Origin of the sequence: Mesorhizobium sp. LNJC394B00, from assembly GCF_000502555.1 — a bacterium.
Lineage (GTDB): Bacteria > Pseudomonadota > Alphaproteobacteria > Rhizobiales > Rhizobiaceae > Mesorhizobium.
Genome location: NZ_AYWH01000001.1, coordinates 398,141 through 509,491, shown reverse-complemented (window position 1 = coordinate 509,491; position 111,351 = coordinate 398,141). Strand labels below are relative to the sequence as shown.

At 63.2% G+C, this 111,351-nt stretch carries 114 protein-coding genes, 1 tRNA gene and 4 pseudogenes (1 of these 119 running past the window's edge); 52 read left to right on the top strand and 67 right to left on the bottom strand.

The features are described 5' to 3' along the window. Positions 1–37: 37 nt before the first annotated feature. From cimA to cysS, 7 genes and pseudogenes are all read right to left on the bottom strand, one after another. Positions 38–1,653, bottom strand: a pseudogene (cimA, locus tag X751_RS01000000163430) (citramalate synthase). A 187-nt stretch (positions 1,654–1,840) separates the two neighbouring features. Continuing rightward, on the bottom strand, positions 1,841–2,797 hold the full coding sequence (gene pip / locus X751_RS161015) for a prolyl aminopeptidase (RefSeq protein ID WP_023743783.1): 957 nt from the start codon (positions 2,795–2,797) through the stop codon (positions 1,841–1,843). A gap of 8 nt (positions 2,798–2,805) precedes the next feature. Next, positions 2,806–3,282 carry a GFA family protein gene (locus tag X751_RS161020; protein WP_023743782.1) on the bottom strand — a complete coding sequence of 159 codons (477 nt, stop codon included), beginning with the start codon at positions 3,280–3,282 and terminating at the stop codon, positions 2,806–2,808. Then, on the bottom strand, positions 3,279–3,770 hold the full coding sequence (locus tag X751_RS161025) for a GFA family protein (protein ID WP_023673573.1): 492 nt from the start codon (positions 3,768–3,770) through the stop codon (positions 3,279–3,281). The genes X751_RS161020 and X751_RS161025 overlap by 4 nt, the downstream gene beginning before the upstream one ends. Before the next feature lie 22 nt (positions 3,771–3,792). Beyond that, a complete protein-coding gene (locus tag X751_RS161030; protein WP_023692879.1) occupies positions 3,793–4,179 on the bottom strand; it encodes a VOC family protein in 387 nt (128 codons plus the stop codon). After that, positions 4,176–4,580 (bottom strand): DUF559 domain-containing protein, encoded by a 405-nt coding sequence (locus X751_RS161035; RefSeq protein ID WP_023743781.1) that lies wholly within the window; start codon positions 4,578–4,580, stop codon positions 4,176–4,178. The genes X751_RS161030 and X751_RS161035 overlap by 4 nt, the downstream gene beginning before the upstream one ends. A gap of 178 nt (positions 4,581–4,758) precedes the next feature. Then, a complete protein-coding gene (gene cysS / locus X751_RS161040; RefSeq protein WP_023743780.1) occupies positions 4,759–6,192 on the bottom strand; it encodes a cysteine--tRNA ligase in 1,434 nt (477 codons plus the stop codon). A gap of 390 nt (positions 6,193–6,582) precedes the next feature. Between cysS and X751_RS1000000165155 the strand changes: the two genes are divergently transcribed. Further along, the gene (locus tag X751_RS1000000165155; RefSeq protein WP_023673568.1) at positions 6,583–6,738 is read left to right on the top strand and encodes a hypothetical protein; all 156 of its coding nucleotides are present in this window, start codon (positions 6,583–6,585) and stop codon (positions 6,736–6,738) included. Positions 6,739–6,875: 137 nt separating this feature from the next. Here X751_RS1000000165155 and X751_RS161045 read toward each other — a convergent pair whose 3' ends face one another. Beyond that, complete coding sequence (locus X751_RS161045) at positions 6,876–7,634, bottom strand: SOS response-associated peptidase (RefSeq protein ID WP_023743779.1); 759 nt, start codon at positions 7,632–7,634, stop codon at positions 6,876–6,878. A gap of 123 nt (positions 7,635–7,757) precedes the next feature. Between X751_RS161045 and X751_RS0132510 the strand changes: the two genes are divergently transcribed. From X751_RS0132510 to X751_RS161060, 4 genes are all read left to right on the top strand, one after another. After that, positions 7,758–8,165: an NUDIX hydrolase gene (locus X751_RS0132510; protein WP_031246861.1), complete on the top strand. Its 408-nt coding sequence runs from the start codon at positions 7,758–7,760 to the stop codon at positions 8,163–8,165. Between the two features lie 67 nt (positions 8,166–8,232). After that, on the top strand, positions 8,233–8,610 hold the full coding sequence (locus tag X751_RS161050; RefSeq protein WP_023698666.1) for a TIGR02301 family protein: 378 nt from the start codon (positions 8,233–8,235) through the stop codon (positions 8,608–8,610). 328 nt (positions 8,611–8,938) lie between these two features. Further along, positions 8,939–9,196: a hypothetical protein gene (locus X751_RS161055; RefSeq protein WP_023673564.1), complete on the top strand. Its 258-nt coding sequence runs from the start codon at positions 8,939–8,941 to the stop codon at positions 9,194–9,196. 106 nt (positions 9,197–9,302) lie between these two features. Next, positions 9,303–10,106, top strand: coding sequence for a hypothetical protein (locus X751_RS161060; protein ID WP_023743778.1), 804 nt, complete (start codon positions 9,303–9,305; stop codon positions 10,104–10,106). 21 nt (positions 10,107–10,127) lie between these two features. Here X751_RS161060 and X751_RS01000000163425 read toward each other — a convergent pair whose 3' ends face one another. The 3 genes from X751_RS01000000163425 to X751_RS161070 form a co-directional block, all read right to left on the bottom strand. Beyond that, positions 10,128–10,805, bottom strand: a complete 678-nt coding sequence (locus tag X751_RS01000000163425) for a nucleotidyl transferase AbiEii/AbiGii toxin family protein (RefSeq protein ID WP_245265724.1) — start codon at positions 10,803–10,805, stop codon at positions 10,128–10,130. Between the two features lie 112 nt (positions 10,806–10,917). Beyond that, entirely contained in the window at positions 10,918–11,145 is a 228-nt protein-coding gene (locus X751_RS161065; RefSeq protein ID WP_031246860.1) for a hypothetical protein, read from the bottom strand. Positions 11,146–11,199: 54 nt separating this feature from the next. After that, positions 11,200–12,531 (bottom strand): dihydroorotase, encoded by a 1,332-nt coding sequence (locus tag X751_RS161070; protein WP_023743776.1) that lies wholly within the window; start codon positions 12,529–12,531, stop codon positions 11,200–11,202. Positions 12,532–12,613: 82 nt separating this feature from the next. On the opposite strand from X751_RS161070, the gene X751_RS161075 reads away from it, so the two are divergent. The 3 genes from X751_RS161075 to X751_RS161085 all read left to right on the top strand — a co-directional run bounded on the left by X751_RS161075 (position 12,614) and on the right by X751_RS161085 (position 16,312). After that, complete coding sequence (locus X751_RS161075) at positions 12,614–13,474, top strand: folate-binding protein YgfZ (RefSeq protein ID WP_023743775.1); 861 nt, start codon at positions 12,614–12,616, stop codon at positions 13,472–13,474. Beyond that, entirely contained in the window at positions 13,474–14,112 is a 639-nt protein-coding gene (locus X751_RS161080) for an HD family hydrolase (protein ID WP_023670260.1), read from the top strand. Before X751_RS161075 ends, X751_RS161080 begins: the two co-directional genes overlap by 1 nt. Positions 14,113–14,179: 67 nt before the next feature. Continuing rightward, a complete protein-coding gene (locus tag X751_RS161085) occupies positions 14,180–16,312 on the top strand; it encodes an EAL domain-containing protein (protein ID WP_023743774.1) in 2,133 nt (710 codons plus the stop codon). On the opposite strand, the gene X751_RS161090 is transcribed toward X751_RS161085, so the two are convergent. After that, positions 16,281–17,129 (bottom strand): AraC family transcriptional regulator, encoded by an 849-nt coding sequence (locus X751_RS161090; RefSeq protein ID WP_031194164.1) that lies wholly within the window; start codon positions 17,127–17,129, stop codon positions 16,281–16,283. The genes X751_RS161085 and X751_RS161090 overlap by 32 nt on opposite strands. 91 nt (positions 17,130–17,220) lie before the next feature. Between X751_RS161090 and X751_RS161095 the strand changes: the two genes are divergently transcribed. Beyond that, a complete protein-coding gene (locus tag X751_RS161095) occupies positions 17,221–18,387 on the top strand; it encodes an amidohydrolase (protein WP_023743773.1) in 1,167 nt (388 codons plus the stop codon). Between the two features lie 12 nt (positions 18,388–18,399). Here the strand turns inward: X751_RS161095 and X751_RS161100 are convergent, their stop codons facing one another. Continuing rightward, positions 18,400–19,317 (bottom strand): fatty acid desaturase family protein, encoded by a 918-nt coding sequence (locus X751_RS161100; protein WP_023743772.1) that lies wholly within the window; start codon positions 19,315–19,317, stop codon positions 18,400–18,402. Between the two features lie 87 nt (positions 19,318–19,404). On the opposite strand from X751_RS161100, the gene X751_RS161105 reads away from it, so the two are divergent. Continuing rightward, positions 19,405–20,304: a LysR substrate-binding domain-containing protein gene (locus X751_RS161105; RefSeq protein WP_023743771.1), complete on the top strand. Its 900-nt coding sequence runs from the start codon at positions 19,405–19,407 to the stop codon at positions 20,302–20,304. Between the two features lie 13 nt (positions 20,305–20,317). Here the strand turns inward: X751_RS161105 and X751_RS161110 are convergent, their stop codons facing one another. The 8 genes from X751_RS161110 to X751_RS161145 form a co-directional block, all read right to left on the bottom strand. Continuing rightward, entirely contained in the window at positions 20,318–20,590 is a 273-nt protein-coding gene (locus X751_RS161110) for a DUF3303 family protein (RefSeq protein WP_023670254.1), read from the bottom strand. A 38-nt stretch (positions 20,591–20,628) separates the two neighbouring features. Next, complete coding sequence (locus tag X751_RS161115) at positions 20,629–22,089, bottom strand: RimK family protein (protein ID WP_023743770.1); 1,461 nt, start codon at positions 22,087–22,089, stop codon at positions 20,629–20,631. Positions 22,090–22,094: 5 nt separating this feature from the next. After that, positions 22,095–23,192, bottom strand: coding sequence for a peptidase C39 family protein (locus tag X751_RS161120; protein WP_023692865.1), 1,098 nt, complete (start codon positions 23,190–23,192; stop codon positions 22,095–22,097). Between the two features lie 159 nt (positions 23,193–23,351). Beyond that, positions 23,352–24,143: an anti-sigma factor gene (locus X751_RS161125; protein ID WP_023687291.1), complete on the bottom strand. Its 792-nt coding sequence runs from the start codon at positions 24,141–24,143 to the stop codon at positions 23,352–23,354. Then, positions 24,140–24,658, bottom strand: a complete 519-nt coding sequence (locus tag X751_RS161130; protein WP_023743769.1) for a sigma-70 family RNA polymerase sigma factor — start codon at positions 24,656–24,658, stop codon at positions 24,140–24,142. Before X751_RS161130 ends, X751_RS161125 begins: the two co-directional genes overlap by 4 nt. A 162-nt stretch (positions 24,659–24,820) precedes the next feature. Next, on the bottom strand, positions 24,821–25,237 hold the full coding sequence (locus X751_RS161135; RefSeq protein ID WP_023692861.1) for a type II toxin-antitoxin system VapC family toxin: 417 nt from the start codon (positions 25,235–25,237) through the stop codon (positions 24,821–24,823). Further along, entirely contained in the window at positions 25,237–25,479 is a 243-nt protein-coding gene (locus X751_RS161140) for a type II toxin-antitoxin system VapB family antitoxin (RefSeq protein ID WP_023670248.1), read from the bottom strand. Before X751_RS161140 ends, X751_RS161135 begins: the two co-directional genes overlap by 1 nt. 47 nt (positions 25,480–25,526) lie before the next feature. Further along, positions 25,527–28,325: a DUF2339 domain-containing protein gene (locus tag X751_RS161145; RefSeq protein ID WP_023743768.1), complete on the bottom strand. Its 2,799-nt coding sequence runs from the start codon at positions 28,323–28,325 to the stop codon at positions 25,527–25,529. A gap of 247 nt (positions 28,326–28,572) precedes the next feature. Here X751_RS161145 and X751_RS161150 point away from each other — a divergent pair, with 247 nt between their 5' ends. Continuing rightward, the gene (locus X751_RS161150; RefSeq protein ID WP_023670246.1) at positions 28,573–29,037 is read left to right on the top strand and encodes an NUDIX domain-containing protein; all 465 of its coding nucleotides are present in this window, start codon (positions 28,573–28,575) and stop codon (positions 29,035–29,037) included. A 101-nt stretch (positions 29,038–29,138) separates the two neighbouring features. Here X751_RS161150 and recO read toward each other — a convergent pair whose 3' ends face one another. The 11 genes from recO to rpoZ form a co-directional block, all read right to left on the bottom strand. Beyond that, entirely contained in the window at positions 29,139–29,930 is a 792-nt protein-coding gene (gene recO / locus X751_RS161155; RefSeq protein ID WP_023743767.1) for a DNA repair protein RecO, read from the bottom strand. 102 nt (positions 29,931–30,032) lie between these two features. Next, the gene (locus X751_RS161160) at positions 30,033–30,926 is read right to left on the bottom strand and encodes an aminoglycoside phosphotransferase family protein (RefSeq protein WP_023743766.1); all 894 of its coding nucleotides are present in this window, start codon (positions 30,924–30,926) and stop codon (positions 30,033–30,035) included. Positions 30,927–30,970: 44 nt separating this feature from the next. Further along, positions 30,971–31,903, bottom strand: coding sequence for a GTPase Era (gene era, locus X751_RS161165; protein ID WP_023727567.1), 933 nt, complete (start codon positions 31,901–31,903; stop codon positions 30,971–30,973). Further along, entirely contained in the window at positions 31,900–32,616 is a 717-nt protein-coding gene (gene rnc, locus X751_RS161170; RefSeq protein ID WP_023684493.1) for a ribonuclease III, read from the bottom strand. Before rnc ends, era begins: the two co-directional genes overlap by 4 nt. Further along, entirely contained in the window at positions 32,616–33,365 is a 750-nt protein-coding gene (lepB, locus tag X751_RS161175; RefSeq protein WP_023670241.1) for a signal peptidase I, read from the bottom strand. The genes rnc and lepB overlap by 1 nt, the downstream gene beginning before the upstream one ends. Positions 33,366–33,455: 90 nt before the next feature. Further along, complete coding sequence (acpS, locus tag X751_RS161180; protein WP_023670240.1) at positions 33,456–33,869, bottom strand: holo-ACP synthase; 414 nt, start codon at positions 33,867–33,869, stop codon at positions 33,456–33,458. Further along, the gene (locus tag X751_RS161185) at positions 33,866–34,450 is read right to left on the bottom strand and encodes a DUF2062 domain-containing protein (protein ID WP_023743765.1); all 585 of its coding nucleotides are present in this window, start codon (positions 34,448–34,450) and stop codon (positions 33,866–33,868) included. Before X751_RS161185 ends, acpS begins: the two co-directional genes overlap by 4 nt. Positions 34,451–34,713: 263 nt before the next feature. Further along, entirely contained in the window at positions 34,714–35,094 is a 381-nt protein-coding gene (locus X751_RS161190; protein WP_023743764.1) for a VOC family protein, read from the bottom strand. An 11-nt stretch (positions 35,095–35,105) separates the two neighbouring features. Beyond that, positions 35,106–35,684, bottom strand: coding sequence for an orotate phosphoribosyltransferase (gene pyrE / locus X751_RS161195; protein WP_023687283.1), 579 nt, complete (start codon positions 35,682–35,684; stop codon positions 35,106–35,108). An 80-nt stretch (positions 35,685–35,764) separates the two neighbouring features. Continuing rightward, a complete protein-coding gene (locus tag X751_RS161200; protein WP_023743763.1) occupies positions 35,765–37,996 on the bottom strand; it encodes a bifunctional (p)ppGpp synthetase/guanosine-3',5'-bis(diphosphate) 3'-pyrophosphohydrolase in 2,232 nt (743 codons plus the stop codon). Positions 37,997–38,123: 127 nt separating this feature from the next. Beyond that, the gene (gene rpoZ, locus X751_RS161205; RefSeq protein ID WP_023670235.1) at positions 38,124–38,525 is read right to left on the bottom strand and encodes a DNA-directed RNA polymerase subunit omega; all 402 of its coding nucleotides are present in this window, start codon (positions 38,523–38,525) and stop codon (positions 38,124–38,126) included. A 332-nt stretch (positions 38,526–38,857) separates the two neighbouring features. Between rpoZ and X751_RS161210 the strand changes: the two genes are divergently transcribed. Both X751_RS161210 and X751_RS161215 read left to right on the top strand, forming a co-directional pair. Then, entirely contained in the window at positions 38,858–39,439 is a 582-nt protein-coding gene (locus X751_RS161210) for an NYN domain-containing protein (protein ID WP_023670234.1), read from the top strand. Next, positions 39,436–40,101: a uracil-DNA glycosylase gene (locus X751_RS161215; RefSeq protein WP_023743762.1), complete on the top strand. Its 666-nt coding sequence runs from the start codon at positions 39,436–39,438 to the stop codon at positions 40,099–40,101. The genes X751_RS161210 and X751_RS161215 overlap by 4 nt, the downstream gene beginning before the upstream one ends. A gap of 10 nt (positions 40,102–40,111) precedes the next feature. Here the strand turns inward: X751_RS161215 and X751_RS1000000165150 are convergent. Then, positions 40,112–40,575 (bottom strand): annotated as a pseudogene (locus X751_RS1000000165150) (zinc-binding dehydrogenase); the annotation flags it as partial. 8 nt (positions 40,576–40,583) lie between these two features. Here X751_RS1000000165150 and X751_RS161220 point away from each other — a divergent pair. Further along, positions 40,584–40,739: pseudogene (locus X751_RS161220) on the top strand (winged helix-turn-helix transcriptional regulator); the annotation flags it as partial. A gap of 40 nt (positions 40,740–40,779) precedes the next feature. Here the strand turns inward: X751_RS161220 and X751_RS161225 are convergent. Continuing rightward, positions 40,780–41,259, bottom strand: coding sequence for an Lrp/AsnC ligand binding domain-containing protein (locus X751_RS161225; RefSeq protein ID WP_031246857.1), 480 nt, complete (start codon positions 41,257–41,259; stop codon positions 40,780–40,782). A 140-nt stretch (positions 41,260–41,399) separates the two neighbouring features. Between X751_RS161225 and X751_RS161230 the strand changes: the two genes are divergently transcribed. After that, entirely contained in the window at positions 41,400–42,305 is a 906-nt protein-coding gene (locus X751_RS161230; RefSeq protein WP_023743759.1) for a DMT family transporter, read from the top strand. 36 nt (positions 42,306–42,341) lie between these two features. Here X751_RS161230 and X751_RS161235 read toward each other — a convergent pair whose 3' ends face one another. From X751_RS161235 to dapA, 3 genes are all read right to left on the bottom strand, one after another. Continuing rightward, positions 42,342–43,082, bottom strand: coding sequence for a GH25 family lysozyme (locus X751_RS161235; protein ID WP_023743758.1), 741 nt, complete (start codon positions 43,080–43,082; stop codon positions 42,342–42,344). Between the two features lie 72 nt (positions 43,083–43,154). Further along, the gene (smpB, locus tag X751_RS161240; RefSeq protein ID WP_023687280.1) at positions 43,155–43,634 is read right to left on the bottom strand and encodes an SsrA-binding protein SmpB; all 480 of its coding nucleotides are present in this window, start codon (positions 43,632–43,634) and stop codon (positions 43,155–43,157) included. Between the two features lie 25 nt (positions 43,635–43,659). After that, positions 43,660–44,541 (bottom strand): 4-hydroxy-tetrahydrodipicolinate synthase, encoded by an 882-nt coding sequence (gene dapA, locus X751_RS161245; protein WP_023727558.1) that lies wholly within the window; start codon positions 44,539–44,541, stop codon positions 43,660–43,662. A gap of 278 nt (positions 44,542–44,819) precedes the next feature. Between dapA and X751_RS161250 the strand changes: the two genes are divergently transcribed. Both X751_RS161250 and X751_RS161255 read left to right on the top strand, forming a co-directional pair. Further along, on the top strand, positions 44,820–46,853 hold the full coding sequence (locus X751_RS161250) for a lytic transglycosylase domain-containing protein (protein ID WP_023743757.1): 2,034 nt from the start codon (positions 44,820–44,822) through the stop codon (positions 46,851–46,853). Between the two features lie 310 nt (positions 46,854–47,163). Further along, positions 47,164–48,066 carry an alpha/beta hydrolase gene (locus X751_RS161255; RefSeq protein ID WP_023743756.1) on the top strand — a complete coding sequence of 301 codons (903 nt, stop codon included), beginning with the start codon at positions 47,164–47,166 and terminating at the stop codon, positions 48,064–48,066. A gap of 59 nt (positions 48,067–48,125) precedes the next feature. Here X751_RS161255 and X751_RS161260 read toward each other — a convergent pair whose 3' ends face one another. After that, the gene (locus tag X751_RS161260) at positions 48,126–49,202 is read right to left on the bottom strand and encodes a site-specific integrase (protein ID WP_023743755.1); all 1,077 of its coding nucleotides are present in this window, start codon (positions 49,200–49,202) and stop codon (positions 48,126–48,128) included. Between the two features lie 240 nt (positions 49,203–49,442). Next, positions 49,443–50,727: pseudogene (locus X751_RS01000000163415) on the bottom strand (porin). Between the two features lie 463 nt (positions 50,728–51,190). On the opposite strand from X751_RS01000000163415, the gene X751_RS161265 reads away from it, so the two are divergent. The 3 genes from X751_RS161265 (at position 51,191) to X751_RS161275 (ending at position 53,257) form a co-directional block, all read left to right on the top strand. Beyond that, positions 51,191–51,281 (top strand) — tRNA-Ser (locus X751_RS161265). 436 nt (positions 51,282–51,717) lie between these two features. Continuing rightward, positions 51,718–51,960, top strand: a complete 243-nt coding sequence (locus X751_RS161270; RefSeq protein WP_023699414.1) for a GIY-YIG nuclease family protein — start codon at positions 51,718–51,720, stop codon at positions 51,958–51,960. A gap of 121 nt (positions 51,961–52,081) precedes the next feature. Continuing rightward, entirely contained in the window at positions 52,082–53,257 is a 1,176-nt protein-coding gene (locus tag X751_RS161275; RefSeq protein WP_023743754.1) for a porin, read from the top strand. 91 nt (positions 53,258–53,348) lie between these two features. Here the strand turns inward: X751_RS161275 and X751_RS1000000166715 are convergent, their stop codons facing one another. Next, a complete protein-coding gene (locus X751_RS1000000166715) occupies positions 53,349–53,510 on the bottom strand; it encodes a hypothetical protein (protein ID WP_023687272.1) in 162 nt (53 codons plus the stop codon). On the opposite strand from X751_RS1000000166715, the gene X751_RS161280 reads away from it, so the two are divergent. The 9 genes from X751_RS161280 to X751_RS161320 all read left to right on the top strand — a co-directional run bounded on the left by X751_RS161280 (position 53,509) and on the right by X751_RS161320 (position 62,086). Further along, positions 53,509–54,621, top strand: coding sequence for a pyridoxal phosphate-dependent aminotransferase (locus tag X751_RS161280; RefSeq protein ID WP_023743753.1), 1,113 nt, complete (start codon positions 53,509–53,511; stop codon positions 54,619–54,621). The genes X751_RS1000000166715 and X751_RS161280 overlap by 2 nt on opposite strands. Before the next feature lie 156 nt (positions 54,622–54,777). Next, on the top strand, positions 54,778–55,083 hold the full coding sequence (locus X751_RS161285; protein ID WP_023743752.1) for an acylphosphatase: 306 nt from the start codon (positions 54,778–54,780) through the stop codon (positions 55,081–55,083). Between the two features lie 47 nt (positions 55,084–55,130). Next, positions 55,131–55,787: a TetR/AcrR family transcriptional regulator gene (locus tag X751_RS161290; protein ID WP_023743751.1), complete on the top strand. Its 657-nt coding sequence runs from the start codon at positions 55,131–55,133 to the stop codon at positions 55,785–55,787. A gap of 65 nt (positions 55,788–55,852) precedes the next feature. After that, the gene (locus tag X751_RS161295) at positions 55,853–57,016 is read left to right on the top strand and encodes an isovaleryl-CoA dehydrogenase (RefSeq protein WP_023743750.1); all 1,164 of its coding nucleotides are present in this window, start codon (positions 55,853–55,855) and stop codon (positions 57,014–57,016) included. Between the two features lies 1 nt (position 57,017). Further along, positions 57,018–58,625 carry a carboxyl transferase domain-containing protein gene (locus tag X751_RS161300; protein ID WP_023743749.1) on the top strand — a complete coding sequence of 536 codons (1,608 nt, stop codon included), beginning with the start codon at positions 57,018–57,020 and terminating at the stop codon, positions 58,623–58,625. Between the two features lies 1 nt (position 58,626). Further along, positions 58,627–59,157 (top strand): O-acetyl-ADP-ribose deacetylase, encoded by a 531-nt coding sequence (locus X751_RS161305; protein ID WP_023702171.1) that lies wholly within the window; start codon positions 58,627–58,629, stop codon positions 59,155–59,157. Between the two features lie 120 nt (positions 59,158–59,277). Next, positions 59,278–59,652: a hypothetical protein gene (locus X751_RS161310; RefSeq protein ID WP_023670207.1), complete on the top strand. Its 375-nt coding sequence runs from the start codon at positions 59,278–59,280 to the stop codon at positions 59,650–59,652. 45 nt (positions 59,653–59,697) lie between these two features. Next, positions 59,698–60,075 carry a hypothetical protein gene (locus X751_RS161315; RefSeq protein ID WP_023702172.1) on the top strand — a complete coding sequence of 126 codons (378 nt, stop codon included), beginning with the start codon at positions 59,698–59,700 and terminating at the stop codon, positions 60,073–60,075. A 49-nt stretch (positions 60,076–60,124) separates the two neighbouring features. After that, entirely contained in the window at positions 60,125–62,086 is a 1,962-nt protein-coding gene (locus tag X751_RS161320) for an acetyl/propionyl/methylcrotonyl-CoA carboxylase subunit alpha (RefSeq protein ID WP_023743748.1), read from the top strand. Positions 62,087–62,152: 66 nt separating this feature from the next. Here X751_RS161320 and X751_RS161325 read toward each other — a convergent pair whose 3' ends face one another. Next, positions 62,153–63,274 carry an ABC transporter substrate-binding protein gene (locus tag X751_RS161325; protein WP_023687260.1) on the bottom strand — a complete coding sequence of 374 codons (1,122 nt, stop codon included), beginning with the start codon at positions 63,272–63,274 and terminating at the stop codon, positions 62,153–62,155. 386 nt (positions 63,275–63,660) lie between these two features. Beyond that, a complete protein-coding gene (locus X751_RS161330) occupies positions 63,661–63,927 on the bottom strand; it encodes a sel1 repeat family protein (RefSeq protein WP_006199745.1) in 267 nt (88 codons plus the stop codon). A 436-nt stretch (positions 63,928–64,363) separates the two neighbouring features. Here X751_RS161330 and X751_RS161335 point away from each other — a divergent pair, with 436 nt between their 5' ends. Continuing rightward, complete coding sequence (locus X751_RS161335; protein ID WP_023743747.1) at positions 64,364–64,705, top strand: DUF2147 domain-containing protein; 342 nt, start codon at positions 64,364–64,366, stop codon at positions 64,703–64,705. 136 nt (positions 64,706–64,841) lie between these two features. On the opposite strand, the gene X751_RS1000000167395 is transcribed toward X751_RS161335, so the two are convergent. Next, on the bottom strand, positions 64,842–65,072 hold the full coding sequence (locus X751_RS1000000167395; protein ID WP_156935551.1) for a hypothetical protein: 231 nt from the start codon (positions 65,070–65,072) through the stop codon (positions 64,842–64,844). Between the two features lie 51 nt (positions 65,073–65,123). Here X751_RS1000000167395 and X751_RS161340 point away from each other — a divergent pair, with 51 nt between their 5' ends. The 3 genes from X751_RS161340 to X751_RS161350 all read left to right on the top strand — a co-directional run bounded on the left by X751_RS161340 (position 65,124) and on the right by X751_RS161350 (position 68,210). Continuing rightward, entirely contained in the window at positions 65,124–65,318 is a 195-nt protein-coding gene (locus X751_RS161340; RefSeq protein WP_023743746.1) for a hypothetical protein, read from the top strand. A 278-nt stretch (positions 65,319–65,596) separates the two neighbouring features. Next, entirely contained in the window at positions 65,597–67,057 is a 1,461-nt protein-coding gene (locus X751_RS161345) for an AMP nucleosidase (RefSeq protein WP_023731828.1), read from the top strand. A gap of 151 nt (positions 67,058–67,208) precedes the next feature. Next, positions 67,209–68,210 carry an endonuclease/exonuclease/phosphatase family protein gene (locus tag X751_RS161350; protein WP_245265723.1) on the top strand — a complete coding sequence of 334 codons (1,002 nt, stop codon included), beginning with the start codon at positions 67,209–67,211 and terminating at the stop codon, positions 68,208–68,210. Positions 68,211–68,235: 25 nt separating this feature from the next. On the opposite strand, the gene X751_RS161355 is transcribed toward X751_RS161350, so the two are convergent. Together X751_RS161355 and X751_RS161360 are read right to left on the bottom strand one after the other, a co-directional pair. Further along, positions 68,236–68,835 carry a DUF922 domain-containing protein gene (locus tag X751_RS161355; RefSeq protein WP_023692824.1) on the bottom strand — a complete coding sequence of 200 codons (600 nt, stop codon included), beginning with the start codon at positions 68,833–68,835 and terminating at the stop codon, positions 68,236–68,238. A gap of 144 nt (positions 68,836–68,979) precedes the next feature. Then, complete coding sequence (locus X751_RS161360) at positions 68,980–70,659, bottom strand: electron transfer flavoprotein-ubiquinone oxidoreductase (RefSeq protein ID WP_023743744.1); 1,680 nt, start codon at positions 70,657–70,659, stop codon at positions 68,980–68,982. Between the two features lie 302 nt (positions 70,660–70,961). On the opposite strand from X751_RS161360, the gene X751_RS161365 reads away from it, so the two are divergent. The 3 genes from X751_RS161365 to X751_RS161375 all read left to right on the top strand — a co-directional run bounded on the left by X751_RS161365 (position 70,962) and on the right by X751_RS161375 (position 73,573). Further along, positions 70,962–71,516, top strand: coding sequence for a hypothetical protein (locus X751_RS161365; protein ID WP_023698594.1), 555 nt, complete (start codon positions 70,962–70,964; stop codon positions 71,514–71,516). Positions 71,517–71,657: 141 nt separating this feature from the next. Further along, positions 71,658–72,536 carry a uracil-DNA glycosylase gene (locus X751_RS161370; protein ID WP_023743743.1) on the top strand — a complete coding sequence of 293 codons (879 nt, stop codon included), beginning with the start codon at positions 71,658–71,660 and terminating at the stop codon, positions 72,534–72,536. A 224-nt stretch (positions 72,537–72,760) separates the two neighbouring features. Then, a complete protein-coding gene (locus X751_RS161375; RefSeq protein ID WP_023687252.1) occupies positions 72,761–73,573 on the top strand; it encodes a helix-turn-helix transcriptional regulator in 813 nt (270 codons plus the stop codon). A 19-nt stretch (positions 73,574–73,592) separates the two neighbouring features. Here X751_RS161375 and X751_RS161380 read toward each other — a convergent pair whose 3' ends face one another. Then, positions 73,593–74,495, bottom strand: coding sequence for a DMT family transporter (locus X751_RS161380; RefSeq protein WP_023687251.1), 903 nt, complete (start codon positions 74,493–74,495; stop codon positions 73,593–73,595). 419 nt (positions 74,496–74,914) lie between these two features. Here X751_RS161380 and pepN point away from each other — a divergent pair, with 419 nt between their 5' ends. Both pepN and X751_RS161390 read left to right on the top strand, forming a co-directional pair. After that, positions 74,915–77,554 (top strand): aminopeptidase N, encoded by a 2,640-nt coding sequence (pepN, locus tag X751_RS161385; protein WP_023743741.1) that lies wholly within the window; start codon positions 74,915–74,917, stop codon positions 77,552–77,554. 310 nt (positions 77,555–77,864) lie between these two features. Beyond that, positions 77,865–80,186 (top strand): PAS domain-containing sensor histidine kinase, encoded by a 2,322-nt coding sequence (locus X751_RS161390; RefSeq protein WP_023684522.1) that lies wholly within the window; start codon positions 77,865–77,867, stop codon positions 80,184–80,186. Between the two features lie 104 nt (positions 80,187–80,290). Here X751_RS161390 and X751_RS161395 read toward each other — a convergent pair whose 3' ends face one another. From X751_RS161395 to X751_RS161415, 5 genes are all read right to left on the bottom strand, one after another. After that, positions 80,291–80,764 (bottom strand): hypothetical protein, encoded by a 474-nt coding sequence (locus X751_RS161395; RefSeq protein WP_023732018.1) that lies wholly within the window; start codon positions 80,762–80,764, stop codon positions 80,291–80,293. A 64-nt stretch (positions 80,765–80,828) separates the two neighbouring features. Continuing rightward, the gene (locus tag X751_RS161400) at positions 80,829–83,795 is read right to left on the bottom strand and encodes a bifunctional [glutamine synthetase] adenylyltransferase/[glutamine synthetase]-adenylyl-L-tyrosine phosphorylase (RefSeq protein WP_031246849.1); all 2,967 of its coding nucleotides are present in this window, start codon (positions 83,793–83,795) and stop codon (positions 80,829–80,831) included. Then, positions 83,795–85,270, bottom strand: coding sequence for an ATP-binding protein (locus tag X751_RS161405; protein ID WP_023743739.1), 1,476 nt, complete (start codon positions 85,268–85,270; stop codon positions 83,795–83,797). The genes X751_RS161400 and X751_RS161405 overlap by 1 nt, the downstream gene beginning before the upstream one ends. A 107-nt stretch (positions 85,271–85,377) precedes the next feature. Beyond that, complete coding sequence (locus X751_RS161410) at positions 85,378–86,052, bottom strand: response regulator transcription factor (protein ID WP_023670185.1); 675 nt, start codon at positions 86,050–86,052, stop codon at positions 85,378–85,380. Positions 86,053–86,306: 254 nt separating this feature from the next. Next, positions 86,307–87,860 carry a Do family serine endopeptidase gene (locus X751_RS161415; RefSeq protein ID WP_023743738.1) on the bottom strand — a complete coding sequence of 518 codons (1,554 nt, stop codon included), beginning with the start codon at positions 87,858–87,860 and terminating at the stop codon, positions 86,307–86,309. A 191-nt stretch (positions 87,861–88,051) separates the two neighbouring features. On the opposite strand from X751_RS161415, the gene X751_RS161420 reads away from it, so the two are divergent. Beyond that, complete coding sequence (locus X751_RS161420; RefSeq protein WP_023670183.1) at positions 88,052–88,321, top strand: CopG family ribbon-helix-helix protein; 270 nt, start codon at positions 88,052–88,054, stop codon at positions 88,319–88,321. Further along, positions 88,318–88,626 (top strand): type II toxin-antitoxin system RelE/ParE family toxin, encoded by a 309-nt coding sequence (locus X751_RS161425; RefSeq protein ID WP_023670182.1) that lies wholly within the window; start codon positions 88,318–88,320, stop codon positions 88,624–88,626. Before X751_RS161420 ends, X751_RS161425 begins: the two co-directional genes overlap by 4 nt. Here the strand turns inward: X751_RS161425 and X751_RS161430 are convergent. The 8 genes from X751_RS161430 to X751_RS161465 form a co-directional block, all read right to left on the bottom strand. After that, positions 88,623–89,087 (bottom strand): cytochrome c-type biogenesis protein, encoded by a 465-nt coding sequence (locus tag X751_RS161430; RefSeq protein ID WP_023743737.1) that lies wholly within the window; start codon positions 89,085–89,087, stop codon positions 88,623–88,625. The two genes, X751_RS161425 and X751_RS161430, sit on opposite strands and share 4 nt — an antisense overlap. Further along, positions 89,084–91,075, bottom strand: a complete 1,992-nt coding sequence (locus tag X751_RS161435; RefSeq protein ID WP_023743736.1) for a heme lyase CcmF/NrfE family subunit — start codon at positions 91,073–91,075, stop codon at positions 89,084–89,086. Before X751_RS161435 ends, X751_RS161430 begins: the two co-directional genes overlap by 4 nt. Further along, positions 91,075–91,518, bottom strand: coding sequence for a cytochrome c maturation protein CcmE (ccmE, locus tag X751_RS161440; RefSeq protein WP_023670179.1), 444 nt, complete (start codon positions 91,516–91,518; stop codon positions 91,075–91,077). Before ccmE ends, X751_RS161435 begins: the two co-directional genes overlap by 1 nt. Before the next feature lie 3 nt (positions 91,519–91,521). Then, on the bottom strand, positions 91,522–92,676 hold the full coding sequence (gene ccmI, locus X751_RS161445; protein WP_023743735.1) for a c-type cytochrome biogenesis protein CcmI: 1,155 nt from the start codon (positions 92,674–92,676) through the stop codon (positions 91,522–91,524). 85 nt (positions 92,677–92,761) lie between these two features. Next, a complete protein-coding gene (locus tag X751_RS161450) occupies positions 92,762–93,205 on the bottom strand; it encodes a hypothetical protein (RefSeq protein WP_023687241.1) in 444 nt (147 codons plus the stop codon). Positions 93,206–93,379: 174 nt separating this feature from the next. Further along, positions 93,380–94,798, bottom strand: coding sequence for an ATP-binding protein (locus X751_RS161455; RefSeq protein WP_023702189.1), 1,419 nt, complete (start codon positions 94,796–94,798; stop codon positions 93,380–93,382). Beyond that, positions 94,782–95,447 (bottom strand): response regulator transcription factor, encoded by a 666-nt coding sequence (locus X751_RS161460; RefSeq protein ID WP_023670175.1) that lies wholly within the window; start codon positions 95,445–95,447, stop codon positions 94,782–94,784. The genes X751_RS161455 and X751_RS161460 overlap by 17 nt, the downstream gene beginning before the upstream one ends. Positions 95,448–95,528: 81 nt before the next feature. Further along, positions 95,529–95,789, bottom strand: coding sequence for a hypothetical protein (locus X751_RS161465; protein ID WP_023670174.1), 261 nt, complete (start codon positions 95,787–95,789; stop codon positions 95,529–95,531). A gap of 279 nt (positions 95,790–96,068) precedes the next feature. Here X751_RS161465 and X751_RS161470 point away from each other — a divergent pair, with 279 nt between their 5' ends. Continuing rightward, positions 96,069–96,455: an ester cyclase gene (locus tag X751_RS161470; RefSeq protein ID WP_023743734.1), complete on the top strand. Its 387-nt coding sequence runs from the start codon at positions 96,069–96,071 to the stop codon at positions 96,453–96,455. A 6-nt stretch (positions 96,456–96,461) separates the two neighbouring features. Here the strand turns inward: X751_RS161470 and X751_RS161475 are convergent, their stop codons facing one another. After that, entirely contained in the window at positions 96,462–96,869 is a 408-nt protein-coding gene (locus X751_RS161475) for a DUF3168 domain-containing protein (RefSeq protein WP_023670173.1), read from the bottom strand. Between the two features lie 217 nt (positions 96,870–97,086). Here X751_RS161475 and X751_RS01000000163410 point away from each other — a divergent pair, with 217 nt between their 5' ends. Then, positions 97,087–97,251: a hypothetical protein gene (locus tag X751_RS01000000163410; RefSeq protein ID WP_245265722.1), complete on the top strand. Its 165-nt coding sequence runs from the start codon at positions 97,087–97,089 to the stop codon at positions 97,249–97,251. A gap of 75 nt (positions 97,252–97,326) precedes the next feature. After that, complete coding sequence (locus tag X751_RS161480) at positions 97,327–97,494, top strand: hypothetical protein (protein WP_245261983.1); 168 nt, start codon at positions 97,327–97,329, stop codon at positions 97,492–97,494. A gap of 43 nt (positions 97,495–97,537) precedes the next feature. Here the strand turns inward: X751_RS161480 and X751_RS161485 are convergent, their stop codons facing one another. Both X751_RS161485 and X751_RS161490 read right to left on the bottom strand, forming a co-directional pair. Continuing rightward, a complete protein-coding gene (locus X751_RS161485) occupies positions 97,538–97,804 on the bottom strand; it encodes a DUF1488 domain-containing protein (RefSeq protein WP_023670170.1) in 267 nt (88 codons plus the stop codon). Further along, complete coding sequence (locus tag X751_RS161490) at positions 97,801–98,064, bottom strand: hypothetical protein (RefSeq protein WP_023670169.1); 264 nt, start codon at positions 98,062–98,064, stop codon at positions 97,801–97,803. Before X751_RS161490 ends, X751_RS161485 begins: the two co-directional genes overlap by 4 nt. 246 nt (positions 98,065–98,310) lie before the next feature. On the opposite strand from X751_RS161490, the gene X751_RS161495 reads away from it, so the two are divergent. The 3 genes from X751_RS161495 to X751_RS1000000167390 all read left to right on the top strand — a co-directional run bounded on the left by X751_RS161495 (position 98,311) and on the right by X751_RS1000000167390 (position 100,667). Then, a complete protein-coding gene (locus X751_RS161495; protein ID WP_023743733.1) occupies positions 98,311–98,673 on the top strand; it encodes a co-chaperone GroES in 363 nt (120 codons plus the stop codon). A 64-nt stretch (positions 98,674–98,737) separates the two neighbouring features. After that, positions 98,738–100,366, top strand: coding sequence for a chaperonin GroEL (gene groL, locus X751_RS161500; protein WP_023705440.1), 1,629 nt, complete (start codon positions 98,738–98,740; stop codon positions 100,364–100,366). 136 nt (positions 100,367–100,502) lie between these two features. Further along, positions 100,503–100,667, top strand: a complete 165-nt coding sequence (locus tag X751_RS1000000167390; protein WP_023743732.1) for a hypothetical protein — start codon at positions 100,503–100,505, stop codon at positions 100,665–100,667. Between the two features lie 12 nt (positions 100,668–100,679). On the opposite strand, the gene X751_RS161505 is transcribed toward X751_RS1000000167390, so the two are convergent. Both X751_RS161505 and X751_RS1000000167755 read right to left on the bottom strand, forming a co-directional pair. Continuing rightward, the gene (locus tag X751_RS161505) at positions 100,680–102,233 is read right to left on the bottom strand and encodes a trimethylamine methyltransferase family protein (protein ID WP_023743731.1); all 1,554 of its coding nucleotides are present in this window, start codon (positions 102,231–102,233) and stop codon (positions 100,680–100,682) included. Then, the gene (locus tag X751_RS1000000167755; protein ID WP_023727644.1) at positions 102,215–102,520 is read right to left on the bottom strand and encodes a glycine cleavage T C-terminal barrel domain-containing protein; all 306 of its coding nucleotides are present in this window, start codon (positions 102,518–102,520) and stop codon (positions 102,215–102,217) included. The genes X751_RS161505 and X751_RS1000000167755 overlap by 19 nt, the downstream gene beginning before the upstream one ends. A gap of 127 nt (positions 102,521–102,647) precedes the next feature. Between X751_RS1000000167755 and X751_RS161510 the strand changes: the two genes are divergently transcribed. The 4 genes from X751_RS161510 to X751_RS161525 all read left to right on the top strand — a co-directional run bounded on the left by X751_RS161510 (position 102,648) and on the right by X751_RS161525 (position 107,413). Beyond that, positions 102,648–104,807 carry a penicillin-binding protein 1A gene (locus X751_RS161510; protein ID WP_023684539.1) on the top strand — a complete coding sequence of 720 codons (2,160 nt, stop codon included), beginning with the start codon at positions 102,648–102,650 and terminating at the stop codon, positions 104,805–104,807. Between the two features lie 73 nt (positions 104,808–104,880). Continuing rightward, positions 104,881–105,465, top strand: coding sequence for a DUF1214 domain-containing protein (locus tag X751_RS161515; protein WP_023670163.1), 585 nt, complete (start codon positions 104,881–104,883; stop codon positions 105,463–105,465). Then, positions 105,458–106,006: a DUF1254 domain-containing protein gene (locus tag X751_RS161520; protein WP_023743730.1), complete on the top strand. Its 549-nt coding sequence runs from the start codon at positions 105,458–105,460 to the stop codon at positions 106,004–106,006. Before X751_RS161515 ends, X751_RS161520 begins: the two co-directional genes overlap by 8 nt. 396 nt (positions 106,007–106,402) lie before the next feature. Then, entirely contained in the window at positions 106,403–107,413 is a 1,011-nt protein-coding gene (locus X751_RS161525; protein ID WP_023743729.1) for a hypothetical protein, read from the top strand. On the opposite strand, the gene X751_RS161530 is transcribed toward X751_RS161525, so the two are convergent. The 3 genes from X751_RS161530 to X751_RS161540 form a co-directional block, all read right to left on the bottom strand. Further along, complete coding sequence (locus tag X751_RS161530) at positions 107,400–107,747, bottom strand: DUF1491 family protein (RefSeq protein WP_023743728.1); 348 nt, start codon at positions 107,745–107,747, stop codon at positions 107,400–107,402. The genes X751_RS161525 and X751_RS161530 overlap by 14 nt on opposite strands. A gap of 73 nt (positions 107,748–107,820) precedes the next feature. Next, positions 107,821–108,609 carry a peptidoglycan-binding protein gene (locus X751_RS161535; protein ID WP_023743727.1) on the bottom strand — a complete coding sequence of 263 codons (789 nt, stop codon included), beginning with the start codon at positions 108,607–108,609 and terminating at the stop codon, positions 107,821–107,823. Further along, a complete protein-coding gene (locus X751_RS161540; protein WP_023743726.1) occupies positions 108,584–110,329 on the bottom strand; it encodes a HAMP domain-containing sensor histidine kinase in 1,746 nt (581 codons plus the stop codon). Before X751_RS161540 ends, X751_RS161535 begins: the two co-directional genes overlap by 26 nt. Before the next feature lie 532 nt (positions 110,330–110,861). Here X751_RS161540 and X751_RS161545 point away from each other — a divergent pair. Together X751_RS161545 and X751_RS161550 are read left to right on the top strand one after the other, a co-directional pair. Continuing rightward, positions 110,862–111,230, top strand: coding sequence for a DUF5330 domain-containing protein (locus X751_RS161545; protein WP_023684546.1), 369 nt, complete (start codon positions 110,862–110,864; stop codon positions 111,228–111,230). A 116-nt stretch (positions 111,231–111,346) separates the two neighbouring features. Continuing rightward, positions 111,347–111,351, top strand: partial view of a SufE family protein gene (locus X751_RS161550; RefSeq protein WP_023684547.1) — the beginning only. Its footprint extends 424 nt past the window's final position; 5 of the gene's 429 nt are visible here — the first part of the coding sequence; the start codon lies at positions 111,347–111,349; the stop codon falls past the right edge of the window.

Here is a 111,351-nt window from a genome sequence, read left to right as displayed (position 1 = left end):
CCACTTCGGGGGGCGAGGAAACCCACGTCTTGCAACCCTACTCCGCCGCCACCAATCCCGCCATGTCGCGGTTCTTCATCAGCTTGTAGACGATCGAATCCATCAGCGCCTGGAAGGAGGCGTCGATTATGTTTTCCGACACGCCGACCGTCCACCAGCGTGCGCCGGTGCCGTCATGCGATTCGATCAGGACGCGAGTGATCGCCTCGGTGCCGCCATTGAGGATACGCACCTTGAAATCGGCGAGCTCCATGTCGGCGATCTCGCTCTGGAATTTGCCGAGGTCCTTGCGCAACGCGATGTCGAGCGCGTTGACCGGGCCGTGGCCTTCGGCCACCGACATCTTCTCCTCGCCCTCGACCATCACCTTGACGATGGCTTCGGAGACCGTCTTCAACTGGCCGTTGGCATCGAAGCGGCGCTCGACCATGCAGCGGAACGAAGTGACGTTGAAGAACTCCGGCAGGCCGTGCAGCATATTGCGCGCCAACAGCTCGAAGGAGGCATCGGCGCCCTCATAGGCGTAGCCCTCGGCCTCGCGCTCCTTGACCACCGAGATCAGCGCATCGAGACGATGGTCGTCTCTGGGCACATCGATGCCGCGCCGCTTCAGCTCGGCGAGGAAATTGGCCTTGCCGCCCTGGTCCGAAACCATAACGCGGCGGCGGTTGCCTACCGCCTCGGGCGGTACATGTTCATAGGTCGCCGGCTCCTTGGCCAGTGCGGAGGCATGGATGCCGGCCTTGGTGGCGAAGNACGAGGCCGCGAAAATAGCCGGTCATGAGGCCGAGCGCGGTTCAGCAATTCGTCGAAGGCGCGGGAAAGCCGGGATATCCCGGTCAGCGCCTCGGCCGAGATGCCAGTTTCGAAGCGATCGGCGAAAGCCGGCTTCAGCGCCAGCGTCGGTACGATCGAGACCAGATTAGCGTTGCCGCAGCGCTCGCCGATGCCGTTCAGCGTGCCCTGGATCTGGCGCACGCCGGCCTCGACGGCGGCGAGCGAATTGGCCACCGCTTGGCCGGTGTCGTCATGGGCATGGATGCCGAGATGGCCGCCCGGAATACCTGAAACAATGACCTTGTCGACGATGGCGCGCACTTCCGAGGGCTGCGTGCCACCATTGGTGTCGCACAACACCACCCAGCGCGCGCCGGCATCATAGGCGGTCCTGGCGCAGGCCAGTGCGTAGTCCGGATTGGCCTTGAAGCCGTCGAAGAAATGCTCGCAATCGACCATCGCTTCCTTGCCGGCGGCAACAGCTGCTTCGACCGACGCGTTGATCGAGTCGAGGTTTTCCTCATTGGTGCAGCCGAGCGCGACGCGGACATGATAGTCCCAGCTCTTGGCGACGAAGCAGATGGCGTCGGACTTGGACTGCACGAGCGCTGCCAGGCCCGGGTCGTTGGATGCCGACACGCCTGCCCGCTTGGTCATGCCGAAGGCGACGAACTTTGCCTTCGCCGTGCGCTTCTGCCGGAAGAAGGCGGTGTCGGTCGGATTGGCGCCGGGATAGCCGCCTTCGACATAGTCCATGCCGAACTCATCGAGCAGCTTGGCAATCGCGATCTTGTCCTCGACGGAAAAGTCGATGCCCGGCGTCTGCTGGCCATCGCGGAGGGTTGTGTCGAAGAGATAGAGGCGTTGTTTGGTCATTGTTCTGTTGGCGCGCGAGCACCCCCCTCTGGCCTGCCGGCCATTTCCCCCTCAAGGGGGAAGATCGGCAGCTTTAGCGTCGGATCGTTTCCTGCAGCGACGGAGATTTGCGAAAGCGCCGATGACAGCCAATCTCCCCCCTTGAGGGGGAGATGTCCGGCAGGACAGAGGGGGGTGCCACGCGCTGTCATTTCCCCGCAAACCCATCCGTCGCGCGTATCAGCCGATCCAGAATCCCCGGCTCCGAATAGGAATGGCCGGCGCCTTCGATGAGGTGGAAATCCGCCTTCGGCCAGGCCTTGTGCAGGGCCCAGGCATAGCGCGCCGGGCACGGCATGTCGTAGCGGCCGTGGACGATTGTGCCGGGAATATCCGCGAGCTTATGGGCATCGCGCAGAAGCTGCCCCTCCTCCAGCCAGCCGGCGTGGACGAAATAGTGGTTCTCGATGCGGGCAAAGGCGATGGCGAAGTCGTCCTCGCCGAACTTGTCGCTGGTCTCCGGCTCCGGTAGCAGCGTGATCGTCTCACCTTCCCACAGGCTCCAGGCAAGGGCGGCTTCCAGCTGCGCCTTGCCATCGGCGCCGACCAACCGCCTGCGGTAAGCGGCCATCATGTCGCCGCGCTCGGCTTCAGGAATTGGCGCCAGGAAACGCTCCCATTTGTCGGGGAACATCTCGGAGACGCCGAACTGATAGTACCATTCGAGTTCGGCGCGGGTCAGCGTGTAGATGCCGCGCACGACAAGCTCGCTGACGCGATTAGGATGCGTCTCGGCATAGGCCAGCGCCAGCGTCGAGCCCCACGAGCCGCCGAACACCAGCCATTTTTCGAAGCCGCACATCTCACGCAGCCGCTCGATGTCGGCAACCAGGTGCCAGGTGGTGTTGGCCTCGAGCGAGGCGTTGGGTGTCGATTTCCCGCAGCCGCGCTGGTCGAACAGGATGACGTCGTAAAGCTTCGGGTCGAACAATTGCCGATGTTTTGGCGAGAAGCCGCCGCCGGGACCGCCATGCAGGAAAACGGCCGGCTTGGCGCCCCTGGTTCCGGAGCGCTCCCAGTAGATATGATGGCCGTCGCCGACATCGAGCATGCCGGACTCGAACGCCTCGATCTCTGGATAAAGAGTACGAAGTTCACTGTTCATTCCATTGCTCATATCTTCAGGCCGTGCGCGGGCCAGTCCGTGGTTTCGTGGTCGGGATGCTGGAAGGAGATGATCTGCTCCTGGCGGGAGTAGAAATCCGGATCCTGATGCACGGGCTGGTCAAAGATCGTTTCCACCCAAGGCAATCGGACCGCGTAGTTGACCTGGATCTGCGGCGCCAGATCGGAGCGGTCGTCGAAGGCGCCGATGGCGATCTCCAGTGCGCCAGGTTGGCGATAGGTCAGCGGTGTACCGCAGCGGGCACAGAAGCCGCGATCGATGTTGACCGACGACTGGAAATAGGTGGGCTCTTCGCGCATCCATTCGACGCCATCCTTGGGCACTGTCACCAGCGCGCCGAAAAACGAACCGAACTGTTTCTGGCACATGCGGCAATGGCAGATGGACGCCCGGCCGAGCTTGCCCTTGATGCGGAAACGCACGGCACCGCACTGGCAGCCGCCGGTTCGAACTTCATCGGTCATAACTTTTCCTCTGGCGGCCATTGTTCGGTGTCATGGTCGGGATGCTGGTAGGAGACGAGCTCGGCGAGATAAGGCGCCGACGACATGTCGGCCATAGTGTCCTCGCCCGGCAATTGCGGGATGGTATCGACATAGGGAAGTTTTGCCTCCGTGCCCCACTGGATCAGCGGCACGATATCAGCCGGATTGTCGAAGGCGCCGATGGCGAGGCCGATGCCGTCGGGCGCGGTAAAGGTCAGCGGCGTGCCGCAATTGGCGCAAAAGCCACGATCGACATGGCTGGACGAGGCGAAATATTTCGGTTCGCCGCGCGTCCAGTCGAGTTTGGCGCCACGCACCGAGACCAGGGGCGCGTAAAATGAGCCGAACGCCTTCTGGCACATGCGGCAATGGCAGATCGAGGCGTCACCCAGCGCACCCTCGACGCGAAAGCGCACCGCGCCGCACTGGCAGCCGCCGGTGTAGATCGGCCGGTTGTCGAGGCTCATGGCGTTTCACTCCGTTTCATAGTCATTCGGGCGCATGGCAGACGGCCTCGACATTGTTGCCGTCGGGATCCAAGACGAAGGCGCCGTAATAGTCCGGGTGATAATGCGGGCGCAGCCCCGGCCCGCCATTGTCCTTGCCGCCGGCGGCGAGCGCCGCGGCATGGAAGGCGTCGACCTCGGCGCGGCTGCGCGCGGTGAAGGCGACGTGCTGATGGGTCCTCGGCTTGTCATCGCTGGCCTGCAGCCAGAACACCGGCCGGTCGCGGCCATAACCGCCGACCTTGGCGCCGCCGGTATATTCCAGTGGCACCATGTAGATCAGCGAGGCGCCAAGCGGCGCCATCGCCTGGTCATAAAAGGCTTTCGACGCGTCGAAGTCGGCGACATTGATGCCGAGATGGTCGATCATGAAACAAGCTCCTCCCTTGCTGGCGCCGGCACGTCGGCGCCGGCCAAGCCGGCCCCGATGACGATGTGCTGGCAGACATTGTCGATATCGCGGATGACGTCGTCGTTCCAGAAGCGCAGGATGGTCCAGCCCAGCGCTTCCAGCTTGGCGGTTCGCGCGGCGTCAGATGCTGATGCTTCGGCCTGAGCGTGCTGAGAACCGTCCAACTCGACGATCAGCTTTTTGATAGGGCAGGCGAAATCGACGATGTAACCGGCGATCGGCATCTGGCGCCGGAAGGCCAGTCCCATGAGCCGGTGGGCGCGTATCTCATTCCAGACTTTTAGTTCTGCGTCTGCCATGGCTTTGCGCATCTTGCGCGCGTTGCCGCGATTGATGGGAGATACGCGATAATGGTTCATCGCGAGGCACCCCCCCTCTGTCCTACCGGACATCTCCCCCTCAGGGGGGAGATCAGCAGTTTCAATGACGGCTCCAACCCTTGAACGTCGGCGATTGGCGAAAGCCGACGCGCCGTCCAATCTCCCCCCTTGAGGGGGAGATGTCCGGCAGGACAGAGGTGGGTGCCTAGCGCCACCCTCACCGCTTCACCTCCCACGTCGTCACGCGTTCGTTGGTAACAGGATCCTTGCCGTCCTTCAGCTGCACGCCTTGCTCCAGAAGCTCGTCGCGGATGCGGTCAGCTTCGGCCCAGTTTTTGGCGGCGATGAACTCCAGGCGCTGCGCGATCAACTTGGCAACGCTGTCCTCATCCACGGCGGCCGCGCCGATATCGAAGCCGAGGAACGACAGCGATGCCTTCAGCGATGCGGCCGCTTCGTTGCCCTCCGCGGCCTCACCGGCAAGCTGCGTGAGCTGCTGGAAGGCGGCATAGGTGGCGAGGTCGTCAGACAGCGCCGCCACAACCTCCGCCGGAACTTGCCCTGCCGACGGGGAGAGATCGGCGGCGCGCTTCCATTTGCGCAGCGTATTCTCGGCCTCTTCCAGCTTGCGTACGGAAAAATCGATCGGCTCGCGGTAATGCGTCATCAGCATCGCCAGCCGCAGCACCTCGCCCGGCCATTTGCGGCCGCCGAAAGTGTCGGTTTCCAGCAGTTCGGCGATGGCGTAGAAATTGCCGACGCTCTTCGACATTTTCTGGCCCTCGACCTGCAGGAAGCCGTTGTGCATCCAGACATTGGCCATGACGTCGGTGCCGTGGGCGCAACGCGACTGGGCGATCTCGTTCTCATGGTGCGGGAAGATCAGGTCGAGGCCGCCGCCATGGATGTCGAAGACGTCGCCGAGATAGGCGGCCGACATGGCCGAGCACTCGATATGCCAACCGGGCCGGCCCCTGCCCCATGGGCTGTCCCAGCCGGGCTCCTCCGGTGACGACAATTTCCACAGCACGAAATCCCCCGGGCTCCTCTTGTGAGCGTCGACGGCAATTCGCGCACCGGCCTGCTGTTCGTCGAGATTGCGCTTCGACAGCTCGCCATAATCCGGCATCGAGGCGGTGTCGAACAGCACTTCGCCGGCGGCGACATAGGCGTGGCCGCGTTCGATCAAACGTTCGATGAGGGTGATCATGTCAACCTTGCCGTCGGCGCGGCGCGCGACGAACTCGGTGGCGCGTGGCTCGACCGTCGGCGGCAAGCAGCCGAGTGCGGTGACATCCTTGTGGTACTGATCGGCGGTTTTTTCGGTGACGCGGCGGATCGCCTCGTTGAGCGTCAGGCTTCCCGACGCGATCTCGGCGCCGAAATCGCGCAGCGCGCGGGCGTTTATCTTGTCGTCGACATCTGTGATGTTGCGCACATACGTGACACCAGCCTCGCCATAGAGGTGACGCAGCAAACGGAACAGCACGTCGAAGACGATCGCCGGACGCGCATTGCCGATGTGGGCAAAGTCGTAGACGGTTGGGCCGCAGACATACATGCGCACATTCGACGGGTCGATCGGGAGGAACACGTCCTTCGTCCGCGTTAGCGTGTTGTAGAGGCTGAGACCCTTCGATGCGTCAGACATGCGTGCCCTTCCGGCCCGTTAAGTTCTGGATGGAGTCTAACCTGTGCCAAGGCACAAATCGGCTCCAGCCTGCTGGCCGGGGCGTTTGTCCACTCTGGGGAAAGATGAGGCGAAAACGTCCGGACCAGCGCGAAGCTAGCCAATAATGCAAATGCCACAAATGGCGGAAAACGTTTTCATCGGCGGCTTTATCGCCTTGGCCGGTGTTGCCGTCAAGTCGCAACTTCCGGCAAAAGCGTCGCTGGATCATAGGTCAGGAGCCGCTGAAACATTTTATTAAACATGTCGGCACAGTCATGAAACATTCGCCGGCTAGTCCACCATAGGTCACGATTCGGTCAGATTCGGCCGGCAAACGCAGACACGGAAATGTTACCAGGGAAGAGATCGATGTCACGAACCAAGCAGGAATCGAGCCGCGCCAAGCAACCGGCGCTCGCCAACCACTACCGTGCGATCGGCCCGGCCGCGATCGTCGCCGCCCTTCTCCATACCGCGAAGAATAAAAAGCCGGCGCCGAAAATCACTTCGCCCCGCGCTGCCTGAACAGGCATCGTGCCGGCCGCCGACAAGGCGTGCGCCGGAACGGAAGGCTGAGGGCCCATAGCGCGCCTGAAAACAACAGCTCTTCCTATTGAGCAGGTTCTTCCCGAAGACCGGACCTGGCTTCTTGGGAGCGCGCTCTAAAACAGCGTCATCTGACTGTCGTCCGCGCCGGGCTTCTGGCGCCTGACCTTGTCGGGCTCGACGATGCCCATGTCCTGTATCTCCGGCCCGGTGTTGGCGACCTTGTTGACGAGGTCGGAGACCGGAATTGCCTCGAAGAAATCGGGCAGCGCGGGTTTGAGCAGGTCGGCCACATCGCGCGGCTCGAGCGTGCGGCAGTCCAGCCAGCGGGCAAAATCTTCAGGCGCGATCACCACCGGCATCCGGTCATGGATATGGGCGATGCCGGCATTGGCGTTGATGGTAAGAATGGCGCCGGTGTCCATTTCCGAACCGCCCGGCTCGGCATAGGTTTCAATCAGCCCGGCAAAGGCGATCAACCCGCCATGCCTCGGCCGTATCCAGTAGGGCTGGCCCTTCTTGCCGCTGCCGGATTGCTGCCACTCATAGAAGCCGGAGGCCGGCACCAAGGCACGGCGATGGCGCATGGCGGCTTTGAACGAGGCTTTTTCAATAGCGCCTTCCGAACGCGCGTTGATGAGCAACGGAAATTCCCTGGTGTCCTTGACCCAGGTGGGGATCAGCCCCCAGCGCACCAGCATCGCCTGGCGATCCGGGAAATTCGAGCCCGGCATGCGCGGCGGTCCCGACAGCGCCATCAGCACCGGCTGCGTCGGCGCGATGTTGTAGCGGGCCGGAAAATCGTCCAGCTCCGCCAGGCCGAGCAAGGCGGCGGTCTGGTCGGGCGTCGCGGTCAGGGCAAAGCGTCCGCACATTGGCAAGCTCGATGAATTGATCCGATCGCGAACGTGGCGATGGAACCGGCGCTGCGCAACCGCTAAAGCTGCTCGCTGCCAGCCGGTCCACAGGGTGGGCCTCACATAAGCGAATCGATATCGATGAACGAACAGCGCAAGACACTTCCCGCAGTCTCGGTCGCCGTCGTGCGCGGCAGGACGGTGCTGCTGGTCAAACGGGCGCGGCCGCCGTCGCAGGGGCTTTATGCCTTTCCCGGCGGCAAGGTCGAGCCCGGCGAGACGCTGCAAGAAGCAGCAGTGCGAGAATTGCTGGAGGAAACCGGGCTGCGGGCGCAGGACTATCGTCCGCTTCGCGACATCCACATCGACGGCAGCGGCGAGAATCACCCGGTCGACTATCTGCTGACCGTGTTCGGCGCCGTTTATGCCGGCGGCGAAGCGACGGCCAGCGACGATGCCGAGACCGCCGTCTTCTATAGTCTTGATGAAATGGCGACGCTGCCGCTCGCGGGTGACGTCATGGAGGTGGCTGAAGAGCTTTTGGCCTGAAGCAGGCCCATATCTGCCGCTCCGAGAATCGCCTTGCAGGCGACAAAATGTTTCGTCAGATAGACTTATGACCCGCGCCTCGCTGTTCCTTGCCGCATGCATCGCCACCGCCACGGCTTTTGCCGTGCAGCCGGCGCTGGCCGCCGAGTCGCCGTTCGAGCCCGGGCTGATGCGACTGGCCGAGGTGCTGGGGTCGCTGCATTTCCTGCGCAATCTGTGCGGCGAAAAGGGCGACCAGTGGCGCACCGAGATGGAAAAGCTGATCGATTCGGAAAATCCCGATCCGGAGCGGCGTGCCCGCTTCATCGCCAGCTTCAACCGCGGTTACCGTTCCTTCGGCGGCACCTATACCCAATGCACGCCGTCAGCGACCGAAGCCATCAGCCGCTACATGAAGGAAGGCGAGACGCTGTCGCGCGACATCGCCTCGCGTTACGGCAACTGACGAGCGCCAGACGGCGTTTAGCTAACGCCTTTTCGAGCACCCGCCTTGTATCCACGGCACGTTGATGCAATCTTGGTGTTGCACTTGCGCAACAGTATTAACGAAACGTTAGCGCGCGAATGCGGAATTAACTCAAACTGAAGGTTTTCATCCCGCTCACCGGTCTAATCGGCTAAGTTTGAATCGGACCGAACGTAGGCGACGAAGTTTGTAAAGACGATCAAAAAAATGTCGTATTTACAGATACTTACTTAGCCTGCGTGAGATAGGGGCAGCCCAAGCCGGATCCGACCCGTCGGACCGCCGCTTGAAAAGGTGGACATCGCAAATGGAACATGGCGTCAACGACATCGACGCGCTGGTCAGGGAAGAAAAGCGCCTGACCGCGGTGGAAAGCCATAGCGAGGCCTGGGCGGAAGGTCTGTCGGCCGGCATAGAACCTGAAATCATCGCCGAGGCAGCGCTTGAAACCGCGTTCGGCGAGATGCTGCGAGCCAATGGCGAAACCTCGGCCCTTGCCCTGCTCGATCGCATGCGTGAAAAGGTGATCGCCGGCGCCTTCGAGCCGGAGCGGTTTCGGCACTAGGCGTCGCGCGTCTCAGAGGGTGCACTGCCAGCTTACCGGTTCTTTGACGACGGCGAGTCGTTTGGGCATCATGCCTGAAGAGCCTAGGCCCAAGGAGAGGCAAGCGGTGAATTTTTCGATGTCAGGCCGGCCTCGCGGCGTGGCCCTCAGCATCTGGCTTGCCGCTTCCTGCGCCGCGGGTCCGCTGGCGTTTGTCCTGACCAGCAACCCTGCCTACGCGTTGAGCGAGATCAAGCGCGAGGAGCTTCCAGCTCCTGCCGGGCCACCAGCCAATGGTGAGACGGCGCCGTCTGAAAATTCAGTGCCAATGCCCGATCTGCCCGGCACGGCGCCACCGGCCGCCAGCCAGCCGAAATCGCCCACGGAGCCCGAACAAAGCCAACCGGAAGCCCCCGCCAACGATGGCGGCGTGGCCAACCCGCGTGCCGATCCAGAAGCGCCGGTGCCCGAAGTCGTCTATGACCTTTCCAAATTGCCCGAGCCCGTCAGGCGCATGCGCGATCTGATGGTCGAGTCCTGCGTAAGCGGCGACATCGAGAAGCTGCGGCCGCTGATCGGCAAGGGCGACACCATGACCCAATTGTCGCTGGGCGAAATCGAGGGCGACCCGATCGCCTTCCTGAAAGGGCTATCGGGCGACAAGGAAGGTCAGGAAATCCTCGCTATCCTGGAAGAGGTGCTCAATGCCGGCTATGTCCATGTAGACGTCGGCACACCGCAGGAACTCTATGTCTGGCCATATTTCTTCGCCCTGCCGCTGGACAAGCTCAACGCCAGGCAGCGGGTCGAACTGTTCAAGATCGTCACCGCCGGCGACTATGACGACATGAAGCAGTTCGGCGCCTACATCTTCTACCGCGTCGGCATCACGCCGGCCGGGCAGTGGACATTTTTCGTCGCCGGGGATTGAACGGCGATTCCCCTGGGATGGCTACTGGCTAGGGCTAGAAAGCTCGAGGCCTGTGTCAGGCCATATGCGGATACCTTCATTTCGAAGGGCCGAAATCGCTTCGACCGCCGCGTTGGGATCCATTTGCAGCACCTCGGCGGCATGCCGCAATTCTTCCTTGTCCCGCAGCCTGTTTACCACCCAAGCCACCTTGCGCTCGATATCCACGCCATAGGCCGCCTTCGCCTTGCCAACAGCGTCGCTCGGGATTTCCTTATAGATGCCAACCAGCACTCCAAGATCGATGGCATCGCGATATGCAATTGCACGGTCCTGACATCGATCCGCGTTCGCCAGCAACTTCTCGGCAAACATATCCGCCGGGACCAGGGCGGATACATTCAGATCGTCGTCGAAATGGCCTCGCAGTTTTATGCGGCCTTCGCGGATGACTTCAAACTTGATCGTTTGGCCTTTCAACCGCACGATCGTCCGCAAGCCATATTGATCGATCTGGAAGTCCCGAACAGCCTCAACCGGCTCAGGAAAGAATGCTCTAATGCCACGTTCGGCTGCGGAGGTCCGCAATTCGCGATAGCCATCGCTGTCGGCACACAGGAAGTCCACATCCAGTGAGCGGCGATATTCCCCGAATTTCATAACGATCGCAGTGCCACCGCCGAACCAGCACTGGTTTGCGGTCAGGAAATGGCGATCCATCAATCGAGCGCTTCGGCAATGATCTGGTGCTCGGGCCTCTTGAATTCCATCATGACGCTCGCGGTGTGTCCTGTTGATATTCCGGCTGCGAGGAACGATCAGGTGAGGGAAATCAGCCGGCGGTCAAGAGCACGCCGTGACCGAATTTGTCTGCCAAACTTTGGACAAGCATCTTCTCACGCATAGTAAGACGCTTTTGATCGACAAACCGCCAATTATGCTCATACAGCGCAAATGCCTCTTCGGCCGGAATCGGGCGTGCCGCATCGCGGTTCCAGGCGAGCGCCTGGAGCTCCGGAAACTCCGCAGGGACAATCATGGGCGCGATATCTGCGTTCATAATGCCCTTAACGTAGTGGATAGCGCTTAAAAAATCCAACGCAGCAAGAAACCGCTAAGCCGGCAGCGCCTCGGAAAACTCCACCGGCCTGCCCTGTCCTGGCGTGACGATCTCGCCTTCCCACATCACGCGACGACCGCGCACGATGGTGCCGATCGGCCAGCCGGTGACTTCCTTGCCGTCATAGGGCGTCCAGCCGGCCTTGGAGCCAGCTTGCGCATTGGTGATGGTCTCGCGCCGCTGGAGGTCGACAATGGTGAAATCGGCGTCATAGCCTGCGGCGATACGGCCTTTCCGGGCCATGCCGAAGATGCGCTGTGGGCCATGGCTGGAGAGGTCGACGAAGCGCTGCAGGGTCAGCCGGCCTGAATTGACATGGTCGAGCATGATCGGCACCAGCGTCTGCACCCCGGTCATGCCAGACGGTGAGGCCGGATAGGGCTTTGCCTTTTCGGCCAGCGTGTGGGGGGCGTGGTCGGAGCCGAGCACATCGACAATGCCTTGCGCAATGCCGTGCCAGACGCCGTCGCGATGGCGGGCCGCGCGAACCGGCGGATTCATCTGGATCAGCGTGCCCAGCCGCGCATAGTCGTCGGCGGTGAGCGTCAAATGGTGCGGCGTCCCCTCGCAGGTGGCGACATCCTTGTGCTGTTGGAGGAAGATGATTTCCTCGGCGGTGGAGATATGCAGCACATGGATGCGGGCGCGGGTGTTTCGCGCGATGCGCACCAGCCGCTCGGTGCAGCGAAGCGCCGCGATCTCGTCGCGCCAGACGGGATGCGATGACGGGTCGCCCTCGACGCGCAAGCCGAGGCGCTCGCGCAGCCGGAACTCGTCCTCCGAGTGAAAGGCGGCGCGGCGGCGGGTGTTGCGCAGGATCGATGCGACACCCTCGTCGTCCTCGACTAGCAGGTCGCCGGTGGACGAGCCCATGAACACCTTTATCCCGGCAGCACCCGGCAGCCGCTCGAGCTCACCGACATCATCGGCATTCTCGCGCGTGCCGCCAACCCAGAAGGCGAAGTCGCAATGCATCCGGCTGGTGGCGCGGCGCACCTTGTCGGCAAGCGCCGCCTCGCTGGTGGTCAGCGGATTGGTGTTGGGCATTTCGAAGACGGCGGTGACCCCGCCCAGCACAGCCGCGCGAGATCCACTCTCGAGATCTTCCTTGTGCTCCAGCCCCGGCTCGCGAAAATGCACCTGACTGTCGACGACGCCTGGCAGGACGTGCAGCCCGCGACAGTCGATCGCTTCGCCGGCCGAAGCTTGGCGAAGATCGCCTATTGCGACGATGCGACCACCCTTGACGCCGACATCGAGCGCGGCTTCGCCATCATGGTTGACCACAGTGCCGCCTGTCAGGATGAGGTCGTAGGTGGTGGCCATGGGCGTTCGGTCTCTTGCGGGGGGAGTATCGTCGGCTTACGTAAAGGCCGACTGTTTTGCAAGATCAGGTTCTTTGCCGCCCATGCCTTTTGCCCTGTTCAAAGACCGCGCCCTCATTTCCGTGTCAGGCCCGGATGCCGAGCATTTTTTGCAGAATATCCTCACCACCGACCTCGACACGCTGGCCGTCGACGCGGCAAAGCCAGGTGCGCTGCTTTCGCCGCAAGGCAAGATCCTGTTCGATTTCCTGATCTCGCGTAGCGGCGAGAACGCATTCCGGCTGGATTGCCGTGCCGACATCGCAGACGATTTCCTGCGCCGGCTGATGCTTTACAAGCTGCGCGCCAAGGCCGAGATTGCCAGGCAGGATCAAGTGCTTGTGACGGTTGGGTGGGGCGATGATTCAAGCGCTTCACAGTCTGATTCAACGGTACTTGCCGATGCCCGCTTCCGCGAGGTGGCTGTGAGCCGCTCCTATGGCGGCGCATCCGTAGGTGGCGACCCGGCTGCGTGGCAGGCGCTCCGCATCGCCAACGGCATTGCCGAAAGCGGTTCCGATTATCAGCTCGGCGATGCCTTCCCTCACGACGTGCTGCTCGACGAGACCGGCGGCGTCGGCTTCAAGAAAGGCTGCTATGTCGGCCAGGAAGTGGTCTCGCGCATGCAGCATCGCGGCACCGCCAGGCGCCGCGTGCTGATCGTTTCGGCCGACCGCGCCTTACCCGCGCCCGGCACGGAGCTGACGGTTGCGGGGCGGCCGGTCGGCACGCTCGGTTCCAGCGCGGGCACGGCCGGACTCGCCATTGCCCGCATCGACCGGGTCAAGGCGGCGCTCGACGCTGGCCAGCCGGTACTGGCCGGTGATGTCACCGTCTCGCTCGCCATCCCGTCCTGGGCGAAGTTCAGCTTTCCCAGGGAAGCCATCGGCGCGGAGGACGCCTGATGGCTGCCGATCGCGTCGGAGCGCCACCGCGCGCGTGGCAGCGCATGCTGTCGGGGCGGCGGCTCGACCTGCTCGATCCCTCGCCGCTCGACATCGAAATCTCAGACATCGCCCACGGGCTTGCCCGCGTTGCCCGCTGGAACGGGCAGACCCGCGGCGATCACGCCTTTTCGGTCGCCCAGCATTCCCTGCTGGTCGAGGCGCTGTTCAGCGAGTTGCAGCCGGACGCCTCGGCCAACGCTCAGTTGGCAGCACTGCTGCATGACGCGCCGGAATATGTCATCGGCGACATGATCTCGCCGTTCAAATCGGTAATGGGCGGCTCCTACAAGGAGTGTGAGCTGCGTCTCCAGCGCGCCATCCATCAGCGCTTTTCGCTGCCGCCCGAACTCGGCGTCGGCTTGCGCAAGGAGATCAAGCGCGCCGACCAGATCGCCGCCTATTACGAGGCGACGCTGCTTGCCGGTTTCTCGACCGCAGAAGCAACCGAGTTCTTCGGCCGGCCGCGCGGGTTCAATGCCGACCGCTTCGACTTTAAGCCGCACTCGGTGACCTCGGCGCAAGCTGCCTTCCTCAAACGCTACGCAACGCTTGAAAAGCAACGCCAGGCAACGGTTGCCGTGCATTCGGCGCAGTGAACATACGCTAAATTAACCAGCGGTAACCACAGTACCGGGTTTCGATCACGGTCAGCAGGCACGCCTCATGTCCGTTGCGCACGTCAAGGGTGGTTCGCCCGTCCGCAGACGGGGAGCCGGAGGCGTCGCCGCGCCACGGCAGATCGCCGACGAACTGCGCCACCAGAACGAGCGCTTTTCGGCGGCCGTCGAGAATATGTCGCACGGGCTGTGCATGTTCGACGCCGACGAGCGGATGATCATCTGCAACGGCAACTATATCAGCATCTTCTCCCTCGACGCGAAGATCGTGCGGCCCGGCATCGCGTTCCTGGACATTCTAAAGCACAGCGTCGACATCGGTGTCGCCTCACAGAGCGCCGAAGACCTGTATGCCATCCGCAAGCCCTATATCGAGCGCGCGCAAGCCTCGACCTACGAAGAAATACTGTCGGACGGACGCATCGTTTCCATCACGCACCGGCCGCTGGCCTCAGGCGGCTGGGTGTCGATCTATGAGGACATTACGGAGCAAAGGCGGGCCGAGCAGGAACTGAAGGAGCAGCACCGCCGCTTCGATGCGGCGCTCGCCAACATGTCGCAAGGCCTATTGATGTACGACGCCGAAGGCACGCTGATCGTGCGCAACCAGCGCTTCCTCGACCTCTACAAGGTCACGCCTGACGACTTCCCGCTCGGCATGAGCCAGCGCGCCCTGCTCGAACAGATGGTGCAACTGCGCATCTATCCGTCAATGGACATCGACGGCGAGATCGCCAACACCAGAGCCAGCCTGCAGGCCGGTGAGGAGCGTTCGACCGACCGCAGCCTTGCCGATGGCCGAACGCTGCTGGTTGCGCGCCGGCCGCTTACCGGTGGCGGCTGGGTGGCGACCTTCGAAGACATCACCGAGCGCCGGCGCGCCGAAGAGCGCATGAGCCACCTTGCCCATTACGACACGCTGACCGACCTGCCCAACCGCTCGATGTTTCGCGAACGGCTCGACCAGGCGATGGCCGGCGATACACCGTTGGCGATCTTCTCGCTCGACCTCGATCGCTTCAAGGCCGTCAACGACACCTGGGGACACCCTGCCGGCGACTGGCTGCTGAAATGCGTGGCTGAGCGGTTGCGGCACAGCCTGCGCAGCGACACCGATATGGTCGCCCGCCTCGGTGGCGACGAGTTCGCCATCCTGCAGTTCAATCCCAAAGGCTCCACCGATGCGGAACAACTGGCAAAACGCATCGTCGCTGTCGTCAGCCAGCCGTTTCGCGACAAGGGCCGCGAGATGCATGTCGGCATCAGCCTTGGCATCGCGCTGTATCCCGGTGACGGCAAGGACGCCGACACGCTTTTGAAGAACGCCGACATGGCGCTTTACAGCGGCAAGAGCGAAGGCCGCAACGTCTACCGCTTTTTCGAGCCCGGCATGGATGCCTTGGTGCGGGCGCGCCTGGCGCTCGAAACCGATCTCGAGACGGCACTGAAGCGGCGGGAGTTCGTGCTGGAGTTCCAGCCGATCACCAACATCGCGTCGGGCAAGATCGTCGGCGCCGAAGCGTTGATGCGGTGGAATTCACCGACGCGCGGCCTGGTGGCGCCCGACGATTTCATCGCAGCCGCCGAAGACAGCGGGCTGATCGTTCCGCTGGGCGAATGGGCGCTGAAACAGGCCTGCAGCGTGGCCGCCGGCTGGCCGCCTGGAATGCGCATCGCCGTCAATGTCTCGGCAGTGCAGATCAGAAGCGCCGACTTTGCCCGCAGCGTGATTTCGGCGCTGGCCGTTTCCGGCGTGCCGGCCAGCCGGCTCGAACTGGAAATCACCGAGACCGTGCTGATGGATGAGAGCGAGACGGTGCTGAAGACGCTGAGGCAGCTGCGCGAACTCGGTATCCGCATCGCGCTCGACGATTTCGGCACCGGCTATTCGTCGCTCGGCTATCTCAGGCGTTTTCCCGTCGACAAGATCAAGATCGACCGCTCCTTCATCCACGATATCGACAACAAGGACACGGCGGCGATCGTGCGCACGATCATCGGGCTTGGTGCCGAACTTGGCATCACCGTCACCGCCGAAGGCGTCGAGACCGAAGCGCAGCTCGACATATTGCGCAAGGCTGGCTGCGTCGAGGTGCAGGGCTTTCTGATCGGCATGCCGTCAAAGGCCGCCGACATGGCTCGACTTCTCAAGACGAGGGCAGCGTCCCGGCGCGCCTGAACATCCCCGGCGTCATTCCATGCGCGGCGCGGAAGGTGCGCGAGAGATGGCTTTGGTCGGAGAAGCCGGCCGCAAAGGCGGCACCGGCGAGATCTGAACCTTGCCGGATCAGCAGATCGGCACGGCGCAGCCTGCGGTCACGGATGAAGGCAGCAGGGGTGAGACCCAGCACTTTCCTGAAATCGCGGATAACTTGAAAGCGCGTCACGCCTGCGGCTTCAGCGAGCCGCTGCAAATCGAGGTCCGAGTTCAGATGGTCTTCGATGACCTGTTCATAGACCCGGAGCCGGCTTTTCGATCCGAAGCTTTCGACCGCCTCGCGCCGCCGGCCGCCCCAATCGCCATGGCGCAGGATGAGCTTGCGCAAGGCGATCAGCATGGATGTTTCGGCGCTCGTGGCATCACCCGATGTCGAAGCCAAGTGCGCGACGCCTACTGCCTGGACGAGATCGGCATCATCGACGATCGCTTGCGAAAACAACGGCGGGCGATCCTGCCCGAGTTCGTCCGCGATCGCACCCATGAGCGAGGCCGACGGATAGAAGGTGCGGTAAGCCCAACCCTGGTCGGCACCCGCCTCGCCGTCATGCCATATCTCCGGATTGACGAGCAGAACCGTGCCCGACCGCGCGAGGACAGTCTCGTTGCCGATGCGGACCCGCTCGCACCCTTGCGTGATCAGGGCGACGACATAGGTCGGGTGCGTGTGCAGCTGGTAGCGATGCCGCGTGAAGCGCGCCTTGAGCATGCCAAGATCGCGAAAGCGCGGATGACGCCAGAACTGCGTCGTCTCCTGAGGCTGTTGAATTCCAGACACGGTCAATCCTGTTCAAGACGCTGCCGGCGCAAATCCTTTACGTGCTGGCATCGACAAGGCCGAATTTACGATAGCCGGCAAGGAGAGCGCAATGCTGCACAACGACCCCATCGCCGCCCTCACCCCGCAGGTGGTGGAATGGCGGCGTCACATCCACGCCAACCCCGAACTCGGTTTCCAAGAGTATGAGACCGCGCGCTTCGTCGCCGACAAGCTGCGCACCTTCGGGCTCGACGAGGTTCATGAAGGCAAAGGCGGCACCGGCGTGGTTGGCGTCCTCAGAGGACGACCAGGCGTGCGCGCCATCGGGCTTCGGGCTGAACTCGATGCCTTGCCCGTGCTGGAGAAGACAGGATTGCCATATGCGTCGAAGAAAGACGGCGTGATGCATGCCTGCGGCCACGACGGGCACATCGCGATGCTGCTCGGCGCCGCCAAGCTGCTCGCCGACAACAGAGCCTTCGACGGCACCGTCTGTTTCATCTTCCAGCCGGCGGAAGAAAATGAAGGCGGCGCCATGCGGATGATCGAGGACGGACTGTTCGAGCGCTTCCCCGTGGAAGCCGTCTACGCCGTCCACAACTGGCCGGGGCTGCCGCTCGGAAAGATCGCGGCCCGTGCCGGGTCGATGATGGCGGCCGTCGACACTTTCGAACTGAACTTTGAGGGGACCGGCGCGCATGCCGCCATGCCGCAGCTAGGCGACGATCCCGTGCTCGCGGCCGGCGCCTTCGTTCAAGCCGTGCAGCGCATCGTCAGCCGTTCGGTCGACCCGCAAATGGCGCTGGTCGTTTCGATCACCCAGATCCATGGCGGCAATGTCGGCAACATCGTGCCGGGCAAGGTCTGGCTGCAGGGAACCTGCCGCTTCTTCGAGCCAACTTTGTCGGACCATTGCGAAAGGCTGATCGGCGACATCGCGCAAGGCATTGCCTCGGCGCATGCACTCACCGCCAAGCTCGCCTACAAGAAAGGCTACCCGCCGCTGGTCAACACGTCGGCTGCCACTGACCGGGCCGTCCAGGCGGCAACCGCGGTTGTCGGCCGCGAGCAGGTCGAGACCGCATTCAACCCGAGCCTCGGCTGCGAGGATTTTGCCTACATGGTCCGCGAAGCCGGCGGCTGCTATGCCTGGGTCGGCGCAGGAGCGGTCAGACTGGGCGAAGGGCTGCACGGCGATCGCTATGTCTTCAACGACGCCATCGTCCCCACCGTGCTCCGCTATTTCGTCACGCTCGCTGAGCAGACGCTACGCTGACGGCCGAGCGCCTCAGCGCAAGGTCTCGACGTATTTCTCGTGGAAGCTGACATAGCCGGGTTCGACGACTTTGAGATGGCGCTCGATCAGCTGGTGGAAGGCCGGCAGCTGATGGAAGGGCACGCCGGGATTGGCGTGGTGCTCGGCGTGATACGGCATGTTCCAGGCGACTTTGCGCACCAGCCAGTTGGTCAGCGTGGTGCGGGTGTTTTCCAGCATGTTGGCGACAAGCGGGCAGCGGCCATGCTCGGCCAGCAGATAGAGCCTGAGGAAGGGCTGGCCGAGCAGCGCCGGCACGATCCAGACATAGAGCAGTACACTTGCCTCGAACCACAGGGCTAGCGCGGCGACCACGACATAGAAAGCGATCATGGCGCGGGCTTCAGTGCGCACCTTGGGCAGGCCTTTCGGCGGCACGTAGCTGTCGTGGCAGCCTCCAATCGCGTTGGTGTAGAGTGTCTGCAAATGCCCCCACCACACCGGCAGGCCCGAGACGTGGACGATGTATTGCCGCATCGTCTCCGGTTTCGGGAAGGCGAGTTCCGGATCGTTCTCGGGATCCTGGGTGAAACGGTGATGGGCGAAGTGGAAATAGCGAAACCAGTCGGCGGGCAGCGCGATCGCCAGGCTGCAGACCCTTGCGGCGGCATCGTTGAGCCACTGCGTCTCGAACGCCGTCCTGTGCACCGTCTCATGCAGCAGCGTGAACAGGAAGACGATAAGAATGCCTTGCGGCAACATCAACAGCGGCCAGTACGACACCTTGGCCGCAATCAGCCCGCCGATAGCCACAATCGCGCCGAGATGGAAGGCGAGTTGGACCAGACCCGGCCCGTCCGACTTGCCGGTCAGGCGGCTGCGCTGCTCATTGGTCAGGAACGCGATGACGTCGCGATGGTCTCTGGGTTCAAACTGGGCCGATACGGTCATGGCGCCAAGCTACTCGAATAAGAAAGCTTTCGAAAGACGAGGATTTCTGCGACACAGATAAGCTGACCTTACCTATCGGATCACCCAATGACCGCGCTTCCTTCCCTGAGAGGACTTCAAGCCTTCGAGGCGGCGGCGCGCTCGGGGAGTTTCGCCGCAGCGGCGGATGAGCTCTCGATCTCGGCGGCTGCGGTCAGCCAGCTCATTCGCACCGTCGAGGAGCAGATGGGTCGAAAACTGTTCCATCGCGTCAACCGCCGCGTGGTGCTGACGGAAGCCGGCGTCGAGATGCTGCCCCGGCTGACCCTGGCTTTTCGGGAGATCGGCAGCATCGCGCGTGGCAGCGATGCCTTCCGCCCGCGGCTTGTCGTATCGGTGCCGCCGTCCATGGCGATGGGCTGGCTTTCCGAACGCCTCGCCGGCTTTGTCGCCAGCCACGGCGCCGTCGACATATCCCTGCGCGGCGATGACGATCCGGTGCCGTTCGACCGCGAACTGATCGACATCCGGCTGTCCTTCGGCCCGCACTATCGTGAACACCCGAGCGAGGAGATCGTCAGGGACGCCGTCTACCCCGTCTGCGCGCCAGAACTCACCGCCAAAACCGACAGCCTCGCCGGCCTGCCACTGATTCACACCGACTGGGGACCGACCGGCGCGTCGTTTCCGTCTTGGCGCACCTGGTTCGAGGCGGCGGGCATAGAGCCCGGCCGCGCAGTGCAGCGCGGACTGTCGGCGAACTCGTCGCGGGCAGCGCTCGACCTTGCCATTTCAGGGCTGGGCGCGGCGCTGGCGCAAGGCATTTATTGCGCCTGGGCGCTGGAAGAGGGCCGTTTGGTCCGGGCTAATGCCCTATCGATCGCGCTGCGTCAGCCATATTGCCTGACGATCCCGGAACGCAGTGCAAGGCGCGACCTGGTGGCGGCGTTTCGCAATTGGCTGATTGAGGAATGCCGGCGGTCGGTGGGTTCGCCGGTGCTCGGCTGATGGCCCGAGCTGCTCAGAGATGGCCGGCCAGTGCGGCGACCATGTCCTTGTTCGTCGCCACGGGAATGATCTCGAACTCCACCAGGTCAGACCATTCGATGACCCAGCGCTGCAGCAGCGTGACGTCATCGGCCTCGACCAGCAGGAAGCAGCGGCTCATATCAGCCGCGATCCAGGAGTGGTGCACGACGAGCGCGTCCGGCTTCAATCTGCCGCGCTCGCCGAAACGGCGGTAGATCTCCTTGCGGTCGCAGCCGGTGAAATCCTCGATGACGATGAACTGCATTTTTCCCCCTCGGTTGAATTGCCGCCCGGGACGGCAAACTAACGCCCGGGACGGTCCAGCCGCTCCAGGAACCATTGCGTCAGCCGCACCCAGACTTCGTCCTTTTCGCCGGAATCCTCCCAGCCATGGTCGAGGTTCGGGTTGTCGTTGACCTCGATGACGAAGACGCCATCCTTGGTTTCCTTGAGATCGACGCCGTAAAGCCCGTCGCCGATGCAGCGCGCCGCCTTCACCGCGGTGTCGACGACATGCGGCGGCGTCTCTTTCAGCGTGAAGGTCTTGATGCCGCCCTGGTCGGGCTTGCCGCTGGCCTTGTGGTTGACGATCTGCCAGTGTTTTTTCGCCATCAGATAATGCACGGCAAACAGCGGCTGCCCGCCGAGCACGCCGACGCGCCAGTCATATTCGGTCGGGATGAATTTCTGCGCGATCAGGAGATCGGAATCCTCCAGCCACTCGGTGGCGAGCGTCTTCAGTTCTTCGAAGTTGCCGCATTTCTTGACGCCGCGCGAGAACGATGAATCCGGGATCTTCAGCACCAGCGGAAAGCCCAGCGTCTGCGCCGCCAGTTCGAGGTCCGAGGTGCCGGCTATCATCACCGTCGGCGGCACCGGCACCTTGTTGTAGGCCATCAGTTCGTTGAGATAGACTTTGTTGGTGCAGCGGATCATCGACAGCGGGTCGTCTATCACCGGCATGCCTTCCTGCTGGGCGCGGCGCGCGAAGCGGTAGGTGTGGTTTGAGATCGAGGTGGTCTCGCGGATGAACAGCGCGTCGTAATTGGCGAGCTTGGCCAGGTCCTTCCTGGTGATCGGCTCGATTTCGACGCCCATCTTTTCGGCGATCTTGGCCCAGTAACGCAGCGAGGAAATCTCCGACGGCGGCAGTTCCTCATGCGGATCGACCAGCGTGGCGAAGGTGTAGCGTGCCGGCGTGCGGCCCTTGGTGTCGCGCCACTCGCGGTTGGTGTACGTCTCGAGCGCCTGCACGAAGAGGGCTTNCTCCTCGGCCATCCTGGCCAGCGGCAGGAAGCCGATCTTGCGGATCGAAGCCCATTCGGCGCTGTCCTTGATGTGAACCTCAAGCGCCGGAGCGCGGAACCAGTCGAACAACAGCTTGGCGAAGCGGTCCCAGACCTTCGACGGTCCGATGCCGAAGAAGATGCAGATTTTTTGCGGGAATACGCCACCGAGATCCTTGCGACATTTGTTGAGCGCCAGCTCCAGTTCCGGCAGCGCGTGCTCGTAGAGCTTGCGCTCGGACAGGTCGATCATCGTCTCGACCGTCGGGATGACCTTGTGGCCGCGCGAACCGGCGAGCAGAGAGGCATAATAGCCGCGGCTCTGGTAGGCGTAATTGTTCGACAGGTTGATGACCTTCGGCTGCTGGCCGCGAAACAGCGCCGGATGCGCAAGATAGTCACGGTTGGTGATGATCTTGTGCGGCGTCGCCGCCGGGTCGAGATCGTTCTGACGGCCGGTGAGGATGACCCAGGTCATTGTTATCAGCGTTTCCCAAGAGTGATGGCAGCACGCAGTCCGTCGCGGCCGAATTGCGCCATGTTCATGAAGATGCCGTGCGGCACGGGAATGTTGGCGGCATCGAGGATGGTCTCCTGTCTTTCGTCCTCGACCCAGGGATCGTGGATCAGGATGTGGTCGCCATCGTCGCCGATAGCCAGCACCCAATGCGGCACCTTCTTGCCGAACATCAGGAAGCCGCTGATCAGCACCAGCACCAGTTTTCCCTGAGCCAGGGCGCCGCGGATATCGTCGATGGTGAATGGACGGTAATTCACCGGGATGCCGTAAAGTTCCGCGCGGCGGCGAAAGTCCACCTGGGCAAGTTCCATCACCCGGCGCTTGTCGTCGCTGCGCACCGATTGCAAGAACAGCGCGCCATAGAAGGACACGAAGATTTCCGCCGCAAGCCCGCTTTCGTAGCCGGAAACCGCAAGGCCGAAGGGCTCGCAGCCGCCTGGGCCGGACATCATGAACACGGTCGTTGCCTCGCGCCATAGGCGGATTTCCATGACCGGATCGGGCACGAAGCCGGAATCGAAATTGGCCATCGCCATCATCAGGCAGCATGGACCGCAGGTGAACTCGCAGGTCTGCTGGTAGAATGGGACTTTGGTGGCGACCGGAATATCGCCGCGCAAGGTCTTTTCGTAGCGCAGCGCGGTGGCGCCATCCTCGTAATAGTGAGGCTCGCGACCGATCTTGCGGTAGCCGCTCTGCTCATAGATGCCAATGGCGCGAAGATTGTCCTCGCGCACTTCGAGACGCAACATCATGCGGTCGTGCTCGAAGGCAGCTTCTTCGGCCGCTGCAAGCAGCATGCGGCCAATGCCGCGGCCGCTGAAAAACGGGCTGGTGGCAAGCGAATAGAGCCGGGCGACGCCGCTGCCCTTGCGAAACAGCACGATGGCGTAGCCGGCGACACGACCATCGCTTTCGGCGACCAGCATCTCGGCTGTCTCGCGTTCGATCAACAAGCGGAAGGAGCGCCGGGAAATGCGGTCACTGGAAAAGACCGCCTTCTCGATGGCGGCGAGGTCATCGACGTCGGACGCGCGGGCCTTGCGAATCTCGGCAGGCATGCGGGTTTGGAAAACCTCGATTGGGTGGAGGAAAAGACCGCAGTCAAAAACGTCGCAAACATCAGCCGAAACGCCGATATCCATCAAGCGCTATCGCACTTCGAATAGGGCCGAATTGTGACACTTTCTACCCCGGCGCATTCCCGAAACGGAATGCGCTTAACTGGCGATACCAGCCAGAAGCTGACCGTAGGCCCGCTTGGCGACCGCAGCCAGTTGCTCGCGCGGCAGCGAGCCGACGACGGCGCAGGCATAGCCCTTGTCCAGCCAGTAGACCGCCTCGGGGCCGTCGGCGTCCGCCATGTAGGTGCCCTTGGACTTGGCTGAGGAATCAGCGGTAACGAACAAGGAGATGCGCTGACCCTTGGCGTCCTCGTAAAGCAGCATCGCTGCCTTGCCCTGGCCGGCGGGCAGCAGCCGGCCGCCAACCAGCTGGAAGCCTTCCGCCACCAGATCCGGCGCCACCAGTTTCAGGCCGACGCGGTTGGACAGCCAGGTCTGCAGGTGATCCTTGTCGCTTGCCGGCACTTCCACCGCATGGCGCTGTTCGGCGGCATAGATGACATGGGCGGCGATCGCCTCTTCGGCCAGTTGGTCATCGGCGCCATCTTCCCTGCCGATGCCGTCGATGCCGGCAAAATAGCCGCCAAGACCGCCGATGACGAGCACTGCGGCCGCCGCGGCCGCAAGCCACCAGCGCGACTGCCGCGCCGCCGCTTTGGTCGCGCCTTCACCGCTAACGATCTGCTTGAACAGCACCGGCACGGGCTCGTCGAGCACACCGGCAAAGGCGGCGCGCAACGCGGCGCGGTCGGCGGTGTAGCGGGCGCTTTTCGCCTTCATTTCGGGATTGGCGTCGATCCAGGCGTCGTAGGCGGCGCGCTCGTCGCCCGGCAGCTCGCCGTCGAGAGCCATGTGGATATCGCGTTCGGAAAAATCGCGGCGGGTCATTTCTCGACGATCCTTATCGAGCGGCGGCGCGCCGTGTCATCGAGCAGGCTGCGCAGCTCCTCGCGTCCGCGCGCTATGCGCGACATCAGCGTGCCGGCGGGCACGCCGAGAATGTTGGCGGCTTCGGCATAGGAAAACCCTTCGATGGCGACCATGACGAGAGCGGCGCGACGGTCGGGGCTGATCGCGTGCAATGCGTCGATGATCTCGCGCGAGGCGGCGTTCTCCGCCTGTTCGGCGGGGACTGCCTGCGCCTCGTTTGCGTCAAGCGGCAGGATCGCTGCCTCACCGCGCCGGTTCACCTTGCGCATCTGATCGATGAACAAATGATGCATGATCGTAAACAGCCACCTCCGGGGGCTTTCTCCCGTCTGCCAGCTTTCAAGCCGCAAGAGCGCTCGTTCGAGGCAATCCTGGACGAGATCGTCAGCGGATTCGCGGTCGCGCAGAAGCGAGCGTGCGTAGCGGCGCAGGCGCGGTATTTCGCCAAGGATTGCTGCCTTCTTTTCGTCCATGACCGCTGGTTCTGAGGTCGCCCTTGTTTAACCCGATTGAACGCGCCTTCCCGGCGCGGCGCAAGCGGCCAGCGCGAAGCGGTCTGCCGCCCCGGTAACCCAAGCAGTGAGATAACGAGTTGATCGGCTAAATTATTCCCCGCAATCAACAAAAGGGCCGAATTATCCTAAATCGGTCAGTGCGAAATCATGGCCTTTGTACAGCAGTGGAAGATCGCGGCTTTTCGCGCAGGCGTAAGCAAAACAGTCCCCGAGATTCAGATCCGCCTTGTGGCCAACGGCTTTGCCGTAACGGGCGCTCGCGTCAATGGCCCGAGAGCCGATGTTGTCGTCAATGGCCAGACTCTCTCCCATGATCTCCACAATGAACTCATCGATCAGATCGCGGGCATGGAGAAGGGCTTCAGCGCTGGGTCTGCGCGGGCCGGCGCCGGCCCTTGCCAATGCCTGTGTTGCTTCGAAGTGAACCAACGGAGAAACCCAGACCTGCCCGGAAAAACCGGATAGCTGCTTCAGCAATTCCTCCCACCCAGGTTCCTGGTTGAGAATGGCGACGATCACCGACGCGTCGACAAACATCAGTCTTCCCACATCTCGTCGGTGAACTTCTTCATATCGAAATCGGGATTGGGCAGGCCAAGCTTCCTGGCCCTGTCCTGAAGACTGGCGATCCGATCGCGCAGCGGCACCTTCGCCCGATTGCGCTCAAGTTCGTGTACGAGCGCGACCCGCACCGCCTCCGTTTTGCTCGGAGCGTTCGTCTCGCGTTGCAATCTGCTGGCCAGCGCATCCACTTCGTCGTCGCGGATATAGAGCGGCATCGAATATCCTCCGTTGGATATTCATATATTCCATCTCGTATATCACTTCAAGTTGCAGCGTTGGCCTCCCTCGCCGCCCGCGTCAGCAGCCGCTGGTAGAACAGGCCGATGCCGATCAGCACGGCGCCAAGACCGATGAAGGACAGCGCCCTGAGCACGCCTTCCAGTTCCGACATGTCGAACAGGAAGACTTTTACCACGGCAATCGCGATCAGCGCCGCCGAGGCAATGCGCAGCACCTGCGACTTCAGCCAGACGCCGGCGGTCAGCAGCACGACGCCGATGATCAGCCAGAGCGCCGAATAGGTGTAGGTCTCAAGCTGCCCGAGGCCGCTCCACAGGCCGATGAACTCGCCCTTGAACACGCGCCTGACCGACAGTGTGGCGTAGGCGAAGACAAGCAATGCCGCCACTACCGCCAGCATCTGCGCATACCATGGCGGCCGCTTGTCCCTGGCATAGAGCGCCAGCCCGCCGGCGGCTATGGCCGGCAACAGGTAAGCCAGGAACAAGAGGTTGAACACCGGGATCTGGCCGGTCGATTCGTCGGTGAACAGCGGATTGAGCACCAGGAAATGCTGGAGGACGATGAAGGCGACCGAGAGCACGCCGGCGGCCATCGAGCCGTAGCGCAGCAGAGAGCTTGGCGAGCGCATGTCGATGGCCACCAGTATCGCGCCGGCACCGATGGCGATCAGCGTATAGATCGCCTGTTCGGCGAGCGTCACCGGGCCGGTGTCGATGACGCCGCCATGCATGGCGTGGCGCACCAGCATGGCGACGGTGAGCAGCGCAAACAGGGCTGCACCCGCCTCCATCGCTAGGCGCGGCCGGCCATTGCCAGTTGTTGGTAGTGCGGGGGTGGTACGCGCGAGTTGCCAGGCGGCAAAGCCGAAGGCCAGCGCCGGCACGCCGTATCCCGGCAGCAGCCAGTTGAACACCGGCGTCGTCGTCAGGAACTCGGCGCCGACGATGGTCGGATCGAAGGCGACGAGGCCGAGCACGGCGACGACCGCGCCGACCGAAATCCAGCCCAGCACGGGATAAGAACGCCAACGCGTCGCCAGCGCCGGCACGATGGCGGCAACGCCGGCAAGAATGGTCGTCCAGCCGGATCCGAAGGCCATGTGCAGCATCAGCAGGCCGGCCAGAGCCGAGCCGCAAAGCGCGAAGGAGACGGCAATGTCGCCCTTGAGCGGCGGCTGTTCGGCGCGCGCGATCCATTCGCCACCGGCAGCGAAGACAACAACCAGAAGGGCAGCTATCGCTGCGTAGACAAGGTCGCGGTCGAGATTGCCGTAGGCAAGCCACAGCGTCAGCAGAATAAGCAGCGGCGCAGCGACGCCCCATGCCGCCCAGCATGCCGCGCGGACCCGTGCTGAGGCGGCGAAGCGGCGTGCGGCCCAGAAGCCGGCGCCGATGAAAACCAGGCCGAGGGCAATGCCGATGCGCAGCGTCAACGGATTTCCGGCCGCCACCGGCATGCCGTCAAAGCCGATATTCCCCTGGGTTATGTCGGAGCCGATGGTGGTGGGCGGAATGATGCCGAGATGGATCATCACGCTCACCACGCCGGCGGCATGCAGCAGCGGCAGCGCGCGCGGCCGGTAGAGTGCGGTGGCGACAAGGGCGACGAGGACGAAGGCGCCCGGCAAGGCGCCACCGGCGGCGACCAGCGTCGTGTCGACGGACAGGCCTAGCGCTGAAAACGCAACGAAAACGCCAGGCACGATTGAGGGCCAGTCGAAGCCCGCCTTTGCAGGTTCCGCTTCGCCGCCACGACTGCCCAGCCAAACAAAGGCAAGCACCGCCAGCGTCACCGCGTCGATGAACAGGACGACGGCAAGGTCGGCGAACCGGATGACGGCAAGGTCGGCGACGAGCGTACTCATCATGTAGGCGATGGTCCAGGCGCCGGTGCCGAAGAAGGCGGCCGCAATCAGGAATTTCCAGTCGCGAATGCGGGCGATCACGGCTGTGGCGGCAAGCACGATCGCCAGGTAGACGAACAGCGCCCATGGGTTGGGCGCCTGCGAGGACACCAGCGCCGGCGTCGCCATCGAGCCGACAAGGCCGATGCCGGCCAGGGCCTGACCGTGGACGAGAGCGGCGACAATGGTCGCTACGCCGATGGCGCCGAGCACGGCGAAAGCGAAGGCCGGGCCGACGAAACCGTAAATGGCGTGCGCGGCATAGAGCGTACCGAACAGAATGAAGGCGCCGGCAGCCGTCAGGATCGCCGGAATATAGGCGCCTGCAGCCCCTTGCACCGGCACCTTGAAGCCGGTGCGGCGGATGAACTCGCCGCCGCCGATCAGCACCAGGCCGAGCAGCGCCGCCAGGGACAGCCGCACTTCGGGGCCGAAAATGCCGGCCTCGATGGTGTAGCGGATCAGGAAAAGGCCGCCCAAAGCCAATGCGACGCCGCCGACCCAGACCGCCCAACGGGTGCCGAGCGCCGTTTCGACCTCGGACTGGCGGGCTGCCTTCGCCGTGGCGGCAGGCGCGGATCCGGTGAATGCCGCCCTGGCCGCGGCTGACAGTTCTGGCACGGCCTCGCTGGTGGCCGCATCGGCTTCGGCGGCCGGTGCCTGGGCATGTGCCGCGTCTGCTGTTGTTGGCGAAGCTATGTCGGCAACTGGTGCGCTAGCGTGAGCGGCATCCGCCGGTGCGCTTGCAGCCTGCTCGGCCGGTTTGGCAACGGGCGGTGTCGCATGCACTCCGGACAGAACCAGGCTGCGCAGCGCTCCGAGCTCGCGCTCGATCAGACTGACGCGGCCCTGCTGGCGCAAGACGAGGACAAAAAGCACGATAACGACGACGGCGCCAATCAGGCTTTCAAACATGGCGGTTCCCCCAAACCAGGCCAGTTTTCACTGACAATTGCGGCGGCCACACGGCCACCCCAGACGGCTATTCAAGTCACGCCACCGCAATGGTGGCCGAAAAGAAGTTATCGAGCATGTTTCGTCGGCAAATTCCAGCGGCCTACGGTCTTTATCCTCACTCATCATCTGAGATAGCCAGGAATGGCATGCCGCCGCCACTTGCCCAGGAGCCATGCTATCCTCGGATGAACTACGAGGAAATCGAATGCCGAAACGAAGTGCAGGGCTGCTGATCCACCGGACAAGGGCCGGCATTCTCGAATTTCTGCTCGTCCATCCCGGCGGCCCGTTCTGGGCAAGGAAGGATGAAGGCGCTTGGTCGATCCCCAAGGGCCTCGTCGAGGACAATGAAGATGAGTTGGCCGCCGCCCGGCGCGAGGCCGGGGAAGAACTCGGAGTCAGCATCGATGGCGATTTCGAACCTGTCGGCAGCTATCGGCAAGCCGGCGGCAAGATCGTCATCGCCTGGAGTGTCGAAGCCGATTTCGATCCCGATGCCGTTAAAAGCAACATGTTCACGATGGAATGGCCGCCCAGGTCAGGCGTGACGAGGGAATTTCCCGAAATCGACAGGGCCGGCTGGTTTTCCTTCGCCGAGGCCAGCCTCAAGATCCTCGGCGGTCAGCGCGCCATCCTCGATGATTTCATGGAGCATCGCAAAGCCGGCTGAGGCTCTTGCCCTACGAGTACCCCCACCCTAACCCTCCCCACAAGGGGGAGGGAATGCTGCCGCATGCAGCTTTTGGTGTGAACCTGGACGGTTTGCGGAGGTCAGCACCCACCGAGTCTCCCTCCCCCTTCTGGCGCAGCGTCTGCCGTAAGGGCGGCCTTGCCGCCCGAATGATGCTTGCGCAAGGCGGCGAGGAAGCCGGCACGGGCATCGGGCTGTTCGATGCCGCGCGGCTCGTAGACATGGCGGGTGAAAAAGAAACCGGTCAGATGGAAGGCGTCCTCGAGTGCCGCGTGGTCCGCCCGCAAGCCGGAGCCGCGCCGCAGGAAGGCCGGCAGCGCCAGCATCTTGTCGCGCCACGGCGCACCGGCGGCTCGCGACACGGCACGGCCGGATTTCGGCGAGACATAGGCCAGATCCTGCCTGGCGCCGGTCGCCGCGCATTGGCTGAGATCGAGGCCGAAGCCGAGTCCGTCGAGGATGAGCAGTTCGAAGCGCGCCACCAGTTCCCCGGCGGCATCCGAATCGTCCAGATGGGCGATCATCACGGCAAGCGTCTCATACAGGCCGCCATGGGCGTCGCGCTCCGGCAGGAGCCTGAGATGCGCGGCCATGGTCTGCAGGCCGTAGACGGCGACTGCGCTGTCCATCAACCGGGCGGCATTCATCTCGATCGCCTCGGCCTGGAAGGTGCCGAGATGCTCGTCGAGGCGTGCCCGCCACAAAAGGTCGACGCGGTTGCCGGGCTGCAGCACCGGCTGCTGCTTGCGCGAGCGCCCGCCGCGCACCAGGCCGAGATGGCGGCCATGCGCACGCGTCATTACCTCGAGAATGGCGCTGGTTTCGCCATGCTTGCGGGTGCCGAGTATGATTCCCTCGTCGCGCCATTCCATGGCAGGAGCTTGTCACCGGTTGCGTGGCAAAATCAAGATTTTGGCGCGCCGCGTGCGATCTGTGCTGACATTGGATCCCCGCACATCGTCGAAAGGCTCTGATCACGCGAATTCCCGGTGATCGGCCAGGACGTCGTCGATGACGCGGCGCGATCGCTCGGCTTCGGCTTGGTTGGCGTCGTGTCCGGCAACCGTGATCAGCGCCTTCCACAGCGTCCAGCCGCGGCCGCGCGCCCAGGTCGCTTCATCGACGTCGATGGCGGCGCGGAACGCCTCCCGGCTCTCGCCCTGGAAGAACGTCCAGGCGATCGCCAGGTCGCAGGATGGATCGCCGATGCCTGAGGTGCCGAAGTCGATGATGGCGCTCAAACGGCCGTTTTGGACCAGAAGGTTGCCCCAGGCGACGTCGCCGTGAAACCAGACGGGCGACCCTTGCCAGGTGGCGGCAAGGGCCGCATCCCAGACAGCGGTGGCCGCCTGGGTGTCGATCTGCCCCTCCAGCGCCTGGAGTGCTTCCCTTGTCTGGTTGTCATACACGCTTGGCGATCCGCCGCGGAAGAAATTGTGCTGGCCCGCGGGCGGCCCGCCCGCCGGATCGATCCGCCGGAGCGCAATGAGGAACTTGGCCAGATCGACCGCGAACTGTGGGCGATCGGCGATTTCGGCGGTCTTGGCTGTTTCGCCGCCGATCCAGCGGTAGACGGACCATTGCCAGGGGTAGCCGTCCCCGGGCTCGCCCATCGCCAGTGGAACCGGGATCGGCAGCGGCAGAAGCGGCGCCAGCCTGGGCAGCCAGCGGTGCTCTTTTTCGACCTGCAAGGCATATGGTGCGGCACTCGGCAGCCGCACAGTCATATCATTGCCGAGGTGGAAGGTTCGGTTGTCCCAGCCGCCAAACGCCACCGGCCTCACGGGCAGATGCCGCCATTGCGGAAACTGCGCGTTGACCAGCCGGCGCACGAGATCGGTATCGATGGTCGGTTTTGGATCAGGCATGTCATCGTCTCAAACTGCCGGGCGGCATTTCTAGACGATGAAGCTCAATGGGGAAACTCAAGCCCCATCTCCCGGTAGCGTTCGGGGTCGTCGCCCCAGTTTTCACGCACTTTGACGAACAAGAACAGGTGCACTTTCTGCTCGAGAATTCCGGCTATTTCCATGCGCGCCGACTGGCCGATGGCGCGGATCGTCTCGCCCTTGTGGCCGAGCACGATCTTCTTCTGGCTGTCGCGCTCGACATAGATGGTCTGGTCGATGCGCACCGAGCCGTCCGGTTTCTCTTCCCATTTCTCGGTCTCGATATGCGAGGAATAGGGCAACTCCTGATGCAGCCGCAGATACAGCTTCTCGCGGGTGATCTCGGCGGCCAGCTGGCGCATCGGCAGGTCCGAGATCTGGTCTTCCGGATAGTACCAGGGGCCGACCGGCAGCGCTTGCGCGAGATAGTCGAGCAAATCCTTGCAGCCGGAGCCGGTCAGCGCCGAGACCATGAAGGTGCGCTTGAACGGCACCTTTTCGTTTGCTGCCGCGGCCAGGGCCAGCAGCGCCTCGTGCTTGACCCGGTCGACCTTGTTGAGGATCAGCACCATCGGTTGGCGGACGTCCTTCAGCCGCTCGAGGATGGCGTCGGCGTCACCCCTGATGCCGCGCTCGGCATCGATCAGCAGCAACACGATATCGGCGTCCTTGGCGCCACCCCAGGCGGTGGTCACCATGGCGGTGTCGAGCCGGCGCTTCGGCTTGAAGATGCCGGGCGTGTCGACAAAGACGATCTGCGCGTTGTCATGCGTGGCGATGCCGCGCACGATGGCGCGGGTGGTCTGCACCTTGTGGGTGACGATCGACACCTTGGCGCCGACCAGCTGGTTGACCAGCGTCGACTTGCCGGCATTGGGGGCACCGATCAGGGCGACGAAGCCGGAGTGTGTGGCAGTGGCCTCCGCTGCCGGAGGGAGATCTTCGCTGCCGGTCATGCCGCACTCCCTTGGTTGGCCCAGATGCCTTCGCGCGTAAGAAACGCCGATGCCGCCGCTTCTTCGGCTGCGCGGCGAGAGCCGCCCGTGCCGCTCGCCGGCGCAAAACCGCCGACCTTCACGGACACCGTGAAAACCGGTTGATGTTCAGGTCCTTCTCGTTTCTCGATCGCGTATTCGGGCCTGACATCGCTGGTCTTGGCGATCCATTCCTGCAGGTCGGATTTCGGATTGGGCGGCTTGGCCACCACCTTTTGCGAGCGCGGCTCCCAGTAGCGCAGGACGAATTGCCTTGCCGCATCGAGGCCGCCATCGATATAGACCGCCGCGATCAGCGCTTCGACTGCATCCGCCAGATAGTTTCCGCCCGAGCCACGCGAGCGCGCCTTCAAGGCAGCGTCGGCCCGAACCAGATCTTCGAGCTGCATTTCAATGCCGATCTCGGAGCATGTCCGCGCATCGACCAGGGCATTGAAGCGCGGGGCGATTTCACCTTCCGGCGCCTCAGGAAACTTTTCAAAAAGCAGGTCGGCAACGATCAGGCCGAGCACGCGGTCGCCAAGGAATTCGAGGCGCTGGTTGTTGCTGCTTGCCTTGACCGCGCTGGAATGCGTCAGCGCGGTCTCGAGCAAACGGACGTCCCGGAAGGAATGGCCGGTTTTGGCTGTCACCAAATCGGCCAGAGTTTCACCCGTCGGGCGCTTCAAAGCCATCAATTCACGAAATGGAACAGGCGCGACAGGCGCACCAGCGACGGCCATTTCCAGATCTCGAGCGGGCTCGCCTTCCCGGCGATCGAGAAGAAGACGATGTTAGCGCGGCCGACAAGGTTCTCCGCCGGCACGTAGCCGACGCTGAGGCGGCTGTCGGAGGAATTGTCGCGGTTGTCGCCCATCATGAAATAGTTGCCGGGGGGCACGACGAACTCGCGGGTGTTGTCGGTGATCGAATTCGGTGTCAGGTCGAGCGTGTCGTAGCTGACGCCGTTGGGCAGGGTCTCGCGATAGACGTCGACCGGCTCAGGCACTTCCGTGATATCAGGATTTTGGATCTGGCCGGTTTTCACACGAGGCACGCCCTGGCCGTTGATGAACAATTGGCCGTCCTTCATCTGGATCTTGTCCCCCGGCAGGCCGACGACGCGCTTGATGTAGTCGAGCGACGGATCCGGCGGGAACTTGAAGACCACCACGTCGCCGCGCTTCGGATCGGAACCCCAGATGCGGCCGGAAAAGATGTCGGGGCCGAATGGCAGCGAATAACGCGAGAAGCCGTAGGACCATTTGGTGACGAACAGATAGTCGCCTTCGAGCAAGGTCGGCCGCATAGAGCCGGACGGGATCGAGAAGGGCTGGAACAGCAACGTGCGGATGACCATGGCCAGCAGCAAAGCCTGGATGATGACGCTGACGATTTCGCCAAGCCCGCCGGATTTCTTCTCGGATTTTTCAGCCACGCTCATGTCGTCCTCGATTGTGCGTTGGATGGTATAGAGTCTCGGCGCGCGCTGGGCAACGTCAAGTCGGCGTTAGATAGCGGTCGTCTGATGCAATCAATGTGGCGCTTGTTCGGCGGGCAACGCCTCGATGATCACAAAGGCTTGAGCAAGCGGGAAATCATCGGTGATTGTGAGGTGGATCGCCGCTCTGTGCCCCTGTGGCAGGATTTTGGCCAGCCGTGCCGCCGCTCCCCCGGTCAGCGCCATGGTCGGCGCGCCGCTGGGCAGGTTGGCGACCCCCATGTCGCGCCAGAACACGCCCTGCGCCAGGCCGGTGCCAAGCGCCTTGGCGCAGGCCTCCTTGGCGGCGAAGCGCTTGGCATAGGAGGCGGCGCGGCCCTTGCGGCCTTCCGAGCGGACCTGTTCGACCTCGGTGTAGATGCGCTGGATGAAGCGCTGACCATGCCGTTCCAGCGACTTTTCGATGCGTCTGATGTCGATCAGGTCGCTGCCGATGCCGATGATCATTCCGCCGGAACTTCCCGTCCGCGGTGCCCGGCCTTATGCGCCCGCTCTGCCATGCGCTTCCTGCGCTGCTCGCGAAAGGCTGTCATCCCCCAGCGGGTGATGCCGTAGAAGATCAGCCCGAAGATCAGGCCGAGCGGCACAGCGCCGATCAGCATCGGCTCCAGCACCGGATGCCACAGTTTTGCAAACGACAGCGTGTGCATCATCTCACCAAGATGCGCAGGCGGTCCGTTCTTGGGCAGGCGCTCATGCAGGATCAGCTTGCCGACTTCCCAGGACGCTCCCCACAGCAGCGGGAAAGTCAGCGGATTGCCGAAGAATACCGCGCCGAAGGCGGCGGCCACCAGATTGCCGGCGACCACCCAGCAGAGCACGGCGGCGACGGCGAAATGGAAGCCGAGCGGAAAGAAGGAGGCGAAAACGCCGGCCGCGACGCCGGCCGCGACTGCATGCGGTGTCGCCTTCAGCCGCAGGATGCGCTTGGAGAAATATTGCAACGAGCGCGAAAACGAGCGGCGCGGCCACAGATAGGTACGCACCCGCTCCAGAATGCCATCAGGCTTTCGGCGTCGAAAAAGCACTCTGTTCCAGTTCCCGGTTCATCACGCCCAAATTGCAACCACCCTGGCCGGGCGCGGTCGCTCCATCTTGCGCTTCGAGGGCGCAGAAAGGCAACAACGACTTTGATATAGCGACTGCCTTGCGGCGGAACAATGAAACGCCGCCGCGATGGTCTGCCGCAGGCGGGTAACAAGAGCGCCATTGGGGCGAAACTGAGGACAATATCGATGAAAGCTCCCCGACGACGGCAAGGCCCGCGCGAGACGACGCCGAGGCGGATAGACTATTCCCGATATTCGCTGACTTCGACCAAATTGCTGTCCGGATAGCGGAAATAAACCGAGATCATCTTACCGCGGGCGCCGGTGCGCTCGACCGGACCGACTTCGATGGCAACGCCATTGGCTTCCAGACGGGCGCAAATCTCGGCAAGCGGCCTTGCGGCGACCAGGCAGAAATCGCCGGACCCAGGCATCGGCACCTTGGCCTTGGGCTCAAAGGTGCGGCCCACCTGATGCAGATTGATCTTCTGCGATCCGAACAGCAACGCCGTCGGCCGGTTCGGCTCGTCGAGGCGCTTGAGGCCAAGCACCCGCTGGTAGAAGGCGCAGCTGTCCTCCACAGAGCGGACCGTCAGCACGAAATGATCGATGCCGGCGATCATTGTGATGTCCCCTAGATGTTGCGGCTTCCTGGCTTAACGGCGGGAATGGCGGCAAGTTCCGGCGGCAGGCGGTCGGCGGGATAGGCCGGCACCTCATATTCGGCAAGCGCGATCAGCGGCACGCCGACATTGGTCTTGCCGGCCGAGCGGTCGATGATGCAGGCCGCCGCCACGACCTCTGCGCCAATCGCGCGCAGGCAGTCGATGGTTTCGCGGATCGAAAGACCAGTGGTGACGATGTCCTCGACGATTACGACGCGCGATCCCGGCGCGATCTCGAAGCGGCGCAGCCTGAACTCGCCGCCTTCGCGCTCGACCCAAATGGCAGGTACGCCGAGATGGCGCGATGTTTCATAGGCCGGGATCAGGCCGCCGATCGCCGGGCCGACGACATAGTCGATCTTGCCAGGCACCGCCTTGCGGATCTTTTCGGCCAGCGCCTTGCACAGGCGCTCGGTCTTGTCGGCATGCATGAAGACGCGCGCCTTCTGCAAGAAGACCGGGCTGCGCAGGCCGGACGTCAGGATGAAATGCCCCTCCAGAACAGCGCCCGCCTCGCGGAAAATGCCCAGCACCTCGTCGGTATTCATAACTCGCCCCATGTCCATGGTGAATGGTGAATGGTGAATGGTAGTGAGAGCGCCTTCTTTCACTATTCACTATTCACTATTCACCCATTCACACGCCGCGCATCGCTGACGCTCGAATTATCCTTGAGCTGCGACAGCAGCCGGTTGAGGTGCTTCAGATCCCAGACTTCGAGATCGATCAGCATTTCGGTGAAGTCGGGCGCGGTGCGCACCATCGACAGCGTATGAATGTTGGCGTCGTTGGAGGCAACGACCTGGGCGATATCGGCGAGCGAGCCCGGCGCGTTGATGGCGGTGACCGAGACGCGCGCCGGAAAGCGCTCCTTGGTCTGCTCGTCAATGTCCCAGCGCACGTCGATCCAGCGCTCCGGCTGGTCGTCGAAGGCCTGCAGCGCCGGCGACTGGATGGGATAGATGGTGATGCCGGTGCCCGGCTGGACAATGCCGACGATGCGGTCGCCTGGCACGGCCCCTTCCGGCGCGAAACGCACCGGCAGGTCGCCGCGCACGCCGCGGATCGGTACCGCGCCATCGCGCGGCTGGTCCTTGTCCTTGCGCGCGGCTCGGGTGCCGGGCATCTGGAACAGCATGCCGGCGGCGTTGCGGATCTTCGACCAGCCCTCCTCGCGCTGCTTGGGGGCGCTGACAGTGACACGCTCGTCCTTGTAGTCTGGGAAGACCGCCTTCATGACGTCGGTCGAGGCAAGTTCGCCGCGCCCGACCGAGGCCAGGACATCCTCGATGTCCTTGCGCGCCAGCCGGTGCAGCACCGGCTTCAGGCTTTCCTTGGTGAAAGTCTTGCCGGCGCGCTCGAAGGCGCGCTCGAGAATGCGGGCACCAAGACCTGAATATTGCTTGCGAATGGCGTTCTTGGTGGCGCGGCGGATGGCTGAACGCGCCTTGCCGGTGACCACCACCGACTCCCACGCCGCCGGCGGCACTTGCGCCTTGGAGCGGATGATCTCGACCTCGTCGCCGTTCTTAAGTTCCGTCATTAGCGGCATGATGCGGCCGTTGACCTTGGCGCCGACGCAGGTGTCGCCGACATCGGTGTGCACGGCATAGGCGAAGTCGATGGGCGTGGCGCCGCGCGGCAGAGCGATCAGCATGCCCTTGGGCGTGAAGCAGAATACCTGGTCCTGGAACAGCTCCAGCTTGGTATTTTCGAGGAAGTCTTCCGGGTTGTCGCCTTCTGCCAGTTGCTCGATGGTGCGCCGCAGCCAGGCATAGGCGTTGGTCTCCTTCGAGATCGCATGGGCGGCGCCGTTCGTCTTGCCGCCGGTGTCCTTGTAGATCGAATGGGCGGCGACGCCATATTCGGCGATCTTGTTCATCTCGCGGGTACGGATCTGCAGTTCGACGCGCTGGCGCGAGGGGCCGACAATGGTGGTGTGGATCGAACGGTAGTCGTTCTGCTTGGGCGTCGAGATGTAATCCTTGAAGCGGCCAGGCACCATCGACCATGTGGTGTGGATGGCGCCGAGCGCGCGGTAACAGTCTTCGACGCTGTCGAGGACGACGCGGAAGCCGAAGATGTCTGAGAGCTGCTCGAAGGACAGCGCCTTGGCCTCCATCTTGCGGAACACCGACCACGGCTTCTTCTGCCGGCTCTTCACGCCGGCGTTGATGGCATGCTTTTCGAACAGCGCCGACAGCGCCTTTTCGATGTCGGTCAGCACGCCCTTGTTGCGCTCGAATATCTCGGCAAGCCGCGCGGTGACGGCGCGATAGGCTTCCGGATTGATGAAGCGGAAGGCGATCTCTTCCAGTTCCTCGCGCATGCCTTGCATGCCCATGCGCCCGGCGAGCGGCGCATAGATGTCCATCGTCTCCTCGGCGATGCGCAGGCGCTTGGCCTCGGGCATGTGGTCGAGGGTGCGCATGTTGTGCAGACGGTCGGCGAGCTTGACCAGCAGAACGCGGACATCCTCCGAGATGGCCAGCAACAGCTTGCGCAGGTTTTCCGCCTGCTCGGCCTTCTTGGAGACGAGATCGAGCTTCTTCAGCTTGGTCAGGCCTTCGACCAGCTTGCCCATTTCGGGGCCGAACAGATCGTCGATCTCGGCCCGCGTCGCGGTGGTGTCCTCGATCGTGTCATGCAGCAAGGCGACGGCGATCGTCGCCTCGTCCATGTGCATTTCGGTGAGGATGGCGGCGACTTCGAGCGGATGCGAGAAATAGGGATCGCCGGAAGCGCGCTTCTGGTGGCCATGCTTCTGCATGGCGTAGACATAGGCCTTGTTGAGCAACGCCTCGTTGACGTCAGGCTTGTAGCGAGCAACGCGCTCGACAAGCTCATACTGACGCATCATGGGCGGGTTCTCACGGTGCTGAAATGATTGATGCGCCGCACTGATGTACGGCGCATCTCATAGATAGCCACGAAACTCACGGGACGGAAGTGCCGGAACCATATTCCCGGCAGGTCCAGGGCAGCGATTAGTAGTCGTCGCTCTTTTCCGGGGGAACCAGGCCCTCGATGCCGGCCAAAAGGTCTTCCTCGGTCATGCGATCGAAGGTGACGTTTTCTTCCGCGTCGTCGGCGTCGGTAGCTGCAACTGCGTTGCCGGTCTGGTCGGCGATCGCCTCGCCGTCGGCCTCGGGCTCGTCAACCTCGACATGCTTCTGCAGCGAGTGGATCAGATCTTCCTTGAGGTCGTCGGGCGACAGCGTCTCGTCGGCGATCTCGCGCAGCGCCACGACCGGGTTCTTGTCGTTGTCGCGCGGCACGGTGATCGGCGCGCCCTGGCTGATCTGGCGGGCGCGATGGCCGGCAAGCAGCACGAGCTCGAAGCGGTTGTCGACCTTGTCGATGCAGTCTTCAACGGTTACGCGGGCCATTGATTGCCCCTTTCATGCCTGGATTTGATGGAAAACAGGCGCGGTCCATAACCCGAACGCCGCCAAAATACAAGCATTATGGCTCTGTGGCCCCATGGGCTGGCGAATGCCAGCTTCTGGCGCCGCTGAATGCCTGGCCGGCGAAGCCCGCCTACCGGGCGACGACACGGCTCCGATCACAATTGCTTGCAGTGCGCCCCGGCACCCTTGGATTGCCGTAAAACTGGCGCTATCTCGGTTGACGAAAGGTCAGCCGGTTTATTTACGAGCCGAGCGATATAAACGACCCATTTCGATTAGTCCGCCACCTATTTCGAAAAAGGAATATTGCCATGTTCGACCCCCGTGAAAAAATCGCTCTTTTCATAGACGGCGCCAACCTCTACGCCACCTCGCGCGCACTCGGCTTCGACATAGACTACCGCAAACTGCTGTCCAGCTTCCAGAAGCGCGGCTATTTGCTGCGCGCCTATTACTACACCGCTCTGGTCGAGGATCAGGAATACTCTTCGATCCGCCCTTTGATCGACTGGCTCGACTACAATGGCTTCAAGGTGGTGACCAAGCCGGCCAAGGAGTTCACCGACTCGACCGGCCGCCGCAAGATCAAGGGCAATATGGACATCGAACTGACCGTCGATGCGCTCGAACTTGCCGATGTCGTCGACCACTATGTCATCTTCTCCGGCGACGGCGATTTCCGCACACTGGTCGAAGCGCTACAGCGGCGCGGCCGCAAGGTCTCGATCGTCTCGACCATGGCCTCGCAACCGCCGATGATCTCGGACGATCTGCGTCGCCAGGCCGACCATTTCATCGATTTGACCTCGCTGAAGAACGAGGTCGGCCGCGATCCCTCCGAACGGCCGGTGCGCAGGCCCGAGCCGGCCGAAGTCGAAGAGGAAGACTATTGACGGCGGCGGCCTTGGAGGCCGCTCCCGAACCCGACCGCGACTGCCCCCTCTGCCCACGCCTGCATGATTTCATCTCAGACTGGCGACGGCGCGAGCCGTCGTGGTTCAACGCGCCGGTGCCGACCTTCCTGCCGCCTGATGGCGAGGACGCCGTCGAGCTGCTGATCGTCGGGCTGGCGCCCGGCCTGCGCGGCGCCAACCGCACCGGGCGACCGTTCACCGGCGACTATGCCGGCGACCTGCTCTACTCAACGATGATCGCTCACGGTTTTGCCCGCGGCGAGTTCAAGGCGCGGCCGGATGACGGGCTCGAACTGATCGGCACCGCGATCACCAATGCGGTGCGCTGCGTGCCGCCGGAGAACAAGCCGGTCGGCGCCGAGATCTCCACTTGCCGCAGCTTTCTGGTGCCGACGATCGCGCGCTTTCCAAAATTGCGCGCCGTGCTGGCGCTGGGCTCGATCGCCCACCAGTCGACCGTCAGGGCGCTCGGTCAGCGCGTCGCTGCCTATCCGTTCAAGCACGGCGGTCGGTTGCCGGCCGGCGGCGTCACGCTGTTTTCCAGCTATCATTGCTCGCGCTACAACACCAACACTGGGGTGCTGACCGAAGCGATGTTCGTCAAGGTATTCAGCGAGATCGCGTCGTTCCTGCGGAACTAGACGCTGCCTCTCAAAATCCCGCGAGCACGATCTTGCCCTTGGCCTTGCCGGTCTCGATCAGCGCATGGGCGCGCTTCAGATTGGCGGCATTGATTGGGCCGAACGTCTCGCCCAGCCTGGTGCGGATGGTGCCGGCGTCGACAAGGCGCGCCAGTTCGTTGAGATGTTCGCCCTGCGCGGCCATATCGGGCGTTTCATACAGCGAGCGGGTGAACATCGGCTCCCAGTGGACCGAAACGCTCTTGCGACCCAGTCGCGGGTTTCGGGCCGCGATGCGGTGGCGATCACCGTCAGATCGGTCAGCTGGCGCGCGAGCTGGACCGCGATCGACCCGACGCCGCCGGCGCCGCCGACGATCAGGATGGTGTTCGCGGCGCCGATGACTAGCTTCTTCACATCGAGGCGGTCGAACAGCGCCTCAAAGGCGGTGATCGCCGTCGTCGGCAGTGCTGCCGCCTGCGCATAGCCGAGCGAGCCAGACTGGGCTCATCGCCCGCAAGGTCTATGCGCAGATGCCGCCGAAGGTCGAGTACAGCCCGACGCCTCGTGGCCGAAGCCTGGAGCCCGTGATCACCGCGCTGAAGGTCTGGGGCGATGCGAATGTGACGCTGGCGCCGGAGGTTTCCCAGGCCGCTTGAAGCGGAGGCGTGGCAACGGCTTGCGTTGGTCCGGCCCGTCTCACACCGGCAGCAGCGCGTCCGGCTTCACGTCCGATATCGACGCATAGGTGTGCGTTTCCCTGACACCCGGCAGCGGCAGGATCACGCGCTTCAAAAAATCCTGATAGGCGGCCATTTCCGAAATGCGCGCTTTCACCAGATAGTCGAAGCCGCCCACGACCATATGGCACTCCAGCACTTCGGGGGCCTTTGCTACCGCTTCGGCGAAACGGTCGAACACATGCGGCGCCGCCTGGTCGAGCCTGACTTCGATGAAGACAAGCGTGCCACGGCCGATCTTTTGCGGATTGAGCACGGCCCGGACCGCGGTGATGAAACCCTCACGGAAAAGGCGCTTCACGCGCTGGCTGGTGCCGGTCGGCGACAGGCCGACACGGGCGGCGAGATCGAGTGTGGTGCGACGCCCATCCTCCTGCAACAACCGCAGCAGGCTGCGGTCGATGGCATCAAGTTGGTCGGATTCATGATTCACGTTCATGGCTCCTCTATTGTGTGAGATTCACGCCCAGCTCGCGAAAGCAGCCTATTTTGTCGCACCATTCTCAACAATAGGCTGCGCTTTCAACGAGAGCCGTCTGGAGGAAGAATCCTCCGCTGGCAGAATCGAGCGGGACAAGAATGCGCGTGACAGAGGACCGAAACACAAAGCCGGCAATTCTTGCGGGCCTCGCCATGATCGGCATTTACGCCGTGCAGTTCGTCGCAGCCCGCTTTAGCCTGCGGGAGCATCTTACGGCGACGGATGTCGCGACCTTGCGCTTTGTCGGTGCCGGACTGGTCATGCTGCCGGTTGTCTGGCGCGGCGGCCTGTCAGCCAGCAAAGCGTTGGGCTGGCGGCGTGCCTTGACGCTGGCGGCACTGGCCGGACTGCCCTACCCTATCATCATCAATTGGGGACTGACCTATGCGCCGGCAGCGCATGGTGCCGCACTTTGCCCTGCCTCGATCGTGTTCTTCTCATTCGTGCTGTCGCGCATCGCCACGAGGGAGAAAACCTCGCACCAGCGAACCATCGGCGTCGCAGCCATCATCGCCGGGCTGATCCTGTTCATTGCACCCGTGCGCACTGGCGGCGGCATGAAGGATGTCCTCTTCGGCGATCTTCTGTTCGTCGGATCCGGCGCGATGTTTGCCGCCTATGCCGTTCTCGTGCGGCGCTGGCGCGTCGATCCGGTTGCGGCGACCGCAACGGTGGTGCTGCTGTCATGCGTGCCGCTGCCGTTGCTCTATTTCTTTGCCCCAAGCGGCCTCCGCGCGGCATCAGTGGCCGAGATTGCCAGCCAGATCGTCATTCAAGGGTTTTTGGCGGGTGCGGCCGCCATGTTCCTGTACACCTATATCGTCCGGCAGCTGGGGTCGCAGGCGGCATCGCTGTTCATGCCATGCGTGCCGATCGCAACCGTGCTGATCGCGATGACGGTGCTCGGCGAGACGCCGACCGGCGCCCAGTTCGCCGCCGTACTGATCATGGCCGCGGGGATGGCTTTTTCGGCTCTTTCCAGGCCTGTTCCCAAGCCTGCGTAAGACTGCGGATGCCAAACTCAAGGCCAGCTGATTCGTTCAAGGCGATGGAGGCTTTTGCGAAGAGAGCGATGCGGGTGCAGCAAATAGCTCGGCCAGCGTTTGCTGCCCACCCTGCAGGACGTTGAGATCGACATCGCCCTCGATCCCGTCGACGCGGCCCATATTGTGGTACTGCCAGTAGATCCAGTCGTTGCGACCTGGCTCCAGGAGCAACGAGCGACGCCAGAGCGGGCGAACGTCGATTTTCCCGGCATAGGCGTCCTCGGCCTCGTCGGTCAGGTAGATGATCGCCGGCTTGCCGAACGCAGCTTCAACCGGTCCGAGGAAGGCCTGGAGTTCCGCGCTCAGCTGCTCCGGCGACGGGCGTTGCGGGCAGCTGCCGCCGAATTCGATGTCGACGACCGGTGGCAGCAGCGGCTGGTCGTGCGGCACCACCGCGATGAAATTTTTCGCCTGGTCGGCGCCCGGCCGGCAGAAGGTGAAGAAGTGATAGGCGCCGACCGCAAGCCCGGCCGCGCGCGCCTCGCGCAGGTTTTTGGCGAAGGCATCGTCGACATGGTCGCCGCCCTCGGTCGCCTTGATGACCGCGAAGGCGACATCGTCGGCGGCAACGCGCCGCCAGTCGATCTCACCCTGATGATGCGAAACGTCGATACCCCTGACCGGATAGCTGTCACGATCCGGCGAGAACGTCCGGAAATAGAAGATGCCACCTGCGGCGACGATGCCGGCGAAGACCAGACTGGCCGCACCCCAGAGAATGATCCGGTTCTTCAAGCCTTTCCCCATCGTATGTCGCTGGAAACTTGAAAGCCGATGTGGCTTTTCTGGGGCTGTGGCTCGAGGTTCTTAGCCCCGTTCCTTCATGAGCCGGCCCTTTTCGCGCGACCAGTCGCGCTGCTTTTCGCTCTCGCGCTTGTCGTGCAGTTTCTTGCCGCGGCCGACGGCGAGCAGCAGCTTGGCACGGCCCTGGTCGTTGAAGTAGATTTTCAGCGGCACCAGCGTCATGCCTTCGCGGTCGATGCTCTGCGCCAGTTTTGCCATCTCGCGCTTGTTGAGCAGCAGCTTGCGACGCCGCCTGGGCTCGTGGTTGAAGCGGTTGGCCTGCAGGTATTCCGGCAGATAGGAATTGATCAGCCAGATCTCGCCACCCTCGACCGAGGCGTAGCTGTCCTGGATGTTGGCCTGGCCCTGGCGCAGCGACTTGACCTCGGTGCCGGTCAGCACCAGGCCGGCCTCGACGGTGTCGAGCACCTCATAGGAAAACCGCGCCTTGCGGTTTTCCGCAACGGTTTTGTTGTTTGGATCGGCTTTTCTGACCTGGTTCATGATGCGGAGAGGTGGCGCCTCATCCTCAATTTATCAAGCCGGCGTGCTTCATCGCCGCATCGATCTTCTCGGCGGTCGACGCCTCGATGGTCACCAGCGGCGAGCGCACCACGTTCTCGACCTTGCCAATCTTCGACAGCGCGTATTTGACGCCGCACAGGCCGGGCTCAAGGAAGATGGCCTTGTGCAGCGGCAGCAGACGGTCCTGCAATTCCAGCGCCTTGGCGCTGTCACCGGACAGTGTGGCTTCCTGGAATTCGGCGCACAGCCGCGGCGCGACATTCGACGTCACCGAGATGCAGCCGACACCGCCATGAGCGTTGAAGCCGAGGGCAGAGGCATCCTCACCTGAAAGCTGGATGAACTCCTTGCCGCAGGTGGCGCGCTGTTCGGACACGCGCTCGACCTTGCCGGTGGCATCCTTGACGCCGACGATGTTCTTGAAGTCGTGCGCCAGCCTGCCCATCGTCTCCGGCATCATGTCGATCACCGAGCGCGGCGGGATGTTGTAAATGATGATCGGCAGCTTGGTCGCCCTGGCGACGGCAGCGAAATGCTCGTACAAGCCGCGCTGTGTTGGCTTGTTGTAATAAGGCGTGACGACCAGAGCGGCGTCGGCGCCCGCCTGCTCGGCATACTGCACCAGACCGACCGCTTCAGCGGTGTTGTTGGAGCCGGCGCCGGCGACGACCGGAGCGCGGCCCTTGGCCACATCGATGCAGACCTTGACGACATGGCGATGCTCGTCATGCGACAGCGTCGGCGACTCACCGGTGGTGCCGACCGGGACGAGGCCCGTCGTGCCCTCGCCAAGTTGCCATTCGACGAAAGCGCGAAAGGCTTTCTCGTCGAAACGTCCGCTCTTTTCGAACGGCGTCACGAGCGCAGTAAGCGAGCCTCTCAGCATGTCGTCCAACTCCTTGGAACTTGTTTGTTTATGCGTGTCATCGTCCCAAAACCGGTTCCCGCTTTTGGGCGACATGCATCGGGCGCCTTCTAGCCGAAAGCGAAGCCGCGCACCATAGTCTCGACACTGTTGCGCGGCAAGCATGCCGATGGTGCCAGCAAGCGCAATTCGAACGGCCTCGATAACCCTTTGTTTACGAGCTCTTCACGACCTAAGTCTAGGCTCTCGGGCACCTGGGCTTGCCATCTAAAGTGCCGCAACAGGGAAAGATCAGGATCATGCCGGCCAGTCGGCCACTCCGCTTCATATTGCTTGGCGCCGTTGCCCTGCTGATAGTGGGAACGGCGGCAAACGAGAGCGTCGACGAGCAGACGACCTCATCGATCCCGATGCCTGACATGCAAGATGGAGCGCAGACCGATGCGCCCTCCGCCAATATCGCCGTGTTGAAAGGCAGTCTCGACGCGTTGGCGACCGGCGATATCGCCGCGGCACGAGCGGTGCGCGAAACATTGCCGGCCAGTTCGCTGGACCGCCATATCCTGGCCTGGGCGATCGCGCTCTATGGCGGCGACCGTGTGCCGAGCAGCGAGATTGCCGATACCGCAAAGATGTTGCCGAATTGGCCGGGCACCATCGCTCTGCGCAAGAACAGCGAGCGCGCGCTCTACCGCGAAAGCCCGTCGCCGCAGACCGTGGTGAAAGCCTTTGACGGCAGCCAACCGCTGACCTTTCAAGGCGTGGTCATCCTTGCCCGTTCTTATGTAGCTCTTGGCAACACCAAGGCTGCGCTTTCCGTGCTGTCGCCATTCTGGCGCACCGAGAAGCTGGAAGCCAGGGACGAGGCGGCCGTCAGCAAGGAGTTTGGCGCCATCATTCCGGCTGCCGACCATCGTTTCCGCATGGAACGGATGTTTTATGCCGACCGGGAGAATTCGGCACTGCGGGTCGCAGCACTTGCCGGCGCGCAACCGCTGGCCGATGCCTGGGCCGCCGCCTCGCGTGGCGACAAGAACGCGGCCAAGCTGTTGAAAGCGGTGCCTGCCGCGCAGCAATCGGCCGGCTATTTCTTCGCGCAAGCCGAATATCTGCGCAAGCAGCGGAAGTTTGCGGACGCCGCCGCGGTGATGATGAAAGCGCCAACGAACCGCGACGCGCTGGTCGATCCCGATGCCTGGTGGGTCGAGCGCCGCGTGCTGTCGCGCGCACTGGTCGACCAGGGCGACTGGAAGACCGCCTACAAGGTCGTTGCCGCGCATGCCGCCGAAAGCCCCGCCAGCGCCGCCGAGGCCGAATTCCACGCCGGCTGGTATGCGTTGCGCGGCCTCAACGATCCTGCGACGGCCTCGACCCATTTTGCCCGCATCGCCGATCTCGCGCAGGGACCGATGTCGCTGTCACGCGCCTATTATTGGCTTGGCCGCGCGGCGGAAGTCGGCGGTCCAGGCGATGCGAAGGATTATTTCACCAAGGCGGCGGCCTATGGCACCACTTTCTACGGCCAGTTGGCGGCGGAACGGGTTGGCTTGCACACGCTGAACATTGTCTATCCCGAGCCAAGCACTGCCGACCGCCAAAGCTTTGACGGCCGCGAAGCCGTCAGCGCCATCAAGCGGCTGCAGGAGGCGGGCTACGACCGCTATGCCGAGACGCTTTACCGCGACCTCGCCGGGCAGTTGACCAGCCCCGGCGAGCTGGCGCTGCTTGCGGTGCTGGCGGAAAAGCAGGGCAATCATTTCATGGCGCTGAAGATCGGCAAGATCGCCGGCGCGCGCGGCATCGATGTCGGCGCGCTGTCGCATCCGCTGGGCGTCATTCCCGACACCGCCGACATATCCGGCTCGGGCAAGGCGCTGGCCTATGCGATCGCCCGCCAGGAAAGCGAATTCAATGTCGGCGCCGTCTCCAGCGCCGGCGCGCGCGGCCTGCTGCAGCTGATGCCGGGCACCGCCAAGCAATTGGCGAAGAAGGCCGGCGTGACCTTCTCGCAGGATCGGCTGACCAGCGACGCCGGCTACAATGCGACGTTGGGGGCTGCCTTCCTCGGCGAGCAGCTCGACCGCTTCGGCGGCTCCTATGTGCTGACCTTCGCCGGCTACAATGCCGGCCCCAACCGGGCCAGGCAATGGGTGGCCAAGTACGGCGACCCGCGCGGCAATGGCATCGACGCCGTCGTCGACTGGATCGAGCGGATTCCCTACACGGAAACAAGAAGTTACGTGCAGCGCGTGATGGAGAATTACGAGGTCTACAAGATGCGTATTTCGGGGAAGTACGATATCGTTGGGGATTTGGTGAACGGAAGGGGCTGAGGCGGCAGAGCTGTCGCCATGGGCAAACGTTGGGGATCCTTCGCGCCCCCCTCTGGCCTGCCGGCCATCTCCCCCACGAGTGGGGAGATCAGCTTCGTTGCCGATTTCGCCAATCTCCAACGTCGAAGGAAGGGCGTAGCGCCGGAACCGCCAATCTCCCCCCTCGTGGGGGAGATGTCCAGCAGGACAGAGGGGGGCGCTGTCCCTCCGACATTTCCAAGAGTGTCAGCTTGCCGACAACCCTCGATTTGACCGCTCCCACCCTCGCCTGTAGCAGACGGAGACAATCCGGCCAGGGAGTCCTTTTAATATGTCGAGCACCGACGGCTTCTCCGACTTTTTCTACACCGCGCCGGACGGGCTCAAGCTTCACGCCCGCGTCTATGGCGAGACCAATTCGGCAGACTGGCAGGTCGTTTGCCTGCCCGGCCTGACCCGCAACGCGCGCGATTTCCATGAGCTGGCGCTTTATCTGTCGCAGCGAACCGACAATCCGCGCAAGGTCATCGCCTTCGACTACCGTGGCCGCGGCCAGTCCGCTTACGATCCTGATATCGGCCACTACAATGTCGGCATCGAAGCCGGCGATGTCCTCGCCGGACTGGCCGCTCTGAACGTCGAGGAAGCGGCCTTTATCGGCACCTCGCGCGGCGGGCTGATCATCCACGTGCTCGGCGCGCTGCGGCCGGCCGCGCTGAAAGCCATCGTGCTGAACGACATCGGACCGGTGATCGAGGCCGCGGGGCTCGCCTATATCCAAACCTATCTCGACCCGGCACCGAAACCGAAGAGCCGCGCTGAGGCGATCGATGCCCAACGCGTCGCTCACGGCGCGGATTTTCCCGCTCTGACCGCAGCGGATTGGGAGCGGATGGTGTCGGCCCTCTACCGCGAGACGGACGAAAGCCTCCTGCTGCCGGATTTCGACACGCAGCTGGTCGAGACGGTGGCGGGCCTCGACCTCAGCAAGCCGTTGCCGGATCTGTGGCCGCAGTTCGAGGCGCTGGCGGCGATACCTTTGCTTGCCATTCGCGGCGCCAACTCGAAACTCCTGTCGGCCGACACACTCGACGAGATGCAAAAGCGTCATTCCGGCATGGAAGCGATCACCGTCGAGGGCCAGGGCCATGCGCCCTTCCTGGAGACAGGCAATCTGCCGGGCGCTATCGCGGCTTTCCTGGATGGAGTACCAAATGCGGCCCAGAAAAAGTAAACCCCAAGATCAAAGATGATCCTGGGGTTGCCGAGGCAGTATATGAAAGCCTTGGGTAACTATTTGGCTTTCGAGCTTTTCCGGGGCGCCTTGGGTGCCTTCGCCGCTGCCGCTTTACTTTTTTGAGCAGGCGCTGGCACTGAGGCCGTGGTCAGCGGCGATGCGAAGGCCGAGCTTTTTCCATCGCCGGATAACCCCTCGCCGCGGGGCGTTTCCAGCACGACAACGCAGCCGTCGAGATCGTTGGTGGCCAGATGCGCATAGCGCATGGTCATCGAAAGCGTCTGGTGGCCGAGCCACATCTGCACGCGGCGGATGTCGATGCCGCCCTGGACCAGACGCGAGGCACAGGTGTGACGCAAGATGTGCGGCACCACCTGGTCGTCGGCGCCGAGACCGACTTCGACCTTGGCATCGTTCCAGATGGCGCGAAACTGTGCCTGGCTGAGTTTGGTGAACGGACCCTTGGGCCGGCGGCCCTCTGACGGGGGCAGTTTGATCACCTCCTTGACCCGCTCGGTCATCGGGATGGTGCGGCTGCGGCCGGATTTGGTGATCCAGAACGAGACGCGATGTTCCTGGATGTCGTTCCAGATCAGTCCGAGCGCCTCGCCGAGACGGCATCCGGTGTCCACGAGAAAGCACGAAAGACGGTAGGCGTCTTCGCTGCGGGTCCTGATGGCGGCGAACAGCCTTGCTTCTTCGTCCCTTTCGAGGAAACGAATTCGTCCCGCCCGCTCCTTCTGGCGGCGGAACTCGGGCAGGCTGTGGATATCCCCCATCTTGTAAGCCTTGCGCAGCAGTTTGCTGAGGGCAGCCATCTTTCGATTGATGGTTGCGTTGCTGTTGCCGCGCTGGCGCAAGGTGCCGATAAGATTGTCCAGGGTGCTCTGGTCGAAGGCGCTGAACCGTTCTCCGAGGAGAATCTCGTCTATTTCGCCGATGAAGGAGCTGACATTGTATTTATGTCGCCCATCATCCCAGAGTATGTCTCGGTACGCTGAAAAAAGCTCTCCGACCCGGTGCGACTTTACTTCTCTAATCTTGTTGTAGCTGTATTTTATCTTCGCATTTTGAGAAGAGAACATTGAGAAATGTTCGGAGGGGTCGCCCTCTTGTATCGCGTCGATGGTCATAAATTGCCACACCCCCGAGTGGATAGAGTCAGACCTACCCGCTTGGAAGCGTCCTTTCAAGAGATTTAATCACGCAGTTGTGAATTCATCCGCCCATCAGCGGATCCCACGAACGCACCCTACGGACTGTTCAGCTGCCGATTCCCCCTGTTCCTTCTGCTTGTCTTGTCCAGTCACGAAACAAAAACAGCCCGGGCGTTTATGCGCCCGGGCTGGTATTCACCTGTATAAAGCCAGCCCTTAGAACGAGCGCTGGAAGCGGAGCATGCCGCCGATGGCGTCGTCGCCATCAGTAATACCGGTCCAGTTGTGGTTCGTGCCAAGGGTATCGACCTCATCGATCTTGCCTGCATTGACGTAGTCAACTTCGGCAGTGATCGTGAACCCGGGAACGACGTCGTAGGCGATGTTGGCTGCGATGCCGAGGTTTTCACCTTCGTCATACGAAACCTGAGCGTTGAACGAGGTCTTCTCGTTGATGGTGTAGGTGCCACCACCCCAGACTGCCCAGTTGCCATCCCACGGCTTGTAGAAGCCGCGGCCGCCGGCCGGGAACGCGTAGCCCGTATCCGTCAGGTTGTCGTCGGTGCCGTAGCCGCCCATGATGAAGAGCGACAGGTTCTGCATCGGGGTGATGTCCAAACGCACCTTGCCGGAGNTCGGTGCCGTAGCCGCCCATGATGAAGAGCGACAGGTTCTGCATCGGGGTGATGTCCAAACGCACCTTGCCGGAGACTTCTTCATAGTTGCTGTCGTAAGCGATGACGCCGGTGATGGCGCCCCAGCCCTGCGTGTACTTCAAGCCGCCGACGACATGCGGAACGTAGCTGTCGATCGTGCCCACGCCGTAGGAACCGGCAGTACCGCCGCCCGCGCCTTCTTCGAGCGAGATCACGGCCGAGAAGCCGTTGCCAGCATCGAAATAGTACTGGATGACGTTGGTATCGAAATCACCGTAGGGAACCAGCGTATCCTGGATGACGTTGCCGGCATAGCCGATGAACGTGTTGAAGGCCGATTCGTCCTTACCGACGCGCAGGCCACCGAGCTGGATCCAGGCGAAGTTCAGCGAAACGGTGTCGCCGTTGCCAGCCGCATTGATGCTGGGGCCGACGGGGCCAACAGGATCCGCGCCCGCATCGCGATTGTTGTTCTGGAAGTTGAAACGGGTCTCGGTGTAGGTCTTCAAGGTGCCGAGCTCGGTTTCCTGGCCGGTCCAGGTCTTCAGCGAGAAACGGGCGTGCTTGAACCAAGTGTCGTTGCTGCCACCGTCCTCAACGTCGGCAGACGTCGCACCGTCGAACGAGCCGACGTCGCCGGCGCCGATGTCGTAGCGGATATAGCCGCCGATGCGCAGGCAGGTTTCGGTGCCGGGAATGTAGAAGTAGCCCGAGCCGTAAACGTCGCAAATCTTGACGTATTCAGCCGGTTCCGGCTCGGCGACGACGACGGCGTCGGCGGCGCGCGCACCGGAAACTGCGATCAAGGCCGCAGCGGAGCCGAGGAGAAGGCTCTTAATGTTCATTTTCTGACCTCCAGTCAAAAGTTAAAAAACGGGTCTGGGTATTCTTTGCTGAAGGACAGCGTTCCCTGCCCCATCCCCACTACCGAAAAAGATGCGCACCGCGCCGCTCCTTCGAAATCGACATTACCCATGAGGCGGCGGCGTTCAACCATGATCGTACCGGCGAAAGGGCTGTGCGGGCGCTATCCCGATGCGTTGTTGCACAAATGACACGATTTGGCCTCAGTCAGAAAGCTCTCATTAACTATCGAAGGGCCGCAAGCCTTTGCCGCAGCGCCGGAATGCGGCCGAATCCGGCGAGGAACGGCCGAGATTGCGGCCATGTCGCCGAGTCGCCAGCCAGGGAACTGCCGCAGAATCGCCGCATGCAAAAGGCTGCGCTGCGGCCGAATCCGGAATTTTCAGAGATAATGGCGCCGGCTTGTTGATTGTGCCGGCGCTTTTCTTTATCCAGCGGCGCAACGGAGAGGTGGCCGAGTGGTCGAAGGCGCTCCCCTGCTAAGGGAGTAGAGGTCAAAAGCTTCTCGTGGGTTCGAATCCCATCCTCTCCGCCATCCTGCTTCGCTCTTCGAGCTTCGCAGGACAAGCCCAACCCTCAGCGCGAAGCAGGATGGCGGAGAGGATGCCCTCCGAAGCCTTGGCGTAGGAGGGCCGGACCGTGTGGTGTGCTACGGGCCGCACAGCGTAAGCCCAGAGAACCCCTTGCAAAATTCGATTGGCAGTCCTGCTTCGCTCTTCGAGCTTCGCAGGACAAGCCCAACCCTCAGCGCGAAGCAGGAAGGCGGAGAGGATGCCCTCCGAAGCCTTGGCGTAGGAGGGCCGGACCGTGTGGAGTGCTACGTGCCGCACAGCGTAAGCCCAGAGAATCCCTTCCAAAATTCGATTGGCAGTCCTGCTTCGCTCTTCGAGCTTCGCAGGACAAGCCCACCTCAGCGCGAAGCAGGATGGCGGAGAGGATGCCCTCCGACACCCGGCAAAGGAGAGCAGCTCATGTGGTATGTGTATCTTCTGGAGAGTGCGGCTGCCGAAGGCGAACGCTATATCGGCATAACGACGGACCTGAAACGACGGCTTGTCGAGCACAATGCGGGGAAATCCAGCCATACATCCAAGTTTCTGCCGTGGCGGATCGTCACCTATATGGCCTTTTCGAACCAGGCCAAGGCAGCTTCATTCGAGCGCTATCTCAAATCCGGTTCAGGGCATGCTTTCGCAAACAAGCGCCTGTGGTGATGGCCGCATCACCCGCAGCAAAGTCCATTTTTCAATAAACCTCAACAATAACAACTGATTACAGCGAAAACGCCTGTCGCCGGCTTCACTGTCTTGTTCGATTCTGACTGGAGGTCAGAAAATGAACATTAAGAGCCTTCTCCTCGGCTCCGCTGCGGCCTTGATCGCAGTTTCCGGTGCGCGCGCCGCCGACGCCGTCGTCGTCGCCGAGCCGGAACCGGCTGAATACGTCAAGATCTGCGACGTCTACGGCGCCGGCTACTTCTACATTCCCGGCACCGAAACCTGCCTGCGCATTGGCGGCTATGTCCGTTACGACATCGGTGCCGGCGACGTCGGCTCGTTCGACGGTGCGCGGTCGTTCGACCATAAGGATGGCGACGAGCAGGATACCTTCTACAAGAATGCCCGTTTCACGCTGAAGACCTGGACCGGCCAGGAAACCGAACTCGGCACCTTGAAGACCTACACCGAGACCCGCTTCAACTTCGGCAATCGCAACGGCTACCCGTCGGCAGACGATCCGACGACCGAAGCAGACGAGTTCAACTCCAACCCTGCCGGCAACAAGAACGTTTCGCTGAACTTCGCCTGGATCCAGCTCGGTGGCTTGCGCGTCGGCAAGGACGAATCGGCCTTCGACACGTTCATCGGCTACGCCGGCAACGTCCTTCAGGATACGCTCGTTCCCTACGGCGATTTCGACACCAACGTCGTCCAGTACTACTTCGATGCGGGCAACGGCTTCTCGGCCGTGGTCTCTCTCGAAGAAGGCTCCGGAACCGTTGGCACCATCGACAGCTACGTTCCGCATGTCGTCGGCGGCGTGAAGTACACGCAGGGCTGGGGCGCCATCACCGGCGTCGTCGCTTATGACAGCAACTACGAAGAAGTCGCCGGCAAGGTGCGTTTGGACATCACCCCGATGCAGAACCTGTCGCTCTTCATCATGGGCGGCTACGGCACCGACGACAATTTGACGGACTCGAGCTATGCGATCGACGCCGGCGGCCGCGGCTTCTACAAGCAGTGGGGCGGCAACTGGGCTTTCTGGGGTGGTGGCACCTACACCATCAACGAGAAGACCTCGTTCAATGCCCAGGTCTCGTATGACGAATGGAAGAATCTCGGTGTTGCCGCCAACATCGCCTACGACGTTGTTCCCGGCTTCACGGTCACGGCCGAAGTCGACTACCTCAATGCAGGCAAGTTCGACGACGCCAATTTCTCCAACTTCACCAACGCCGACAAGAAGAGCAGCATCGGCGGTCTCCTCCGCTTCCAGCGCTCGTTCTAAGACGCTCAGCCTGGCTGAAAATCGAACCCGGCGGGCAACCGCCGGGTCTTCTTTTTGAAGCGCCCGTCGCCATTGGCTGCAGTGCTGGCCTTCAAAAGGGTTGCCGCCTACCGGCGGTCAGGTCGTAGAGCGTGGCCACCCGCGCCGATTTCATCACGGGCGTGATGGCCACTATTTCCAGCCGCGCCAGAACTTGCGCCGTCCTATTGGGCACGCTAGCAAGAAGGCCCATCTTCTCGTGAGCCTTTGCCATGCGCCAGCGCCCTGCCCTCACGCCGCTTGTCGGCGCGCTTCCCTCGACGGTGCCGTTTGTCGGACCGGAAGCGCAGGAGCGCGAGCGCGGACGTGCTTTTCGCGCCCGCATCGGCGCCAATGAAAGCAGCTTCGGGCCTTCGCCGCGCGTTATCGCCCGTATGGAGCGCGTCGCGCGTGACCAGTGGATGTATTGCGATCCCGACAATTACGATCTGAAGCAGGCTGCGGCCCGCCATCTCGGCGTCGGCGCCGAAAACGTCGTGGTCGGCGAAGGCATAGACGGGCTGCTCAGCCTGGTGGCGCGCATGTATGTCGCGCCCGGCGACGCAGTGGTCACCTCGCTCGGCGCCTATCCGACCTTCAACTTCCACATTGCCGGCGTCGGCGGCCGGCTGGTCACGGTGCCTTACGAGAACGACAAGGAAAGCCTGGACGGCCTGCTCAAGGCAGTCATCAAGGAGAAGGCGTCGCTGGTCTATCTCTCCAATCCGGACAATCCGATGGGCAGCTGGTGGGAAGCAGGAGATATCACCCGCTTCGTCGAAGCGTTGCCGGAAACCACCATGCTGGTGCTCGACGAGGCCTATGGCGAATTGGGGCCGGCCTCGGCGCTGCCGCCGATCGATGTCGCGCGACCCAATGTCATCCGCATGCGCACCTTCTCCAAGGCATACGGGCTGGCCGGCATACGCTGCGGCTATGCGGTGGCGGAAGCCGAGGTGATCCGTGACTTCGAGAAGATCCGCAACCATTACGGCGTCAGCCGCATGGCGCAGATCGCCGGCGTCGAGGCGCTGGCCGACCAGGACTGGCTGCACAGCGTGGTGGCGCGAGTCGCTGCCGGCCGCACACGTATAGCCGGGATTGCGGAGACGAACGGGCTGAAGCCGCTGCCATCGGCGACCAATTTCGTCACCATCGACTGCAGCCAGGACGGCGCCTTCGCACTGAAAGTGCTGCAAACCCTTTTGTCGCGCGACGTTTTCATCCGCAAGCCGATGGCGCCAAGGCTCGAACGTTGCATCCGCGTCAGCGTCGGCCTCGATCATGAACTCGACATCTTTGCCGAGGAACTGCCCGGCGCACTCGCCGCGGCGCGGGGAAACTAGCCCCGCCGATTGCCATCGCAACAGAGCCTGCCGAGGCCGCCAAGGCCAAAACAGAATCAGCCGCGACCCCGACTCCGTCGATCCAGCAGCAATCCGACACTCAAGCCTGTTGCTTTCGTCCGATTCCGCGCCAGTTTCTGTGCATGGGAGGCAACGATGGATGACCGGCAAAGGGCAGTGCAGGCGCGTGTGCATGGCAAGGTGCAAGGCGTCGGCTACCGGATGTGGGCGCGAGGCGAAGCGACAGGGCTTGGCCTCGTAGGTTGGGTACGCAATGAACGAGACGGCACCGTGACGACCTGGATTGCCGGTGCCGATGCTGCGGTTTCCACAATGATCGAACGGCTGCGGCAAGGACCAACGGGATCCTCGGTTTCGAAGGTCGAGACCGAGGAATTCGAAGTCCTCGACGCGCCCGTGGACTACCGGATCATCGTTAGACGGTTCTTATCGCCCACTTGAATTAATTGAACGTTCGTTTTATTCTTGCTGCATTCAGGGAGGCGATCATGGCACGCACAACGGGATCCGACGGCGAAAAAACTGAAGCGGCCGTCCGCGAGGCAGCGGTCAGCCTGATCGCCCGCTTCGGCTATGAGGCGACGTCGATGCGGCAGCTTGCCGCCGAGGTCGGCGTCCAGGCGGCCGCGCTCTACCGCTATTTTCCGACCAAGGGAGACCTGCTGTTCACGCTGATGCGCGAACATATGGAAGGGCTGATCGAAGCGTGGGACGCCGCACGCCCCGACGCTGCCGATCCGGCAACGCGGCTTGCCGCCTATGTCGAAAACCACATCGCTTTCCACATCGAGCGCCGCCACTCCACCCATGTCTCGAACATGGAATTGCGCAGCCTGTCACATGACCGGCTGACGCAGATCCTTCGCATGCGCACCGCCTATGAGAAGGAGTTGCGCGCCATCCTGCGCGACGGCGCGGAGGCCGGCGCCTTCAGTGTCGATGACACCGGGCTCACTGCCATGGCGCTGATCCAGATGATGACCGGCGTCATCGTCTGGTTCCGGCCGGGCGAGCGGCTGTCGATGGCTGAAGTCACGGCGACATATCTTTCAATGACAATGCGCCTGGTTGGCGCGAACATAGACGGCAAGACTTACAGCGCCGCGCGTCCCTTCGGACGCGCAAAGGACGCTGTAGCATTTTGATTTCGCGCATGATCCTTTCCGAAAATCAAAGTTGATTTCGGGGTCATGCGGCAGGAGGGAACGGCATGTACACGAACACACTCAGCTTCGGGCATGACGAGGACATCGAGGCGCTGCGCGATCTGGTGCGCCGCTTTGCCCAGGAGAAAATAGCGCCGATCGCCGCCGAGATCGACCGCAGCAATCAATTCCCCGCGCATCTGTGGAAAGAACTCGGCGCGCTCGGCCTTCTCGGCATCACCGCCGATCCCGATTTCGGCGGCAGCGGCATGGGCTATCTTGCCCACGTCATTGCGGTGGAAGAGATTTCGCGCGCCTCGGGCTCGGTTGGTCTCTCCTACGGCGCCCATTCGAACCTCTGCGTCAACCAGATCAACCGCTGGGCGACGCCGGCTCAGAAGGAGAAATTCCTGTCGGCATTGTGCTCGGGCGAAAGGGCAGGTGCGCTGGCCATGTCGGAATCGGGCGCCGGCTCCGACGTCGTCTCGCTCAAGCTGCGCGCCGAAAAGCGCAACGACCGCTATGTGCTCAACGGCTCGAAAATGTGGATCACCAACGGCCCCGATGCCGAAACGCTGGTGGTCTACGCCAAGACCGATCCCGAGCGGAAATCGCGCGGCATCACCGCCTTCATCGTCGAAAAGACCATGGCCGGCTTCTCGGCATCGCCAAAGCTCGACAAGCTCGGCATGCGCGGCTCCAACACCGGCGAACTGGTGTTCGACAATGTCGAGGTGCCCTATGACAATGTGCTGCATGAGGAGGGCCGCGGCGTCGAGGTCCTGATGTCGGGCCTCGACTACGAGCGCACCGTGCTCGCCGGCGGCCCGCTCGGGCTGATGGCGGCGAGCCTCGACGTTGCCGTCCCCTATGTGCATGAGCGCAAGCAGTTCGGCCAGCCGATCGGCGAGTTCCAGCTGGTGCAGGGCAAGCTCGCCGACATGTATTCGACGATGAACGCCGCGCGCGCGTACGTTTATGCCGTCGCGGCTGCCTGCGATCGCGGCCAGACGACACGCAAGGATGCCGCCGGCTGCGTGCTGTTTGCCGCCGAGAAGGCGACGCTGATGGCGCTCGACGCCATCCAGCTGCTTGGCGGCAACGGCTATACCAACGAGTATCCGACCGGCCGGCTGTTGCGCGACGCCAAGCTCTACGAGATCGGCGCCGGCACCAGCGAGATCCGCCGCTGGCTGATCGGGCGCGAGATCATGGCGGAAGGGGTTTAGCATGGCCGTACTCCAAACCCAGATCTCGCCCTCCTCCGAAACCTACCTCGCCAATGCCGAGCGCATGCGGGCGCTGGTTGCCGACATTGCGGACAAGGCGGCAACCGTCGAGCGCGGTGGCTCGGAGGAGGCGCGCGAGCGTCATGTTTCGCGCGGCAAGCTGTTGCCGCGCGAGCGGCTGGCGCAGTTGCTCGACACCGGCTCGCCTTTCCTCGAGATCGGCCAGTTCGCGGCATGGTCCATGTATGGCGAGGAGATTTCCTCGGCCGGCCTCGTCGCGGGCGTCGGCCGTGTCGAAGGCACCGAGGTGATGGTCGTGGTCAACGACGCCACGGTGAAGGGCGGCACCTATTATCCGCTCACGGTGAAGAAGCATTTGCGCGCACAGGAGATCGCGCTGCAAAACAATCTGCCTTGCGTCTATCTGGTCGACAGCGGCGGCGCCAACCTGCCTAATCAGGACGAGGTGTTTCCCGATCGCGAGCATTTCGGCCGCATCTTCTACAACCAGGCCAACATGTCGGCGGCCGGCATTCCGCAGATCGCCTGCGTCATGGGCTCATGTACTGCGGGGGGCGCCTATGTGCCGGCAATGTCGGACGAGACGATCATGGTTCGCAACCAGGCGACCATTTTTCTCGGCGGCCCGCCTCTGGTGAAGGCGGCTACGGGTGAAGATGTCAGCGCCGAGGAGCTTGGCGGCGCCGACGTGCACACCAGGCTGTCCGGTGTCGCCGACCACTATGCGCTGGACGACGAACATGCGCTGGCCATCTGCCGGCGCATCGTCAAAAATCTCAACCGGCGCAAGACTGTAAGCCTGACCTTACAGAAACCCATGCCGCCGCTTCATGACGCGCAGGAGCTCTACGGCATCGTGCCGACGGATCTGCGCCAGCCCTATGATGTGCGCGAGGTGATCGCGCGCGTCGTCGACGGCTCCGAGTTCGACGAGTTCAAGCAGAATTACGGCACCACGCTGGTCACCGGCTTTGCCCATCTTCAGGGCATGCCGGTCGGCATCATCGCCAACAATGGCGTGCTGTTTTCCGAAAGTGCTGTGAAGGGCGCGCATTTCATCGAACTGTGCTGCCAGCGCAAGATCCCGCTGATCTTCCTGCAGAACATCACCGGCTTCATGGTCGGGCGAAAATACGAGGCCGGCGGCATCGCCAAGGACGGCGCCAAGCTGGTGATGGCGGTCGCCACCGCCAAGGTGCCGAAGGTGACGATGATCATCGGCGGGTCGTTCGGCGCCGGCAATTACGGCATGTGCGGACGCGCCTACTCGCCGCGGTTCCTGTGGATGTGGCCGAACGCGCGCATTTCGGTGATGGGCGGCGAACAGGCGGCGACCGTGCTGGCGGTGGTCAAGCGCGAGGGCATCGAGCGCAAGGGCGGTGAGTGGAGCGCGGACGAGGAAGCGAAATTCAAGAAGCCGATCCTGATGAAATACGAGCATGAGGGCCACCCGCTCTACTCCTCGGCGCGGCTATGGGACGACGGCATCATCGACCCGGCGAAAACGCGCGAGGTGCTGGCGCTCAGCCTGTCGGCCGCGCTCAACGCCGGAATCGAGGAAACGAAGTTCGGCGTGTTCAGGATGTAGGATGAGCAAGTTCGGCGAACGGATACATGTCCACACCGGCGACATCACCAGGCTTGCGGTCGATGCCATCGTCAACGCCGCCAATTCCTCGCTGCTGGGCGGCGGCGGCGTCGACGGCGCCATTCACCGCGCCGCCGGCCCGGAGCTCGAATTAGAATGCCGGATGCTGAACGGCTGCAATGTCGGCGAAGCAAAGCTTACCAAGGGCTATCACCTGCCGGCACGTTACATCATCCACACGGTCGGACCTGTCTGGCAAGGCGGCGGCAAAGGCGAAGCCGGGCTGCTCGCCTCCTGCTATATCAGGTCGCTCGAAATCGCCGCCGCCAGGGATTGCCGGACTGTGGCATTTCCGGCGATCTCCACCGGCATCTACCGTTATCCGAAAAATGAGGCGACGCAGATTGCCGTTGGCATCGCAGGTACCTTCGTCGGACAGAACTCAACGCCCGAAACAGTTATTTTCTGCTGCTTCGACGAGCCAACAGCTCAACTATACCGACAAGCCGTTGCTGCCATTGGAGGATGCTAGTCTGCATGGATAAGATGGTTCATCCACCTACGCAAAAGCAATTTTCGGTGAGCAGGCTGGCGGTACTGGAGAATAGACGCTATTGTTCATCCCGCATTGGGCAACGGGGATGGGGTAAAGATGAGGCCGAAATATTCGGGAAAAACGACTGCGTCGGTACTTGCAGTCTTGCTTATATTTGCGGTACCCGGCGTTGGCGCCGCGGCATCGCTGGCGGGAAGCAAAGGCGACATCCATTTCTATCCGTATTTGCCGAAAAGCCCGAAAGACCAGTGCACCATGGCTTACAACGCCTATGTGGCCGCCGGCGGCCATTCGGCCTATGCGACCACGCCCTATGCCCGGATCCGTTCGTTGTACATCATCTGCGGCTCGGGCTTGAATGCACCGTCACAGAAGGCTGCCGAAGAACGGGCGATGAAATCCTGCGAGTCTGCCCGCAGCCATTACAAGGTCATTACAGGGGCTGGCTGCGAAGTTGCGGCATCGAAGTAGGCCGACAAGCATCGGCTTGGGCATTTTTCAAATGGGCGGCGCAAGATGAAATCGGCACGCATCAAACGAATTACTGTATCGATGCTTGCCGGCCTGCTCGTATTTACGGCACCCGGTATCGGGGCGGCTGGATCGCTGGCGGGCAGCAAGGGAGACACCCGATTTTGGCCTCCGTTGTCACTGAATCCAAAGGAGCCCTGCACGAAGTCGTACAACGCCTATGTCGCGGCGAGTGGCCACTCGGCCTACGCGACCACATTCTACTCGCGCGTCGACGATCTTTACATCATCTGCGGTGCGCGGCTGAACGCGCCATCTCAGAAGGCCGCGGAAGAGTTGGCGTTGCGAAGCTGTCAGGTTGGCCTGAAAAAGTGGAAGGTTCAGACCGCGAGCGGCGGCTGCAAAATCGCGGCTTCGAAATAGGCTCATTCCTGCCAGACCGGCGCCGCCCGAGACAAACTCTGGAGGCTCCATGTTCGCCAAGATCCTGATCGCCAATCGCGGCGAGATCGCCTGCCGGGTGATACGCACGGCCAGGAAGATGGGAGTGCGCACCGTTGCCGTCTATTCCGACGCGGACGCCAAGGCCCTGCATGTCAAAATGGCCGACGAGGCAGTGAGTATCGGTGCCTCGCCGGTCGGCGAAAGCTATCTGCGCGGCGACAAGATTGTTGCGGCGGCGCTGGCGACCGGCGCCGAAGCAATTCACCCCGGGTACGGCTTCCTCTCGGAAAACCCCGATTTCGTCGACCTGGTGGTGGCGGCGGGGCTCACATTCATCGGCCCGTCGGCCGCCTCGATCCGCGCCATGGGGCTGAAGGATGCGGCCAAGCGGCTGATGGAAAAGGCCGGCGTGCCGGTGGTGCCGGGCTATCATGGCGAGGCGCAGGAGATCGTGCTGCTGGCGTCCAAGGCGCGTGAGATCGGCTATCCCGTGCTGATCAAGGCGCGCGCCGGCGGCGGCGGCAAGGGCATGCGCTGCGTCGAACATCCCGAAGATTTTTCGGAAGCGCTGTCAGGCGCACGGCGCGAGGCCAAGGCCGCGTTCGGCGACGATCGCGTGCTGGTCGAAAAATACGTCGACAAGCCGCGCCACATCGAGGTCCAGGTGTTCGGCGACAATTTTGGCAATGCCGTGCATCTCTACGAGCGCGACTGCTCGGCGCAGCGCCGCCACCAAAAGGTGATCGAGGAAGCGCCGGCGCCCGGCATGACGCTGGCGCTGCGCGAGGCGATGACGGAAGCGGCGGTCAAGGCCGCCAAGGCGATCAGCTATTCCGGCGCCGGCACCATCGAATTCATCGTCGATGCCTCGCAAGGGCTGAAGGCCGACCGCTTCTGGTTCATGGAAATGAACACCCGCCTGCAGGTCGAGCATCCCGTCACCGAAATGGTCACCGGCACCGACCTGGTCGAGTGGCAGTTGCGGGTAGCCGCCGGCGAAAAGCTGCCGAAGACGCAGAGCGAAATCACGCTTTCCGGCCACGCCTTCGAGGCGCGCATCTATGCCGAGGACGCGGCGAAAGGGTTTCTGCCGGCGACCGGCACGCTGCATCACCTGGCGTTTCCCGACAACGCGCCCGAAGGCGCCAGCATGCGCATCGAGACCGGCGTGCGGGCCGGCGATGCGATCTCGCCCTTCTACGATCCGATGATCGCCAAGCTGGTCGTCCACGCCAAGGACAGGCAGGCGGCACTCGATGCGCTCGGGACTGCGTTGTCGCAGACCGAGATTGCCGGCTCGACCGTCAACACCGCGTTTCTCGCGGCACTTGCCGCGGACGCCGATTTTTCGGCCGGTGATGTCGATACCGGCCTGATCGGCAGGCATCAGGAAGCGCTGACCGCGGTCGCCCTGCCGAGCAGCGAGATCGTTGCCGCGGCGGCCCTTGCCGCGGCGGGCGCCGGTGCCTTGCCGCCGTCGAACGATCCGTGGTCGTCGCTTGCCGGCTATGCGCATTTCCACAGCGTTGCGCGCCGCACGCGCCTGCGCCATGGCGAGGACGATATACTGGCGCGTGTTTCAGTGCGGCCGGACGGGCGCTTCGAGGTGGCGCTGGACGCGCCCTATGACAGCGTCAATTCGCATGATCTTCGCGCCGCCCCTCGCCTTGCCCGCTGGCCAGGCCACGTCACCGTCTTCGAAGGCGCGGTCGGCTACAGTTTCTTCGTCCCGGATCCGCTGGCGCGCACCGACGAGGCGGCCGCCGCTTCCGGCAGCCTGCGCGCGCCGATGCCAGGCGTGGTCAAGCTGGTGCGCGCGGCAAAGGGCGAAAGGGTGATCAAGGGCCAGCCGCTACTGATCCTGGAAGCGATGAAGATGGAGCACACGATCGCGGCCAGCCATGACGGCGTGATCGCGGAAATCGCCACCGAGGGCGCGCAGGTCACCGACGGAACGGTGCTGGTGCGCTTCGTTGAAGAGGCTGCATAGCCGGCTGGAGGCTTGAACGAAAAATGGCCAGGACAAGCCCGGCCATTTCCTTGAGTACGCGGACGATTACTGCGCGATTGGCGCGTATTTGCCGTCATGCCACTGGTTGATGTCGTAGCTGGCGTTCTTCAGATCGCCCTTCTCATCAAAGGTCACGTCGCCGACCACGGTGCTGAAAGGCGTGCCGTTCTTCAGCGCTTCGGCTACCTTGACCGGATCGTCCGTTCCGGCGCGCTTGACGCCCTCTGCAAACGCCTGAACGACGGCGTAGGAGAACAGCGTAAAGCCTTCCGGCACGAAGCCGCCCGCCTTGATCTTGGCGATGGCCTCCTTGGCTTCCGGCTTGGCCTGCGGGTCCGACGGGAAGACGAACAGGGTGCCTTCACCGGCGGGGCCGGCGACCTGCCAGAATTCCGGCGAGGCGATCGAGTCCGGCATGATCAGCTGGAACTTGACGCTCTGCTCGGCCGACTGACGCAGGATAAGCCCGGCTTCCGGGTGATAGCCGCCGAAATAGACAACGTCGGCCTTGAGGTCCTTCAGCTTGGTGACGAGAGCCGAATAATCCTTCTCGCCGGCATTGATGCCTTCATAGTCGATCTCCTTGAGGCCACCGGCATTCATCGTCGCCTTCACGGCATCGGCAACGCCCTGACCGTAGGCGCTCTTGTCATGCAGGATAACGACATTCTTGCCGGCATATTTCTTGGCGATCCACGGGCCGATGAAGGCGCCCTGCGCGTCGTCACGCGTATAGAGACGCATGATCGTCGGCCAGCCGGCCTTGGCGGCGGCATCGGTCAGCTCGGGATTTGAAGAGGCCGGGCTCATCATCAGCGCGCCGGCCTCGGCGTAGACGGCGGAAGCCGGGATGCTCGAACCTGAACAGGCATGGCCGTCAATAAACTTGACGCTGTTGGCAACGATCCGGTTGGCCACCGAAACCGCCTGCTTGGGATCGCACTGGTCGTCCTCGATGTCGAGCTTGATCATCGAGCCGTTGACACCGCCGGCGGCGTTGATCGCATCGGCGGCTGCCGTTGCGCCCTGCTTGAACTGATCGCCGATCGTGGCGAGCTGTCCGGTCATCGGGCCGACCACCGAAATGGTGATGTCATCGGCAAAGGCAACCGGCGCGCTCATCATCAGGCCAAATACGGCCGCGCTCAAAATACCCGTTTTTTTCATGGTGATAGAACTCCTCCCACACTCGCGCAGCCGCTCTGGCCGCGCTTCTTTCCGAAGGCGGGACAATTTCATCCTTCATTGGGCCTGTCTAGGCGCATCGGCGCCGCTCGATTGGGCCTCATCAACGCAAAAAGCCACGCCAGCCTGTTCCGGCCGGTCGTGGCTTTTTGCTCGTAGCAGTCCCCATGCGCCCCCGCGCCACGAAAACCTGCCCGCCGTCCCCATTGTGCACGACTGGACCGTGCCGGCCTGCCGCGTTCTTGTTCTTTCATGGTCGGCCGTCTTGTCGCGGCCTTGTCGTTTCACCGGTTCCGACCGTCTTTGCGGTCTTGATCCCGGGGCTTCCCTGTTTTCGATAATCTGCCTGCGATAATCTGCTCGCGATCTCAGTGCATCGTCATCCATTCGCGGGCTTCGCGCAGCGCCTTGGCGATCTCGACCTTGGACATTGCGGCCGACAGTTCCGAGCGCAGTTCCGCGGCGCGGACCGAGCCCTTGATGGCGGCGATGTTGAACCATTTGTGGGCGGCAACGACATCGGTCTCGCAATCGCGGCCGGTCGCATACATCATGCCCAGTTCGAAAAGAATGTCGGCCTGGGCAGTTGCCCCCATGGCGCCGAAGCCGGCTTCAAGCATTTCAAAACGTGCCATTTTAGTCCCCTGTCTGGCTCCCGAGAGCGGGCCTCTTCTGTCCCCCGGTGTTCCCTGGGGAGCCGCTCTTTCGATGCTTCCGAGAATGAGGCCGAGCCTTGAATCCGTCGTTAAATGGCGTGCTTAATTTGGAGAAAACAAAGCTAAAACAAGAGGTAAACGCGGAAATTCGTTAAGGATACAAAGTCAGCAATCCCGCCGTTTCTCGACCGATTTGACGAAAATTTGCAAGGCGCCGATCAACACTCTGCTAACCACGCGAACCAAAGCCAACGCCTCGATCGTTTATTTCCACGGGCTGCACTCTCCCGACCCTGCATGAAAATTGCGAAACCTTCCGTCGCGGCACGCTTTTGTTTTGCCGGGAGCTGGATTAGCTTACGTTTGCGTAAGGGGCAGAGAGGCGGCTGCCCCATCTAAACCAGGGAGGACAGATATGTTTCTCAAAGTGAGCTTGGCCCTGGCGGCCGCCGTGATGATGGCTGGTGCGGCTTGGGCCGATCCGATCGAAGGCAACTGGAAGACACAAGCCGGCGACACAGCAGTTATCGGCGGCAGCGGTTCATTCTCCATCACCCTGAAGACCGGCAAATATGCTGGGAAGACCATCGGTTCGCTCAAGGCGGCCGGGGCCAACAAATATGCCGGCAACATCACCGATCCGGCAAACGACAAGACCTACTCGGGCAAGGCAACACTGTCGGGCACCTCGCTCAAAATGAGCGGCTGCGTGCTCGGCGGGCTGATCTGCAAGAGCCAGACCTGGCACAAGCTCTGATCTAGCTGCTTTGACCTGACCAACGGGGCCTTCACAGGCCCCGTTTTCTTTTGCAGGACGGTCCGCGCCATAGCGACGACCGTGCCGTTTGCGGCGGCGCAAACCCGAACCGACGCTCTCTCTAAGACCTCGTCAATCACTTTGAACCGCAGATGAACGTCGGCATCAGCGCCGGTTCAGTCGCATCAGGGCATTTTGATGGCGTGTTCAAGGAGACACTACGCAAATGCTCGCTCGCCGCTTCACCATCGTCTGCCTGTTGATGAGCCTGTTCGGGATGCTCTTCGCCATCCTCGTGGCCGAAGCCGGCCGCCCGGCCCGTTCCTGGGATGCAGCCAGTTCCTGCCAATTCGATTGCATGAACCATTTTCGCCCCTGAGACGACAAAGACATAGATCCAAACAGAAAAGCAAAAGCCATGAACCGCATCGCCATCAACGCCCTCCAGACCCTTCGGCTCCTGCCGCGGGCGGCGCTCGTTCTGGTCGTGCTGTCGGCGCCGGTCCTGGCCATGCCGATGATGCGGGCCAATGCCGACACGACGATCGACGCGCCGGCGACGAAGAGGCATGGCGTCGGCTTTGTCTTGCTGGTCAGTCTGCAGCGCGGGTAAGGTGTGCCGGTATTAAGGTGATGCCGGCCTGCAAGTGGCGGCCTTTGGTGCTCACATACTTCGAGTACGCTCCGCTCCGGTTCTCGAAGCCAACCAGTTTGGTCGCTTCGCGCCCGTCCTCGACTCCGGCTCAGCCTTACCTGAATCTCAGCACACCTTGGGCGTGGACGAATAAATCGACCACTTGGCGGCCATCCTCCCCTCCCAAGTGCGGCCTCAAGTCTCTATATTGAGCCATGGAAAAGCGAATCTACCCACAAGCTATCGAATCGGTCGTCATGCCGGAGCCTTTCGGCAAGCAGAGCTTCGACGACGCCAAAAAGGCCGTGGCCGCCTTGCAGGTGCTCTACGACCGCAACACCAAGTTTCTGCGCGACTCCTTTGCCACGCTTGCCGCCGGCGGCGACGAAAGCAAGCGCTACCGCGCCTTCTACCCGGAGATCGGCGTCACCACCAATTCGTTCACCCAGATCGACTCGCGCCAGGCTTACGGCCACATGCCGACCCCCGGGCATTTCTCGACCACCATCACCCAGCCGGTGCTGTTCGAACGCTATCTCGTAGAGCAGCTTCGCCTGATCATGCGCAATCACGGTGTGCCGGTAACGGTTTCGGAATCGACCACGCCGATCCCGCTGCATTTCGCGTTCCTTGAAGGAACCCATGTCGATGGCGCCGCCGCCGACCGCATCAAACGGCCGATCCGCGACCTGTTCGACGTGCCGGATCTCGACGGCACCGACGACCAGATCGCCAACGGCACCTTCGAGGTCGCGTTCGGCGAACCAAGGCCGCTGGCGCCGTTCACGGCGCAGCGCATCGACTATTCGCTGCACCGCATGACGCACTACACGGCGACCAGCCCGCAGCATTTCCAGAACTTCGTGCTGTTCACCAACTACCAATTCTACATCGACGAGTTCGTCGCCCGCGCGCGGGCCCAGATGGCTGAAGGCGGCCACGGCTATACCGAATTCGTCGAACCGGGCAATGTCATCACCAAGGCAGGGCAAAACGCGCCCAGCGAAGGCGTGGCGGCGCCGCGCCTGCCTCAGATGCCAGCCTATCATCTGAAGAAGCCGAACCATGGCGGCATCACCATGGTCAACATCGGCGTCGGCCCGTCCAACGCCAAGACGATCACCGACCATGTCGCGGTGCTGCGGCCACATGCCTGGCTGATGCTCGGCCATTGCGCCGGCCTGCGCAACACGCAGGCGCTGGGCGACTATGTGCTGGCGCATGCCTATGTCCGGGAAGACCATGTGCTGGACGACGACCTGCCGGTGTGGGTGCCGATACCGCCGCTGGCCGAGATCCAGGTGGCGCTGCAGGAGGCGGTCGCCGAAGTCACCGGACTTTCCGGTTACGATCTCAAGCGCATCATGCGCACCGGCACCGTCGCCACCATCGACAACCGCAACTGGGAACTGCGCGACCAGCGCGGACCGGTGCAGCGGCTGTCGCAGTCGCGCGCCATAGCGCTCGATATGGAATCGGCCACGATCGCCGCCAATGGCTTCCGCTTCCGCGTGCCCTACGGCACGCTGCTTTGCGTCTCCGACAAGCCGCTGCATGGCGAGTTGAAGCTGCCCGGCATGGCGACCGAATTCTACAAGCGGCAAGTGGCGCAGCATCTGACCATCGGCATCAAGGCGATGGAGAAGCTGGCGGAAATGCCGATGGAACGGTTGCATTCGCGCAAGCTGAGAAGCTTTTCGGAGACGGCCTTTCAGTAGACCGGCTTGCCGTAAATGTTTGCCGCGAGGCGTTTCGTCATCTTGATTGGGCCGCATTTCAGCCGATAAAGGCCTGATACCTCGGCAATGTATTACCCGGTCTATGGGCAAACCCGGTCTGATGGCACGCGTGCGAAAGATGATGGCTTCAATGGCGTTCCTGGCAATGCTCGGCCTCTCGGCCGCGCTTGTAGCCGGGTTCTTTGGCGCACTGCATCCGGCCTTCGATTCCTTCGCCCATTTCCGCATCCATTTTGCCGTGCTGATGGGGCTGATTGCGCTGCCGCTGCTCGCCACCTCGTTTCGCCTGCAGGCGGGCGTGGGCCTGCTGCTGGCCGTGGCCGCCTTCGCCAGCACGTTGAGCACCTTGCCGCGCCTGTGGCCGGTGCAGGCCGCCAATGACGCCGCGCCCGGCAACGAACCGGTCTACCGGCTGCTGCAGATGAACCTGCGTTTCAACAATCCGACACCCAAGAAGGTTCTTTCGCTGATCGCCAGGACCAACCCAGACGTGATCACGCTCGACGAAGTATCGGCCATGTGGGCGACCGAACTCGGCTATATCCAGAACGCCTATCCCTATCGCATCCTGTGCGCCCATCCCGAGGGCGTGTGGGGCGTGGCGCTTTTGTCCCGGCGACCCTTTGCGGCCGGCACCGAGCCGCATTGCGAACCGCGCGGCGCGATGGCGGCCGCCACCGTCGATTTCGGCGGCACTCCGGTCGATGTCGCGGCGATCCATTTGAGCTGGCCGTGGCCGAAGGAACAATACTGGCAGATCGGCGAGTTGACCGAGACGCTCACCTCGCTCGGCGAGACGGCGATCATGGCCGGCGACTGCAATGCCGTGCCGTGGAGCGCCGCGGTACGGCGCGTTGCCTCGCTCGGCGGACTGACCGTGATGCCGTCGGCCGGACCGACCTGGATCCACCGGACCCTGCCCGATTTCCTGCGGCGCTATGCGGGCCTGCCGATCGACCAGGTGTTTTCGAAGGGCGGGGTGACCATCCTGTCGTCGACGCAGATGGACGAGACCGGCTCCGACCATCTGCCGGTGATGGTGGAATTTTCATTGATGCGCGACGAGACCAAGCCGGTCGACGAGGATTCTACCGCGACTGTGTCGCTGATCCAGCCCAACATGGGCGGCTAGATCGTACGCCACGGGGCTTACGGTTTCACAAGCCTACCAAGGCCTCGATGATGCGCTCGACATGGCCGCCTTCACTGTGCTCGCGCGCGTCGAACGCGATCTGTTTTGCCTCATAGAGCTTGGAAGTGGCTTGCAAGCGCCGCGTGGCTTCGACGCGCGTTTTGTTGCATTGCGGATCGTTGGCAAATTTCAGGCCGCGAACCGACCGCTCGGCAGCCTGCATCATCTGCCCGGCGATACGGCCATGGGTTCCTTCATGAGCGAGAACGCCTGTGAAAAACCGGTTCCAGCGTTTGCGCAGCGCCGGCGTGACGGCCGAGGCGACGCGCGGGTAGGTGTAGGCGATGTTGAGCGTTCCATTGGCCTGGCGCAGGCGGCAGACGCCGTTGACCTGACCCACGTCCAGGCTCCAGTCGGCGGTGTAGCTTGTCTGCGCGATGGCGTGGGTCATGAAACCGTGCTTGGGGCCCCTGCGGTTCATGGCGATAACCAGACCGGCACCTGTCGTGCCGGTGATGTCATAGGTTCGCGTCTTGACGACGGTTTTCACCCCCGCCGACGCCGTCCCGACGACGCCGCAGGCCGCGCTTATGACGGCGACGCAAAACAAGACCAACACGCGCATGCCATTTTCCCCATGGACGCGGCAATGAGACCACAAGCAGACGACGGTTTCAACAATCTTTGGCGCCGAGCGCCTTACATGCCTTGGTAAACCCGGCCATCGCCGCCATTTTTTGCTGGTCGAGACGGCCCCGGTCGGTGAGGCTCACATGCCCTGATAGACCGGGCCTTCGCCGCCTTGTGGCGGCACCCAGTTGATGTTCTGGTTGGGATCCTTGATGTCGCAGGTCTTGCAGTGCACGCAGTTCTGCGCGTTGATGACGAAGCGCACATCCTTGGCAGACGGATCGGCGGCGGCGTTGCCGTCCTTGTCGACCCATTCGTAAACACCGGCCGGGCAATAGCGGGTCGAAGGCCCGGCAAAGACATCATGCTCGGAACGCTTCTGCAACTCCATGTCGCCGACGATGAGATGCACCGGCTCGTTTTCCTCGTGATTGGTGTTGGACAGGAACACCGAGGACAGGCGGTCGAAGGTCAGCACGCCGTCCGCTTTGGGATAGGCGATCTTCTTGTGCTTGGCCGCGGGCTCAAGCGTGGCGTAATCGGCCTTGCCATGTTTCAGCGTGCCGAAGGGCGAGAAGCCGAACAGCGTGTTCAGCCACATGTCGAGACCACCGAGGCCGACGCCGATAATGGTGCCGAAGCGCGACCAGAGCGGCTTGACGTTGCGGACCTTCTTCAAATCCTTGCCGATATCGGTCGCGCGCCAGGCGTCCTCATAAGACGACAGCTCGTCATTGGCGCGGCCGGAGCCGATCGCTTGCGCGACATGCTCGGCCGCCAGCATGCCGGACAGCACCGCATTGTGCGAACCCTTGATGCGCGGCACGTTGACGAAGCCCGCCGCACACCCCATCAGCGCGCCGCCGGGGAAGGAGAGTTTCGGCACCGACTGCCAGCCGCCTTCGGTAATGGCCCGCGCGCCATAGCCGATGCGCTTGGCGCCCTCGAAGGTGCGCGATATCGCCGGATGCGTCTTGAACCGTTGGAATTCCTGGAAGGGCGACAGCCAGGGGTTCTTGTAGTTGAGATGCAGGACGAAGCCGACCGCGACCTGGTTATCCTCGAGGTGGTAGAGGAAGGAGCCGCCGCCTGTCTTCAGGTCGAGCGGCCAGCCGAAGGAGTGCTGCACCAGGCCCGGCCGGTGGTTCTCGGGCTTGACCTGCCACAGCTCCTTGAGGCCGAGGCCGTACTTGCCGGGCTCACGCCCGTCGGACAGTTTGTATTTTGCGATCAGCTGCTTGGACAGCGAACCGCGCGCGCCCTCGCCGATCAGCACGTATTTGCCCATCAGCGCCATGCCCGGCGCAAAGCCCGGGCCATGTGTGCCGTCTTTTTCGACGCCCATGTCGCCGGTGATGACGCCCGTGACCGCGCCGGCATCGTTGTAGACGAGGCTGGCGGCAGCAAAGCCCGGATAGATTTCGACGCCCAGCGCTTCAGCCTTGGTTGCCAGCCAGCGGCAGACATTGCCGAGCGAGACGATGTAGTTGCCGTGATTGTTCATCAGCGGCGGCATCAGGATATTGGGCAGACGGAACGAGCCGGCGGGGCCGAGCACCAGGAAATCGTCGGCCGTAACCGGCGTCTTGAAGGGGTGGCCATCTTCCTCGCGCCAGCCCGGCAACAGGCGGTCGATGCCTATGGGATCGACGACGGCGCCTGACAGAATGTGGGCACCAACCTCGCCGCCCTTTTCCAACACCACGACGGAAAGCTCGGGATTGACCTGCTTGAGACGGATCGCTGCGGCAAGGCCCGCCGGGCCGGCCCCGACGATGACCACGTCGAATTCCATGCTCTCGCGTTCGATCTCGCTCATCAACCCCTCCGCTCTGGCCAACCGTTTCCGGCATTTTGCTGGCTCCTGCGCTGCATAGCGCATCAATCAGCGACAGGAAACCGGCGCTGACGTGACAATGCCGATTTCGACAAAAAGTCGCGGATGACAACTCTGCCGCAACCGTTTTGCGCGCGCCCGCGCTCAGCGTCCCATATTTTAATTGTTCGACGGCTCTCTTATCGGCCATACTTATTTCCATGCGCACGCCGTCCGGCTATTCATTGACGCGCTTCCCCCTTCCGCCCGGCCGGACCTGCCGAGCGATCCTTCTCGCCCTTTCAATGCTTACGCCGGTTCGCGCTCAGGCCGAGCCGGTGAAGGTGTGGGCGACCGGCGCCTATTCCTTTTCCGACGAGCTTGGCGGTTTCCACATCACCGGCGCCTCGGGCACCGGCACCAAGGAAGATCCGTTGGTCATCTCCGAGGAGCTGAATTCGTCGACGCCGGTGACGCTCACCATCCGCACCACCAAACCGATCCAGCCGTTCAGCACCAACGGCGAATTCGCCAACGGCATCCTGTACATGCGTATCGAGGTGCTCAACAACAGCGGCCAGGCCTGGGTCGAATTCCAGTTCGAGCTGCAGGAGATACTCAACCAGCCGAGCGTGTTCGGCGACGGCCTGTCCTTCGACCAGCGCAACAAGACGCCCGACAACATCCTGTCGAGCGCGTACGCCGATTTCGACCGCGATTTCGAACCCTATGACCGGCTCTTGTTCAAGAGTGGACAGATCGACCCGCTGAAGAGGGGACGCTTCGAGTTTCTGATCACCGACTACACGCCGCGCTGGACGTTCTATCTGGTGCAGGATCCGCGGATACCGACGGGGTAAGCGGCAGACGCCGTGAAAATCGCCACGAAATGCCCTTCGTGATTGGCGAAAGCCGACGAGCGCGTAATCTCCCTCCTTGAGGGGGAGATTACTAACCGCCCAACCTTGCAAATCGTCTCTCGGCGGACGAATGTGCCCGGCATGACTGCCGCCTCCCCCAACAACCGATCCGACCTGGCCGAGTTGCTCGCCTTCTACGCCTCTGCCGGTGTCGACGAAGCGTTGGAGGACGCGCCGGTGAACCGGTTTGTCGGGGCAGCACCGGAGCGCCCCGAGCGCACAACGGCGCCTGCCGCGCCGCCTCGCGAAAACAAGTTTCCGGAACAAGCCGCCGCCAGCCCCGGGCTGGACGCAAGCCGGGTGCCGGACGCGCCGGCGCGTTCCGTTCCGGCCATGGCGACGGTGCCCGACGAGGCACAGGCGGCCCTGGCCCGGCAAATGGCGGCAAGTGCCTCGACGCTCGACGAACTGCGCCAGCACATGGCGTCGTTCGATGGCTGCAACCTCAAATTCACCGCCAAGAACCTGGTCTTTGCCGACGGCAATCCGGAAGGTTTGGTGATGTTGGTCGGCGAGGCGCCCGGCCGCGACGAGGATATTGAGGGCCTGCCCTTCGTCGGCCGCTCCGGCCGGCTGCTCGACCGCATGCTGGGGGCGATCGGGCTTGACCGGACTTCGGTCTATATCGCCAACGTCATTCCCTGGCGGCCGCCCGGCAACCGCACGCCGACGCCGCACGAGACCGAAATCTGCCGCCCCTTCATCGAGCGGCAGATCGAGCTGGTCAATCCGAAGGTGCTGGTCAATCTCGGCGGCCCTTCGGCCAAAACCCTGCTCAACACGACCGAGGGCATTCTGCGCCTGCGCGGCAATTGGCAGGTGCACACGACGGTGTCGGGCACTGCCATTCCGGCCATGCCGACGCTGCACCCGGCCTATCTCTTGCGGACGCCGGCGCACAAGAAACTGGCGTGGCGGGATTTTCTCGAGGTGAAGGCGAAGTTGCGGGAGCTGGGGTGAAGCGCGCCTCTTCCTTCCACCCTTGTGGGGGAAGGTGGATCGGCGCGCAGCGCCGAGACGGATGAGGGGTGTTCCAGCGGAGTGAGACGTTGGCGTTCCCTGGAACACCCCTCATCCGACCGAGCTTCGCTCGGCCACCTTCTCCCACAGGGGGAGAAGGGAGAACCGCGCCAATGACCTCCCAGGTAATTGAAATACGCCTCTCCCCGGCCTACTCATCCCCCATGACAACAGCCCAAACCTCCGCCGGCAGCCTGATCCGCGAATGGCGCACGCGCCGGCGCATGAGCCAGCTTGATCTCGCAATGGAGGCTGAGATTTCCCAGCGTCATCTCTCCTTCGTCGAAAGCGGCCGCGCCGCGCCCTCGCGCGAGATGGTGCTGCATCTGGCCGAGCAGCTTGAGATTCCGCTGCGGCAGCGTAATCAGCTGTTGCTGGCTGCCGGCTTTGCCCCGAGCTTCAGCGAGCGGCCACTCACAGATACGACGCTGGCGCCGGCGCTTGCCGCGGTCGAGAGCGTGCTCAAAGGGCATGAGCCGTTCCCCGCCCTCGCCGTCGACCGGCACTGGAACCTGATTTCCGCCAATGCCGCCATCGGCCCGTTTCTGGCCGATGTTGCCGAGCCGTCGCTGCTCCAGCCGCCGGTCAATGTGCTGCGCCTCAGCCTGCACCCGAACGGCATCGCACCGCGCATCGTCAATCTCGCGGAATGGCGGGCGCATCTGCTGGAGCGGCTGAAACACCAGAACGATGCCGCCGGCGATCCCGTCCTGGTCGAGCTGGAGCGCGAATTGCGAACCTATCCGTCCGGGCTCAAGGGTGCGCGGCCGGTGCCGGTCGAGCCCAACGGCATCGTCCATCCGCTGCGGCTGGCGCATGGCGACCAGGTGCTGTCCTTCATCAGCACCATCACCGTCTTCGGCACGCCGCTTGACGTGACGCTGTCGGAACTGGCGATCGAGTCTTTCTTCCCGGCCGACGAGCAGACGCGAGCGGTGCTGGTGCGGCTGGCGAAGGAACGTGCGGAAGCTAACTGAGCCAACCCCGCGGACCTCCTCACCCCTGTGGTGGCGCTGCCTTGCGCGTTCGGGTGCGTTCCAGGCCGAGTTGGCGCTCGCGCCAGATGATGAACATGCCGGCGGCAACGACGATCACACCGCCGACGAGCGTGTTGATGGTGGCGATATCGCCAAAGGCGAAATAGCCGACGACCACGCCGAGGATCATCGAGGTGTATTCGAACGGCGCCACCACCGAAGCTTCGGCATGGCGGTACGCCGCCGTCATCAAAATCTGCGCCAGCCCGCCACAGAACCCTGCTGCGACCAGCAGACCGGCCTGCAGCGGCGTCAGCGCCTGCCAGCCGAAGGGCAGCGTAAGCAGCGCCATGACACTCGCCGTCGCCGAGAACCACAACACGATGGTCGCTGTTCGTTCAGTCTGGACAAGATTGCGCACGAGCAGGATGGCATTGGCGGAGATTGCTGCAGAAACAAGAGCAGCGATGACGCCCAGCACCTCCTGGTCGCCGAGCGCGACGCCCGACGTGAGCAGCGTCAGCTCCGGCCAGGAGATGATCAGCACGCCGACCAGACCGACCGCAACCGCGCTCCAGCGATAGACGCGAATGGCTTCGCCGAGGAATAGCGAGGAGAACACCACCACCAGCAAAGGCTGGGCATAGTTCAGCGTGATCGCCTCAGGCAGCGGCAGCCGGGTCAGCGCAAAGAAGCCGAGCCCCATGGCGCAAACGCCGACGACACCGCGCGCAATGTGGTTCAGCGGGCGTTTGGTGGCGAACGCCGTACCGAGTTTTCTCTTGAAGGCCAGGAAGGCGATGATCGGGAAGATGGCGAAGAAGGAGCGGAAGAAGACGATCTGGCCGGCCGGCAAAGTGCCGGCGGCCTTGATGCAGGTTTGCATGCCGACAAAGACCGCCACCGACATGACCTTGAGCATGATCCCGGTGAGAACATTAGAGCGCCGCGCGTCGTCTTCGACGCGCAAAGGACGCTCTGACACTTTAAATCTGCGCATCGTGCTTTCCAAAAATCGACATCGATTATTGGGCCGATGCGCGCCGGGATGATCGGACAGTTTCCCGCCCGCTTCGTCTCCAGGTCCGGCTTTCACTGTTCTGTTGCTTCCCGGATCTCCGCTGAGATGCGCGTCGAACGACGCGGTACACAGGCGCCCATGCCGAACTTCGATGTGACGACGGTCATCAAGGCCTCACGATGATGGCGGAAGGGGAACGCCCCGAAATAGGCATTGGCGCAGTTTTGTCGAGTGACCGTTTCGTGTAAAGAGCGCGCAACTTTAGATTAATGGGCCAGGACACGTCAGCGGCTCCGATAGCGACAGGGAAACCCAAGGGAATGCGAACCGATACCGGCCAGGTCTTCAAGCTCGAAGACTACCGCCCCAACGACTTTTCCATCCCGCAAACCGGCCTCACCTTCCGCCTTTCGCCAGACGCAACGCGTGTCACCGCAGTGCTGACGATCGAACGCCGCGATGGCGCCGCCGCCTCGACGTCGCTGGTGCTGGACGGCGACGGGCTGGTGCTCAAGCGCATTGCCATCGACGGTCGCGAGCTTGCCCCGGCCGAGTATCTCGCCACGCCGGACCAGCTGACCATTTTGAGGCCGCCGGCCCGTTTCCAGCTGCTGCTCGAGACCGAGATCGCGCCGGCCAGCAATGAGGCGCTGATGGGCCTCTACCGCTCCAGCAATGTCTATTGCACGCAATGCGAGGCCGAGGGCTTTCGCCGCATCACCTATTTCCTCGACCGCCCCGACATCCTGTCGGTCTATACCGTGCGTATCGAGGAAAGGTTGGACGAAGCGCCGCTGTTGCTTTCCAACGGCAATCCGGTCGAAAGCGGGGCGCTTGCCGACGGCTGGCACTTTGCAGTCTGGCACGACCCCTTCCCCAAGCCATCCTATCTGTTTGCGCTCGTGGCCGGCAATCTCGGCAAGGTTGCGGACAGTTTCGTCACCATGTCCGGGCGCGAGGTCGAACTCGGCATCTATGTCGAGCCAGGCAAGGAGGGGCTTGCCGGCTACGCCATGGATGCGCTGAAGCGCTCGATGCAATGGGACGAGCAGGCGTTCGGCCGCGAATACGACCTCGACGTCTTCAACATCGTCGCCGTCTCCGACTTCAACATGGGGGCCATGGAGAACAAGGGCCTCAATATCTTCAACGACAAATATGTGCTGGCCGACCGGGAAACCGCGACCGATGCCGATTTCGCCAATATCGAGGCGATCATAGCGCATGAGTATTTCCACAACTGGACCGGCAACAGGATCACCTGCCGCGACTGGTTCCAGCTCTGCCTGAAGGAAGGGCTGACGGTCTTTCGCGACCACGAATTCTCCGCCGACCAGCGCTCGCGCGCGGTCAAGCGCATCGCCGAAGTGCGCACGCTCAGGGCGCACCAGTTCCCCGAGGACCAGGGACCGCTGGCGCATCCGGTCCGGCCGCGCCGCTACCGCGAGATCAACAATTTCTACACGGCGACCGTCTACGAAAAAGGCTCGGAAGTCGTGCGCATGATCCGCACCATTCTCGGACCTGACACGTTCCGCGCCGGCATGGACCTCTATTTCGAGCGCCATGACGGCGAAGCAGCGACGATCGAGGATTTCTTGAAGGTGTTCGAGGACGTCTCCGGGCGCGACCTGTCGCAGTTCGCGCTCTGGTATCACCAGGCGGGCACGCCGAACCTGACCGTCAGTTCGACGCACAATCCGGCGACGCGCGAGTTTACGCTTGAGATCGAGCAGTCGGTGCCGCCGACACCGTCGGAGAGCCGCAAGCGCTTGATGCACATTCCGCTCGCCTTCGGGCTGGTCGGCGCGGGCGGTGAGCCGGTCGCCTATGATGGCGTCGAGGGAGCCACCGTCGAGGACGGCGTTATCCACATCCGCAAGCGCCGACATATGGTGCGCTTCTCAGGCGTTGCGGAGCGGCCGGCGGTGTCGCTCAATCGCGGCTTTTCGGCGCCGATCACGCTTTCGGTCGAGCAGAAGGCCGACGACCAGTTCTTCCTCGCCGGCCATGACAGCGATGCCTTCGCGCGCTGGCAGGCGTTCAACACGCTGCTCACAGATGCGCTGATAGCGGCCTTCCGCCAGATCCTCGGCGGCGCGAAACCGGTTTTCACCGCCAGGCTGACCGGACTTGCCGGGAAGATCGCCGGCGACGAGACGTTGGAGCCTGCCTACCGGGCACTGGCGCTGTCACTTCCCGGCGAGGCCGACATTGCCCGCGACCTCGGCACTAACATCGATCCTGACGCCATCTTTGCCGCTCGCGAGGCGTTGGCGCTGGCAATCGCGCGCGCCAACAAAGACAGCTTCGCCAAGCTCTACGGCCGCCTAGCCGACGACGGGCCGTTCAGCCCCGACGCGGCAAGTGCGGGACGCCGCGCGCTGCGCAACATCCTGCTCGACTACCTCTCGCTGCTGCCGGAAGGTGCTGCGCTCGCCGCCCGGCATTTCGAAACCGCGACCAACATGACCGACCGCGCCGCAGCGCTGACCGTCCTTGCGCACCGCCATGACGGTTCGCCGGAGGCGATCAAGGCGCTGGCCGATTTCGAGGCGCGTTATGGCGCCGATCCGCTGGTCATGGACAAATGGTTCCAGATCCAGGCCAGCGTGCCGGGACGCCGGACAGTCGACACGGTACGCGAGCTGACTGGCCACGCAGCTTTCTCGATGGCCAATCCGAACCGGGTGCGCTCGCTGGTCGGCACATTCGCCAGCGCCAACCAGACCGGCTTCCACCGCGCCGATGGCGAAGGCTACCGGTTTTTTACCCAGACCGTACTCGAGGTTGAAAAACGCAATCCGCAAGTGGCGGCCAGGCTGGCGACAGCGCTGCGCTCGTGGCGCTCGCTGGAGCCGGGCAGGCAAGCCAAGGCCAGGGAAGCGCTGCTGGCCATCGCCGGTGCCGAGAACCTGTCGGCGGATTTGCGGGACATTGTGGAGCGAACGCTGGCCTGATCCCTCCCCCTTGAGGGGACGGTGGACAGCCGCCGAAGGCGGATGGACGGGTGGGGTCGTTGCGGCAGTGCGCGACCTCGACCAACTTCGACCGTGATTGAGAGAGTCGAGCGCTTCGCCGAGGACCCCACCCGGCCCTTCGGGCCACCCTCCCCTCAAGGGGAGGGATTTCAGCGTTATTTCAATCAATTTTTAATGTTTTTCGGCCGCGCCTCTGGACAAGGCGAATCACCTTTGATTCTTTACAGACGATTCGGATGTGCGGTGTTGCCGGATCGTCAAGCGTACGGAAATTCGGGGAGTGCCATTTATGGCCAAGGCGGACGCGTGGGGCGCGCCCGAAGGGACGGCTTTTGAGCGGCGCAAGGCGCGAGGCGACGGCCTCGCCGGCAATACGCGGCTCATCGCTGAACCAGCCTACCGGCGGCTCCTGGCTGCCGAACCCCTTCTGCGCCGTTCGATACCGGCTCTCATCATCATCTTCCTGATCGTCATCGCCGCACTGCGCGTGCTGTCGCTGATGAACGAGCGCGACGAGGCCGAGCGCGATGGCAAGGCGGTGCTAGGTCTCGCCGCCGGCCAGATGGCGAACGCAATCTCGGCCGACCCGACCGCGGCATCCAGCGGTGCAATTGATCTTCTGGAAAGCACGAGCCGCCAGGGCGCCATGGGCAGAAGCCATGTGCTTGTGATCACCGACAGCGCCTTCAAGATCATTGCCGTGTCGCCGCTGTCGACCGGCTGGCAAGGGCGATCGCTGGACAGCCTGGTGCTGGACGGCCAGCCGCTGTTCATGTTCGGCGACCGCGCCGGGGTCATGGATGTCAGCATCGGCGGCCAGGACTGGTACGCGGCGGTGAGCCTGACCCGGGACCGCAAGAACGCCGCCGCCGTGCTGGTGCCGCAGGAAGCGGCGTTCGACAACTGGCGCAAGACCGTCTCGCTCAACGTCACGCTGTTTGTGCTGACAGCCGGCGTGCTGATCATCATCCTCTACGCCTATTTCGGCCAGGCATCGCGCGCCCAGACAGCCGACCGCATCTATCTCGAAGCCCATCAGCGCATCGACATGGCGCTGGTTCGCGGTCGCTGCGGCCTGTGGGACTGGGACATGGTGCGCGGCAAGATGTACTGGTCGCGCTCGATGTACGACATGCTGGGCTACGAGCCCTGCAACTCGATGCTGTCGTTCGGCGAGGTCGACGACATCATCCACCCCGAGGACGGCGACCTGTTCGAGCTGGCCAACAAAATCGTCGAGCGCGAGATCGACCATATCGACCAGGTGTTCCGGATGCGTCACGCCGACGGCCAGTGGGTGTGGATGCGCGCCAGGGCCCAGGTGATCGACCCGGAAGCGCCTGAGATCCAGCTGATCGGCATTGCCGTCGACGTCACCGAGCAGCGGCATCTGGCGCTGCGCTCGGAGGCGGCCGACCTGCGCCTGCGGACCGCGATCGAAAACATCAACGAGTCCTTCGTGCTGTGGGATGCCGCCCAGCGCCTGATCATGTGCAATTCCAAATACCAGAAGGACAACGGCCTGTCGGACCGCGACGTCATGCCGGGCGCTGCGCGCGCCGTGCTTGAAGAGCGCATGCTGGCCTTCGCCTCTGAACGGCGGCTGGCCAACACCAACGGGCCGCAAGGGGGCGCAACCTTCGAGCGGCAGCTCTCCGACGGCCGCTGGCTGCAGGTCAACGAACTGAGGACCCGGGACGGCGGCACGGTCTCCGTCGGCTCCGACATCACCCAGATCAAGCTGCACCAGGAAAAGCTGGTCGACAGCGAGCGCCGGCTGATGGCGACCATCCACGACCTCAGCCTCGCCCGCCGGGCCGAGGAAGAGCGCGCCAAGGAACTGGTCGAGCTCAACCGCGAATATATGAAGGAAACCGAGCGCGCCGAGGCCGCCAATCGGGCCAAATCCGAATTCCTGGCCAACATGTCGCACGAGCTGCGCACGCCGCTCAACGCCATCATCGGGTTCTCCGAACTGATGGAACAAGGCCTGTTCGGGCCGCTCGGTTCGCCGCGCTACGAGGAATATGCCAACGACATCAACGGCAGCGGCAAATATCTGCTCGGCGTCATCAACGACATACTCGATATGTCGAAGATCGAAGCCGGCCAATTCTCGGTGGACCGCGAGGAAATCGATCTCTGCCCGCTGATCCGCGAGACGGTGCGGGTGATCTCGCTGCAGGCGGCGGAGAAATCGATCACGGTCGAAACCCGCATCGCCGATACGATGACGCTGTTCGCCGACCGCCGGGCGATCAAGCAGATCGCCATCAATCTGCTGTCGAATGCGGTGAAGTTCACCGGCCAGGGCGGCCATATCTCGGTGCGCGCCCGCAACACGTCAGGCGCGCTGGTGCTGACCATCGAGGACAATGGCTGCGGCATTCCGAAGGAGGCACTGAGCAAGCTTGGCCGCCCCTTCGAACAGGTGCAGAACCAGTTTTCGAAGAACCACGCCGGTTCCGGCCTCGGCCTTGCCATCTCGCGCTCGCTGGCCGAGTTGCAAGGAGGAGCGCTGAAAATCCGCTCGACCGAAGGCGTCGGCACGATCGTGTCGGTGCGCATCCCGGTGAAGAAGGCGCAACCGGCGGTGAAGGCGGCGGCCTGACGGCCCGCCAATGCGAGCGGTGCTCTCCGCCGCGTTCAAGGACTGAGTAGCCCCGGTCATGTAAGGGCTCCGGCGGCTTTCGCCGCCGGAGACATATCGCCATTTCACTCCATGCTGTCGTCGCCGCCGTCCCATTGGTGGTGGCGGCCCATGCGGCCTTTCTTTGGGAGTTCGTTGCGCTCGATCTTGCCGTCATTGTTGCGGTCGAGCATGGCGAACACCTTCTTCTCGCGCCCGGTGATGTCGTCCGTGGTCAGCGTGCCGTCGCCCTTGCTGTCGTAGCGGGCAACGATGCGCTTGGCCATTTCCTCGAACCGCGCCTTCTCCAGCGCGTCAGCGAGCTGGGCGACTGTCAGCTTGCCGCCATTATCGGCGACCAGCTTCTTCAGCCGCGCGTTCATGGCGTCGGAAAACTGGTCGAAGCTGATGGTGCCGTTGGAATCCTTCATCGCCTTGTCGAGGCGCATCATGGTGCCCTCGCGCATTCTGGCGCTGGCATTGTTCTCGGCATAGGCGGTGGTGCCGACGGCGCCGGCAAGCGCGATGAAGGCAAGGGCAAGTCCGGTTGTCTTTCTCATGGGTATCTCCTGTTGCATCGTCACCCCCGATGCGATCCGAAACAGCCGCCAGCGCTTCACGCCCTCACAACCGTTTCGTACGAAGCAAAAGGTCGAAATCCTTTTTGACCTTTTGCGACGTCTCCTTGAGATGTGCTTCCAGCACACCGAAATCCGGCAGGTCAGTCACCGCCAGAAGCAGATCCGACAATCCCGGCGGAACGTCATCGCGTTCGAATGCGCCGGTGAGGCAAAGCCGCGTCATCTGGGTCAGCGCCAGATAGAGCTGGTAGGCTTCGCAAAGCTGCTGCCTGACGTCGGCCTCGGCGAAATCCGGCGACAGATGCGCCAGGATTTCGCCGGTCGCGGTCACCCTGCGGCCGGCTTCGACCTGCCCGGTTATAACCGCCACCTGCGCGATGAATTCGAGGTCGATGAGGCCGCCGGAGATGAGCTTGATGTCCCAGAGATCGCGCGGCGATTTTTCCTTCTCGATCAGCGCGCGCATCTCGGATGCCTCCGCCCTCACCTTGGCGGCGTCGCGCGGCAAGGCCAGAAGTGCCGCCACCTCGGCCTCGACCTCGGCGCAAAGGGCCGCGTCGCCGCCGATGGCGCGCCCCCGGGCCAGCGCCATGTGCTCCCAGGTCCAGGCCTCCTGGCGCTGGTATTTCTTGAAGGCATCGATGTGGGTGGCCACCGGCCCCTTGTTGCCGGATGGCCGCAAGCGCAGGTCGAGCTCGTAGAGAACGCCTTCGGCGGTCGGCGCCGAGACAGCCGCGATCAGCCGCTGCGTCATCCTGGTATAGTAGTGCGATGGTGCGAGCGGCTTGTCGCCGTCGGACTCGTCGGCATCCGGGTCGTGGTCGTAGAGCAGAATGAGGTCGACGTCGGAGCCGGCGGTGAGCTCGCGGCTGCCGAGTTTGCCCATGCCGAGCAGCGACACGGTGCCGCCGGCGATGCGGCCATGACGCAGCGCGAATTCGGTGGTCACCGCCTGCAATGCGGCGTCGATGGTGAGGTCGGCGAGATCGGAAAAGGCGCGGCCGGCGCGCGCCGGGTCGATCGAGCCGGCGAGCAGCCTGACACCGATCAGGAATTTCTGCTCGGAGGCAAAGATGCGCAAACGGTCGAGCACGTCCTCATAAGCCCGGTCGCCTTCGATGAAAGCGGCCAACCGCGCTGAGAGATAGGCTCGGTTGGGCAGTTCGGCGAGCAGCGCCGGGTCGAGCAGACCGTCGAAGACATGCGGGCGCCTTGTGATGATTGCCGCCAGCCGAGGCGCGGCGCCCATGATCGTCGCCATTAGTTTCAGCAGGGCGGGATTCGACTGCAGCAGCGAAAACAGCTGGATGCCGGCGGGCAGGCCGGCGAGGAATTCGTCGAAGCGAACCAGCGCCTCGTCGGCCCGGCGCGTCTGGCCGAAGGCTTTGAGCAGCGCCGGCGTCAGTTCGGTCAGCCGCTCGCGCGCTTCCGCAGACTGGGTGACGCGGTAGCGGCCGAAATGCCAGCCTCGAATCACGCGGCAGATGTCGCTTGGCCGCTGGAAGCCAAGGCCGTGCAAGGTCTGCAGCGTGTCGGGATCGTCGACATCGCCGGTGAAGACCAGATTGCCGACGCCGGCCGACAATTCAGGCGCGGTCTCGAACAGCGCGGCGTAATGGCGCTCGACCTCATGCAAAGCCGCGCGAAAGGTTTCGGCAAATCTGGCGGCATCGGCAAAGCCCAGCATATGGGCGATGCGTTCCAGCCCTTCATCATCGTCGGGCAGAATATGCGTCTGCTCGTCGGCGACCATCTGGATGGCGTGTTCGACGCGGCGCAGAAACCAATATTGCTGCGTGAGCGCGTCGCGTGCATCGGCGGTGATCCAGTTGCGCGCCGCCAGCGCACCCAGCATCGGCACCGTCTCGCGCCCGCGCAGCTCCGGAAAACGGCCGCCGGCGATCAGTTGCTGGGTCTGGACGAAGAACTCGATTTCGCGAATGCCGCCGCGGCCGAGCTTGACGTTGTGTCCTTTGACCGCGATCTCGCCATGACCCTTGTGGGCATGGATCTGGCGCTTGATCGAATGAACGTCGGCGATCGCCGCATAGTCCATGTATTTGCGCCAGACATAGGGCTGCAATTCCCGCAGGAACGCATCCCCGGCATCGAGATCGCCGGCCACGGGACGCGCCTTGATCATGGCGGCGCGCTCCCAGTTCTGGCCGCGCGCCTCATAGTAGCGAAGTGCTGCCTCGACCGGGATCGCCAGCGGCGTCGAGCCTGGATCGGGACGAAGCCTCAAATCGGTGCGGAAGACATAGCCGTGCCCGGTGCGGTCCTGCAGGATGCGGACCAGCCTGCGGGTCAGGCGCGCAAACAGCTCTGTGGCGTCGAGCGGATCGACGATCGCCGGCGCATCCGGATCGAAGAAGACGACGAGGTCGATGTCGGAGGAGAAATTCAGTTCATGCGCGCCAAGCTTGCCCATGCCGAGCACGATCCAGCCGGATTGCCGTGACGGATTTTCGGGATCGGGCAATTTGAGCTTGCCTTGGCTGTGCGCCTCGCGCAGCAGGAAGTCGACCGCCGCGCAGGTGCAGGCATCGGCGAGATTGCTGAGGCGCCTTACCGTCAGCGCGGCATCGGCCTCGCCGGAGAGGTCTGCAAGTGCGATCAGGAAGTGAGCTTCACCCTTCCACTGCCTGAGTTCCATCATCAGGCTGGATTCGGAAACGGTCTCGGCAAAGGCGGCCTTGCCGATCGCTTCGGCAATGCTGGTCAGCCTGGCCTCGACACCGTCATCGAACAGCGCGTCGAGGATTTGCGGCCGGCGGCGCGCGACATCGCGGAGGAAGGGCGAGAGATCGAAGACGGCAGCGAGAAACTCCTGTGCGGCGCCCTTGCCCCCTAGAAATTTCGCCAGACGCGGCAGGTTCTCGTCCTTGGCATCGCCAGCGATCTCCGACAGTTCACGCCGGGCGCGAGTCTCATCCAGCGGCGCGAGCTGCGCCGCCAGTTGCAGGCGCCATTCGGTCTCGATCCGTTTCGCAGCCATCCTCACCGCCATCAATGGTCCTCCCGCGCCGGGAAGCTCATGATAACGGACAATCCGGGATTGGCAGGCAGAAGTTCAAGCCGGCCATTGTGAAAAGTCATGATCGCCTTGGCGAGGCTGAGACCAAGACCGGATCCCGGCTGCGAGCGGCTCTTTTCCAGCCGCACGAAGCGCTCGGTCGCCCTGGCGCGGTCGGCATCGTCGGGGATGCCATGGCCATTGTCGGAAACGGAAAGGCGGAATTCGTGACCGACGCGCTGCAGGGCTACGCGCACGGCAGGCTTTTCCGTCGCATCGGTCGAGTATTTGATGGCGTTGTCGACGATGTTCGACAGTGCCTGGCCGATCAGCTCGCGGTTGCCATCGACGGAAAAATTCCCGTCCGCGGCAGTTTCAAGCACCACGCCAGCCTCCTCCGCCACCGGCTCATAAAGCTCGACAACGTCATGCACCGCGGCGGCGAGATCGACCTTGCTGGTGCTCTCCGAGGAATAGCCGGCCTCCAGCCTGGAGATCATCAGGATGGCGTTGAAGGTTTTTATCAGCTGGTCGGATTCGGCGATGGTGCCTTCCAGCGCCTGCCGGTAGTCGGTGGTCTTGTGCTTGCCCGAAAGTGTCGCCTCAGCGCGGTTGCGCAGTCTGGTCAGCGGCGTCTTCAAATCATGGGCGATGTTGTCGGAGACCTGCTTCAGCCCTTCGTTGAGCGTCGCTATCCTGGCCAGCATGGTGTTGAGGTTTTCCGACAGGCGGTCGAACTCATCGCCGGCGCCGGTCACCGGCAGCCGTCCCGTGAGATCGCCGCCCATGATGCGGCGGCTTGCTTCCGAGACGCTATCGATGCGCTTCAGCGCGGCGCGGCCGACAAGGAACCAGATCAGCAGCCCGCCCACTCCCATCATGCCCAGCGCCAGCATCAGGGCGCGGCGGACGACGGCGCGGAAGCGCTCGGGTTCGCCGAGATCGCGGCCGACAAGCATGATCATCTGGTTGGGCAGCCGCAGCACCAGCGCGATGGCGTTGTGGCCCTTCTCGCCCTCGGACTGAATTTCGGTCTCGCCGGGCTGCGCGCCATTCGGGTCAGAAGCCTGGTTGCGCTGCCGTTCGAGCTCACCTTCGCCGAAACGGCGATAGGAGAAGGGTTCGGTCGTCCAGCCATCGGTCTCGAGCACCCCCGGTGCCAGGCTCTGCACGTTGCCGGTGAGGATCTGGCCGTTGACATCGGCAATGAGATAGAGGTTGGCGCCGGGCTGGCGCGAGCGCTGCTCGACGACGCGCACCAGGCGCGGCAGGCCGCCGCTCTGATAGGCACGGGCGAGGCCGAGCACCTCGTCATTGATGGTCTGCTGGGTCTGGCCGGTCAGCATGCGGGCCGACAACGACGTCATGTAGAAGACCAGCAACACGGCACATAGCGCGAAAAGCAGGAAATAAAGCGCTGAAAGCCGCGCCGCCGTCGTCCTCATGATGGCCGGCAGGGAAAGGGCCATCGAGTTCTAGCTCATGATGAGATTTGGCTGAAATCTCACCATGACCTACCCCTTTGTTGGAGCATGATCTTCTCCAAAAACCGGTACCTACTTTTTGGGATCATGCTCTAGCCGCTCTTCAGCATATAGCCGGCGCCGCGAACCGTATGCAGGATCGGCTTGTCGAAACCCTTCTCGATCTTGCCACGCAGGCGCGAGACGTGAACGTCGATCACGTTGGTCTGCGGATCGAAATGATAGTCCCAGACATTTTCGAGCAGCATGGTGCGCGTCACCACCTGGCCGGCATGGCGCATCAGATATTCGAGCAGGCGGAATTCGCGCGGCTGCAGCGTGATCTCGCGCGCCGCGCGCTTGACCGAATGGGACAGCCGGTCAAGCTCGAGATCGCCGACCCGGTAGACGGTTTCGGCCTCCCTGGCGCTGGCGCGGCGGTTCAGCACCTCGACGCGGGCGAGCAATTCGGAAAAGGCATAGGGCTTGGTCAGATAGTCGTCCCCGCCGGCGCGCAGACCGGTGACGCGGTCATCGACTTCGCCCAGCGCCGACAGGATCAGCACCGGCGTGGTGTTGCCGCGCGAGCGCAGGCCGGCAATGACGGAGAGCCCGTCGCGGCGTGGCATCATGCGGTCGACGACCATCACGTCATAGTCGCCGGCATCGGCCAGCGCAAAGCCGGTTTCGCCGTCGCCGGCGACATGGGCGGTGTGCCCAGCCTCGGCAAAGGCCTTCTGCATATAGTCGGCCGCCTCGCGATCGTCTTCTATGACGAGAATCTTCATAGAGCCGTTATACGCGATTTCGCCGGAAGATTGAGGGGCCGCCATGAGCGCAAAAGCTTTCGTTCAAGCATGTCGTTTTGCCAAAACCGCCGTGCACTTTTGGGCGACATGCTTCGATGTTAGAGCGGCAGCGGGCGATGGGGGCCCGCTGCCGCCGGGGGCAGAACACGATGACTGACTAACGCGTTCGGCCCCTTGCTTCCCGTGCGGCGGCTCGGGGGTGTTGAAACCGCCGCACTGGAAACTGTGTGATGTCAGCCTTTGGCGACTGGCAGCGCGACGAAGCGGTTTGAATCGTCGCGGGTGATCTGCATCAGCACCGCCTTGCGGCCGGACTTGACCGCATCGGCCATCGCCTTGGCGACGTCTTCGGTGCCGTTCACCTCCGTCGAATTGACCGAGGTGATGACATCGCCGGGCTGGATGCCGCGGTCGGCGGCATCGCTGTCGGGATCGACATCGGTCACCACCAGGCCCTTGCCGTTTTCCGACTTGGTGACGGTGAGGCCGAGATCGGCCAGCGCGGCGGGCTTTGCCGGTGCCGCGGGCTGCTGCGGGTCGGCCGAGGCCTGCTTGTCAGTGGATGGCAACGTGCCGAGATCGACCTTGATGGTCTGGCTCTTGCCGTCGCGCCACACCGTGACGTCGACCGACTTGCCGGGTGGGTAGGCGCCGATCAGACGAGCCAGTTCCTTCGGCGATGCGACGTCCTTGCCTTCGACCTGGGTGATCACGTCACCGGCGGTGATGCCGGCCTTCTTGCCGGGGCCACCGTCCTGGGCGCCCGAAACCAGAGCCCCGTTCTGCGACTTCAGGCCCAGCGATTCGGCGATGTCCGATGTAACCGGCTGGATTTCGACGCCGAGCCAGCCACGCTGCACCGAGCCGCTCTTCATCAGATCCTGCACCACCTGCTTGGCGGTCGAGGCCGGAATGTCGAAGGCGATGCCGACGCTTCCGCCCGACGGCGAGAAGATCGCGGTGTTGATGCCGACGACCTGGCCGTTGAGGTTGAAGGTCGGGCCGCCCGAATTGCCGCGGTTGACCGAAGCGTCTATCTGGATGAAGTCATCATAGGGACCGGCGCCGATATCACGGCCACGGGCCGAGACGATGCCGGCGGTGACGGTGCCGCCGAGGCCGAACGGATTGCCGACGGCCACCACCCAGTCGCCGACGCGAACCTTGGAATCGTCGGCGAAATCGACATAGGTGAACTTGCCGACGCCATCGACCTTGAGCACCGCCAGATCGGTGCGCGGATCGGTGCCGATCAGCTTGGCGTCAAGCTCCTTGCCGTCATTCATCACCACTGTGAAGGCGGAGCCTTCCTCGACGACATGGTTGTTGGTGACGAGATAGCCGTCATCGGAGATGAAGAAGCCAGAACCCTGCGCCACCGGACGCGGCTGGTCGTTCTTATGGTCGCGGTGGCTGAAGCGACGATTGCCGCCGTCATGGCCGTTCTGATCACCAAAGCCGCGGAATTGCTTGAAGAACTGGCGCAGCTGCGGATTGTCGGGCAGGTTGTTCATGCCGTCCGGATCGTCGGACTGGTCGGAGCCGTCATCGGCGGCAGGCTCGATCTTGGCCTTGACCTTGACGCTGACCACGGCCGGCGAAACGCGCTCGACGACATCGGCAAAGCCCGGCACCTGGGGCGCTTCGACCCGCACGGCGTCGGCCAGAACGGGAGCTGTACCAGTGGCAACGGCGCCGAAACCGATGCCGCCGGCAATGGCCAGCGAAGCGGCGGCGGCCAACAGGCGTTTGCGGGTGCGGGAATATGGGTTGGGGGCGATAGTCATGGGTCTCGTATCCTCTTTTCACTGGATGCGGCTCAGGCAGAGCATCCTCGGACAAGAGAAATAGAGAGGCGCACATTACGGCGCCATTTCCGGTGCATGAAAGTTTTGTAATGTTGGGCGGTCGCACAAATCGCTTGGTTGCGCTCGCCTGCTGCCCTATGGTGTACACAACTCAGCACAAGGCTTTCACAATGACAGCAAGCACCACCATGACCATTCGAGTCTCGTCCGAGACCAAGCTGAAGCTGGAGCAGATCGCTACCGATACCAGGCGTAGTAAATCGTTCCTCGCCGCCGAGGCGGTCTCAGCCTATGTCGATCGCGAGCTGGATATCATCGAAGGCATAAAACGTGGCATGGCCGACGCAGAGGCTGGCCGCGTCGTGCCCCACGACGACGCCATGGCGGAGGTCGACGCGGTGATCGAAGCAGCGAAAGCCAGGCGCGCAGGCAAGGCGTGAAGCGGTTCGTCACCTGGTCGCGAGAAGCGCTGGACGATCTCACGCAGCAAGTTGCCTTTATCGCTCAGGACAATCCTGCCGCCGCCCGACGCCTCGCGGACCGTATCCGTGAAATGGGCCGGGGCCTTGGTGATATGGCGACGGGCCGACCTGGCCGGGTAACAGGCACTTATGAGAAGCCCATCGGCCGCCTGCCCTACATCATTGCCTATGAATTGCGCCTGATCGCCGGCCGTCAGAGCATTGTTATCCTGCGCGCCATCCACACGTCGCGGGACTGGCCTTTGGAGGAATGGCCGAGCTAGTCGCTCAGCATCTTGTCCAGCGCCGCCTGTTCCTCGGCGCTCAGCGCCTTGGTTGCCAACGAGCGGCGCGGGCGTGTGGTCAGCACAATGTAAATGCCGCCGACTAGAAGCAGAAGCACCGGCGTGCCCCAAAGCAAGGCGTTGCGCGGGCTGAAGCGCGGCTTCAACAGCACGAACTCGCCGTAGCGCGACACGATATAGTCCATCACCTGCTGGTCGGTATCGCCGGCAACCAGGCGCTGGCGCACCAGGATGCGCAGGTCGCGGGCGAGGTCTGCATCGGATTCGTCTATGGACTGGTTCTGGCAGACCATGCAGCGCAGGCCTTCCGACAGTAGCCGCGCCCTCGCCTCGAGCGCCGGATCGGTGAGAACCTCGTCCGGTTTCACCGCTTGCGCCGCGCCGGCAAACAGCAGCGCCAGAAGCAGGGTGAACGAGGCCAACGAGAACCTGGTGCTCACGGCGCGCCTGCCGACGGCATGGAGGCTGCCTGCTTGCGGCGGCGCGAGGGTGCGCCAACCCGCAGGCGACGGTCGAGCAGCGACATTGCGGCTCCCGCCATCATCACCAGAGCTCCGCCCCAGATCAGCGTCACCAGCGGCTTCCACCACAGGCGCACCACGACGGATCCATCGGTGCCTTCATCGCCCAGCGACAGATAGAGCTGGCTGAAGCCGATCGTCTCGATGCCGGATTCGGTCGTCGTCGTCTGCCGCACCGGAAAGAAGCGCTTGGCCGAGGTGATTTCGGCTGAAACGCCGCCATCGGCGCCGATCAGGGAAAAGCGGCCGCGCTGCTCGCTGTAGTTCGGACCCTGCGCCGGGAAGAGGCCGTCGAAACGCAGCGTGTGGCCGGAGAGTTCGACGCTCTCGCCGGCATGCATCGACAGTATCCTTTCGGTGCCGAAGCACAGCGTGCCGACAATGCCGAGCGTCGTCAGCCCGAGGCCGAAATGGGCAAGTGCAGTGCCGAACACCGAACGCGGCAGGCCGGCGAAACGGCGCAGCATGATGGCGTGCGACACATTGCCAAAGCCGGACTTGACGGCGAGGTCGGTGAGCGCGCCGCAGACCAGCCAGCAGGCGAGGCCGACACCAAGGGCGGCGAACACCGACGCGCCGTCGATGAACAGCCCGGTGACCAGCATCGCCAGGAGAGCGGCGCCGAAAGCCGCCATCAGGCGCTGGGCGACGGCATAGAGGTCACCGCGCTTCCAGGCGAGCAATGGTCCGAAAGGAACCACGACCAGCAGCGGCACCATCAGCGGGCCGAATGTCAGGTTGAAGAAGGGGGGGCCGACTGAGATCTTGCCGGCCGAAAGCGCTTCGACCGCCAGCGGATAGAGCGTGCCGACCAGCACGGTGGCCGTGGCCGTGGTCAGGAACAGATTGTTGAGGACAAGCGCGCCTTCGCGCGAGATCGGGTGGAACAGGCCGCCGGCCGTCAGCCGCGAGGCGCGCAGCGCAAACAGGGCCAGCGAGCCGCCGATGAACAGCGTCAAAATGCACAGGATGAAGATGCCGCGGGTCGGATCGGTGGCGAAAGCATGCACCGAGGTCAACACGCCGGAGCGCACCAGGAAGGTGCCGAGCAGCGACAGCGAGAAGGTGAGGATGGCAAGCAGCAGCGTCCAGATCTTGAGCGCCGAACGCTTCTCCATGACGATCGCCGAATGCAGAAGAGCCGTGCCGGCCAGCCACGGCATAAAGGAGGCGTTTTCGACCGGATCCCAGAACCAGAAGCCGCCCCAGCCGAGCTCGTAGTAGGCCCAGTAGGAGCCCATCGCGATGCCGCCGGTGAGGAACATCCAGGCGACCAGCGTCCACGGCCGCACCCAGCGCGCCCAGGAGGCATCGATGCGGCCTTCGATGAGGGCGGCGACCGAGAAGGAAAAGCAGATGGAGAACCCGACATAGCCGAGATAGAGCAGCGGCGGATGGATGGCGAGGCCAAGATCCTGCAGGACCGGGTTGAGATCGCGGCCCTCGATCGGCGCCGGATTGAGCCGGGTGAACGGATTGGATGTCGCCAGGATGAACAGGAAGAAGGTGGCGCCGATCGCCCCTTGCACGGCCAGCACATTGGCGCGCAGCGTCGCCGGCAAATTGGAGCCGAAGACGGCGACCAGCGCACCGAAGAAGGTCAGGATCAGCACCCAGAGCAGCATCGAGCCTTCGTGATTGCCCCAGGTTCCGGTGATCTTGTAGATCAGCGGCTGCAGCGAATGCGAGTTTTCCCACACGCTCGCCACCGAGAAATCGGAACTTGCATAGGCGCCGGCGAGTGCTGCGAACGATAGCGCCGTGAGCGCGAAGCCGGTGACCGTGACGGGACCGCCGACAGCCATCAGCCTCTGGTTGCCGGTACGGGCGCCGATCAGCGGCACCAGCGTCTGCACCAGCGACAGCACAAAGGCGAGGACGAGCGCGAAGTGTCCGGTCTCAACCATTACTGGCTCTTGCTCTCTTGCCACACGCCCTTGGCCTTCAGCCCGTCAGCGACTTCCTTGGGCATGTAGCGCTCGTCATGCTTGGCCAGCACGCTGTCGGCGACGAAAACGCCGTCGGCGCCAAAGCTGCCTTCGGTGATGACGCCCTGCTCCTCGCGGAACAGATCGGGCAGGATGCCGGTATAGCTGACCTTGACCGATTTGTGCGTGTCGGTGACCGAGAACGCAACCGTCGCGCCCTGCCCGCGCACGACCGTGCCCTTTTCGACGAGGCCGCCGAGCCTGATGCGCTGTCCCGGCTGCAAGCTGGCGGTGGTCAGATCGGCGGGCATATAGAAATAGGAGGCCTTCTGGCCCAACGCATAGAAGGTCAGCCCGGTGGCGGCGCCGAGGAAGGCAAGACCTCCGACAATAACCGACAATCGCTTCTGCTTGCGCGTCATGTCCTACTCCGTCGCCGTCAGGCCGAGCGAGGCGGCAAAGGCGGTGAATTTCTTCGCTTCCTCACTGTCGGCGCCAAACACGACAATACCGCGATGCAGCGCGTCGCGCGCCTGGTCGGCCTTGCCCAGCACAACATAGGAACGAATGAGCCGCATCCATCCTTCCGTGTCGCGCGGATTTTGCCGCAATTTTTCGTCGAGGCCGGCGACCATGGTTTCGATCATGGCCTGCCTGTCCTGCGGCGCCATCGACGAGGCGGCATCGACGGCTGCGGCGTCGGGGCCTTTGGCGGGCTCTCCTGACGCGAGGCTGCGGTTGGCGGCCTCGGCCAGTGCCTGTTGGACAGCTCCGCGCCATGGCGAATCCTGCGGCAGGGAATCGAGCATTTTCTGCCAAGCCGTGGTTGCCTCGGGTATGTGGCCTTCCTGGGCCAGCGCCATCGCCAAATAGAACGAGGCTTTCGCGTTTCCCGGGTCGAGTTTTAGCGCCTGTTCGAAAGCGTATTGCGCATCGGCCGAAACGATGCCGCCGGCCGCATTGGCGATCGCTTCGCCGAGACCGGCCTCGCGGGCAGCCGTGTCGCCATCGAGGCGGATGGCATTGCGATAGGCGGTCACGGCATCGGGAAAGCGCTGCAGGCGCAGATAGATCGGGGCGAGCACGTCCCAGCCGCGTCCATCGCCAGGGTTGGCGGCAAGATGGGCCTCGGCGCGCGCCACCAACTCGTCGACCGAACTATCGGCCGGATTCTTGGCCAGCCGTTCGGCAAGCGGCTGCGACGGCAGATCCGGCGAGCCGAGCTGGCTGTAAAGGCCCCAGCTGAGCAGAGGGACCGCCAGTACCGCAGCCGTTGCCACCAGCCTTGCCGCCTTTGACGGCTGCCGCGTGCCAGGCGCATCGGCTTGACCGACATTGGCTTGACCAACATCTCCCAGGCGAAGGATGCGGCGGGCGATTTCGGCGCGCGCCTCCTCGGCTTCCGCCGGCTGGATCAGCCCGCGCGCGGCGTCACGCTCAAGCTCGGCCAGTTGGTCGCGATAGACTTCGAGGTCGTGGTCGCTGCTGGTCGGAGCGTCCTTGCCGCCACTGGTCAGCGGCAGCAGCACCGTCAGGCTTGCGCCCAGCGTGAGGATTGCGGCTATGACCCAGAACAGCATGGTTCTTCCAATAGAGCGAGAGCCCTGCTCTCACAACATGAGGGTGCTGCGACGCTTTGACGGGATTCCGACCCCGGCCCAATGTTCAGGTCAGCGGCGTCCAGCTGCCGTCGGCGTTGCGGCATGCGGTGCCCCGCGCGGTCTGGCCGGCCGTGCCGGTAAACACCGTATGGGTGTACTGGCGGCAATCCTGCGAGCCGACGCGGTAGGGCTGGGCCGCGACGACTTCGCCGGAATGAGCCGAACTGTCGCTCTTCCACGTCACCTTCTGGCCGCTCGCCGTATATTCGAGCGCCTTGTATTCCGCCTCGAGCGCCTTGCGCTTCTCGGTGCTGTTCAGGCCGCTGCCGATCGATCCGCCGACGAGCCCGCCGGCCATGGCCGAGATGATCGTCGTCGCGACTTTGGCCCCTGAAGGAGGCGACGCGGGCGGGTTGGTGATGGAGATATCCGGGCCACTGCCCTTGCCCAGCGTTCCGCAGCCGGAAAGAGCGAGCAGTGCGGAAACGAGCGCAACGCGAATCTTCATGCCAACAACCGGTTTTCTTGAACGGGATGCGCTGGGGGCCGCGTCATCGGGGGCGTCAGGACGTCATACTATTGATATTTGTCGGAAATTTGGCCGTTCTTAACGGCTTTTGCGCAATCGAGGGGCCGCCATAACACAGGCATTCGGCCGTGTCGATTGGCCCTGGGCAGTACATCATTGCAAGCTCCGCAAGCGCACAACCGCCTTCAGCCCGCCCATTGTGGAGCGTTCCAGCGCCAGCGCCCCGCCATACTCGTTGACGAGGTCGGCAACGATGGCAAGTCCGAGCCCGGTTCCCGGCTTTGTCTCGTCGAGGCGCCGGCCGCGTTTCAAGACATCGCGGGCCTTGTCCTCGGGGATGCCGGGACCGTCATCCTCGATCGATAGCTCGAACAGGCCGGCTGCGGCCGGCGTGACGGATACGGCAACAGTGCTCTTCGCCCATTTCATCGCATTGTCGAGAAGGTTGCCGAGCAGTTCCTCCAAATCCTCGCGCTCGCCAGCAAAGACGATGTCGGCCGCCGGCAGCGTAAGCGACAGGCTGACATCAGGCTTGAGTTTTTGCAGCACGCGCACCATGCGCTGCACCAGCGGCGTCACCGGCGTGCGGTAGACGACGCTGTCGCGCTGCGCCGCGACCCGTGCCCGCTGCAGGTAGTGGTCGACCTGTTTCTGCATCGACGCCGCCTGGTCGGCGATGAGCTGGCCCTTGGCGCCGCCGAGAGCCCGGCCCTCATTGATCAGCACGGCGAGCGGCGTCTTCAGCGAATGGGCAAGGTTGCCGACCTGCGTACGCGAGCGCTCGACGATGCGCTTGTTGTTTTCGATCAGCGCATTGGTTTCGTTGGCGAGCGGCTCGATCTCGGCGGGAAACCGGCCATCGAGCCGCTGCGCCGTGCCTTCGCGCACCTGGGCAAGCGCGTTGCGAACCCGGCGCAAGGGCTGGAGGCCGAGCAGGATAGCGATCGCATTGATGGCGATCATGCCGACGCCGAACAGGCTGAGATAGGTCAGCAATCGGCCCTGGAAGGTGGCGATCTCCTGTTCGAGCTCGGTCTTGTTGCCCATCACGCGGAAGCGCGCGGCGCGGTTCTTGGCGTCGAGCACGAATTCGCTCTCGAACACTTCGAGCTGCTCGTCGCCGATACCGTCGGTGGAGTAGCTGCGCTGGAAGCTCGAATTGAACGGCACCTCGGCGACGGTCGGCGACGGGATCGTCGTGGTCATCGAGGACGAATGAAGGTTGCCGTGCACACCTTCGGAAGCCGGCTCCACCGACCAGTACCAGCCCGAATTCGGCTCCGAGAAGCGCAGGTCGCCAAGGTCGGGAGCACCGGTGAGCTGGCCGGATTCGGAAACGCCGACCGAGCCGATCAGATTGAACAGATGCGCCGACAGCAGGCTGTCGAAGCCGCGCTCGCTGGCCTGGCGGTAGAGCGTGGTGATCAGAGTGAAGATGACGATCAGGGTGAGGATCGCCCAGATCGTGGAAAAGCCGATGACGCGGAAGGCCAGCGAGCGCGGCCAGAGCCGCGCCGAAAAAGGCTTCCTTGCTGGTATGGGGAGCGGTTCCGCCTTACGCCTCCGGCTCACGCATGCGATAGCCCATGCCGCGCACGGTTTCGATCATGTCGATGCCCATCTTCTTGCGCAGCCGGCCGACAAAGACCTCGATGGTGTTGGAATCGCGGTCGAAATCCTGGTCGTAGAGATGCTCGACCAGCTCGGTGCGCGACACCACCTCGCCCATATGGTGCATCAGATACGCCAGCAGGCGGAACTCATGCGAGGTCAGCTTCAGCGGCACGCCGTTGACATCGGCCTTGGAGGCCTTGGTGTCGAGGCGCAGCGGCCCGCAAGTGAGCTCGGACGAGGCATGGCCGGCGGCGCGGCGGATCAGCGCCCTCACCCTGGCCAGCACCTCCTCGATGTGGAACGGCTTGGTGACATAGTCGTCGGCGCCGGCATCGATGCCCGACACCTTGTCGCTCCAGCGGTCGCGCGCTGTCAGGATCAGCACCGGCATCTTGCGGCCGTTGCGGCGCCAGCGCTCGACGACGCTGATGCCGTCCATCTGCGGCAGGCCTATGTCGAGCACGACGGCATCGTAGGGCTCGGTGTCGCCGAGGAAATGCCCCTCCTCGCCGTCATAGGAGCGGTCGACGACATAGCCGGCATCGACCAGCGCGTCGGCCAGTTGCCGGTTGAGATCCTTGTCATCTTCGACGACGAGTACGCGCATGATCGGTCAGGCCTGTTGATGGGTCAGCTATAGGCCGATTCCGGTGGTCTGGGAAACGACCCTGCAAGGGGGAAGATTGGATCAGTTCGCCGGGACGACGATCTCGGAGCGGCGCGGACGCTGGCCGTCCTTGCCCGGCACAAGCACGACGATGACGCAGACCTCCTGGCCGCCACGCGTCGTCTGCGAAGCCTTGGCCAGCGTGCCGCCATTCTGCTCGGCAACCTGCTGGCCGATCGCGTAGCAATCCGCCGCGGCTGCCGGCGTCGCTTGCGACGCCAACAGGCCGGCCGCTGTGAGCGCCAGTATCGCGGTTCTGACATGAGAGCGAAGCGTTTTCATGGTCGGCGTTGTAACGCAACTGTGCTGAACGTGAAATGAACGGTGAACGGGTGAAAATCCATCCCCGCAATACCCCCTGCGCGCGCAACGAATGAATGCGATCCTACTGCCCAGTCCCTCAGACCGGGCAATGGATTCATAACCGGAAAACCGGCTGCGCGGCTATGGTGTTTGCGCGCAGGTTCTCAATTCGCAGCCAGATTGGGAACAGGTCAAGGCGAGACCATTCTGGGACCGCCCTAAATAGCGCGGGAAAACGTCAAATCATCGGAGTGCGCCATGACGGATAAACACCTTGCCGACCTTTACCGGGGCTATATCGCTTGCCTGAATGCCCAGGACTGGGCGAAACTTGGAGACTTTGTCGGCGACGAGGTGCAGCACAATGGCGAAATGCTCGGCCTGTCGGGTTATCGCCGTATGCTCGAAGGCGATTTCGAGGCGATACCCGACCTCCGCTTCAACATCGAACTGCTGGTCTGCCAGCCGCCGCGCGTGGCGGCGCGCCTGCATTTCGACTGTCATCCCAAGGGCGTGCTGTTCGGCCTGCCGGTGAACGGCAAGCGCGTGTCGTTCGCTGAGAATGTTTTCTACGAATTCGGAGAGGGTCGCATCCTCGAGGTGTGGTCAGTCATCGACAAGGCCGAGATCCAGGCGCAAATCTAGGTTGCTTCAATCACTTTGCTCGGTGAGAGCGCGTATCCGCAGCACCCCGTGGTAGAGCGCCAGGTCCTCGTCGTAGCGGGCCTCGGCGAACTCCAGGGACAGGCGGGTCTGGTCGCGCGAGCCGGTGGCGAAAGCGGCGCCGTCAAGGCGCGCCCGGATGCTGTCCATGATCAGACGCGTCTCGGCCTCGCCTTGCGCCTTCGACCAGACATGCAGCGTGATGAGCTGGTCGTCATCATTGTCGGCGCCGGTGTCCAGATCGAATGCGCTGGTCCTGCCATAGGTCACATAAGGGAAGGCGGCACTGTCGGCCGCCTGCTCGCGCAACCCGGCGCCGCCGAGCAGCGCCGTCAGCGAGGCATCGCTCTTCAATCTCATGAACAAGGCTTGCAGCAAATCGCCGGGCGCCGTCATCGTCGTCTCCGTTCGCCTGTCACGCTTTGAACAACCTCAGTTTCGCGCGCAACCTAACCGCGTTGCACGGATTGCGCCAGATGACGATCCGCCTGATGGAAGGCGGCGAATCGGGCGGCATGGCCCTTTCACGGACCGGGTTCTATTTGGCATGCGGGGAGTTTCAAGAAGGGTGTTATGAGGAGCCCTGTTTTCTCCGGCAATTCGAGGTCATTTCATGCGAACGCCACCGCTGCTGCCGGCCTTTGGAAAGCTTGGCGTCAAGCCCCCGGTCGCGATTGCGGCAGCACCCGCCCTGTCGAAGAGCACCGTGGCCCTGCGCATGCGCGAGATACTTTCAATGCATGGCGGCCTGGCCTTGAAGCTGTCGGTGGTGGCCTGACAATCCTGATCCTGGCGGCGGCATTTTTCATGTCAAGGGCCTGATGCCGATATGGCAAACCGCTACGCGTTGCGCATGGACGAGCCCGAGAGCTGGACTATCTTCGACATCTTCACCGGGCAGCCTGTCGAGCTTAAGCAACAGGTAATGGTGGCCATGAATTTGCGCGATGCGGAAGCGATGGCCGACCGCCTGAACAGCCGGGACGTCAAGCGGCGGGCAAAAGCCGACCGCAAGTCCTGACGCACGCTGATCTCAGCCGCTCTGATTGCAAGACGAACGCGCGCTAGCCGAAATCTGCGGCTGTGAGCACATAAATGCTCTTGCGGGTGCGGGCGTAGGCCTTGCTGGCAATGTCATGGATGGAGCTGGACGCGGTATCGAAGGCCGCCAGATAGGTGGCTTCCGCGGTCGCCGTCCCTGATGGCGCCTTCGAGAGGGCATCGGCGGCGACAGAGAAGGAAATCTGGAACATGCCGTCATGGCCGACAAAGCGGATGCGCTTGCCGGCCTCGTCATAGAAGCGGCTTGGATTGGGGAATGTCAGGCTCATGACGTGCCCCCCTTCGGCGCGGCGGCGGCTTTCTTGACGGTAGCCCGCTTCTTCTTCGGTGTCGGGTTCAAGGCTTCCGCGACGCGGTCGGCCTCTTCCTTGGCCAGGCGCAATTCCCTGAGCCTTGCCGTCTTGATCTCCCTGGCCCTCGCTTCGGACATGTAGTCGGAGGTTGCCTTGTTGCGCTCGGCCGTCTTCTTCTGCTTGTCCATGAAGCGGGCTTCAGCTTTTTCCATGATGCTCTGATTGCCTTCGGCCATCGCCTAAATCTCCTCGTGCCTGAAATGGTGAAATCGAACTTACGATATAAATAGTCGCTTTGGCCTCGAAATTCAATTTTTCGAAATATCTAGGCGCCTCGCGACGTTTCGAATCCGGCAGACATCATAATACTTTTTAATATTTAATTTTGGCCACGAATAATTTTTGGCACTCCTATCTATCGAGTGCCAATACGCCTATAAGAACGGCGCGGTCGCCTATGCCGGCCCCAGAAAGAAGTTCTCATGAAGTTTCGGCCACTCCACGACCGCGTCGTCATCCGGCGCGCCGAAGGCGATGTCAAATCCAATGGCGGCATCATCATTCCCGACAATGCCAAGGAAAAGCCGCAGGAAGGCGAAGTCATCGCCGTTGGGCCGGGCGCACGCGACGAAAACGGCGCGCTTGTTCCGCTCGACGTCAAGGCCGGCGACTTCATCCTGTTCGGCAAATGGTCGGGCACCGAGGTCAAGATCGACGGCGAGGACCTGCTGATCATGAAGGAAGCCGACATTATGGGCGTCATCGACAAGAGCGAGACGGCCAATATCGGCAAGAGCGGGACGGTCGTCACCGAGAAGAGCGTCAAAGCCAAGAAGGCCGCCTGACCGGCCTGGCTTTGCCAGGCTCCGGCGAGCCGCTTGCTTCACCACACCAACGGGATTGAAAAAAATGTCTGCCAAGGAAATCAAATTCGCCACCGACGCGCGCGACCGCATGCTGCGCGGCGTCGAGATCCTCACCAATGCGGTGAAGGTCACGCTCGGCCCCAAGGGCCGCAACGTCATCATCGACAAGGCCTATGGCGCGCCGCGCATCACCAAGGACGGTGTGACGGTGGCCAAGGAAATCGAGCTTGCTGACAAGTTCGAGAACATGGGCGCGCAGATGGTGCGCGAAGTGGCTTCGAAGACCAACGACCTCGCCGGTGACGGCACCACCACCGCCACGGTGCTGGCCGCATCGATCCTGCGCGAAGGCGCCAAGCTGGTTGCCGCGGGCATGAACCCGATGGACCTCAAGCGTGGCATCGACCAGGCTGTCGCCGCCGTGGTCAAGGACATCAAGGCGAAGGCCAAGAAGGTCAAGTCGTCGGCCGAGATCGCGCAGGTCGGCACCATCGCCGCCAATGGCGATGCCAGCGTCGGCGCCATGATCGCCAAGGCGATGGACAAGGTCGGCAATGACGGCGTCATCACCGTCGAGGAGGCCAAGACCGCCGACACCGAACTCGACGTCGTCGAAGGCATGCAGTTCGACCGCGGCTATCTCTCACCCTATTTCGTCACCAATGCCGACAAGATGCGCGTCGAACTGGAAGAGCCTTACGTGCTCATCCACGAGAAGAAGCTCGGCAATCTGCAGGCGATGCTGCCGATCCTCGAAGCAGTGGTGCAGAGCGGCAGGCCGTTGCTGATCATCTCGGAAGACGTCGAAGGCGAAGCACTGGCGACGCTGGTCGTCAACAAGCTGCGCGGCGGCCTCAAGGTCGCGGCCGTCAAGGCGCCGGGCTTCGGCGATCGCCGCAAGGCGATGCTGGAAGACATCGCCGTGCTGACATCGGGCCAGATGATTTCCGAGGATCTCGGCATCAAGCTCGAAAACGTCACCATCGAGATGCTTGGCCGCGCCAAGCGCGTACTGATCGAGAAGGACACCACCACGATCATCGACGGCGCCGGCACCAAGGCGACCATCCAGGCGCGCATCGCGCAGATCAAGGGCCAGATCGAGGAGACCACGTCCGATTACGATAAGGAGAAGCTGCAGGAGCGGCTGGCCAAGCTCGCCGGCGGCGTCGCCGTGATCCGCGTCGGCGGCGTCACCGAGTCTGAAGTGAAGGAAAAGAAGGACCGCATCGACGACGCGCTGAATGCGACGCGCGCGGCGGTGGAAGAAGGCATCGTGCCCGGCGGTGGCGTGGCGCTTCTGCGCGCCAGATCGGCGCTGGCCGGGCTGACCGGCGCCAATGACGATGTGACGGCAGGCATTTCGATCGTGCTCAGGGCACTCGAAGCGCCGATCCGCCAGATCGCCGAGAATTCCGGCGTCGAAGGCTCGATCGTCGTCGGCAGGCTGTCCGACAGCAAGGACCAGAATCAGGGCTTTGACGCCCAGAACGAGGTCTATGTCGACATGATCAAGGCCGGCATCGTCGACCCGGCGAAAGTGGTACGCACCGCGTTGCAGGATGCCGGCTCGATTGCAGCGCTTCTGATCACCGCCGAAGCGATGATCACCGACGTTCCGGCCAAGGATGCGGCGCCTGCGGGCGGCGGTGGCGGCATGGGCGGCTACTGACCATCGCCCGAAAATCGCCCGCCTGGGAATCTGGGCGGGCATAAATCAGAACAGGCTGCCGGGGACATTTCCCCGGCGAGCCAGGAATTTCCGTCAGTCAGTCAAGACCAGTCAGCAACGACAGGGAGATCGACAGATGATCACATTCGCCCCGAAGCCAAACGCTGTATCCGCGACCAAGCCGGCGGAGGAGAGCCGCTTCGATCGCATCCGCCGGATTGCCGCCGACAAGCACAGGCAGGCCTATGCCGGGCCGATTCGCCGCGAGCCGTCGAAGACCGGCGACAAGCGGCCGACGTGACGGCTGCCAACCTCACGACATCGGCAACGCTCCGCCCTCTTCGGTGCGGCGGGCAATGAACTCGTCGAGCACATCGGATGTGGCAACGGCCGACGCCGGCGGCTGGAAGTCGGCCAGCGTCCGCTTCCAGATGCCGGTGGCGCGCTCGGTGGCCAACTTCGAACCGGACTGCGTCCAGCTGCCGAAATTCGACCAGTCGGCGACCAGCGGCTCGTAGAAGGCGGTGCGGTAGCGCGTCATGGTGTGGCCGGCGGAGAAGAAATGCCCGCCCGGCTGGACTTCGGCGATCGCCTCGAAGCCGATCGAATCCTTGTCGCCGGGGGTCGTAGCACAGAGTTCGGCAACCGTCTGCAATGCCTCGATATCGGTGATCAGCTTCTCGTAGGAGACGCTGAGGCCACCCTCCAGCCAGCCCGCGGCATGGATGCAGACGGTGGCGCCGGCAAGCACCGAGCCCCACAGCGCGAACTGCGTCTCGTGCGCCGCCTGCACATCGGAAATGTTGGCCGCACTGCCGCCGCCGGACCGCCAAGGCAGGCCGGTGAAGCGGGCCAGCTGACCGGCGCCCAGCGTCGCCTTGACGTGCTCGGGCGTGCCGAAGGCCGGTGCGCCGGACTTCATGTCCACATTGGAGGAGAAGGATCCGTAAACCACCGGTGCGCCCGGCCGCACCATCTGCGCCAGCGCGAGGCCAGCCAGCGCCTCGGCATGCTGCAGCGTCAATGCGCCGGCGACGGTGATCGGCGCCATGGCGCCGGCCAGGCAGAAGGGCGTGATGATGGACACCTGGCCGGCCTTGGCGAAGTCGATGATGCCCTGCGCCATCGGGATATCGAGCTGGCGCGGCGAATTGGTGTTGATGACGGTATAGCAATGGACGCCGGCAAGGAACTCATCCTGCGAGAGGCCGCGCGCCAACCGGATCATCTCGAACCCGTCCTCGACCTGCGGCGTGCCACGGGCGAAGACGAAGGGAAACTTGTCCGACAGGGTCAGCTGCGCACGGTTGACGGCATAGTGGCGCAAACGGTTGTCGACATCCTGAGGCTCGATCCAGGGGCCGAGCATATGCAGCACGTCGAAATTCTGAACAAGCTTGGTCAGTTCTTCGAAAGCGGCGAGCGTGCCCGGACGCCGTCCGCGTTCGAGATCGGTGACGTTGGGCGCCCCGGCCCCGGCGAGGAACGTCATCGAGCCGAGTTCGAGCGTGAGGTCGCGGCTGCGATTGCCGGCCAGCGCCCGGATGGATTTTGGCGCCGAGGCCAGTGCGGCGGTGACGATATCGCGGCCGATGCGCACCATCTGGCTGTCCTCGTCGACCATCGCGCCGGAGCGGGCGAAGATGGTGCGCGCCTCCGGCAGCAGCACCTTGATGCCGAGCTCTTCCAGCACGCGCAACGCCGTGTCGTGGATGGCCGCGACCCGGTCGTCCGAAAACACCGGCTGCGGCAGGAACGGGTTCTTGAGCGAGCGATAGTTCGGGTGGCGGCTTGACCCGCTGCCGGCCTCACCGGTGTGCCCGCGCCGGCGCTCGCGCCTGGTCTCCCTTATAATGTCATCGACCATGGCCAAAACTCCTCATTGCCGCATCGCCTGCCCTCGGGGTCGTATGGCGAGGCCGGAATAATTCGCGCCGGCCGCTCGACGCCGACAATGTGCACCCAAAGCGCGGTCCCCTCCCCGGCGAATTCGTCGCCCAGCAACGTCAGCGCGACGCTTTTGCCTATTGTGTAGCCATAGCCGGCTGAGGCGACGAAGCCGACGCGCCGGCCCTTGTGCCAGACTGGCTCGAAGCCACTGGCGTCGGCATCGACGGCGTCGACCTCCAGCGTCACGATCCGGGCGGCGCTCAACAAACCGTGCGGTGTGGCCTGGCTGCCCTTGTGAGCCGGGCTGAAATGGAAGAATAGTCTTCGCCGGGTATGCCCGCCCTGAAATTGCCCGCTTGCGGTTCTCAGGTGGGTTGGGTGAGTTTCGGGAATGGCCAGTCCTTTAGAACGACGTCCAAGACGAAGAGGTCCGATCGCCGCCGCACTGCTGGCGGTGGACGCGTGGATCGATTCCTCGCTCTACGAAATCGGCTTCAAGGCCGGCCAGTTCTGGGAATCGGCGACCATTTTTTCGCGGCGCTTCCGAGTCACCGGCTGGCGACGCGGCATCATCGAGGTGCTGAGCGAAGGTTTTACGATGGGCGCCGGCGGCGTCGTCGTGCTGCTCGCACTCGCGATGCCGGCCTTCCAGATCACCACCGGCGACTGGCGCAGTCAGGGCGATTTCGCCGTCACCTTCCTCGACCGCTACGGCAACGAGATTGGCCAGCGCGGCATCATCCAGCGCGATTCCGTGCCTGTCGACGAGATGCCGGACCATGTCATCAAAGCAGTGCTGGCGACCGAGGACCGGCGCTTCTTCGAGCACTACGGCATCGACGTGCTCGGCCTGTCGCGCGCCATCTTCGAGAATGTGCGGGCTAATTCCGTCGTCCAGGGCGGCTCCAGCATCACCCAGCAGCTGGCCAAGAACCTGTTCCTGTCGAATGAGCGTACCTTCCAGCGCAAGATCAAGGAAGCCTTCCTGTCGCTGTGGCTGGAGGCCAATCTGTCGAAGAAGGAGATCCTGCAGCTCTATCTCGACCGCGCCTATATGGGCGGCGGCACGTTCGGCATCGAGGCGGCGGCGGATTTCTATTTCGGCAAGAGCGTCAAGGATCTGAACCTCGCCGAGGCGGCGATGCTGGCCGGCCTGTTCAAGGCGCCGACCAAATACGCCCCGCACATCAACCTGCCCGCTGCCCGCGCTCGCGCCAATGTGGTGCTGTCGAACCTCGTCGATTCCGGTTTCATGACCGAAGGCCAGGTGCTGCAGGCAAGGCTGCATCCAGCCGAGATCGTCGACCGCGGCGAGCAGAAGAGCCCGGATTATTACCTCGACTGGGCCTTCGATGAGGTCAAGAAAATCGCCAAGCCCGGCCAGCATTCGCTGGTCGCACACACCACTTTCGATGCCAACATCCAGAAAGCGGCGGAAGAATCCGTCGAATTCCATCTCCGCCAGTTCGGCAAGGAGTACAACGTCACCGAGGGCGCCGTTGTAGTGATCGAGACCAATGGCGCGGTGCGCGCCATTGTCGGCGGCCGCGACTATGGCGCAAGCCAGTTCAACCGCGCCACCAAGGCGCTGCGCCAGACCGGCTCCTCGTTCAAACCTTACGTCTACGCCACCGCCATGGAGCACGGGTTCACCCCGGACTCCGTCGTCTCAGGCGGGCCGATCAGCTGGGGCGGCTGGTCACCGCACAATTACAATGGCGGCTCGGCCGGCAATGTGACGCTGATCACGGCGATCGCCAAATCGATCAACACCGTGCCGGTACGGCTGGCCAAGGACTATCTCGGCATCGGCCCGATCAAGGCGATGGCCGAATCATTCGGCGTGGAATCGCCGCTGGAGTCGCACAAGACCATGGTGCTCGGCACATCGGGCATGACGGTCATGGACCAGGCGACGGGCTACAGTGTGTTCGCGCAGAACGGCTTCGCCGGCTCGCGGCACGGCATCACCCAGCTCGTCACCCGCACCGGCGATGTCGTCTACGACTTTGCCAAGGATGCGCCGGCGCCGCATCGGGTTCTGTCGGAACAGGCTCTGAAATACATGAACACCATGCTGGCTGCGGTGCCGGCGATCGGCACCGCGCGGCGCGCGCAGCTGCCCAACATCGTCGTCGCCGGCAAGACGGGGACGACGCAATCCTATCGCGACGCCTGGTTCGTCGGCTTCACCGGCAATTACACGGCTGCCGTCTGGCTCGGCAATGACGACTTCACCCCGACCCGCAACATGACCGGAGGCACGCTGCCGGCGATGGTGTGGCAGCGGCTGATGGTCTACGCGCACCAGAATATCGACCTGAAGCCGATCCCCGGCCTCGACAAGCCCTTCGTCGACGAAGAGATCGCGGCCAAGGCCGAGGAAGCGGAGAAGAAAAATGCCGATCAGGCAGCCGCCGATGCCGCGGCCGAGCGCCCGGCGGTGCTGTCCAGCCGCACGACACAGACGCTGCGCGAGATGACCAAGGTGTTCCAGGCCGCGCCCGTGCTCGGCTCGCCGCAGACACCGGAGACCCTGTCGGCGCTTTGATTCCACAGCGCTGCTTGCTCTGTGGCCTGCCCCGCTATATCCCCGAACGATAATTCTCTCGTCCCGGTTCTTCATGCTCAAGACCGCCTTTTTCACGCTGCTTTCGCTTGCCATAGCCATCGGCCTCGGCGGCGGCAGCGTCTGGTATGCGCTGCAGGCGCAGAGCGGCGTCGGCGCGATCAGCATCGGCCAATGGACCGCCTTCCCCGAGATCGGCACGCAAGATGCCGACCCCTATTCGAAGGCGCGCGTGGCGCGCGAGGGCGTGCTGGCGCTCGGCAAGGCCGAGGGCTTGTCCTTCATCGCCGAGCGCGATGCGGCCGGCGATGAGCTTCAGCGGCAATGCGACTACAGGATCGAGGGCAGTTTCCCCACCGCCCGGTTCTGGACGCTCTATGCCGCGGATCAATCGCTCGGCGTGGTCGACACCGGCAAGCCAAGGCTGGCGGCGCTGCAATCCTACCAGGTGCTGCGTCAGCCCGACAATTCGGTGATCATCGCCGTCGGCAACCGTCCGGCCCCCGGCAACTGGCTTCTGACCGAAGGTTTTGGCCGGATGTATTTCGTGCTCACCTTCTACGACACGCCGATTGCCTCAAGCACCGGCCTTTCCGACGTGTCGCTGCCCCGGATCGTCAAGGCTGGCTGCAATGCGTAGGCTGCTGCACGCCATCCTGCTCGGCCTGCTCGGCGCCGGCATCGTCCACATCGTGGTGCTTTTGCTGGTGCCGGAATTCACCGAGCGCGATGCCTGGTCGCGGCTGGCGATGGCGTCCGACCTCTACAAGATGACCAGGCTCGACGCCGAGGCGGGCGGCGCGCCAGTGGTGAAGTCGGTCGATCCGCTGTTTTACGCCGCCGCCTGCCGCTTCGATCTTGCCGAAGGCATGGTGCGGATCAAGGCGCCGGGCAGCGTGCCGTTCTGGTCGGTGTCGGTCTATGACCGCAACGGCCACAATTTCTATTCATTCAACGACCGCACGGCGACCGGCAACAAGCTGGACACCGTGGTGCTGACGCCGGCACAGATGATCGACGTGCGCAGGGAGCTTCCCGAAGACCTGCAAGGGGCAATCTTCGTCGAGGCGCCGATCGAGGAAGGCATCTTCGTCATCCGCGCCTTCGTGCCTGACGACAGCTGGAAGCCGATAGTGTCGCAGTTCCTGGACCAGAGCTCCTGCGAACTGCAGGACTACTGACCTCACCCCGACGACCAGCAAATTCAGTGGTGCGGAACAGGCGTCCGTGGTGTGCCCGGCTGGTCCGCCGGTCGCGCCTGGCCCGCCAATGGCGGATGCTCGTAGCGGACGCCGGGAAAAATGATCACCGCCGCCGGAGTACCGGTGTCCTGAACTGCTCGATTGACTGGTGCCGATCGCGGCACGAAAGACAGTACCATGCCCATGGTTCGCGTATTCCTCTCGGTTGCCCCGGAGCACAACGCAACGCCTCCAAATGTGATTAAGGCCGGCAGAGGGTTAACGGAGCGCTAACGGATCGCGGCTAATTTGATGTTTGTTCCAGGCCTTGCGCGAAACCGACACAGTTGCGGTTGAGCATGGTCCGGGTTGTGTCGAGTGTCGGGCGTATCTTCCGTGTCAGCTTCGGATTTCAGGCAAATCGCCATACGGACGGAATCGGGAAAAGCCGAAAGGCTGTTTCGCGCCGCCGTGTCGGCGTTCTGCTCGCTGACCCGCCCGTCGCGCCGCGAGATCGCCCAGCTCGAGGATCTGACGCTGCCGCTGTTCGACAGCGTGCCGGTCGAATCGCGCCGCTATGTCGCCGCCGCCCTGTCCGAATGCGAATATGCGCCGGCCGCCCTGGTGCGGCGGCTTTGCGAGGAGCCGGTCGATGTCTGCGCGCCCTTGCTGGTCCGTTCGCGGGCGCTGGGCGACATCGACCTGATCGCGTTGATCGGCCGCCACGGCCTGCCGCATGCGCGTTCCATTGCCCGCCGCAAGGATTTGCACCCGACCATCGCGCAGTTGATCAAGGCGCTGGAAAAGCCGACCCTGGTGCGCGTGCGGCAGCCCGAGCCGATCGCCGACGTGGCGGGCGCCGACGCCGAAGCCGCTGCCGCCGCTCCCAGCGCACCAAAACTGCCCGGCAGCGCCGCCGAAACCGCCAGGCGCCGCCTGCGCTCGATGATGCTCGCCGACGGCGAGGCGACATCGGTCAATCCCTTCGCCGGCTCAGCAACTTACAGCAAGCTGCGCGAGACAGCGCTGACCGGCAACGCCGCCTTCTTCCAGACCGCGCTTGCCGACGCGCTCGATATCGACTTCTCGACGGCGCGGTCGCTGACCAAGCATTCGAGCTATGTCTCGCTGCTCGCCGCGCTGCGGGCGCTCGACCTCAGTGAGGACAGGGCATTCCTGATCGTGGTCGCGGTGTACCCCCGGGAGTTTCCGCACCCGCAGGCGATCCGCATCTTCCTCGACCGCTACCGGCTGCTGCATCACGAGGCGGCGCTCGACAAGGTGCGCGGCTGGAAGGCCGAAACATTGTCGCGAGCGGTGCGCGGCAACACCCCTGTCGCCGCGAATGGCGACCAAGCGCCGGACGTCGACAAAGCCAGCTTAGGGGCCAGCCTCAAGGCGTCTTGATGGAGAGAAGCTCCTCGACGGAAACCGTTCCGGCCTCGATCTCGACCACCCAGATGTCGGGATCGAATTTTTTCTCCCGCTCAAGCCTGGCGTCAAGCGCGGCGGCATCGTCGCCGGCGCCGAGCAGCGTGAAAAAGCGATCATCCGGTTTGTCCGAATCGTAGCTCGTCTGCGGCGCCGGGCCGAACAGGGAGACGTCGCCCAGCCTGCCGCGGGAGAGCACGAAGACAGCGCCGGCCTCGGTCGCGCCACGCTTGACGACGGCCGCAAAGCCGCCGGCGCCGAAGACACGGCGCAGCAGGGCCGACACCCAAAACTCGGTGGTTACGCGCATGACGAGGCTCCGGAGGACATGCGCGGCGTCTTAGCCGGATTTTCGTCTATCCGCGAGCGGTCGTCTTGACCACTCAATTGGTCAGGCCGATCTCGCGCATCTTGACGTAGACGACCTCGTCGGGCTCGCCCGTTTCCGGCAGGCCGAACAGCGACTGGAATTCCTTGATCGCCGCCTTGGTGCGGGCGCCGACGACGCCGTCGAGCTGCATGTCGTCATTGCCGAATGCCTTCAGGCCGGCCTGGATCTTGACGATGCGGGCATCGGGCGCCTGGGCGGATACCGACACGGAAACCGGGATGGGCGCAGGCGCGGCCTCGGGCGCGGCGACGGGAGCAGCGGCCATATCCACGGGCCTGGGCACAGGATGCGGGATGCCAGCCGTGGTCTGCTTGGCGCCGAGCTGGTCGAGCAGCACAGCATCGATCTCGCCGGACGCCGGCAGGCCAACCTTCTGCTGGTATGCCTGGATCGCCTTTTGGGTATTCGGCCCGGAAATGCCGTCGACCGTTCCCGTGTAGAAATCGAGATCCTTCAGGATGCCCTGGACCTGCTCGACGGTCGGGTCGCTTTTGACCGGTGCCGGGCCGGGCCGCAGGATGTTGATGGTGGTTTCGGGTTCGTCCGCGCCGGGGTGCGGAAAACCCTCGATGCTGCGGGTGGCGAAGAAGGCGCCGGCATGCGGAAACGGCTGGTACCACAGCGCGTTGGCGGAAACGTAGAACAGCGTCACCAGGAAGGCGGTCGAGCCGCCGACCAGGACCGGATTGCGCGAGATCGCGCCGCCCAGCGCAATCGCGCCGGCCTCGAACGCGCCGCTGCGGCGCTTGACCGCCTTAGGCTGTTTTGCGGAGCGAGCCATTCCTGTCCCCTTTCGCGTCGCCTTTCGTCCTGGTCGCGGGCATCGGCAGCACCCCGTTCCTGTCGGTCGCGCTCCTCTTCGGCCCGTTCACCGGCAGGCTGATCGTGACCGTCGTCCCCTCGCCCGGCATGCTTTCGATCGACATCGTGCCGTCGTGCAGCGCCACCAGGCCCTTGACCAGCGACAGGCCGAGCCCGGTGCCCTCGAAGCGGCGCGTATAGTCGTTCTGGATCTGCATGAACGGCTTGCCGAGATTGACAAAATCTTCCTCGGCGATGCCGATGCCGGTGTCCCTGACCCAGAAATGCAGCCGCGAGCCGATCCGCTTGGCGCCGACGACGACATTGCCGCCATCGGGCGTGAACTTGACCGCATTGGAGACGAGGTTGATCAGGATCTGCTGCACGGCACGACGGTCGGCATTGATCTCCCCGGCGTCCGGCGCAATCTGCGCCTGGAGATCGATGTTCTTGGCATTCGCCTGCAGCTGCATCATCGACTGGCACATCTCGACCGCTTCGATGAATCGGAACGGTTCGGGCTCGGTCGCGTAGGCGCCGGCCTCGATCCTCGAGACATCAAGGATGGAGGTGACGACGGCAAGCAGATGCTGGCCCGACTCCTTCACCAGGCTGACATACTCCTTCTGGCGCGGGTCCTTGAAGCCGCCGAACATCTCATGCAGCAGCATGTCGGAAAAACCGATGATGGCGTTGAGCGGCGTCCGAAGCTCATGGCTGACGACCGCCAGGAAGCGGCCCTTTGCCACCTCGGCCGACGCTGCGGCCTCATTGGCGGCAGCAAGCTCGTCGCGCAATTCGGCAGTTTCGTCGTTCTCGCGCAGCAGCAGAGTGAAGGTCTCCTGCTGCTCTTCGGCGCGCATCAGTTCGAGCTGAAATGGCCGGTAATTGTCGGCCGTCGAGGCGCTGCCGTCCTGCGGCAGCCTTACCCGAAGATCGAGCCGGCGCGCCAGGGCGCCATCGCGCATGTCGGCAAGCGCGCTGAGATAAGCGACGCGATCGGACAGGTGGATGCGGTCGAACAGCCCGGCGGCGAAAAGCAGTTCCGGCGGCAGCTTCAGGATGGTGCGCGCCTTGGCCGAGGCATCCAGGACCTCGCCATGCCGGGCGACATGCAGGACGACGGCGTCGATCATGTCTTCAAGGCGGTCGTTTGAAAGCAGCGCGGGCTGCACGCGTGCGGCATCGCCTAGGGCTGCGAGCCGGGGAACCAGCGTCAGGCCCCAGGCGAGCGGCAGCAGCCAGTGCCACGCCGCGACTTGCGCCCCGCCGAGCGGGACGACAGAGGCGACAAAGGGCTGCAGCAGCATTGCGGCCAAGGCCGAGAGGCCGCCCCAAAGTGCCGCGCGCTTTGAACCGCCGATCCACCAGGCCTCGAATGGCACTGCCAGGGCCAGCAGCGCAACCGGCGACGCCAGGCCGCCTGCTGCCGCGACGGCGCCGGCAAGCGCAAGACCGCCGGCGGCAAGGGCAACCTGGGCTGCCAGCGTCATCTTGCCTGACGCCGCCACCAGCAAGGCGGCGAACCAGCAAAGACCGAAGGCGGCGAAAATGGTTGCGACGGTGACGGCGGCGCCCATGCCCGAGGTGACCAGTGTCACCGCCGCACCGGCGGCGAAGAACGGAGCGGCAAGCATGATGCCGATGAACCGGCGCTGGCGCAGGCGGTCGCCCTGGCCGATGATGGCCGGATGGACCATGCGTTCGCAACCGGCCGCCAGCGCGCCAGGCAGTTCAATATATCTGGCAGTTGTCAAACTCAACGCACTCGCACCCGGTCGTGACTGCCCCTGCTTTGCAGGTCGCTTTTGCTTGTTTGAAACTCGCATCCAGCGTTTAAGGAATGAATAAGGCTGACCGGAACAACGAGCGCGCTGCGGCAAAAATTGGAGCGCCGGCACCGGAATGCACCGCCATTTGTAGCCATAGTAAACGGAGCGTTATGTGCAAAGGGCGTGCCCGTGGCTGCGAAACCCTGAGCCGGCATGCCTGCTCTTCTGAAGATATCCATGCGCAACAATCGCTTAGATGGTTACAGCAAGGTTAAGAAAATTGTCGGCATTTGAGGCTAATGCACTGCAAAACGCCTCGCTTCGAATTTGCCTAAAATTTGAGGAAAATTTTCGCTGAGCAGGAAAGCCGTCCTTTGCGCCTCATGTGCCATTGTGGCTGATATAAAGAGGTCATTGCGCATGGACGCATGATCCGGTCATTGGACGAGAGGGCAGATCGATGGGCTTTTTGATAAGAATGGCGTTCTGGTTTTCGCTGGTGTTGCTAGCGCTGCCGCTGACCGTCGGCCCCGACGAGGATGGCCGCGAGAGCGTCGGGCCGTTCCAGGCGCTTTTTGCGGCGCGCGAAGCGGTCGGCGACATCGCCGGCATTTGCGAGCGTAAGCCGGACGTCTGCGAAACCGGCAAGTCGGCGATGCATACGATCAGCGCCCGGGCCAAGGAAACCGCCAAGATCGCCGCCGCCATGCTGGACGACAAGAGCGCCGAGACCTCGCCCGATACATCGCTGGCCACCGGCAGCGTCGCCAAGGACATCGTGCTGCCGGCGACAGTCAACATACCTGCCAAGCTGGTGGCGAAGAACTAAACACCGTTTCAGCTGTATCTACAGCGACACCGCAGGCCGGTCGGACCTCTCGATGCCTGCGGTGCTTTTCTTCTTTTTCCGTGACGCCGCAGCCGCGGATGACTATATCCCGAGCAATGGC

Coding starts and splice junctions, on each gene's coding strand:
- pip (WP_023743783.1), bottom strand. CDS start 2,797: ATGAACAGTGAACTTCGTACTCTTTATCCAGAGATCGAGGCGTTCGAG.
- X751_RS161020 (WP_023743782.1), bottom strand. CDS start 3,282: ATGACCGATGAAGTTCGAACCGGCGGCTGCCAGTGCGGTGCCGTGCGT.
- X751_RS161025 (WP_023673573.1), bottom strand. CDS start 3,770: ATGAGCCTCGACAACCGGCCGATCTACACCGGCGGCTGCCAGTGCGGC.
- X751_RS161030 (WP_023692879.1), bottom strand. CDS start 4,179: ATGATCGACCATCTCGGCATCAATGTCGCCGACTTCGACGCGTCGAAA.
- X751_RS161035 (WP_023743781.1), bottom strand. CDS start 4,580: ATGAACCATTATCGCGTATCTCCCATCAATCGCGGCAACGCGCGCAAG.
- cysS (WP_023743780.1), bottom strand. CDS start 6,192: ATGTCTGACGCATCGAAGGGTCTCAGCCTCTACAACACGCTAACGCGG.
- X751_RS1000000165155 (WP_023673568.1), top strand. CDS start 6,583: ATGTCACGAACCAAGCAGGAATCGAGCCGCGCCAAGCAACCGGCGCTC.
- X751_RS161045 (WP_023743779.1), bottom strand. CDS start 7,634: ATGTGCGGACGCTTTGCCCTGACCGCGACGCCCGACCAGACCGCCGCC.
- X751_RS0132510 (WP_031246861.1), top strand. CDS start 7,758: ATGAACGAACAGCGCAAGACACTTCCCGCAGTCTCGGTCGCCGTCGTG.
- X751_RS161050 (WP_023698666.1), top strand. CDS start 8,233: ATGACCCGCGCCTCGCTGTTCCTTGCCGCATGCATCGCCACCGCCACG.
- X751_RS161055 (WP_023673564.1), top strand. CDS start 8,939: ATGGAACATGGCGTCAACGACATCGACGCGCTGGTCAGGGAAGAAAAG.
- X751_RS01000000163425 (WP_245265724.1), bottom strand. CDS start 10,805: ATGGATCGCCATTTCCTGACCGCAAACCAGTGCTGGTTCGGCGGTGGC.
- X751_RS161065 (WP_031246860.1), bottom strand. CDS start 11,145: ATGAACGCAGATATCGCGCCCATGATTGTCCCTGCGGAGTTTCCGGAG.
- X751_RS161070 (WP_023743776.1), bottom strand. CDS start 12,531: ATGGCCACCACCTACGACCTCATCCTGACAGGCGGCACTGTGGTCAAC.
- X751_RS161075 (WP_023743775.1), top strand. CDS start 12,614: ATGCCTTTTGCCCTGTTCAAAGACCGCGCCCTCATTTCCGTGTCAGGC.
- X751_RS161080 (WP_023670260.1), top strand. CDS start 13,474: ATGGCTGCCGATCGCGTCGGAGCGCCACCGCGCGCGTGGCAGCGCATG.
- X751_RS161085 (WP_023743774.1), top strand. CDS start 14,180: ATGTCCGTTGCGCACGTCAAGGGTGGTTCGCCCGTCCGCAGACGGGGA.
- X751_RS161095 (WP_023743773.1), top strand. CDS start 17,221: ATGCTGCACAACGACCCCATCGCCGCCCTCACCCCGCAGGTGGTGGAA.
- X751_RS161100 (WP_023743772.1), bottom strand. CDS start 19,317: ATGACCGTATCGGCCCAGTTTGAACCCAGAGACCATCGCGACGTCATC.
- X751_RS161105 (WP_023743771.1), top strand. CDS start 19,405: ATGACCGCGCTTCCTTCCCTGAGAGGACTTCAAGCCTTCGAGGCGGCG.
- X751_RS161110 (WP_023670254.1), bottom strand. CDS start 20,590: ATGCAGTTCATCGTCATCGAGGATTTCACCGGCTGCGACCGCAAGGAG.
- X751_RS161120 (WP_023692865.1), bottom strand. CDS start 23,192: ATGCCTGCCGAGATTCGCAAGGCCCGCGCGTCCGACGTCGATGACCTC.
- X751_RS161125 (WP_023687291.1), bottom strand. CDS start 24,143: ATGACCCGCCGCGATTTTTCCGAACGCGATATCCACATGGCTCTCGAC.
- X751_RS161130 (WP_023743769.1), bottom strand. CDS start 24,658: ATGGACGAAAAGAAGGCAGCAATCCTTGGCGAAATACCGCGCCTGCGC.
- X751_RS161135 (WP_023692861.1), bottom strand. CDS start 25,237: ATGTTTGTCGACGCGTCGGTGATCGTCGCCATTCTCAACCAGGAACCT.
- X751_RS161140 (WP_023670248.1), bottom strand. CDS start 25,479: ATGCCGCTCTATATCCGCGACGACGAAGTGGATGCGCTGGCCAGCAGA.
- X751_RS161145 (WP_023743768.1), bottom strand. CDS start 28,325: ATGTTTGAAAGCCTGATTGGCGCCGTCGTCGTTATCGTGCTTTTTGTC.
- X751_RS161150 (WP_023670246.1), top strand. CDS start 28,573: ATGCCGAAACGAAGTGCAGGGCTGCTGATCCACCGGACAAGGGCCGGC.
- recO (WP_023743767.1), bottom strand. CDS start 29,930: ATGGAATGGCGCGACGAGGGAATCATACTCGGCACCCGCAAGCATGGC.
- X751_RS161160 (WP_023743766.1), bottom strand. CDS start 30,926: ATGCCTGATCCAAAACCGACCATCGATACCGATCTCGTGCGCCGGCTG.
- era (WP_023727567.1), bottom strand. CDS start 31,903: ATGACCGGCAGCGAAGATCTCCCTCCGGCAGCGGAGGCCACTGCCACA.
- rnc (WP_023684493.1), bottom strand. CDS start 32,616: ATGGCTTTGAAGCGCCCGACGGGTGAAACTCTGGCCGATTTGGTGACA.
- lepB (WP_023670241.1), bottom strand. CDS start 33,365: ATGAGCGTGGCTGAAAAATCCGAGAAGAAATCCGGCGGGCTTGGCGAA.
- acpS (WP_023670240.1), bottom strand. CDS start 33,869: ATGATCATCGGCATCGGCAGCGACCTGATCGACATCAGACGCATCGAA.
- X751_RS161190 (WP_023743764.1), bottom strand. CDS start 35,094: ATGATCGCCGGCATCGATCATTTCGTGCTGACGGTCCGCTCTGTGGAG.
- pyrE (WP_023687283.1), bottom strand. CDS start 35,684: ATGAATACCGACGAGGTGCTGGGCATTTTCCGCGAGGCGGGCGCTGTT.
- X751_RS161200 (WP_023743763.1), bottom strand. CDS start 37,996: ATGATGCGTCAGTATGAGCTTGTCGAGCGCGTTGCTCGCTACAAGCCT.
- rpoZ (WP_023670235.1), bottom strand. CDS start 38,525: ATGGCCCGCGTAACCGTTGAAGACTGCATCGACAAGGTCGACAACCGC.
- X751_RS161210 (WP_023670234.1), top strand. CDS start 38,858: ATGTTCGACCCCCGTGAAAAAATCGCTCTTTTCATAGACGGCGCCAAC.
- X751_RS161225 (WP_031246857.1), bottom strand. CDS start 41,259: ATGAACGTGAATCATGAATCCGACCAACTTGATGCCATCGACCGCAGC.
- X751_RS161230 (WP_023743759.1), top strand. CDS start 41,400: ATGCGCGTGACAGAGGACCGAAACACAAAGCCGGCAATTCTTGCGGGC.
- smpB (WP_023687280.1), bottom strand. CDS start 43,634: ATGAACCAGGTCAGAAAAGCCGATCCAAACAACAAAACCGTTGCGGAA.
- dapA (WP_023727558.1), bottom strand. CDS start 44,541: ATGCTGAGAGGCTCGCTTACTGCGCTCGTGACGCCGTTCGAAAAGAGC.
- X751_RS161250 (WP_023743757.1), top strand. CDS start 44,820: ATGCCGGCCAGTCGGCCACTCCGCTTCATATTGCTTGGCGCCGTTGCC.
- X751_RS161255 (WP_023743756.1), top strand. CDS start 47,164: ATGTCGAGCACCGACGGCTTCTCCGACTTTTTCTACACCGCGCCGGAC.
- X751_RS161260 (WP_023743755.1), bottom strand. CDS start 49,202: ATGACCATCGACGCGATACAAGAGGGCGACCCCTCCGAACATTTCTCA.
- X751_RS161270 (WP_023699414.1), top strand. CDS start 51,718: ATGTGGTATGTGTATCTTCTGGAGAGTGCGGCTGCCGAAGGCGAACGC.
- X751_RS161275 (WP_023743754.1), top strand. CDS start 52,082: ATGAACATTAAGAGCCTTCTCCTCGGCTCCGCTGCGGCCTTGATCGCA.
- X751_RS161280 (WP_023743753.1), top strand. CDS start 53,509: ATGCGCCAGCGCCCTGCCCTCACGCCGCTTGTCGGCGCGCTTCCCTCG.
- X751_RS1000000166715 (WP_023687272.1), bottom strand. CDS start 53,510: ATGGCAAAGGCTCACGAGAAGATGGGCCTTCTTGCTAGCGTGCCCAAT.
- X751_RS161285 (WP_023743752.1), top strand. CDS start 54,778: ATGGATGACCGGCAAAGGGCAGTGCAGGCGCGTGTGCATGGCAAGGTG.
- X751_RS161290 (WP_023743751.1), top strand. CDS start 55,131: ATGGCACGCACAACGGGATCCGACGGCGAAAAAACTGAAGCGGCCGTC.
- X751_RS161295 (WP_023743750.1), top strand. CDS start 55,853: ATGTACACGAACACACTCAGCTTCGGGCATGACGAGGACATCGAGGCG.
- X751_RS161300 (WP_023743749.1), top strand. CDS start 57,018: ATGGCCGTACTCCAAACCCAGATCTCGCCCTCCTCCGAAACCTACCTC.
- X751_RS161305 (WP_023702171.1), top strand. CDS start 58,627: ATGAGCAAGTTCGGCGAACGGATACATGTCCACACCGGCGACATCACC.
- X751_RS161310 (WP_023670207.1), top strand. CDS start 59,278: ATGAGGCCGAAATATTCGGGAAAAACGACTGCGTCGGTACTTGCAGTC.
- X751_RS161315 (WP_023702172.1), top strand. CDS start 59,698: ATGAAATCGGCACGCATCAAACGAATTACTGTATCGATGCTTGCCGGC.
- X751_RS161320 (WP_023743748.1), top strand. CDS start 60,125: ATGTTCGCCAAGATCCTGATCGCCAATCGCGGCGAGATCGCCTGCCGG.
- X751_RS161325 (WP_023687260.1), bottom strand. CDS start 63,274: ATGAAAAAAACGGGTATTTTGAGCGCGGCCGTATTTGGCCTGATGATG.
- X751_RS161330 (WP_006199745.1), bottom strand. CDS start 63,927: ATGGCACGTTTTGAAATGCTTGAAGCCGGCTTCGGCGCCATGGGGGCA.
- X751_RS161335 (WP_023743747.1), top strand. CDS start 64,364: ATGTTTCTCAAAGTGAGCTTGGCCCTGGCGGCCGCCGTGATGATGGCT.
- X751_RS1000000167395 (WP_156935551.1), bottom strand. CDS start 65,072: ATGGTTCATGCAATCGAATTGGCAGGAACTGGCTGCATCCCAGGAACG.
- X751_RS161340 (WP_023743746.1), top strand. CDS start 65,124: ATGAACCGCATCGCCATCAACGCCCTCCAGACCCTTCGGCTCCTGCCG.
- X751_RS161345 (WP_023731828.1), top strand. CDS start 65,597: ATGCCGGAGCCTTTCGGCAAGCAGAGCTTCGACGACGCCAAAAAGGCC.
- X751_RS161350 (WP_245265723.1), top strand. CDS start 67,209: ATGGCGTTCCTGGCAATGCTCGGCCTCTCGGCCGCGCTTGTAGCCGGG.
- X751_RS161355 (WP_023692824.1), bottom strand. CDS start 68,835: ATGCGCGTGTTGGTCTTGTTTTGCGTCGCCGTCATAAGCGCGGCCTGC.
- X751_RS161360 (WP_023743744.1), bottom strand. CDS start 70,659: ATGAGCGAGATCGAACGCGAGAGCATGGAATTCGACGTGGTCATCGTC.
- X751_RS161365 (WP_023698594.1), top strand. CDS start 70,962: ATGCTTACGCCGGTTCGCGCTCAGGCCGAGCCGGTGAAGGTGTGGGCG.
- X751_RS161370 (WP_023743743.1), top strand. CDS start 71,658: ATGACTGCCGCCTCCCCCAACAACCGATCCGACCTGGCCGAGTTGCTC.
- X751_RS161375 (WP_023687252.1), top strand. CDS start 72,761: ATGACAACAGCCCAAACCTCCGCCGGCAGCCTGATCCGCGAATGGCGC.
- X751_RS161380 (WP_023687251.1), bottom strand. CDS start 74,495: ATGCTCAAGGTCATGTCGGTGGCGGTCTTTGTCGGCATGCAAACCTGC.
- pepN (WP_023743741.1), top strand. CDS start 74,915: ATGCGAACCGATACCGGCCAGGTCTTCAAGCTCGAAGACTACCGCCCC.
- X751_RS161390 (WP_023684522.1), top strand. CDS start 77,865: ATGGCCAAGGCGGACGCGTGGGGCGCGCCCGAAGGGACGGCTTTTGAG.
- X751_RS161395 (WP_023732018.1), bottom strand. CDS start 80,764: ATGAGAAAGACAACCGGACTTGCCCTTGCCTTCATCGCGCTTGCCGGC.
- X751_RS161400 (WP_031246849.1), bottom strand. CDS start 83,795: ATGGCGGTGAGGATGGCTGCGAAACGGATCGAGACCGAATGGCGCCTG.
- X751_RS161405 (WP_023743739.1), bottom strand. CDS start 85,270: ATGGCCCTTTCCCTGCCGGCCATCATGAGGACGACGGCGGCGCGGCTT.
- X751_RS161410 (WP_023670185.1), bottom strand. CDS start 86,052: ATGAAGATTCTCGTCATAGAAGACGATCGCGAGGCGGCCGACTATATG.
- X751_RS161415 (WP_023743738.1), bottom strand. CDS start 87,860: ATGACTATCGCCCCCAACCCATATTCCCGCACCCGCAAACGCCTGTTG.
- X751_RS161420 (WP_023670183.1), top strand. CDS start 88,052: ATGACAGCAAGCACCACCATGACCATTCGAGTCTCGTCCGAGACCAAG.
- X751_RS161435 (WP_023743736.1), bottom strand. CDS start 91,075: ATGGTTGAGACCGGACACTTCGCGCTCGTCCTCGCCTTTGTGCTGTCG.
- ccmE (WP_023670179.1), bottom strand. CDS start 91,518: ATGACGCGCAAGCAGAAGCGATTGTCGGTTATTGTCGGAGGTCTTGCC.
- ccmI (WP_023743735.1), bottom strand. CDS start 92,676: ATGCTGTTCTGGGTCATAGCCGCAATCCTCACGCTGGGCGCAAGCCTG.
- X751_RS161450 (WP_023687241.1), bottom strand. CDS start 93,205: ATGAAGATTCGCGTTGCGCTCGTTTCCGCACTGCTCGCTCTTTCCGGC.
- X751_RS161460 (WP_023670175.1), bottom strand. CDS start 95,447: ATGCGCGTACTCGTCGTCGAAGATGACAAGGATCTCAACCGGCAACTG.
- X751_RS161465 (WP_023670174.1), bottom strand. CDS start 95,789: ATGAAAACGCTTCGCTCTCATGTCAGAACCGCGATACTGGCGCTCACA.
- X751_RS161470 (WP_023743734.1), top strand. CDS start 96,069: ATGACGGATAAACACCTTGCCGACCTTTACCGGGGCTATATCGCTTGC.
- X751_RS161475 (WP_023670173.1), bottom strand. CDS start 96,869: ATGACGGCGCCCGGCGATTTGCTGCAAGCCTTGTTCATGAGATTGAAG.
- X751_RS01000000163410 (WP_245265722.1), top strand. CDS start 97,087: ATGCGAACGCCACCGCTGCTGCCGGCCTTTGGAAAGCTTGGCGTCAAG.
- X751_RS161480 (WP_245261983.1), top strand. CDS start 97,327: ATGGACGAGCCCGAGAGCTGGACTATCTTCGACATCTTCACCGGGCAG.
- X751_RS161485 (WP_023670170.1), bottom strand. CDS start 97,804: ATGAGCCTGACATTCCCCAATCCAAGCCGCTTCTATGACGAGGCCGGC.
- X751_RS161490 (WP_023670169.1), bottom strand. CDS start 98,064: ATGGCCGAAGGCAATCAGAGCATCATGGAAAAAGCTGAAGCCCGCTTC.
- X751_RS161495 (WP_023743733.1), top strand. CDS start 98,311: ATGAAGTTTCGGCCACTCCACGACCGCGTCGTCATCCGGCGCGCCGAA.
- groL (WP_023705440.1), top strand. CDS start 98,738: ATGTCTGCCAAGGAAATCAAATTCGCCACCGACGCGCGCGACCGCATG.
- X751_RS1000000167390 (WP_023743732.1), top strand. CDS start 100,503: ATGATCACATTCGCCCCGAAGCCAAACGCTGTATCCGCGACCAAGCCG.
- X751_RS161505 (WP_023743731.1), bottom strand. CDS start 102,233: ATGGTCGATGACATTATAAGGGAGACCAGGCGCGAGCGCCGGCGCGGG.
- X751_RS161510 (WP_023684539.1), top strand. CDS start 102,648: ATGGCCAGTCCTTTAGAACGACGTCCAAGACGAAGAGGTCCGATCGCC.
- X751_RS161515 (WP_023670163.1), top strand. CDS start 104,881: ATGCTCAAGACCGCCTTTTTCACGCTGCTTTCGCTTGCCATAGCCATC.
- X751_RS161520 (WP_023743730.1), top strand. CDS start 105,458: ATGCGTAGGCTGCTGCACGCCATCCTGCTCGGCCTGCTCGGCGCCGGC.
- X751_RS161530 (WP_023743728.1), bottom strand. CDS start 107,747: ATGCGCGTAACCACCGAGTTTTGGGTGTCGGCCCTGCTGCGCCGTGTC.
- X751_RS161535 (WP_023743727.1), bottom strand. CDS start 108,609: ATGGCTCGCTCCGCAAAACAGCCTAAGGCGGTCAAGCGCCGCAGCGGC.
- X751_RS161540 (WP_023743726.1), bottom strand. CDS start 110,329: ATGGTCCATCCGGCCATCATCGGCCAGGGCGACCGCCTGCGCCAGCGC.
- X751_RS161545 (WP_023684546.1), top strand. CDS start 110,862: ATGGGCTTTTTGATAAGAATGGCGTTCTGGTTTTCGCTGGTGTTGCTA.